Source organism: Streptomyces vietnamensis (assembly GCF_000830005.1).
GTDB lineage: Bacteria > Actinomycetota > Actinomycetes > Streptomycetales > Streptomycetaceae > Streptomyces > Streptomyces vietnamensis.
Window position 1 is genome coordinate 170,894 of sequence record NZ_CP010408.1, and the last position, 112,788, is coordinate 283,681.

A 112,788-nucleotide genomic window follows, 5' to 3' on the forward strand; every position below is an offset into this window, starting at 1 on the left:
AAAGCAGGCGGTCACCTCGTCGTGGAATCCGTTCATCCGCAAGTGTTCGCCGGACCGCTCCGCGGGAAGAACATCAAGATCCGAAATCTTACCGACTCGGAACTTGCCCTATCTGCGACGGTGGTTGACACAGCGCAGCAGACGGTCCGGTTCCAAGAGATCTCTTTCGGCGACAACGGAACACGGATGCTGCCGTGTCACATCAGGTGGATCTGGCCATCAGAGCTTGATCTTATGGCGTCCATGGCTGGACTCAAAAGGATCTCCAGGGATGCGGACTGGCACGGAGGTGCGGTGACGCCAGAAAGCACCCAGTATGTGTGCGTCTATCAGAAGGAGTAGCAGAGGAGCCCCCTAAAGGGGGTTGCAGAAGGCTTCGTTCTGGGCATTTTGCCTGTATGGGTGGGGTGTTGCGGGCTGAGCCGGTGTGGGTGGAGACGTTCACGGGCTTGCGGATGGAGCGGTTCGCGAAGCTGGTGAAGGCGGTGCGCGAACGAGGTGGGAACGGACCGGGTGGCGGCCGGCCGTGGTGTCTGCCGCTGGCGGACCGGCTGCTGCTGGTGGCCGTGTACTACCGCACGAATCTCACCATGCGGCAGTTCGCGCCGCTGTTCGATGTCTCGCCCGCCACGGTCTGCCGGGTCATCCAGCGGCTGTGGCCGCTGTTGGCTCTCGAGCGGGCTCCGCGGCTGGTTGCGGACACCGAACGGTTGTGGATCGTGGACGGCACCCTGATCCCGGTCCGCGACCGCAAGGTGGGCGCCTCGTCCCGCAACTACCGGTTCTCGGCAAACGTGCAGGTCATCATCGACGCGGACACCCGCCTGGTCGTCGCGGCGGCCCGGCCGGCGCCGGGCAACAAGGCCGACGCACATGTCTGGCGCGAGTCGGACCTGCCCGCTCTGGCGGCGGGAACGACGGTCATCGCGGACGGCGCCTACCTCGGCACCGGCCTGATCGTTCCGCACCGGAAGAGAGCTGGTCGCCCCCTCCTGCGCGGGCAGGAGGAGGACAACGCCGAGCACCGAAGGGTCCGCGCCCGGGTCGAGCACACCTTCGCCCGGATGAAGAACTGGAAGATCCTGCGCGCCTGCCGGCAACGAGGCGACGGACTTCACCATGCCGTCCAGGCCGTCGCCGCCATGCACAACCTCACCATGACCCGGTGAATCAGCAGGTCAAACGCCAGATAGGTCTGCCCGAATCGGAGCCTTCTGCAACACGCTTTACGAGCTCGTGCACGGTAAGCGGTGAGACGTCGAGGGCTCCGGCAGGCCTGGTGCTCACCTCTGTCGTCGTGGGTTCAGGTCTGCGGTCTGCTGGTGCGACAGCAGGCCGGCGACGGCCTGGACGGTGTCGCTGATGTGCTCGCGGCGGCCGAGGTGGCGGGCCAGGGCCCGCCAGTTCTTCAGATGGGCGATGCCGTGCTCGACCCGGATACGGCGCGAGGAGTGTGCCTTGCGCTGTCGCTCGTACATCTCCTCGTACCAGTCCGGGGCGTTCTTCTTGAACTTGCGGTGCGGTGGTGTGACCACGCGTCCGCCGGTCTGAGCGCCGAGACCCTGGTAGCCGGCGTCGGCGAGGATCTCGACTACGGGCCCGTCGGCCAAGAGCTTGACCAGCCCTAACTGACGGGCGTGGGTGATGTCCGCGCAGCTGCCGGGCTCGGTCGGGCTGCACCACAGCACGCGGCCCTCGCCGTCCGTGACCACCATGGATTTGACGGCGTTCTGCTTGTTCTTCCCGGAGATGTAGGTGTCCCGGTTCTTGCGTCCGGCGGCCGGGCGGCGGACCCGGATCTCGGTGCCGTCGATGATCCCGGTCTGTTCGCTGGCGCCGAGGTGGTCGATGACTTCGGCCAGGGTCCGCAGCCGGACGCCGGGGCTGATCGTGCACCCCCGCTCGGCGAGCAGGGGCCGCACCTCGCCGATGGCCCGGGTGATGGTGGAACGGTCCACGTCGAACCAGCAGGCCGGCACGTCATGGGTGACCCCGTGACGGAGATGGGCGAGCGTGGCCAGGAGCCGGTCGACGAACACCAGCCGGTGCTTCGCGCCGGCTCCCACACCCCGCTGCCGCGGCCGGGAGGCCAGCTTTGCCTGGTGACGCTCATGTCATGACGGGCCCAGGTCCGCGACGAGTTCAGCGATCACATCGGCCGACAGGCCCGTGATCCGACGGCTGATGACGATCGCTGCACGAGTCACGGTCCCCAACACCTCACCATGATCGACCATCCGTGGCTCGACGTCTCACCGCTTACCGTGCACGAGCTCGTAAGGGCTGTCCCGTAACTGATGGACAGGCGTTAATGGATGGGTAGTCCGCGGCTCGCATGCAAGTCGAGGATCACCTGCCGCCCGTCTTGATCCATGGCCATTTCACGATGCAGACCACGACAGGGGCGACGAGCATGGCCAGCAGCCACAGGCCCACGCTCGCGGGAGAGTAGATGTAGTAGCGCCAATGCTCTGGCAGAGGCGACGGCGCGAGTAGGAGCAAGATCAGCGTGGCCCATGTGGCCAGTACGGCGGCTGCCATGCGTGCGGTCATCTCTATTGGCCCCCTCGACGACGCTCATCTCTACGGATCGGATGATAGAGCGGCTGAGATGATCTTGGTATGGCTAGTGTGATCACGGCGTCAGAGCCGCCCTGGATAGCCCCGTTCACCGGGCTGAGCCCGCGCCTGTTCGGGAAGCTGGTGACCGTGTTGCGGCGCGAGGGTGCGGACGCGGTCCGCAAGGGCCAGCCGTGGAGTCTTCCGCTGGAGGACCGGGCCTTGCTGGTGGCGGCGTACTGGCGCACGAACCTGACCATGCGGCAGCTCGCCCCGTTGTTCGGTGTGTCCAAGTCGGCGGCGGACCGGATCATCGACCACCTCGGGCCGATGCTCGCACTCCAGCCCCGCAAACGGTTCGCCAAGGACACCGTGCTTATCGTGGACGGCACCCTGGTCCCCACCCGCGACCACGCCATCGCGGAGCGGTCGAAGAACTATCGGTACTCCACCAACCACCAAGTCGTCATCGACGCCGACACCCGCCTGGTCGTCGTGGTCGGACGGCCGCTCGCCGGAAACCGCAACGACTGCAAAGCGTGGGAGGAATCCAGCGCCAAAGCCTCCGTCGGCAGGACGCTCACGATCGCCGACGGCGGCTATCCAGGCACCGGGCTCGTCATGCCCCACCGCCGCCGCAAGGGCGAGGAACTGCCGGAGTGGAAGCAGGAGCACAACAAGTCCCACAAGCAGGTCCGCGCCCGCGTTGAGCACGTATTCGCCCGGATGAAGACCTGGAAGATCCTCCGCGACTGCCGCCTCAAAGGCGATGGCGTCCACCACGCCATGCTCGGCATCGCACGGATGCACAACCTCGCACTCGCCGGATAGACCAGCGGGCCGCACCGCGGCCACCCACGTCCAAGGCGACTCAAAGATCAGTTACGGGACAGCCCTTACGAGCTCGTGCGTGGTTAGCGGTGCGACGTCGAAAGGTGCAGGTCGGTCCGGTGATCACTGTGCCTGACGGTCCGTGCGGGTGGCGGTCTGCTGGTGTGAGAGCAGGCTGGCGACGGCTTGGATCGTGTCGCTCATGTGCTCGCGTCGGCCGTGGTGCCGGGCGAGTGCCCGCCAGTTCTTCAGGTGTGCGATGCCGTGCTCGACCCGGATACGGCGTGAGGAGTGGGCCTTGCGCTGGCGTTCGTAGATCTCCTCCTACCACTGTGGCGGGTTCTTCTTGAACTTGCGGTGTGGTGGTGTCACCACGCGGCCGCCGGTCTGGGCGCCCAGGCCTTGATAGCCCGCATCGGCGAGGATCTCCACGGGCGGGCCGTCAACCAGGTGCTTGACCAGGCCCAACTGCCGGGCGTGTGTGATGTCGGCACAGCTTGCCGGCTGGGCTGGACTGCAGAACAGGAGCCTGCCGCTGGCGTCGGTGAGGATCATGGCCTTGACGGCGTTCTGCTTGTTCTTGCCGGAGATGAACTTTTCCCGATCCTTACGGCCGGCAGCGGGTCTGCGGACCCGGATCTCGGTGCCGTCGACGATCCCGGTCTGCCCGCTGGACCCGAGGTGCTCGATGACCTCGGCGAGGGTGCGGAGCCGGACACCGGCTGCGATGGTGCAGCCCCGCTCGGCGAGCAGCGGCCGCACCTCGCCGATCGCCCGGGTGACCGTGGAGCGGTCGACGCCGAACCAGCAGGCCAGCACGTCGTGAGTAGCGCCGTGGCGAAGGTGGACGAGGGTTGCCAGGGGCCGGTCGATGAAGACCAACCGGTGCTTTGCACCCGCGCCGACGGCCCGCTTCCGTGGCCTGGACTCCAGTCTCGCCTGGTGTCGCTCGTGCCATAACGGACCTACCTCGGCGACTAGTTCGGCGATCACATCGGCCGACAGCCCCGTGATCCTCCGGTCGCTGATGATCGCTGTACGAGACCCGTTCCTCACCACACGAACATGATCAGCGATCACGACCCAGCGTCGCACCGCTAACCACGCACGAGCTCGTTAGCTGGACAACTCGTCCCGATCCAAGGCTCGGCAGGATATTGGATGGCCCCGGACGAGTGATGTCCGGCTTCTGCATTGCGGCTTGTACGGGGTTCTGCAGATGATCTTGTACGCGGACGCGGGCAAGGGGAGCTTCAGACGTTCCGTCCCCGTAGAAGCACCGGCCTCGGGCTGTTCGACGTTGTGATGCCGTACAGCTCGAGGCCGGCGCGTGAGACCGCTGGTCCTTTCCCACTTCGTGTTCTGCTTTTGGAAGGGGGGCACAGAAGGCGGCTGTGGTCTTGGGCCGCTGAGAAGCCTGGTCAGGCGCTGCTCGGTTGGCTGGCGACTCGCATGTCCTCTTCCTGGGCGAGCACGGCGGAGGCGACGACGGCCTGGAGACGGCGGATCCCGGGGAGGAACAGTAGGGCCGCGTTGCTGAGGAGAATGCCCAGGGCGCAGGTCCACATGACGGTGGAGGCTCCCGCCCAGTCAGCGACGGCGCCCGCGAGGATGTAGCCGAGAGGAACGAGGGCGTTCTCGCCAAGCATGGTGAGCGAGGTGACCCGGCCGATGAGGTGCTCAGGGATCTGCTGCTGCTTGGCAGTCTCGAAGAAGACGACTGCCAGTTCCAGGCTGATACCGCTCAGCAGCATGGCGGGCAGCAGCAGGGGAGGCTGCGGTGCGCTGGCCAGGATCGCGAGGGGCAGAGGCCAGATGAGCTGGACGCTGACGCAGGCGAGCATGAGGCGGCGGGGGTGCCAACGCAGTGCGATGAGAGAGCCCAGCACCATGCCGGCGGAGAAGGCTGAGACAGCCCATCCCCAGTAGGCCGCTCCTTCGGAAGTGCCGGAGAGGATGAGCGGGCCGAGGAGCTGATAGCCCGCGAGCCACAGGGGTACGGCGAGGGTGCCGGCGAGGGCATAGGCCCACATCCAGGGGCGGGAGGAGAAGGCCTGCCATCCTTCGCGCCAGCTGTGGCGTGTGGCTGCGCGCGAGGGGGAGGGAGCTTTGCTGTGAAGGCCGGTGAGGATCAGGGAGCAGGCAGCGAAGGAGAGCCCTCCGGCGATGAGGACCTGGCCGAAGCCGAAGGCGGCGCCGAGGAGGGAGCCGAGTCCGGGGACGGCGATGCGAGCCAGGTTGAGGACCAGCCGGAGCGAGGCGTTCGCCTTCTGGAGGGCGCTTGCCGGGACGAGCTCGACGATCAAGCCCTGGAAGGCCGGCTGGGCGAGGGCTGTGGCGGCTCCGGTGGTCATGGCGGCGGTTGCGAACATCCACAGGGTGACCTGCCCGGGGGTCGCGGTCAGGAGGATCCCCAGGAGTGTCTGGACGCCGGCCAGAAGGAAGTTGGCGCTGACCGCGAGGGCCCTGCGGGGGACACGGTCGGCGAGGACGCCTCCGTAGGGGAGCAGCAGGGTCTGCGCGGCGACGGAGCAGCCGAGGACCAGGCCTGCGGAGAGGCCGCTTCCCCCTACCTGCAGGACGGCGAAGGCCATGACCACGTTGACGAGGTTGGTGCCTGCGGTGGAGACGCCCCGGCCGGCGACGTAGCGCAGGTAGGGCTTTCGCCAGGTGCGGTCGGAAGAGAGCGGCGGGAGGTGGATGTCGTGAGGCATGCAGCGGTGGTCCTGCCTGGAAGCGTTGGGTCAGACGGGCATGTAGTCGGGGCGGGGGATGACGTGCCGGGTGGTGTTGTTCAGTCCCGGACAGATGACCTTGACGACGGCAAAGTCGTCGTTGGTGCTGAGATCGACAGCCATGGGTTCGTGGCCGGTCAGGTCGGTCACCATGCGGCAGGCCCAGTCCAGTTCGGCGTCGATGTCGTCGAAGGTCCGGCACGGTTGCGGCAGGGCTTCGCGGTAGGGGAGGGCCTGGGGATCGACAGCGGGTTTACGGGTGGATCCCCGCAGGGCGTGGGAGTAGGTGGCGGTGAGGTCGTCCCGGGAGCCGTTGATGAGCGTCAGACGGCTCTGGACCGCCTCGGTTAGGGCACGAGAGAGGGCGACGCTGCTCGACGAGTGCGCGCCGGAGCCTGCGGTCAGCAGAGCGAAGTCCTCGCTCCATACGAAGGCGGCGAAGCAGGAGACCCCCCATCGGTTGGGCACGGCCGCTACGTCGAGGAAGACGTCCTTGGCGATGATCCGTTCGATCAGGGGCGCACACATCTGGTCGTCGATGGTGTCGACCCGGATGTTGCGGCGGACGTCGCCGGGGTCCTGGGTGAGTCGGCTGAGTGCGTCCCGTTCGATGACCTCGTACAGGGCGTGCAGAGCTGCCTCGGCGAAGGAGTTGCCTGAGGCCAGGCCGTTGCTGGAGACGAGCAGGCCGCGGGGTCGCCAGGTCTGCCCGGCGACGCTGGTGAGCTGGACGCTGTCGCGGGGGACAGGGACGGGTTGTTTGGAGGTGAGGCCGGTGGCGGCCACCCAGTCCAGCGGGCTGCTGTCGTCTAGGAGGCTGCCCTCGTGATGGGCGAGATCTGCCAGCTTGTAGGGCAGGTCCAGAGCGTGGGCGGGGACGGCGCGGTGGGAGGGCTCGGGGCAGGCGAACTCGGCGTGCCACATCTCCACGGACTCCATCACTGCGGAGATCTTGGCGAGTAGCAGGTCGTGGCCCTTGCCCTGGGAGACGGACAGAGTGCGGGACAGGGGGCGGTAGGCAACGGCTACAGGGATGCCGATGATGTCCAGACCAGTCACATCTGCGACGCGGGTGATGCCGAACGCGGAGAGTTGAGGGGCGATCAGGGCCCAGGTTTCCTCAGGGGTGCGGACCCGGTGGGTGCCGGTGGTGAATACCTTGTGGCCGGTGGGAGCGGCCTGCTTGGGGGTGGTCGTCATGTCACGCTCCTATTTGCCGGCGGTCGTTGTGGTCCTTGAGGAAGAACGGGCGCAGTGCTTCGACGGCTTCGCTTGCGGAGGCGAACCCCCGGTCGCGTGCGGCGGCGTTTCGTGAGCGCCCGTCGGATTGGCTTCCCAGGTTCCACAGGGCATCGAGATGACGTTGGAGGACGCTCACTTTCAGGTGGTCGATATGCTTACTGAAAGATGTAAGGACCACCTTTTCGTTGACCTGCAGACTCGCCGAAACAATTCCGCCCGTGACTTCCTGCTGAGGGAGAAGCCACGCCGCCGTCGGCTCATCGCCGAGATCGACAGCCGGACGCGACGAGCGGACGAGCAGGGTCAGTAGGAGCTGCTGCGGTGACAGCTGCTGGCCCTCTTCCTCTCCCACCCAGTGCCCAGCGCGGTCGGCAGGGATGGAGTCCGGGCTCAGGTGTTCCTTGGCCGCGGTGGCCAGCGCCCGCTCCTCCAGCTCCTCCAGCGGGCTGTCGGGGGCCAGGCCCGTCATCGCGGACAGCACGTAGCGCCGCCAGCGCTGGACCTGGTCGCGGCCGAAGAGCCGCTGGTAGTCGAACTGGGCCGCCCTGCTGACGAAGCGGCCGTCGAACCAGGCCCCGTTGAAATCGAGGTGCCACTTGCGCAGATACGTGGTCCGCCAGCCGGCGGGCCATTCCTGCGGCGAGGCAGGGTTGGTCACAGGGTCCTGAGACCACAGGAGGCCGTGTGCGTGGCGCAGTGCCTCGCAGGCGTCCTGGTACTTGAGGCTGAGGGCAGGTCCTCGTCCGCTCACGAAGGCCCCCATCCGGCGGGCCGCATCGCGCAGTCTTGGATCACCTTCGCAGGCCCGCTCCACGGCCTTCCAGGAGCGGCGTGGGTAATGGAGGGAGCGGGCCGTCTCCACGAGCCGCTCCCCCTCGGCAGGGGAGACCGCCGCAGCCTCGCAGGCCTCTTCCACTGCGTAGCGCATATTCACGAGGGCCTCGCTGAGAACCTGCCAATCAGGCCCTTCGGTATGAAGAACGGCGACCTCATCGTCAGCCTCCAGAAGGCCGTCGCGAAACCCCTCGAATATGCGCCCGACGCCCGCCATTCCGAATTCGTTAAGCTCCGCCGCTCGCAGTGCTCCCATGCTTGAAGCGCCTATGACAGTCACACCGCGCGCCATGGTGTCCAGAATTTCTTTGTGCCGAATCGGCGGATGGCCGTGATAAAGGCCGTCGATGAGGACAACGATGTCTCCGGCGGAGAAATCTCCGCTTATGAAGTCACCGTGCCGCGCCGGCGGATGAATGCAGAGCTCGGGGAAATTTTCCCTCGCCGCCGAGTCGTTCAGTGTCGGACCTATGAATGCGTGAACCCTCACAAGTTCCCTCACTCAGAGTAGTGGACTGTTGCCCAGCATGATGATCCCAGCTAGATGGGCTAGAGGTTAGCCTCCGCGGACCTCCAATCCAATACGGGCAAATCGCACAAGCTGTGGCATGGCAGCCATTTGCATTTTTAGGTGCTCGATACACCAGATGGGGGAAAATGCAGACCGCGCCCCAAGTGGAAGTCGATCTACTCAGGGGCGAATTTGGGCCATGTTTAAGGATCGGCAAATCTGGACATGGCGCGCGTGTTCATGTCTCAGAAATAGTCGACTTGACATACTGCTACGAGGCGAAAAGCCCACCTGGCGAGGATGGCGCGAATGCCATTGACGATCTTCGTGAGCCGTTGTTACGTTCGAAGAGCGAAACCGCCGACGGGGCACCGTCGGGGAAACTTGGAGACAGGACTTATCCAGTCCTTACCTCTCCATAAAACTCACACAAGGAGAGTGCTATGCGCACCGAGAACACGATCGAGGCCTCTGAGGACCTGTTCGACGAGGCGGTCCCCACCACGATCGCCCACGAGGCGGCCTCCTACACCGACGAGTAAGTCGGACCTCACATGACGCTGTGAACCGGTGACCACCGAGCCACAGCAACCCAGTCGTGGGGGCGGCGGGACCGGTGTCCGCACCGAGCCGGCCGTCCCCATGACTGCCTCAGCCGGCAGTACGGGCGTGGCCCTGGCGCCGTCCGCAGCCACATGCCCCAGAACGACGAAGAAAGGGCCGCACGGTGGACCAGCCCCTGGTAGAGACAGACTTCGAAACGACGGACGCGCCGTCAGACGCACGCATCCTGGGAGCCACGCACTACGCCTCCGGCACTGAGGTGGCAGCCAAGCTCGTCCAGACGATCGGATCGAACTGGGGCAAGCATCCCCTGCACGCCGAGGGCGTCGTCGACACCTCCGCCCTGCTGACCGCGGAGGACATCGACCACCTCATCGACTCCCGTACCCTGCGCGTCTCCCAGCTCTGGGTCTGCAACCAGGGCCGCAACCTGCCCCCGTCGACCTACATGAGCGTCGGCGAGCAGCAGCGCAACCGAAGCGTCGGCAGCACCTCCGACGTCCGGCGCATCATGACCCTGGCCACCGAGGGCAGCCCCGACCCGATAAAGGTCGCCCAGCACGTCGCCAACGGCGCCTCACTGACCCTCAACCAGGTCGACCAGTACATCCCCAACCTGCGGGCCATGTGCGAGCAGTTCGAGGCGGAAACCCACATCCGTGCTGGGGTGATCCTCTTTGTGACGCCCCCCAGCGCCCAGGCCTTCTCCCTGCACGCCGACCCGCACGACATCATCGTCATGCAGACGCACGGCACCAAGCAGTGGGAGATCCACCCCACCGTCTGGGAGAAGAAGCACGACCCCGACGCCCAGATCCGCCGGCTGGTGATGAAGCCCGGCGACATGCTCTACGTGCCCGAGGGCACCCCGCACGTCGTCCGGACCAACGAAGACGGCCTGTCCATCCACCAGACCATCCAGTTCAACGTCCCCCGGTACGACAAGGTGGCCTCCAAGGTCCTGCTGCTGGCCTTCGAGCAGTACTGCCAGAACACCGCTCTCTCCGGTCCCCTTCCTCCCCTGCGCGGCAGTGGACCGGAGATCACCGAGCAGCTCGCCCCCAGCTTCGCCGACTTCGCTGAGGCACTGAAGGACCTGGACCTAGGCACGCTCGTCGAGCAGCACCTCCAATCGGTCCTCCCGCGCCAGCGCACCCTGGCCACCGGGCGCATCACCGCCATCGCATCGGCGGACAGGGTCACCGCCGACACCCCTCTACGCCGCGCGGTGCCGTTCACGGTGACCGTCCAGGACGACACTGTCAGCACCGTCTTCGGCCGCCGCCGGCTCAGCAGCCCTCTGCGCACGGAGAAGTACCTGAGCGCGCTCGCCGAGGCGGAGACCTTCACCGCCGACACCGTCAGCAACGAGATGGACGCCGCCTCGCGCCTGCTGCTGTGCCAGCGCCTGGTCCGCGAAGGCGCCCTGACCCTCGCCTGACACCCGGCCCTCTGGGCTGTGCCCTGCCGGCACGGCCCAGAGACATGCCCCGCGGCCACACCGTCACAGCCGCCTTCGCCTGGAGCCCACTCATGCACGAACCACTCCCTCATCTTCCGCCCACGAGCGGAGACGCCATCGGACACCTCCTGACCCGGGCGTGGAACGTCCAGGGCAGCCCAGGCCAGGTCTTCGAGATCATCGAACGCTCGGACGGCTTCACCGGCGTCTGCGACGCCGCCGAGTACTTCACCCCCTACGAACAGTGGCCCGAGCGCGAGCAGGAACTTCTCGCACTTTGCCGCGGACGTGTCCTCGACGTTGGCTGCGGAGCCGGCCGACACCTCCTGCATCTGCAGCAGAAGGGACACACCGTTCTCGGGGTCGATAGCTCGTCCGGAGCCGTCGAAGTGTGCGAGAAGCAAGGTATCCCCGCTCGCCTCGGATCCGCACAGGCACTGCCCTGCGACGACAGCAGTTTCGACACCCTCCTCGCCCTGGGCGCCAACCTCGGACTGCTCGGCGGCCGCGAAGAATCGCTGGCCACCCTCCAGGAATGGGCACGGGTCGCAGCCCCCGGCGCTCAGATCCTGGCCACCGGCCGCGACCCCTACGCCTCCAAGGGACCGATTCACAGCGCCTATCACCAGGCCAACCGCGACGCCGGCCGCATGGCGGGACAGCTCCGTATCAGGATCCGCTCCGGTGCCCTGGCCTCACCGTACTTCGACTACCTCTACGCCTCGCTGGCCGAGCTCACCGACCTGCTCGCTCCCTCGCCCTGGGCCCTGGGGCACACGATCGAGGACGCCTACGGCGGATACGGCGTCGTGCTCACCCTCAAGGACTGACCACCCCAGCGCCCCGCACAGCAAGATGGAGACCCCATGAAGGACGGCTATTACCTCTCGGTGTACGCCAACCCCGTCGGCCTGCAACGTGTCCTCAACGTGACCTACCGTCACGACGCGAACCTCTCCTTGTGGCACAAGCAGAAGGATGAGGTCACCCTGGTCGCCCACTGGGAGATCGAACGGATCAGCGGGCAGAAGCAGCACCGGACCCCGTTCCTCGACGAAGCCCACCTCCGCGGTTTCCTCGACGAACGCCTCGCCGAGCATGGCCTCACCCTGAACGACATGACCGAGGTGTGGGGCACCCCGGACGTCGACACCATCAGCGACTACCACCTGGGCGACGACTACCCCCAGCTGGCCTACCACGCGCTGTCCCACCTCTACAGCGCGTTGCTGCTCGACACCGACAAGTACTTCAACGGCACCATCCTGGGGTTCGCAGTCGACCGCGGCCCAGAATTCGTCATCGAGCGTGCCGTCAAGGAGAAGTGGTTCGCTGGCTGCGTCGTACAGGACGGGAAGATCACTATCTTCCCGGTGGACTCCCCGGCACCGCTCTACGGAGCGGCCAAGGACCGCTTCAAGCAGCGCGAAGGCACCCTCATGGCATTGGCCACCGCGACCAAAGCCTACGGCCGGTCCGACCGGCAAGCCGTGCTCGAGGGCTTCACCTTCGACGACATCACCTCGATGATCACCTCCGCCACGGCCCTGGCGGCCATCGTCGACCAGGTCGCCGAGACCCTGGTTCCCGACCCCGCCTTCACACTGGACGAGTCACTGGTGAGCGCGGTCATGAAGGAGGTCCAGGCGATCTCCGTCCTGATCATGGAGCGCAACGTCGAGCGGGCCCTTGCCGAGCACCAGATCGACCCTGCGGAAACCCGACTGGCCCTTGCCGGCGGATACGCCCTCAACTGCCCTACCAACAGCCACCTTATGGCCAAGTACGGCTTCACCGAGCTGATCGCACCCCCCTGCGTCGGCGACGACGGCCAGTCCCTGGGCATGGCTCTGGCCGCCTTCCTTAAGAAGAGCGGCGAGCAGAAGTTTTCCTTCCGCTTCCCGGGTGCCTACCTCGGCAGCAGCGACGACACCCTCGACGAGGTGCTCCGCGACCACGACCGCTTCATCGCCGGCGTGAGCGCCTACGACGACGCCACGGCCGTCGCTGACCTGCAAGAAGGTCCCGTTGTCTGGTTCAACGGACGCTCCGAGATCGGCCCCCGGGCCCTGGGGAACCGCAGCCTCATTGCCGACCCCACCACCTACACTTCGAAGGAACTGCTCAACCGGCACAAACAGCGTGAATGGTGGCGCCCCGTCGCCCCGGTCGTCCTCGAAGGGCACGCGGCCGACTGGTTCGAGGATGCCCGCCCCTCGCCGTACATGCTGGAGACTTTCACAATCCGCGGGGAGCGGCGCAGCCGGATACCTGCGGTCGCCCACCTGGACTACTCTGCCCGAGTCCAGACGCTCACGAGCGAACAGAACCCCGCTCTGCACCGGCTTATCCAGGCCTTCCACCAGGCCACCGGCGTACCGATGCTCTGCAACACCTCCCTCAACGACAAGGGAGAGCCGATCATCGAGAAGATCACCGAAGCCGTGAACTTCTGCCTGCGCAAGCAGATCAAGGTCGCCTACATCAACGGCACACGCGTGGAGTTCACCGGCTTCGAGGCCTACCCGGAACGGGAACCCCGGCCGAGGGCGCATACGAAGTTCACCGAGGTCCCGGAAAACGCCGAGCGAGACATCCGCTTGGCGCTCAATCCACACCAACTGCCGGACGTTTACCTCTACCGGTACCTGCACGACAACCTCATGATGGACGGCGTAGACATCACGACTGCCGAGGGTGCCCGGTCGGTCCGAGAAGCCGTAGATGCCCAGTTCGCAGCCGACCCCGCCCTGCGCGACCGCCTGGAGAACCGGATGCGGGAACGAGGGGAGAAATTCGCTTCAATTGGGGCAAAGTACACCTTCTGATTGGCATATTCTAATCAATTCTGCGCATTGATTAGAATGTTCGATCCGATGTGGAAACTTCGGCCACAACGCGTGAAGTCGGATCGGGTGCCTGGATGACCACCTGGGGGCCGCGCCCGGGCTACGGCCTGGACGCGGCCCCAGCCTCATGAGCTGGCCACGGCCCCGTTCCGGCTGAGTGGACGCCCAGATCCTGCAGAGCCGAGATTCCCGACGATCGTCCGCGGGCCACTGCGGAAGCCACTGACCTGATCATGAAGGATCGGCCAGTCGTCATTCGAGCCGCTCCGAGTCCGCCCATGCCCCTTGATCTGCGACCTTTCAGCAGGTGGAGAACAGCTCTCCGTGGCTGGCGGGGCGACAACTACAGGCCCATCAGGACAGGCTGCTCTCCGTAACCGCGAGGTTCGTGGTAGGATACCGAAGCGACCTGGCGGACCCTGTGTGCCCGGCGTTTCGCAGCTCCAACGGAGATAGGGTGGAGGTCTTCCCCCGCCCGTCATGGAGGTGCCTCCCCGGTGGCCGACAGCTTTGTTCACCTGCATAACCACACCGAATACTCGATGCTCGACGGTGCTCAGCGGCTGAAGCCGATGTTCGCCGAGGTCGAGCGGCAGGGGATGCCTGCGATCGCGATGAGCGATCACGGGAACATGTTCGGTGCGTACGAGTTTCAGCAGGTGGCCAAGGGCTTCGAGGGCGTCAAGCCGATCATCGGGATCGAGGCGTACGTCGCCCCCTCCTCCCGCCGCAACCGCAAGCAGGAGTTCTGGGGCCCCGGCGGCGTCAGAGCGATGTCGGACGACGGCGAGGGCTCGAAGGACGTCTCTGGCGGCGGCCGTTTCACTCACATGACAATGTGGGCGCAGAACGTCAAGGGCCTGCAGAACCTGTTCTACCTGTCGACCGAAGCGTCCTACACGGGGCAGTTCCCGGCCGGCAAGCCGCGCATGGACATGGAGCTGATCTCCGAGCACTCCGAGGGGATCATCGGGACGACCGGCTGCCCGTCGGGTGCCATCCAGACCAGGATTCGGCTGAACCAGTACGACGAGGCCCGGAAGATCGCCGGCCAGTACCAGGACATCCTCGGCAAGGAGAACTACTTCCTGGAGCTGATGGACCACGGCCTGGACCTGGAGCGCAACGTCCGTGGCGACCTGCTGCGGCTGGCGAAGGAACTGAACATCCCGCTGCTGGCGACGAACGACGCGCACTACGTTCTCGAAGAGCACGCCGACGCACACGACAACCTGCTGTGCATCGGCGTGGGCAAGAACAAGGACGACCCGGGCCGGTTTAAGTTCAACGGCACCGGCTACTACCTCAAGACCGCGGCCGAGATGCGGGAGCTGTTCTCGGAGCTTCCCGAGGCGTGCGACAACACGCTGCTGATCGCGGAGCGCATCGAGTCGTACGCGTCGGTGTTCGAGAACGTCGACGAGATGCCGAACTACCCCGGTGTCCCGGAGGGCGAGACGCAGGAGTCCTGGCTGCGCAAGGAGTGCCTCAAGGGCCTCGCGATGCGCTACGGCGACCCGATCCCCGCCGAGGTCCTGGAGCGATTCGAGACCGAGATGTCGGTCATCGGTCCGATGAACTTCTCCAGCTACTTCCTCGTGGTCGCCGACATCTGCCGGTACGCCCGCGAGCAAAAGATCCCCGTCGGCCCCGGCCGTGGATCGGCGACCGGCTCGATCGTCGCCTACGCCACCCGTATCACCGAGCTGTGCCCGCTGGAGCACGGACTGCTCTTCGAGCGGTTCCTAAACCCCGAGCGAATCAATCCGCCGGATGTCGACCTCGACTTCGACGACCGCCAGCGCGACCGGATGGTGCGCTACGTCGTCGACAAGTACGGCGACGAGTACACCGCCATGGTGAACACCTTCGGCAAGCTCAAGGCCAAGAACGCGATCAAGGACACGTCGCGGCTCCTGGGCTACCCGTTCAGCCACGGCGAGCGGATCACCAAGGCCCTGCCGCCGGACGTGATGGGCAAGTCCATCCCGATCAACGGGATCTTCGACGAAAGCCACCCCCGCTACGGGGAGGCCGGCGAGATCCGGACGATGTACGCCAACGAGCCAGACGTCAAGAAGGTCATCGACGGTGCCAAAGGCGTCGAGGGTCTGATCCGCAACACCGGCGTTCACGCGGCAGCGGTCATCCTGTCCAAGACGCGGCTCACCGATCGCATCCCGCTCCACATGCGGGCCAAGGACGGCGTCAAGATCACCGGCTTCGACTACCCCAGTTGCGAAAACATGGGGCTGGTCAAGATGGACTTCCTGGGGCTGCGGAACCTGGGCGTGATCGACCAGGCCATCCAGAACGTCCGCGAGAACCGCGGCATTCAGATCACCACCGACACCGTCCCGCAGGACGGCGCCAAGCCGATCCCGCTGGACGACGCCACCACCTTCGAGCTCCTGGCCCGCGGTGACACCTTCGGCGTGTTCCAGCTCGACGGCGGCGGCATGCGCACCCTGCTGAAGCTGATGGAGCCCAGCCGCTTCGAAGACATCGCGGCCGCTCTCGCCCTGTACCGGCCTGGCCCCATGGCGGCGAACGCGCACACGAACTACGCGCACCGCAAGACCGGCCGGCAGGAGATCGAGCCGATCCACCCCGAGCTCCGCGATGCCCTGGAGCCGATCCTCGGGAACACCTTCCACCTGCTCATCTACCAAGAGCAGATCATGGCCATCGCCCGTCAGCTCGCCGGCTACACCCTGGGTGGCGCAGACCTCCTGCGCCGCGCTATGGGTAAGAAGAAGCCCGAGGTGCTGGCCGCAGAGTGGGAGAAGTTCCACGGCGGTATGAAGGAGAACGGCTACTCCGAGGAATCCATCAAGGCCCTGTGGGACGTCATGCTCCCCTTCTCGGGATACGCGTTCAACAAGTCCCACACCGCCGGCTACGGACTTGTCTCATACTGGACCGCTTACCTCAAGGCCAACTATCCCGCCGAGTACATGGCCGCGCTTCTCACCTCCGTTGGCGACGACAAGGACAAGGCCGCAATCTACCTGGCCGACGCCAGGAAGATGGGCGTCCGGGTGCTCCAGCCGGACATCAACGAGTCCGTGGCCGACTTCACCGCCATCGGCGATGACGTCCGGTTCGGGCTCCGTTCGGTCCGCAACGTCGGCGAAGGCGTCATCGAGTCCCTGGTTGCTGCCCGCAAGGCCAAGGGCAAGTACAGCTCCTTCCCCGACTTCCTCGACAAGGCCGACATCGGGGCCCTCAACAAGCGGGCCGTCGAGTCCTTGATCAAGGCCGGCGCCTTCGACTCTCTGCACCACACCCGCAAGGGACTGTCCGCCGCGCACGAAGACGCCATCGACGCGATCATTCCGGTGAAGAAGCAAGCGGCGATCGGCCAGGACGACCTGTTCGGCGACCTCGGCAGCGACGGTGACGAGCCCGCCTTCGGCCTGGACTTCCCCATTGATGAGACCGAGTGGCCGCGCAAGCAGCTCCTCGCCGCCGAACGCGAGATGCTCGGCCTATACGTGTCCGCCCACCCCCTCGACGGCACAGAGCACATCCTGTCGCGTAACCGCGACACGACGATCAGCGAGCTCCTTGCATCCGGCCGCACAGAAGGCACCGTGCAGTTGTCCGGCCTCATCACGGGCGTAGAGCGCCGGATGACCAAACAGGGCAACGCCTGGGCGATCATCAAGCTCGCTGACCGTGACGGCGAGATGGAAATCCTCTTCTTCCCCGCGGTTTACAGCCTCGTCGAGCACGCCCTGATCCCTGACTCCGTGGTCTCCGTCCAAGGGCGTCTCAACGATCGTGACGGCGTGGTCAGCATCTTCGGGCAGGAGATCCAGATCCTGGACGTCTCCTCGGCGGAGACCGGCGGCCGGCCGCCGGTCATGCTCTCCTTCCCCTACTACAAGATCAACGAGCCGACAGTCATCCGCCTCAAGAGAATCCTCTCCGCTCACAAGGGAGAGACCCCCGTCCGGATGAAGGTGCAGACCCCGACCAAGACCGTCCTCTACGAGCTGGGCTTCCTGGTGGACCCGACCTCGGTCGCGTCCGACATCAAGGGCACCTTCGGGCCCGACGCATGGGCGGGTGTGGCGTGAGTGAGGAGGAGATCGTCCTCAGCCTCAACGACCCGCCTGCGTGCGCGCAGTGCGGCGGCCTGACCCTGCTCAAGGCGGAATTCCCGCACACCTGGAAAAACGCTACGGAGCAGGACGTGACCGGCGTTCGAGCGGTCGCTCTATGCCCAGAGTGCGATCGTGGAGAGCCCAGCGCGGACGCGCTGCTGGCCCTGTTCACGGTGGATGGACAGCTGAGCGAGCAGAACCTGACGGTCTTCACCGACCTGATGGCCGCATGGCTCGACGTCGTACGCCACAAGTCCGTCGACATGGAACGCCTGGACGCAGAGCACAAGGCATGGCTTCGCGGGGAACTGGACAACGATGAGGCTGACGGCCTCGATGGCGACGCAGTGCGGTGAGAGCCAAGCGCCCCCGTCCGGCACCTCTGGAGGACCGGATACCGGTCCAGGAAGTCCTGGACCGGTACGAGGCTGGCGAGGCAGCCCGTTGTCTGGCTGAGGAATTCTCCGTCAGCGAGCGGTCGATCTTCCGGCTGCTGGAAAGGTACGACATACCTCGGCGCGGGATCCGGGCAAACCTTCCGCTATCGAACAAGGAGATCGTTCGGCGCTATCTCGTCGAGCGGCAGGAGATCAAGCAGATCGCCGCAGAGCTCGGGGTAAGCCGCCATACCGTGGCCAGTCGTCTTGATGAGGAGGGCGTCGTTCGGCGCGTGGGACACCGCGGGGTGAACCTCCCCGATGACGAGATCCGTGACCGCCATGCCCAGGGTGAGTCCATCCGCTCCATTGCGCGCTCTTACGGAGTCTCTCCACCCACCATCCGCGCACGGATATCAGGCGATCTGGGCGATTAGTGCCCAGTCGGCAGAGGAATGCGTGCCCGCCTCGCTCCCGTAAACCATCTCCTTGCCTTCGGGCCCGCACTGCACGACCAGACAGGCGTCCAGGCCCACCACAGACCGGTAGAGTCGCCAGAGTGGCTCTGATAGGGAGACTGTGCGTCTGCACTCTGTGAAATGTGCAGACTGCATGGTGCGAGCATGTAAGGGGCAGATCTTTCTGGGCGTGACACGGCCGAGAACCGACGAACATGTTCGCCGATCGGGGAGGCGTGGCTCCTTGATCTGTTTGATGTGCAAGGTGTGCGCATCGGAGCAATGAGACCCGGGCGTGTCGACCACGGACTTCTCTGGCCACACGGGCGAGCGAGCGGATTCGGCCAGCTTCGCCGATACCTTCTACCCCGATCCGGCGTCCTCAACGATGATCGTCAAGGCAGAGTCAGACCTCTCGCCCCACATCCACCGATCAGGAGAGCCAATGCCCACCGATCTCGGTGTACCGGAATTCCCCAGCGCGAGCTTCTGGGGCGTTGTCAATTGCAGGAGCGAGCCTTGGAGGGGTGTCCCCGTCACGCTCAAGCGGCCCTTCAAAGCCGGGGACAAGATCACCTTCAACGTCGTGGTTGCTGCCGGTTACGAACCGGGGCTTCCGGGTGTCCAGACACAGGACGTCATTACCGTCGCTGCGGACACCTCCGAAGCCAGCTACACCATTCCCTGGGAAGGCGTCCTGGACAGCGTTACGAAGGGCATCATCAGGGTCTGGTGTTCCCTTACCCCCGCCCCCAGCGGTACGGAATCGCGATCCCGTCAGGCGGAGGTGAGTTACAACCGCGAGACGCCAGGTGGGATCTGCGCCCCCTGAGCTGTAGCCACAGCGACGACAGCGACACGTAGGTGGCCCCACATGGTGCCTTCTCGTGTGGCTTTGTACGCGAAGAAGGGGTTCTGGCTCAATTTCCGTGAACCACGCCGGCCGGGCTCGCGCCCGCCTCTGGGTAAGCCGCCGACCTGCCGGTTCACCAGGGTCTCAGGCCTCGGATACCGAGGAGCGCTTCGACTTCACGGAAAGTGGACCAGAGCCCGTTCTCGCCTACGTAGCCAGACCCGGCACCCTCAGCCGGTCAGGAGGTGTTGCGGGTGTATCGAGACTGCTCTCGCTGTCAAGGCTCATCCGTACCCTCCGCTCATCCCGGGTGCTGGCTCGTGATCGCCTCACCGTGCTGAGGGAACATGGGGACTGTGATCACAGAGCTGGGATTCGTAGGGCCGGCGCAGAGCGATGACCTGTTCCACTTCACCGGAAGGAACGGGAACCGTCCCCGCGATGTGCCCGAAGAGATACAGCGCATGAAAGCGTCAGAGCGCCTTGACTCGATCATCACGCAGCGGAAGCTGTTGGCGTTCCCGCCGTTCGGCGTCCGGCAGGCGTGCGTGTGTTTCTCGGAGTGCCCGCCGGAACAGCTGGCGTACCTGATTGCCGGAGGCCTGTTCAGTCCGTGGGGCGTGGTGGTCAGCCGCTCTCAGGTGATGGGCTGCGGTGGTGGCTCGGTGTCCTACGTGCCCGACAAGGTGTACGAGAAGTTCGAGAGGGTGGGGCTGGAGCACTGGGCGGTCCGCACCGGGGAGAAGTCCACGTGGCTGCACGAGCGTGAGTGGCGGCTGCCGTCCAAGGGTGTCCGCCTGAACGCGCTTCGAGCGATCCTGATCGGTGACGAGACGTGGCGGCCGTCGCTCGTCGACACGAATGACTGGATCAACGCCGAGAGCGGCGAGCTATGCCTCGGGCCGGGCGAGACCCCGAGTGCTCGGCCACGGCAGCACTACCCTGAGCTGTGGCGGCAGTCGGAGATCTGGGTGTGGGACGCGACGGCGAAGCACATGGTCAAGCACCCGCCCGGCACCCTCGACTGACTGCGCGGCCTCGCAAGTCCGCCGGGTGATCCAAGGGCCCATCGCGGATACCGGACCTGCGCTGCGCACTGGCCGTGAGCGCCGGGGCCAGGTCCGGCAAACCGCCCCGAAGAGGGGACAGACAACAGGGCGATGGCCAGCTTGTTCACATGACGGACTGCGATGGCATCCCGGTGGGCTGCCTCCGGTGCCCAAACGGCGCGCTCTTTCAAGAGCAGGCGACGGGGTGGTGCGGGTCGCCGAATTCGTTGTCGGTGAGCCAGCTGAACCGCGGAGACGGATGTCGGAGCGGTTCTGAGCGCGGCTCGAGGCTGAGCGCGCACAGCGCACCACCGTCGCTGTCGAGACTCATCCATGTTCCCGTCCAGCGTGGGTGCCGGTCGGTGATCGCCTCACCGCATCCGGCGCACAGCACCAGGGGCACGTCGTGCCGGCGCAGCAGGTTCGCGAGCGGGGCGGGTTCCAGCTCGGGGATCGCGTTTTCGCGGTGCCAGTTGTCGAGTGCGATCGAGCTGTTCCAGGCCGCTGTGTCGATGGCCTCCAGCCAGGTGGTGTCCGGTTCGACGGCGTGAAAGGTCCGCCATCCGAACACAGGCATGCCGGTGCCGTGCGGTTCGGGTGCTTCGCGGAACGCTTCGAGGGTCGCTGCGGTGTAGTCGGGACGGAACTTGCGTACCTCTGCCTCGACGACGGGCCGAATTGCCGACTGCAGGACGTCCAGCACGGCCAGAACGTCCTCGCTCATCCGGGTCTGCCCCTCGGGGCCGGCCTGGTGCCAAGCGCAGACCAGCATTCGCTCCAGCGGCCCGGCCACGAAGACGGCCTGCTCGATCGCTTCTCTGCCGTCGCCGCCTCGGGCAACCCGGTGCCGCATCCTCGCCCCGTCTACACTGCCGATCCACTCCACGGTGACGCCGTCCAGGAACGCTTTCACGGCGTCCGCGGGTGTCGCGTACGTGGCATCCAGGTGCAGGACGTCCGAGACGTAGTCCTCAGAGTCCTCCCAGTCCTCGTCCCGGTCGGAGGCCGGAAGCGCACTTGCCGGCTGTCGGGGGGCTCGCTTGGGGGATGTCCGGTTCGTCTTCCGTTTCTTCGGCATAGTCGTTGGGCTTCCTCGGTCTCGATACCGCGTGGATTTCTTTGCCGGCCACTCCGGCCGTGCGGCATGGCGGGCGTTCTGACAGCTCTCCCAGAGGTCCCGGGCTCAGCTGGGTTCGGCGCTGGCCGTCTCGGTGTCTTCGTCGGCCGGGTCGGGTGCCTTGTGGAGGAAGAAGGGGCCGCCGAGGTCGGACAGGAACGTCGGCCGGGTCGTGCGTGCGAGGACCTGCTGCCGGTAGGCGACTCCTGTCCCGTACCGAGCGTGATCCACACCCTGAGGGTTCGTGTCCCACTCCTGCACGTGCTGGAGGACGTCGGCGAGAAGGCAGGTGTCGGGGCCTTCCGTCTCTGCGGTCTGCAGCGCCTTCAGAATGGTCACGCTGGTGGGAAACGCGACCCAGGTGTTGGGCTTGTCCTCAGTGACGCTGGTGGCCAGCCGGACCAGCGTGGCGTCCAGCGGATCGTCTCGCCAGGCCTGCGAACTCCGGGCGGTGCCGCTCGTCAGCCACGTGTGCAGGAGATCGCACTCGCGCGCGTTGAGTCCCACGGCCGAGGTGTTGAGCAGGTGGTGGAAGAAGCGGATCAGAAGGTCTCGGCGCCTTGGTGTCTCGCGGCGGTCGAAGAGGCAGTGCCGGCACAGCCACCCCATCATGGGGAACCCGCCATTGCGGGGCTTCTTCAACGGCCGCATCCGCCCGATCTCGTCACCCGGCTTGATCGGGTCTGCACACAGTCCGCAGGCCTGGGTAGCCAGCGCCTTCTTTACGCACCTGGGGACGGGCAGCTGTCCCACGCCCGTCGGCCGGTCGAACCGGGAGCGCCGAGCCGGCGGGGGCTCTTCCGAGGGCTCCCGGAACCAGGAGTCGAGCACCCGGAGCGCCTCGCGCAGATCGTGCTCGTCCAGGCCTTGGAGCTTGTTCAGACCGATGGCGCGTGCCACCTTCTGCTGCGGGTCGGGCCGCTGCCGGATCGCCTGCCGCATCGCGAGCCCCTTCTCCAGGAGATCGCACAGCCGATCGCGGCGGAGCCTGGCGAGATCGATGCCGAGGAGGAGGTCGATGCTCAGGTCGAAGCTGCCCTGTCCGAACTCAGCGTCGTCGCTGCCGTCGCTCACACGTACCTCCCGGATGCGACCTGGGAGCGCCCACAATGCCCCCTGGCTCGTGGCGCCGGACACTTTCTTCACTCCCCAGGTGGTCGGCTCCGCCTGAACGTGTCACCGCTCATCCGGCGTTGACGGGCGCTAGGCCGTTTCCTTTCGATCACCAGCCGGGCAAGTGGGAGGCTGGGGCGCTGAGAGAGTCCTCCTGCGGCAAGGGGCTGTAGCGTGTCGCGCGGTGTCGGGTCGGCGTAGGGGAGGCTGTGAAGAGTGTTCGAGTTGAAGCTCCCGGTCGAGACACTGGAAGTGAGGGGACCGCTGTTCGCAGCTGGGGTGGTGTGGCTCAGGCTGGGAGGAACTGATTTCCCCGAGTCCGGTTGGCACGACTCTCCTCTCTCGGTCTTCGGCTCGCTCCACACAGCCGTGCAGGAGGTGCTGAAGGGTGAGACTCGGGACGCCTACTTCTTCGATGGCTCGTACTTTGTGAAGATGATCCCGGTGGCTGCTACGTCTGGAAGCCCGCGTCTGGTCCGGATTGCAGGTGTATGTGACAGCGACGAGGCGAATCCTGCTGTGGTTACAGACATCACCGCACCGCTCCGCGGTGTCGTCGAAAGCCTCAACTCTGTGCTCCAGTCCCTGCGTGCATGGGCAGCCGACGAAGGTGATGCAGAGATCCAGGCCATGCTCTTGGCCATGCCGGATCTGCCAGAGCCTGTGGCTCCTGCGCCCATGTCACCGTGCTGACCACAGGAAGATGGCTGCGACATGGAGTCCGGCCAGGTAAATGGTGGCGGTCTTGTCATAGCGTGTGGCGATGCCGCGCCACTGTTTGAGCTTGTTGATGCAGCGCTCAACGGTATTGCGCTGCTTGTAAGCCTCGCGGTCGAAGGCTGGCGGCCGGCCGCCGCGGCTACCCAGTCGCTTTCGGTTGGCCGCCTGGTCGGCAGGCTGCGGGATCACCGCCCGGATTCCGCGTTGCCGCAGATGACGGCGGATCGCCCGGGATGAATAGGCTTTGTCCGCCAGGACCATCGCAGGCGTCGTCCGTGGCCTGCCGACAGGTCGGGGCACCCGGATCCGGTCCATGACCTGCTCGAATGCAGGTGCATCTCCAGCCTGACCCGGCGTAACGACAAACGCCAGGGGTCGGCACCGGCTGTCGGCCGCGAGGTGAATCTTCGTGGTCAGGCCACCGCGGGAGCGTCCAAGGGCATGGTGGTCCGGCTCGCCGGCAGGGGCCCCTTTTGACGGGCCCCTGCCGCGTGCTGATGTGCCCGCACGACCGTGGAGTCGACGGCGACGTTCCATTCCAGGTCGCCTTCCGCATCGGCCTGGGCGAGCAAAGCCGTCAACACCCGCTTCCAGGTGCCGTCGGCGGCCCACACCCGCAGCCGGTTGTGCACCCCCTTCCACGACCCAAAGCGTTCGGGCAGGTCCATCCACGGCGTCCCCGTGCGGTACTTGAACGCGATCGCGTCGATCACCTGCCGGTGATCACGCCATCGCCCACCCCGCCGAGGCGTCCGATCCGGCAGCAACGGCTCAATGCGCGCCCACTGGGCATCGGTCAACGACACACATCAACAACCGATCAGATGATCCTCAGGAAACGGCCTAGTAGTGCTTCGTTAGGTTCTCAGTCTGGTTCTGTTGCGGGGTAGGCGTCGGCCGCAGGTGGTGCAGGTGCCGGTCCAGCACTGCAGCAGGTCCTGGAGGGCGTCGAGGACCTGGTAGAGCGTCAGGCCGGCGTGTGTGCTTTTGGGTCGAGCCGCCGCAGGGTGAGGAAGGCCTGGGCGGCGGTGACGAGGGTGACGTGATGATGCCAGCCACGCCAGGTCCGGCCTTCGAAATGGTCCAGGCCCAGGCCGTGTTTGAGTTCGCGGTAGTCGTGTTCGATGCGCCAGCGCATCTTCGCCCAGCGGACCAGGTCGGCGATGGGTGTGCCGGCGGGCAGGTTGGTCATCCAGTAGCCGGTCGGTTCGTCGGTGTCTTCGGGCTGTTCGACCAGCAGGGTCCGCAGCGGCAGGACACCGTCCCAGCGGCTGCGTCCTCCGGCCTGTTCCTGGGCGGTGCGGCAGGCTTCCTTGCCCGACGGCCTGACCTCGACCACGGCGAAACGGGAGGTCATCCGGCCCTTGCTGCCCTGCCGCCAGGCGACTTGTTGGAACGAGGTGTCCGGGGTGATGAACGAGGCCAGGGGCCGGGCCGGCTCGCGATAGCGGGGCAGCGTGGGCGGTCCCAGACCCCCGTAGGCGGGCTGGAACGGCTCGGCCGCGGCCGGGCGGGCGATCTCCTTGGGGTCGACCGCCATCACATACGACCAGCCGCGTTCCTCCAGCGCGAGCCGGAACGAGACGCTGCGGCCGTAGCCGGCATCGGCCACGATCACCGGCACCGCCAGGCCCTGCCCTGCCAGCCGGTCCACCAGTCCGAGGGCCAGATGAAGCTTGGAGACGTGCCCGATCCCGTCGGGAACCCCTGCTCTCCTTCGCCGTCCCTCGTCGTCCGCCCATTCCTCGGGCAGAAACAACTCCCACTCCAGCGGACACGACGCCGTGTCGGTGGCCGCGTGGACGCTGACCGCGACCTGGCAGTTTGCCCGCTTGCCCAACGTTCCGCAGTACTGTCGGGCCACCCCCACCGAAGCGGTGCCGCACTTGGGGAACGACACATCGTCGATCACCCACACCTCGGGCGCGATCGCCTCGCTCAATCGCTCGGCGATCCGCCGCCGCACCGGCAGCGGATCCCACGGTGACTGGTTCACGAACTGCTGCAGGGCCTGCATGTTTCCGTCCGGCAGCCGCTCGGCCATCGGCTGGATCGACTTCCGCCGCCCGTCCAGCATCAGACCCCGCAGATAACACCCGCCCCACCGCCGCTGATCCCGCCGCGGAAGCGAGGCGAACACATCGGCAACGAACTCCGACAACTCACCCCGGAGCCGTTCCACCTCCCCCAGCCTCATGACCGGAAGATGCCCACCACCAGCCGAGATCACCCGACGTAACGAAGCACTACTAGGCGCCCCTCCGCCGTACTCCCCGAAAGGGCTCTCCTGCGGGCTGCGTCATGGCGCTGAGAGGCCCGTACCTCGGCGGAGGGACGCGATTGGGCTGATCCAGTGACGGGTTGGGATGTGTCGCTGCAGCCGGGTGGAGGGTGAGATCCGGCAAGCAGCCCAGGTGCGGCGGTGGGGAGCGTTCGTGGCGTACGAAGTGATCAGGATGGAGTTCCAGACGGAGCTCCATGCGCGCTGGTCGGTGTTCTTCGACCATCTGCAGGTGCCATGGGCGTACGAGCCGGTGACGTTCCACGACGACGAGGGATCACCGTGCACGCCGGCGTTCTGGCTGCCCGAGCAGCGGATCTGGTTCGCGGCCGAGGTGGAAGCCCCGGTGTGGTGGGACCGGTTCGCGATGGCGGCCGAAGGGCAGGACGAGTGGCTGGACAGGGGTGGCGAGGAGCCCGACTGGTGCCCGCCGGTGGAAGTTCCGAAGAAGTGGCGCGGCACGACGCTGCTGGCCGAGGGGCCCTTTTTCCCGACGACGTGCCGGGCGTCGACTCGTGGGGGCGCCTGACCCCGTGGGACGGGCCCTGGCGGTTGTACGAGAAGAACGGGATGAGCGCCTACGGCGACTCGCTCTACCAGTGGACGATGTGCCCTCAATGCGGTCTTGTCGGTGCCGAGTTCTGCGGGTACGCCGAGCGTCTGAGCTGCGACTGCCTCGACGACCACGAGCACCGCAAGGTGGCCAACGGCAGCGACGAGCGTCTGCTGGCCGCCTACCAGGCCGCGCAGTCCGAGACATGGCAGCACGAGGCCCTGGCCGGCACCTGCTCGACCGTGCTGTGGCCGACCGTGCGCGAGGCCCTGATCCGGCAACCCGGTGCCGCAGCGGCCACGGAGAACTGCGTGGGCGCGTGCTGGCCGGTCGCGCAGCAGCTGTGCCGGGACCAGCGGCATCCGTTCGCCCCCGAGGAGAGCAAGGCCTTCGGCACGCTGTGCTCAGCCTGCCCGGGATTCGTCTGCGGACGGTGCGGCGAACAGCCGGCGGCCTCGGCCGATGCCCCGTGCCGGACCTGCGAACCGCTCGTCCTGCTCACCGAGGGCCAGGCCAGGCAACGGCTCAACGTGATGGTGACGAAGCTGTCCACCGCAACGCGCACCCACGGGCGCCACGTCAACACGATCATCAACGACTCGAGCGGGGTGAAAACGAGGACAGGGGCCTCACTGACCCAGCTCGGTGCCGCGCTCACCAACGCCGAGCGATGGCTCGATGACCTGTCGTCCATGCCGGCCGACCTCCACTCCTCCTTCGACGAGGATCCCGACACGCTGCACGGGCCCGAGCTCCGGAAACTCCTCGCCACCTACGTGGGGCCGCTGTCGGGCATGTCCGGCGAACCGATCCCCGCCGTCCAGATCCGGCTGAACGACTGGATGGGCGTGTCCAGGCGTGCCGAGGCGACGGACGAACAGCTGCGTGACGCCATCGTCCAGGCCCGGGCCTGGCTGAAGAACCCCGACTCGTACCGCGCCTACACCCATCCCGCGCCGCCGGAGCCCGGCGGCCTGACTGCGCCAATCCACACGAAGAACGCCGCCGTGGACTCCTCCTGCAGCCTGTGCGCCACCCCGGTGCCGGCCGGTGAACTCATCGGCCGGATGCCTCGCCCACGGGAGCCGTACCTGCCCATGGCCTGGCTGTGCACCCACTGCCTGTATCACCGACGGGCCACGCCCCATCTCACCGACGTGTTCCTGCGGATCTTCCACCACACCTTCAGCGGCAGCAACATCACCCCGCTGAACACCGCCGAGGCCACCCTGCTCCTGGAAGCCCTGCTGACCCTTCCCCTCACAAACGACGACGAGCACCTCCAGGAGGCGATCACTGCGCTCCGGCAGGGGATCGACGCCGCGGACCCTACGATGCCGTTGAGCTACTATCCGGCCCGCGCCGCCGTGGCCGCCCTCCACGCCGCGGCGAAACCGCAGGAGACACCGGACAGCGGCACGCCTGTCCTCGCCGCCGTCGCCCAGCACCTGGCCGAGTGGCACCACAACCCCCAGGACATCGACAAGATCTCCTACCGCAACCGCACCCTGTGGCGGCAAGCCGTCCTCGAGGCCACCCCCGCCCCCACCGTTCTGTCCCAGCGCGGCGGTCCCTTCTGGGTATGAGCGGCAGCCGACGCCATCGTCCACGCCGCTCGCGCTCTGCCTCTGACAACAGCCGCCCGCGGGCCTCCGCAAGCCGCGCGCAACGGCCTGATCCATCTCACCCGACCAGTCTGGAGAGCCATCCGATGCCGTACGACGTCACCCGTGACCTCACCGCCGGCCCCCTCCTCCTGCCCGGCGTCGCCGGATCCGTGGGCGCGGTCTACTCCAAGCACCGCACGGACAAGCCAGGCTGGGGCGCGGCCGTCGAGCTCCCCGCCGTACTGGAGATCCTCGCCGCCATCACCGTCGGCCAGATCACTGCAGCTCAGGCACAGACGGCGTTCGCCCCGTTCCTTGCCCGGCTCGAAGAGTTCGACCGGGAGATGGACCGGCGTCAGGCTCACTTCGACTACAGCTGAGCTCCCACCCACGGCCGGGACCGGCAGAGTAATCGGACACCGTAGCGCTCGGTCCAGGCCGGTCCTGACTTCCTGCAACACCGCCCTCAGGAGGAGAGCCCCCGATGCCCGAGAACACCGGGGGAGAGGACGCGAAGAACATCCCCTTCGCGCCGCTCCATGACTACGTACTTGCCCACCCCTGCCCTACCTGCAAGGCCGTCGCTGGTACACCGTGCGACGCGCCTCGCAAGCAGGCCGCTCTCCAGCGCAAGGACAAAACCGTGAGGCTGCTCGGCCACGAGCCGAAAAGCCATGACCCATTGCACCTTCTGCACACGCGCCGTCAGGACGTCGGCGCCCGGCACCGCGACCGGGACATCGGAAATGCCCCTGAGGAGGATCGCGTCGCGGGACGGAGCTACAGCACACTCGGGCAGGGTCCAAACCCGGGCGGCTCTCGGAAGAAGCAGGTGGGTTGGAAGGGCATGGAGCTGTCGACGCGTGCGGCCGCCGTGCTGGGCGGGTCTCCCGGCGCTGTGAAGTGGCCGTACGGACTGACGCCGGCTGCTCGCTCTTCCTACAAGTCACAGGACGCATACGAGGCTGCGGTACAAGGCCGACTGGAGGCGCAGGAGCTGCTGGTCGCCTGGGCCGAGGAGCATGGGCTGCGGCAGAGCTCGACGGGCTGCTGCCCCCGGTGGCTGCAGCGATCCTCCTCCCGTCAGTGCAGGGACGGCGCGTGCACACGCCAGGATCCTCCTGCCCTGGACGCGTACTGGCTGGACCACACGGTGGGCTGGCTGCTCGGCGGCCGTCCGGCCGTCCTCACCTCGGCGCCGTATCACTTCGAGCACCAGGACCAGGAACGTCTTCGGTGGTGGACGACGCAGGATCCTCTGCTGCGCAGTGCCCGAGGGACGGGCTGGTACGGATTCGACACCACGCAGATCGTGGTGTGGCGCGCTGATCTGCTGGAGACGGTCACGCCCCTCGGTCCGGTGCCCCTGACCGAGGCGCCAGCGTGACTTCACCTGCATGCTGGAGAACCCGACACCATCGGGTGGTGGTCAGCTCTGGGCGTCTGCTCATCTGGCAGTTTGAAGCCTCGACATCCGACCGGACGCCCCGACTGCCAGTTACCGTCTGCTCTGTTCCATCTTGCGGTGCTTGGGGACGGAGCAGAAGGGGTTGTTGCAGATCTCGCCGTTCAGTTTGACTGCCCTGCAGTACCGCAGGTGCTGCTCGCAGCGGTCAGCTCCAGGGGCGGGCTCCGATGTACAGATCCGCTGCGGCTTCCTGGAGGCAGACGGCTCCGGGTAGGTACACCGGCCGAGTTCGGCGGCGCGGTCGACTGTGTGCGCCGGGCAGGGTTCCCCTTCTTGCTCGACGGGCTCGACACATAGCACAGGGGTATCGGAAGTCGGTTTGAGTTCCAGAAGCTCCGCGCAGATCGGCTTGCTCAGCCTCTCGAATCTTCCAGCAAGTCGTTCAAGGTCGGAGCTGTAGGCGCGGGCCACACCGGCGAGAGCGTGCAGCATGGAGGACGAAGCCCGTACATGCCAGTCCTGGTAGACGTGCCCGTTGACGTATCCCGGTTCAAGCCGGAGCTTGGCCGCAGCCATAAGAAGCTCCTCGACCGCCCCCTCTAGGGCTGATTCGACGTGATCGTCGGTCCCGCTGGTCATCTGGGTTTCTTTCTGTTCGTCGGTCGTCTTAGCCCTCCACGCGGAACACGCGAAAGAGAGACCCCGCTCTCATCGGTGGTGGGTGTCAGTGCCCCCACCGCGGGCGTGGAGAGATGGGTCCCGTGCGGCTGCGCTACGAGTTCTAGTGAGCCGTTCGCGGAGCTGAGCGATGTCGAGACCGAGGCGGTCAGCGATGTCCGGGAGACGTACGTGGGGGATGCGGGAGGCGAGGCGGACAGCGTCGTCGTCCCACGCGCACTCGAGCGGCCGACCGGAGAGCAGGAGGCCGGCAGCCTGGGCGGCGGCGTCGGCGACGAGGGCGGGCAGGTGGTCACGGCTCGGGATGGGGGGCGGGGACCATGCCGGGGGCGCCGGGGGCTGGTCGGGGATGGTGGGGGAAAGGTCGGGGACGGAGGGCTGGTCGGGGCGTTCGCGGTGCCAGACCCAGGCGTGGTGTGCCGCGATGTGGTTTTTCGTGGTGGTGACGTTTGTGCTGGGGGCGAGCGCGTCGTGCTGTGGCTCGCGCAGGCCGCGCAGGATGGCGAGGTCCCCGGGGTGGGTGCGTAGCCGGTCGGTGAAGGCGTGGGCCAGGGCTGCGATGTGGCGGCACGGCGGCATTCCACAAGTGCAGATGAAGCGGAGCTCGTCGGCTACAGGCAAGAGAGACACGCCGCCGGTGTGGGCGGGGTCAGCGAGGCACTGGGACAGGTCGGTGCTATCGGCGCCGTGATGGTTTGGGCACCGCGGGGACGCAGTGTCGAGGATGGCGGCCTGGTCGGCGGGGATGACGGGCAGGGTGATGGCGGCGCGCAGTTCCGCCCGGCTGTTGCGGCCGGTGATCAGGGCGGTGAGTCGTCCGGGGGCGATCTGGAGGTTTCCGATGCCGCCCGCGTCCATGTCGGCGCGGCCGGTGAGGAAGGTGTCCGGTTGGGTGATCGCGGCGCGTACAGCGGATTCCCAGCCGGCCGTCCAGAGGCTGTCGCGGTTCATCGGCGTGCTCCCAGGGCGATCAGCTCGCAGATCTCGTCGTCGGTGAGCTCGCTGAGTGTGGAGCTGTCGTTGGTGAGGATGGCGTCGGCCAGGGCCCGCTTGTGCCGGAGGAGTTCATCCACCCGGTCCTCCAGGGTGTTCTCGGTGGTGAGCTGGTGAACGGTGACGGTGCGGGTCTGGCCGAGGCGGTGCGCCCGGTCGATGGCCTGGCTCTCCTTGGCCGGGTTCCAGGGCCGGTCGAAGAGGATGACGTGGCTGGCCTGGGTGAGCGTCAGGCCGCTTCCGCCGGCCTTGGCGGTGATGACCATGATCTGGCCGGGCCGGTTCTGGAAGGTGTCGATGAGCCGTTGACGATCGCGGCCGACGGCGATGTCGCCACTGAAGTAGAGCGGGTTGAGGCCGTGGCTCTGGAGGTGATGGACCAGGAGGCGGGCCATCGACCTGTACCGGGTGAAGACCAGGCATGACTCGGCCGGGTCGGACAGAACGGGCAGGAGATCGTCCAGCGCGGCGAGTTTCCCCGAGCGGGCCGCGGCTTGTCCTGGGTCGTAGGACTCGTCAAGCGGCTCGGCGAGGAACTGGCCGGGGGTGTTGCAGATCTTCTGTAGCTGGTCGAAGAGCTTGAACAGCAAGCCTTTGCGCGCGATGCCCTGGGAGGCGCGGATCTCGCGGAGCGTCGCGTCGGCGACACGCTGGTAGAGAGCGGCTTGTTCGGGGGTCAGGGAGACGATCCGGGGGCGGAGGACCTTGGGCGGGAGCTCGGGCAGGACGCCCGGGTCGGTCTTGCGCCGGCGCAGCATGAAGGCCTTGAGGAGGCTGGAGAGGCGTTCGGTGAGCTGGGTGTCGGTGAAGTTGTCCTCGATCGGCTTGCCGAACTGGTCCCGGAAGGTGCGCAGTGCGCCGAACAGCCCCGGGTTGAGCCAGTCCATCAGTGACCAGGCGTCGGTGAGGCTGTTCTCGACGGGCGTCCCGGTCAGGGCGATTCGGATGCCCGAGGGGAGGCGGCGCATCGCGATCGCCGTGGCCGTCTTGTGGTTCTTGATCAGCTGGGCCTCGTCGGAGATGACGAGGTCGAAGGGGTGCGCGGCCAGGATGTCGATGTCGCGGCGGACGGTCTCGTACGTCGTGATCATCAGGGTGCGGTCCGTCACTGCGTCCAGGGTCCGGTCCGGGCCGTGGTAGCGGACGGTCGGCACCTCGGGCGCGAACCGGTGCACCTCGCGTTCCCAGGTGATCACCATGGAGGCGGGGCAGACGACGAGGGTGGGTCCGGTGACCTGTCGCCCGTGATCGCGGCGGTGCAGGTGAAGGGCAAGCGCGGTCAGGGACTTACCCAATCCCATGTCGTCGGCGAGTAGGGCGCCGAAGCCGGCGTCGGTGGTGTTCGCCAGCCACGCCAGGCCGTGCTTCTGGTAGTCGCGCATGGTGGCCGACAGGCCGCTGGGGGAGTCCACGGGGGTTGTGCGGGAGCCGTTGCGCAGGAAGTGGACGAGGTCGGCCAGGTCGCCTTCCGCCGCGCACGGGTAGGTGCGGCCTTCGACACTGATCTGCCCGGTCAGGGAGGCTCGCAGCGCCTGGTCGGCGGAGACGGACGGCATCGTACGGTCGGCCGCGCGTCGGGCGGTCTCCTCGTCGACGAGGACCCACTGGTTGCGGACCTTCGTCAGCGGCACCGCGCTGTGCGCGAGCTGGTCCATCTCGCTGTCGGACAAGTCCTCGTCGGCCAGTGAAATCTGCCAGCGGCCGTCGAGGACGTCGTCCAGGGCAAACCGGGGGCGGGCTGCGGAGGCCGGGCCAGCGGGGCGGCGCTCCAGGACGGCGCGGGTGCGCAGGCGGTCCGTCCACGCATGGTGCCACTCCACGCGAAGCCCAGCCCGTTGCAGTTGCTGGGCGGCCTGCCCCTTCAACAGGACGGCCTCGCCGGCACGCAGGGTGAAGGTGTCCGGGACGGCCCGCTCCAGGAGCCGTGCGGCCGGTGCCCAGTTGGCTGCCACCCGGTGCAGACGCCGTCGTACCAGCTTCACCAGGTGCAAGTCGGAGGCGACCTCGGCGACCGGCCGCCAGGTGCGCTCGTTGGACGTTGGTGCATCCGGCCGACGCAGCCGGAGATCGGCCCAGAGCAGTTCGGTGTCCTGCGGGCTGTTCTTCTGCGGCGCGCGGATCGACAGCTCCAGCTCCAGCACCTCGTCCGTCGTGCCGGCGCGCAGATCATCGCCCCACTGCACGAGCGCGGGAGCGTGCTGCTGCCGGGGCACTGAGCTGGTGAAGGGGCCGTGCCCGAGTACGGTCGAGGTACCCGGTCCGCGGAGCATCCCCTCGGCGACGGCGTCGAGGCAAGCACGAATTGCGACCTGCGGGGTCCACATCTGATGCGGCTTGCTCTCCGTGACCATGCCACAGTTCGCCGGCGGCACCAGGACGCGCGCAAGCTGCCCGGCCTGGCCCTCTTCCTCAGCGGTCAGCGGGCCAGCCCGCCATACGTCCGTCCCATCGTCGGACAGGGCCGGGAAGACCCTCCCCGAGGCCACGACGGCCAGGCCCAGCCGGATCACCTGCCGCCACACCCGGACCGAGAGGGCCTCCTCGCCCGGGTCCTGGGCCTGCGGGATGAGGACGTTCGCCAGCAGCCGCAGCGGAACGTGCCAGCACTCCACCCTCTGCAGCTGGACTGCGGCCCCGAGAGACGGAAGGACGAGACCGGCTGTGCACGACCGGATCGGACGGTGGACTGTCTCCCGCGCCGGCAGCCCGTCAGGGCTGTAGACCAGGAACCGGGCGATCCCTCCCTCGATGTCGATAGTGATCTCCGCGCCCCGGCGCAGCCATGCTGCCAGGGCGGTTTCAGCGGCGTCAGCATCGTCCCGGCGGGCGACTGGTCCCGCGGGGCCGTGCCGTGCGCGGTTGTCGTGGATGTCGGGCACCGGTTCCGCCGGAACGGGCGCGGGCTCCGCGCCGGGAGGTGCGGCCAGCAGTTCCATCATGGCCTTCGCCGCATTGCGCTGGGCCGACCGCTTCGCCGCTCCGGACGCCTCGGCACGCAGTTTCTTCCCGGCGACCTTGCAGGTGACCTCGGCGATGTAGCCGGTCTCCGGGTTCAGGCGGGGCTGGCCGATGACCAGCGAGCTGATCCGCCCCTTCTGCTTGAGCTGGTTCAGCAGCACGAGGGCGTTCATCGCGTTCGCCTCTGGTACGGGTTCCTTCCCGCGCCAGACAGGGAGCGCGGGCGATACCGTCCGCTGCCACTCGGCGAGCAGCAGGGCCGCGGCTTCACGGCGGGCGCCGGACCTCCCCACACTGCGGCCTGTCCCTGACAGCAGCTGCCCGCGGCTGGTACAGGCGGCCACGCACACGAACAAGGGCTCCAGGCCAGTAATGCTCGGCTCCTCCTTGAACGTCAGCTCACCGATCGCTCCCGTCTCCTGCAGAGCAAGGAGCCGCTCCTGCGGTTCCGCGTCCGAAGGCTTCACTGCCGCAGCGGGAGTCTCCCTTTGTCGCGGCATGGGAATCTCGACGGGCAGGCCGGCGAGGTCGGCCAGGACATGCAGAGCGACAGCTCCCCGGGCGTCGCGCTTGCTGCCGCGCCACGGTCCGGTCACGGTGACCCTGTCGTCATCGGAGGTGTACGTGACACGGGACCGGAACGGGCCTGTCGCCCCGCCCGGCTTCTGCTCCTCGGTGAACACCGGATTGGGCTGGTTGCGCATGGAGTGGTAGAGCGTCAGCACGGTCACTGCGGTCCCGGGGTTCTCCCCGGCCGCGTACAGGGCGGCCTTGCGGGCCGGATCCCAGCCGGATGCCGCCGCGTCGAACAGCACGGCCTGGAGATCACGGGGAATGAGCGCGCCTGCGGCGATACGGGTAGCTACTTCCGCCACCACGGCCGGGGCGACAGCCGGCCGTGCGAGGGCGTGCAGCAGTCGTTCTGCGAATGACTGATCTGTGGCTGTCGCACCGGATCCGGCCGAGTAGCGGGCAGCGGGCAGCCAGCCCTTCTCGGCGAAGTCACTCTGCTCCACTAGTTCAAGGCCGGACAGGTGGCCCAGGAGGCTGACCACAGCGCCTTGGAAGGCCGTTTTCTTCACACCACGTGTGACAGCGGCGCCGTGCACCTGTCGATCCTTGTCGTGCCAGCCAGCCTGCACGACGAACACGTCGGGTCCTCCCAGGTGCAGGTCCCGCACTACGAGCGCGGTCGGGGTGCCGCAGTCCTGCGCGTAGGAGTGCAACAGCGACGTGGCGAGCTCAGGCCTCGCCCGCACCACAGTCCACGCTGCTGTCATCGCCTGTTCCGCGATGGGAATCCCCTCGAACTGAAGCAGGAGCAGACGCAGTTCCTTTACACCCAGCTGCCCGTTTCCAGCCCGGACGGCGGCCTCGGCCGCCAGCTCGAAGGTCAGATGCTGGACATCACGCGCCTTCTCCAGCAGCCGAGAGAACACCTGGGGCTCCAGGGCGCTGAGATCCACCCGTGCAGGAGCGGAGGGACGCGGCACCTGTGCCGACCGGGCAGAGGAAGGAATCGACATGACAAACCTTGGAGGAGAACACAGAGCCCATCAGTGCGCCGAGGTACGCAAGGCCGGTAGCAGATGGTTGCAGACCGTGAAGACAGCGAACCCTGAAAAAGGGATATATGGGCACCATGCCACCTGAATGCGTTGACAAACTGTCACGGAGTTGACTTGCGGACCCTCCTTCATGAGGAGCCCCCCGACGCCGGCCTGCCCGACGAGCCCTCTCTCATGACCGACGACGCAGCCGCCTGGCACATCCACAGCTTGCATATCCAGGGCCTCATGGTGATGGACGACGACTGCGTGATGAACCTCGTCGTGGGGGACCCGAGGCGCAGCAAGTGGGTCTTGAACGGCCACATGACGGATTCCGGCACGTAGCTGCCTGCTCGGGCTCGCGCGGCTGCGGACAGCAGGGTGGAGGGTGGCGGTCTCGAGCCTGACGGTTGAGACCACCACCAACCAACCAGGGCCCGTCACCGGTCGGTGGCGGGCCCTGCAGTTTGTCAGGCAAGTACGGCGTGTCCGGCGTCCGTGGCTTCCACGAGGTCAGGGCGCTCGCCGTTCGCCGGGTGCACGATCCGGAGCAACCCTTTTTCGTGCAGCGTGAGCATCTCGCCGTAGAGACCGATCTGCTTCTCCGCCCACGCCTCCCGGCTTGGGTCATCCTCGGACGTGCTCCGCGGGAAGTTCGGCGGGTGGATCGTGTGGAAGAAGCTCGAGGCCGCCACGGGCTCCGGGGACTCGGCGATGAGGCGCAGCAGCTCGCGTGCGTCAGCGTTCAGCGTCATGCCTGCAGCGTAGGCCGCGGCCAGTACTTCCTGGGGCAACAGCGTGGGGGTGGTGGTCTCGGACCTTGTCGGTCGAGACCACCACCCCCGAGCTTCAGCGTGCAGTTGCCGTGCGGGGATCTTCCAGCAGATCCAGCTGGCGGTCATAGACTCCTGCTCCCGCAGGAGCGTGGCACACAAGAAGGGGCATCAGGTGGGGGTATTACTGGTGGGCACCGAGATGTCAGAGGCCTACGCGTCAGCGATGGTCACGGTGATCCCCGTGATTCTGCTGGTAGCGGCCATCGAGACGAGTCGCTTCAGCAGCGTGATCGATGAAGTGAGACTCCAGCGCGCGAACAAGGTTCTCGAAGAAGCGCGTGAAGGACGAGTTTTGTCGCCTGACCTACCCAAGGCAGTAGTTCGCTGGCACCTAGCCTCCTACTGCATCTTCGGGCTGCTGTGGATCTCGCACCTGTGGGCGGAGATGAATCTGATCTTCTGGCTGTCCTACACGGAAAAAGACCCCGACCCCGCCCTCGCGGTCTACGTGAAGTGGACGGCCATCACTGGCTTCTGGCTGGTGATGTTCGGGGCTGCCGCGCAACGCCAGGTAGCGGCCTGGAGTCAGAGGGAAGAGCGAGAGGCTCTCCTTGATGAGGCGCAGGCTCTCATGCGTCGGAAGCGCAGCCGCCTACGGTGAGCGTGCCCTCATCGGCACCGACACCCGAGCTGGGCTGGTGGTTTCAAGCCTAAAAGTCGAGATCGCCACTCCCATAGACATGTGCGTTCAGGGACTGTCAGTCAGGCCTGCTCGAGAGCCGTGTGTACAGCCATGAGGTAAGCCACCCGCGCGCCTTCAGTTTCCTCATGGTTCGAAGTGAGTACCTGGCCTGCGTACTGGCTGGCTGCGGCTGCCACAGACTGGGGGCCTTCGACGTACATCATGCTCTCCGCGCGCATCAGTCTGCTTCGCGTCGCATTCGTTCGATCCAGCTGGCAGCACTGTGCGGCATCGAGGAATTCCACGTAGGCCTGCCGACGGTGGTCGAGCACCCGCGTGCGACGCTGCTCGTCCAACGTGGCCTGTACGGTCGATATGAGCGCCCGGGCCTGGGCCTGCCCGGCGACTTCGGCTGCGACGGCTTGTCGGTGGCCGGCCTTCCACGCGAAGAACCCGGTCACGATGCTGCCCAGGATGGCCGATCCGGCGGCGATCAGGGCGATCCCCCACTCACTCATACGGCGGATCCTGCCACGTGCCCACAACTGATGACATTGTCATCAGTTACCCAGCGTCGGCCCCGTTGTCGGTGGGCTCCGCTACGGTGGATCATGCACGACCCGGCATGCCGCGAACCGCCGTTTCCGCCGCCGCCCGCGCCCACGCCGCGCGAGGGCAGCACCGCCGGACAAGGGCCGAAGCCGGGTCCCGTGCGGCACACCTGATGCACCGTCCTGCCCGGCAGTCTTGCATGTGACGTCCGGTGGGAAGCATGGGATCCCGCTGTGGAGACAACCATGACCAAGACCGGCAGCGACCACCTCAAGCGCCGCGTCCGCGACCTCGCCCGGGCCACCAGCCGCCGCTACCCGACGTCCTGGCCGAGCTGTGCCGCGGCCGCCCTGCGCCGACGCCGTCCCATGCACCGTCGAAGGAGCTCGTCCGCGTCTGCAACGGGCTCGCTCACCCTTTCGGCATCACCCCCTGCGTTCGGCTGGCAGGCCACGAGCGCTCCGATGGCACCCCCTGGTCCTCCTGCGAGGTCGACCCGCACTACCCCGTGCACATCTGGCACGGCTACTTCACGGCCGAGGGCGAGGCCCACCGCGCGCAGCACGACCGGTGGTGGAACTCCCTGACCCCGGAGCAGCGCAAGGGGGAGGAAGCCCGGTACCGGGACGAGATGGCCGCAGACGCCGCGGAGCCCGTCGACCCGGGCTTCTACGCGGACCTGGACGACGAGGACGACTACTGCGGCGACGAGGACGGCGAGTGGTGACCGGGGCGGTGGAAACCGTGAACCTGATGCAGATCGCCCGCCAGGCCGGCGTCGGCCGGGCCGCGGTCGTGAACTGGCGCCGCCGCCACGACGACTTTCCCCAGCCCGCCGTCGGCACACCGTTCATCCTCCTGACGGCCCCCGGGCCCAAGGGCCCTTCCAGGAGCTCCAGCAGCTCTGTAGCGCCTTGAACGAGCTCCGGCGATGATCTTCCGCCGCTTAGGTGTTTCGGGCACGTAGATGCCCTCTCGGGGCTTCTCTGTCCGGGTCGGGCCGATCGGCTCGGGGTAGCTCGTGCGGTCCGGTCAGGATGCAGGCCTGAGCTGGGCTTCGTACCGTCGAAAGCGGCATCCGACAGGACGGACCGCCTGCAGGCCCGCGACCACGCCCCTGGTCGCGGGCCTCATTCATGCGCAGGGTCGTCCCCCGGTGCGGCCAGGTCACGGGCGCCGCTTGTCAGCTGCGGTCCGGCAGCGCCTGGCCTGTGTGGTGGAGGTAGGCGGTGTAGGCGGCCTCGGCGAACCACCAGCTCTCCGGAGTCGCACGAGGGCAAGGCCGCGGCCGGGCCAGTGTGACGGTCCGGTCGTCGTCGCTGAGGAAGACTCCGATGCCGGCGCGGACGAAGCGATGGAGCCAGTCGTCCGTGCGGGGCCGTCGGCGCGCGATACGCACGGCGGCGGCGGTGAACGGCCGGTAGCGGTCGGCGGTGTCGAAAGCGAGCTGACCGAGGGTGGGGGCAGTGAGTTCGGCCAGGGTGACTCGGCACGCCCTGATGGCATGTCGGGTGACGTGCCCGCGGGAGACGGTGCAGATTCCGGCCGGCGCCTGGGAGACGTAGTCACGCTGGGCTGGTGTGAGGGCCGCCAGCGGTACAGGCAGGTCTGTGGGGAGGGTCCCGAGGGTGGCGAGGCCGCCGAAGCCGTAGCCGCTCACGGCCCCGATGCCAGCGGCCTGTCGGCGAGCGTGTTCAGCAGGGTCGATCTCCACGTGCAGGATGGCGCTGGGTAAGCCGCCGTACGCCACGGTCTCCGAGGCGATCGTGTGGGTGAGGGTCACCGGTTTGCCTCCGTCGCGGTTGGCTTGCCCAGAGCCTCCAGCTGGTCTTGGACAACGGCGAGGACCTCGGCCGGCGGCCTCCACAGGCCAAGGGCGCCGCGCGCCGGCACGGGCTGGGGGAGGGGCGTGACATCACGGAGGATCCAGTGCCAGTACCCGGGGAATCCCCAGGTACCGCAACAGCCGTCGGTGGCCTGGTGGCAGGAGTCGAGGACGGCGGCGGCGAGGATGGCACCGCGGATGTCCGGCCAGGCATACCCGTCGAGGTCGGCGGCGGTGATGCCGGAGGCATGGGCCTGCTGCGCGGCGTGGATGAGGACACCGGTGCCCAGGGCGGCCCGGGGGATGGGGCGGCTGCGGTTCTCACAGCGCTTCTCACCATGGGCGATGGCGTCAGCGTAGGGCTGACGTACAGAGAGAGCCCGAAATGTCTCACTCATGGCATTCATCATGTGTTGGCCATGTCGGAGATACGGCTGTAGTGCATCAGTGCGGCGGCAGTGACCGTAGCCCGGGGCCCGAACCTGTTCTTCTCGATCACGAGGTCCACCTCGCCGGCGCGCGGGGACTCGGGCTCGTCCATGTCGGGACGCTCGACCTTGATGACCACCGACGCGTCGTTCTTGATGGCCCGCGACTCGCGCATCAGCCCGTCGTCGTTGAGCTGGGAGAGGGCGATGACGTGGCAGTCCAGGGCCACGGACAGGTTCTTGAGGCCGCGTGAGACGGCGGCGACGGCCTGTTCACGGCTGATGTTGCGGTTCTGCTCGACTTCGACCAGCTGGAGGTAGTCGACCACCAAAACGTCCAGGCCGTCCGTGCGCACGCAGGCGCGGGCCGCCGATTCGATGTCTCCCAGGGCGGCGCTGTCGGGTCGGTAGACCCGTAGCGGCAGCGTCCTGAACAGCTCGCGGCCCAGGCGCTCGACCTCCTTCCACCCCTCAGGCGTCAGGCCGTCCTGGCGGGTCAGGTGGTGCATCGCGATCGACCCCTCGGCCGCGACGATCTTGTGCATCAGCTCCGCGGCGCTCATCTCCAGCGAAGAGAACATCACCTTCGCCCCCGTCTTGGCCGCCGCGACGGCCGCGTTCAGGGCGAGCGTCGACTTGCCCACGCCGGACTGTGCGGCGATGACCGTGACGTTGCCCGGACGCATCCCCGAGGTGACGGCGTCGAGATCGGAAATCCCGTAGGGAAGCCCCATCTGCCGGCCGTTCTGGATCTCCTCCAGCTCGGCCACGTAGTCGAGGTAGATGTCGTCCACGGCCGGCGGGGCGGCGCTCAGGCCGGGCATTCCGGCGACGATCGCGGTCAACTCCTGTTCGACCAGGCTGCGCACGTCGGCTTCGTCGCCCTCCTCGCTGTAGGCGTACTGGAGGATCTTCTGCGCCGCCTCGATCGCCCTGCGGCGGTACGCCTTGGCCCGAACGATCTCCGCATACTGGGCACCGTGCGCGGTCGTGGGTACGGCCTGGACGCAGGCGTGCAGGTACGAGGCCCCGCCGACCTTGCCCAGCTCCCCGAGCCTGTTCAGCTCCTCGGCGACGGTGAGAGGGTCCACGGCCTGCTGGGTCTGGCGCAAGTGGCAGATCGCACGGTGGATCGTCGCGTGGGCGGGCAAGTAGTAGTCCTCCGCGACGAGGCCCGTCTCCAGGGCCTCCGCGGCGTACCGCCCGGCGGCCCACGTGCTGCTCATCAGGGTGCCGAGGGTGGCCTGCTCGGCCTCCAGGCTCCGGGGAGGCGTGCGCAGGAACCCGGCGTCGTCAGAGCCGGCCGGGGGGCGCTGGTCGGGAAAGTCGTAGGTGCTGGACACTGGAGCTCCTGTTCGGTGCTTCGGGCAGGACTGCGGGTCGGACCGTGTCAGCGGTCCGGCCCGTCTTTGTGCGTCAGGCCGTGACGCAGGGGATGCAGCGGCTCCCCGCGCGGTACTGCGGATGCTTGGGACACATCCCGTCCGAGGACGCCCCTGCGGAGGACTTCTCCGCAGCAGCGGCGACCGCCACGTAGCGGGGCAGGTTCGGGATCCGGTCGCGCTCCAGCAGCCGGTACGGGTTGGTGATCTTGTACGGGTTCTTCGTCAGCTGCTTCGTCAGCAGGGCGCGGTCGACTGTGCCGATGCCGGGCCAGCCCTGCTCGGCCATCACCTTGAGCAGCTTCGGGGCCAGCTTGCTCGCGTTCAGCCTGCCCTGGGTCCAGGGGTCAGGCAGCAGCTGCAGGACGTCCGCAGCTGCCCGAAGGTCTTCCTCGGCGTAGCCAGCCCCCTCCTCCTCCCTCGGTGACGGCAGCGACGTGCTGCTGCTGGTGTTCGCGAGGGGGTTGGGGGAGGAGGTAGTTACCTCCTCCGGGGGGTGTGGGGGGGACGGCTTTCCGCTTCGCCTGTCAGGAGAAGCGGTCTGACCTGCGGAAACGTGCCGTTTTCCGCTTCGCCTGTCAGCGCGTGCCTTGTCAGCGCGTGCCTTGTCAGGAGAAGCGGTCTGACCTGCGGAAATGATGTTACTGGGCGGTAGTGTCGGAACCGCTTCTCCTGACAAGGGAAGCGGACCATTCTGGACTGAAACGGACGTGCCGGGAGGGGTCCAGTTCGGGTTCAGAGCGGGAAACTCGTAGAAGGTGTACTCGACCGCGCCGAAGTTGCCGCCGTTCTCCTGGGTACGGTGCAGAAAGCCCGCGGACCGCAGCCGGGCGACCGACTCGTAGACAGCCTTACTGCCGATCAAGCCCTTGCCGTTGGCGCTGCGGACTCCCTCGCGCCGCAGCGCCTCCACCAGCTCATCCACGGTGAAGCTCTGACCGTCCTCGCACAGGAAATGGATGTGCGCCAGGACCAGGAAGTCGAGCGCGTGGGTCAGGCCGGAGCCGTAAAGCATGTGCCGATACAGCGGCACCGACGGCCGTAGCGCCGGCGCCCGGCCGGTGACCCGGGCTGACCCCGGCTCCTGCAGAAGACCCTCGGTCACAGGGCACCCCCCTCTCGCCGCAGAATGCGCACGGTTTCGAGGGCCGGGTCCGCAAGGGGGGAATCGGCGATGGCCTTGCTGATGGCTCGGGGCGTCATCTGGCTCGCGCCCCACCCCCCGGCAGCCGGGAAGGCAGGACGGAGGCTGTCGGGTACAGGGCGCACGGGGTAGACGTGCACGGCACACCTCCAAGTGGATGTTGTGCCGTGAACACTGCTCAGACGGGCTTGCCCGAAGGCTTGCCCCGGAATCGGACGGAGGACGGACTCGGCTTGCCGGACGCCGGGCAAGCCGGGAGTGCCCCAGGAGGGCAAGCCGGCGAAGAAGAGGCTGTCCGCGGAGGCGAGGGTGCCGAGATCCATGCAAGTGGTGCGAATTGACACGTACGGTCCCTAAATGAGGGAGCCGTGAGTCAGCGATCAAGAGTGACGCGGATCACCGATCGTGGGCCCGTGCTGGGCTTCTGCCGGTGCATCTGTCTATTCTGCTGGGCAGGTGACTACACGGGCCTCGTGTCCAAGGCACCCGGCGCGGTCACCGCGCTGACTCCGACTCCGTTTGCTGCCAGGCTGGGGAGTCGAACTAGACGGCCGTTCCTGTTACCGCAGGGCGGCCGTCGCCGTTTTATGGGGATGGTTCGCTGGGCACGGAGAGATTCTCCTTGGAGATCATGAGGTTCTAGGTGCGACGCGCAGACTTGCGGGCAGCTGTCGCAGTTGTCCCGTCAAGCAACACGTATGCGGCGGTGGCATCGTCGGACTGCTTGAACCGGGGCCATCGCTCGCCAACCGGGTCGCCGAGCTCTGCTTCACGTGTACGAGCGATGAGGGCCGCCGGGCCCTCGCTGCTGAGTAGGTCAAGGAGCTGACCCCAGCTCAGAACTCCGAACGTGTCGACGAGGCGACTGGCGCCGTCTGTCAGCAGTGCTGCTTGCCGGATCTGCGTAAGGGCGATGGTGCCAGTGATCGCCTCGTCGGCGGCTGCCGGGTCGGTGGCTGCTACCCAGTAGCCGCCAGGTCGGTTTCGGAGCTGGCGTTGGACGGTGACGAGCGCAGACACCCGGGTGGCGTGATCTGGAGTGCCTGTGGGGCCCCGGAGGGCAGCGCGCATCTCCACGCCAGCGACCTCTTCGACACGCTTGTCGACGATGGCTTGGACACCTCGTTCGCCAAGGTCAAGCAGCAGGACGTTGTCAGAGAGTACGAGGTAGTCGAGGTCATCTACCCGTTTCCGGATCATCACGACAGTTGATGCCGGGACCGCTTCCTGGTCCAGCGCGCAGCTGTCGCGATGCAGCGCGTTGACCTCAGAGATGGCGGTTCGGAGAGCTTCCTGGAGAGGCACGGTGTCGCTGCTGATCAGGTTGATCAGGCGCGTGCCGAGCTGCTGTACGAACCATGGGGTGCCATGAATGCATCCCATGGGCAGATCCTTTGGGGCTGACAGGCCATCCAGTACGACGACCGCGGTAGGGCTGGCGTAGACGGAATCCTCGTTTGCGACGCCCACACCTTGGGCTGATGCCATGCATACCTGCATGTCAAACCCCTTCCGGGCGATAGAACGGGGTGATGCGCTCGCTCGCGACGACCTCCAGGGTCTCCGGATCGAACCGGCTGGAGATGAGGGTCGAGAACCTCTTGGCCTTGAGTTCGCGGTGCACGTTGGCCAGTTCTCCGTTGAGCCAGTGGATGACACCCCCGGAGCCGCGGGCGTGAATGCCAGCGATGTAGAGGAAGGTGCCCTGCCCGTCAGGTCTGGGAAGCCGGCCGAAGTAGGCGATGTCGCCATTCTCGCCGTGATCCATGGGGGAGCGGTACACCGTGCCGGTGCTTCGGTCGACAAGGTGCCAGCCGTCGTTGTCCTGGCTGAACCGTAGGTGAGGGTCGCTCTCGAGGATCTGCTCGATCAAGGGAGAGAGACGAGGGCCGCAGATGACAACCAGGTTGTTTCGGTTGAGCCGGACGTTGCCACCGAGCGGAATCCGCTCGAACGTGATCTCCAAACCAACTTCTTCAGCGAGCTCGCGCAGGCGCTCATAGGTCTGGACATCCTCAGTGGCGATCACCGGGCCTTGCACGGGCTTGTCACGGCCATCCTGCAGCTTGCCGGCCTCGAGCTTTTCAGCGAGGGCCACGACGACCTTCCCCGAACCGAGGAACAGCCGCTCTGGCGGAGCGCCCTTCGCAAGCTGGCTCACACGCCCCTTGCTGATCCCTAGCTCGGCAGCAAGTTGGGTGCTGTTGAGTTGGCCTGCACGCAGCGTTTCGTTCATAGCTTCGTTGCGGACGACCTGAAACTCGGTGCCGTAGTCCTGAGCTCGGCCAGCCAGGGCGTGTGCCGCCTTTGCCCGCTCCAAGGGGTCGGACACTTCCTTCAGCTGGGACAAGGTGACATCGAAAGCAGAGTCCAGCTGCTCCCCCGGTGGGGTCGGGTACTCGCCGAGCCGTTCCATGTGAGCCTCCTTTCGTGGGTCATGTTTACCTCATTAAACCGCACCGGTTCAAGGAGGTTGACTCGGGGTGTGACGAGGCCTATGGTTTCCGTAGTCGAGAGCTTAGGGCGCTAAAACGCTCGGTCGCGTTCGCTATATAGGCACGTCAAGCGCCGTTGTCGCCGCCCCCAGGGCAGCGACTGGGTGACGACCAAAGAGCCGTCACCACGTATCACCGCAGTAGTCGTCCGCCCTCCGGGGCGGCCGGGGTAGTCCTCGGGGTCACCCAGGGCGCGAGAGCACCATCGAACTCCTCCGGAGCCTGACGGCCGCGACAACTGTGTGCACGTCGCAGCGCTATGCGCTGTCCGTCCTGCGGGACGCCGGCCTCGCGCCGTGCGGCCCGAAGGGCGGAGAGAGCATCGCGACCCGCGCCCCCACCGCTCCGTCCGTGAGGAGTCCAGATGTCTGCTTCCACCCTTGAGCGCACCGCCCGGCCCCGCCGGAGCCGGACCCGCTCCCGCACCGTCAACGCCCGCCCGGCGCTGGCCCTCTCCACCCTCAAGCCCAACCAGTACGACCTGCGCCCGGCCTGTGCGTCGCTGGTCTGCCCCGACTGCGAGACGTGGGTACCGATCACCGGTCTCCAGACCAGGAAGCCCAAGCTCGTGCCGCACGACGCCGGCCGCGCGGGCAAGGACGCGGCCGTCCGCTGCCGCCTGGGCAGCAACCGCCTGATCACGGTCGACGTCACAGCCAGGAAGTGGGAGGAGCGCCTGACGGACGGCAACGCGCAGACCGCGCACCGCCGCCGGACCACCGTGCGGCGCAAGCCGAAGGTCGAAATCGCTCCGGCTGTCAGCCAGATCGCCGCGCAGAAGCAGGCACCGGCGGATGACGAGCGGGGCGACGGCCGGCCCCTGTGGCTGGTGCGCAGGAACCAGTGGGCGGCGACCGAGTCCGCGGTCCGCGACGCCGACACCCGCCGCGCGCAGCTGCCCGGCGGCGACGCCCCGCTGGGTGCCCCGCCGGTCCCGTTCAAGACGCTCCGCGCCCAGCGCCCCGCGCGCTGAACCCCCGCACGAACCGCTACGGCCCCGGCCGTCCCCAGCATGTCGGGGACGGCCGGGGCCGCGGCTGCTCGTACGGCAGTCGAAAGGCACGACAGCCCCGGCGACTTGAGACCCCCGGGGCTGTCCAGGACCTGTATGGAGGACCTGATGCCCATCAGCATCGCACGCACCATCCTGAGCCCGGGTACGGCCCGGACCGGTCTGTCCGTCCGGGCCGGGGTCGTCGACGACATCGAGCGCGAGGACGACGCCAAGGGTTACGAGCCCGAGGCCCGGCTCCACGAGCTCGTGCAGCGCCTGGTGGCCGACGGTGACCGCCGCGCCCAGCAGGCCGGCCTCCGGGCCCGGCGCACCCTGGGCCAGATGGACCCGGGCCACCAGCGCCGCGAGCTCCTGACGCTGACGGGTTCGACGCGAGGTACTGGTGAATGCCGGGCGATTGGTCGGCGGGCTCAGAACGGAGAGGCGGTGTCGGCATGAACGCATGCCTCGCCAGGCTCACCGCAGCTCTGCGCCACATGTGGCAGTGCGCCAAGTGTGGCTGCTGGTCCCAGACCCAGGAGTGCCCGTTTTGCTAGAAACGAACGGCCGCTCTGGTGACCTCTACCGCCGGTACATGGCTGCCGACACCGCCTACCGCCGGCACGCCGATGCCTGTACGGCCTGCACGACCACTGCCCCCGCCCAGGACTGTCGTACCGGGGCGCGGTTGTACGAGTCGTTCTCGACTCTCCAGGCCGCCTACCTCAACCATCTGAAGTAGTGCCGACTCCGGCATTGCCCATCGGTCCCGTGCCTTCCTGGGCGGGGCCGGTGGAGAGCGCCGGGACCATCCCGCTCCGGCCGTACGGCCGTCGACACAGCAACAGCCCCAGGGATGCGCGTCCCCGGGGCTGCTTCTTGCACAGGACCTGTCTGGAGGCCCTTGATGAAGTACATCGTAGTCACCAGCGCCTACGCGCCCACCTCCACCGCGGTGCCCGAGCGGCCTCGCCCCGCCTGCGCCGGGCAGGACCCCGACATCTTCTTCCCGGAGGGCGACCTCGGTCCCACGCTCCCGCAGCTCACCAAGGCCAAGCAGATCTGCGCGCGATGCCCCCTGATCCACTCCTGCCTCCAAGGCGCCCTGGAGCGCGGCGAGGAGCACGGCGTATGGGGCGGCCTGTCCACCGCCGAGCGTCACGAACTGACGGCCCGAAGGGCTCCCGGCCCGCTCTCCGTGGCCGCATGACCGGCCCTGACGGTTGCCTGATCCGCCCGTACCGAGCTGCCGCATGCTCGGCGGCCGGGCCGAGCGGTGAAGGGGAGCCGGACAGCCCGGACCACCTGATCCCCTAGGAGTTGCCATGCGCGACAACACCCACGAGACCACCTGTGCCGCCGTGTTCACCGACGAGGTCCTCTCCCGGGCCGCCGAGCTCGCGCGGGACTCCTACCAGCCGGTGTGGACCGGCGCCTCGGGTGAGGAGTCGACCGGCGAGTCGGTCGCCCGCCACCTGGAGGCGGCCGCCGCCCTGCTGGAGACCGACGGCTGGACCCGCACCAGCACCTACACCTCGCCCGCGAGCACGAAGCTGCCCGCGATCGAGTCGATGAGCACGCAGGCCATGGTCCGCGAGGTGCTCCGCGCGATCCGGGAGGAAACCGCCCCCGGCCCGCGCACCCTGTCCGTGGCGTTGGACCACACGGCGCGCGGCGAGGACGGCGACACCGACACCCGCGACGTCGCCTACCAGGTCCTGAACCGGGTGGTCCGCGCGCTGACCGGCCACGACCAGGCCCACGCCACGGCGTGGACGGAGCGCCTGCACCGCACCCGCGAGGACGTCCTCGACCTGCTGGCCGCCGGTGCCCGCTTCGCCCGCACCTACGGGCCCGGCGCCACCGCGGCGCCCGAGGCTGCCTGACCGAGCGGCGGGCAATGAAGCGCCGCCCGCCAACGGGCCCGCAACACCGTCTGATCTGCTCTGGCGGCTGCCTGATCCGCCCGCACCGGCTGCTCACCACGGCGGCCGGGACGGGCGGTGACGGGGAGCCGGACAGCCCGGCCCATGGAGTACGAGAGGGATTTCCCATGCGCGATCTCATCAAGGCCGTCTCCCAGACCTCGGGCGACGACGAGGAGCAGACCCAGACCCGCATTCCGGTCGACGAGGTCTGACGGCTGCCTGATCCGCCCGCACCGACCGTCGACCCCGGCGGCCGGTGCGGGCGGTGAGGGGGAGCCGGGCAGTCCGGACCCGTCGGCCTTCGGGCCGGTGTATGCGATGTGAGGAGAGCATGTGACCCAGCCCCAGACGCAGGCCACCCGCCCCAAAATCACCTACACCAAGGCGACATCGTCCTGTTTCGCGACGTCGAACGGTTCTGGCTCGGTCTTCCCGGCCACACCTTCGTCGGCCGGGTGGAGCGGTCCTGGACGCACGCCGACACCCGCAAGGTCCTCTACGACCTGACCGAGCTGAGCGGCAACCGGGCCCGCGCCGGGATCGACCCCGACTACATGCGGCTGCTCCCGGCGACGGACGCGATGCACGACATCGACACCGCGCCGCTCAGCGAGCCGGACACCGGGGCGATGACCCCGGCCGCCGTCGCCTGGCTGCGCCAGCACCTCGGGCAGGACAGCAGCGCGCTGCCCGCCCGTCCCTGACCACCTGCTCACGCAGACGGCCCTCCGAGTCCTCGGCATTCGAGCTGCCGGGGCCTCGGAGGGCCTGGTCACGACCCTACCGACCCGATGCCGACCGCGGTGGCCTCTTGCACGAGGCGCCGGAAAGAGAGGACACCCCGTGGCCAACACCACCAGCCGGCGCAGGCGGAAGCCCGCCCCGGCCGCGAAGCCCCGAGGCGCCGGCCGCGCCAAGGCGCCGGTGGCTCCGGCCGCCATCCCCGCTCAGGCCGCCGCCCTCGAGGAGACCGTGCCGCTGGTGTTCGAGGAGGCCGACCCGGTCCTGGCCGACGCCGCCGACCGGGCCGCCGACCTCCGCGACCAGGCCGCCGCCGACGCCGCCCGGATCGTCGCCGCGGGCGAGGCCCGCGCCGCCGAACTGCTGGACGGCGCCCGCTCGGAGGCGGCCACCCTCACCGAGGAGGCCACCGCCGAGCAGCACCGTCTCCTGACCGACGCCACCACGGCGGCCGACCAGGCCCGCACGGACGGCGAGGCCAAGGCGGAGCAGCTGCTCGCCGATGCCCGGGCCGCGGCCGAGGCCCTGACCACCGAGGCCACCGGCAAGGCCGACGCGCTCCTGGCCGAGGCCGCCGAGGCCGCCGCCCGGGTCCGTGAGGACACCGCGATCTCTGCGGACGCCGACGCGAAGAAGATCCGCACCGACGCCGAGACGGCGGCGCAGCAGCTGCTCGCCGACGCCCGCGGCGAGGCCGACACCTTCACCACGACGGCGGCCGAGAAGGCGGAGGAGGTCCTGGCCGACGCGAACCGCCGGGCGCAGGACGTCCTGGCCGACGCGGCCGCCGATGCCGAGCAGGCCCGTACGGAGGCCGGCCGGGAAGCGGAGCGGCTCCTTGCCGAGGCGAAGGAGAAGAGCGCCGAACTCCTCGCCGGGGCCAAGCGCACCGCGGTCGACACCCGCACGGCCGCGGCCAAGGACGCCGAGCAGGTCTTGGACCGGGCCCGCACCGACGCGGAGCGGACTCGCCGCAGCGCGGACGAGCAGGCCGCGCAGGTGCGGGCCGGGGCGGAGAAACTGGCCGCCGGCCTTCGCGCCGACGCCGACCGCGCCCTGGGCGACGCCCGCAAGGCCGCCGAGGAGCTGCGGGCCGCCACCGACACGGACGTTGCCCGGCTGCGGGACCAGGCGGAGACAGACGCGAGGACGGCCCGGGAGGCGGCGGCCAAGGCCACCACCGACCAGGCCGCCGCCGCGCAGGCCCTGGCCGAGGCCGAACGGATCCTCGAGGCCGCGACGCAGCGCACCGTGCGCCGGGCGCGGCGCCGGGAGATCCGGGCCGAGTCCCGCGCCAAGCGGCGCAAGGTCCGCGACGAGGCCCGGCCCGCCGGCGGTGTTCCGCCGCTGTCCGGGCAGGAGCTGCTCCTGGTTGTCGGGATCGTCCTGGCGGCCGCGGCCGTGTCCACCCTCGGCCTGCTCTCCTCCTACACCGCCCTGGAGGCCAAGGCCGCCGGGTGGGGCTGGGAGTGGCCGTGGCTGCTGCCGGTCGGCATCGACGTCGCGATCCCCGCGTTCACCGGCGCCAACCTGATCCTGATCCGGATGGGGATGGAGCTGCGCTGGATCCGCTGGGTTCCCCGGGTGCTGACGGCGGTGACCGTGTACCTGAACTGGAACGCCTCGGACTCCGCCTCGGGCCGCATCGGGCACGCCGCCCTCACGCTGCTGTGGGTGGTGTTCTCGGAGATCGCCTCCCACGTGTACGCCACGAGGATCGGCGCGGTCACCGGCAAGGTGCGGATGGAGACGGTGCGCCGCAGCCGCTGGCTACTCGCTCCGATCCCCACTGCCCGGCTTCGCCGCCGGATGATCCTGTGGGAGATCCACTCCTACGACGAGGCGCTCACCCGCCTCCAGCAGGAGACCTGGCTGCGAGCGCGGCTGCGCGAGGAGTACGGCTGGCTGTGGCGGCGGAAGGCGCCGCTGGAGCAGAGGATGGCGCTCAAGCTCGGCTCGGCGCCCGCCGCGCTCGCCGACACGCTCACCCCCGAGGACGCTCACACCGTCGAACGGGGCGAGGCGAGCGCCGACGCTCACCCGGATGCGAGCGACGCTCACCCGGATGCGAGCGACGCTCACCCGGATGCGAGCGGCGCTCACCCCGAGGTGAGCGCGCTCATCCCCGGCAAGAGGGAGGGCGAGCGCGAGCGCCCGGCGCTCACCGCAGGCGCTCACAGAGGTGAGCGCCCCGCAGAGGCCGACGACGCTCGCCGAGCGGAGGGCAGTCGAACCCACAGCGAGCGCGACGCGCTCACCGAGCGCCGCCACAAACGGATCCGGCTCCTCTACACCGAGCTCGGACGCCGTCCGGAGTGGACGGAGATCCGCGACGCGCTCACCGAGGCCGGTCTGTCCGACGAGCCGGTCTCCCGTCCGACGGCCCAGCGCCTGCGCGCTCAGGTCGAGGAGGGCACCCCGGGCGTCCCGGCGAGCGCGAGCGTGAGCGCCGGGGCGAGCGTCCCGGCGGGCGTCTGAGCGCCCACCGCACTCACCGCCCCACCTGAGCGCCCACCGGCGCTCGCCGCACCTGCCGCTCATGGTCGCCCCCGGCCCGCGCCCACGCTCCCTTGAGCGTGAGCGCGGACCGGTGACGGCCACGGCCTGCAGGCCGCTCGCCCGCACCGCGCCCCGAGCACGGACGCAGCGGGCCAGGCACAACCGAGCGCCACCCGCCCCGCGCCATGACCGCATCCGTCTCCTCTGCACCGAGCTCGGGCGCCGCCCCGAGCGGCTGGAGATCCGCGACGCGGTTCAGGCGTACGAAGGCCCCCTGCTGAAGCGTGATCAGCAGGGGGCCTCGGTCTTCTGCTCACGCAAGAAAGGAGCACAGCATGGCACCCACGACGACCGGGCCCGCCCCGAAGTCTGGGCGCTTCCCCCGTACGGCGCCCGCGCTGGCACCCCCCGCGGTGATCCCGTCGGCCCTGGAGATCTGGGCGCCCGACCCCCCGACCTGGGGCCAGCGACTGATCCCCAAGGGGGTCCGGTCCGCGATGGCTGACCTGGGGCTTTGGCAGGAGCCGCGCCCCTTGAAGCCCTCGTTCCACCTGGTCCAGGTGATCGAAGTCCTCACCCGCTACGGCTGGTGCCAGTCCTTCGATTTCTCCCCCACCGGACGTATGTGCATCCGGGGTGCCCAGAAATTTCTGGAATCCACCGGGCACGTCACCGCGATCGACCGGGGAAAGGCCGTGAATTACCTCCAGTCCCAGTTGGCCCGCCAGGGCGTGAACATGCGGTTCTGGGAGTGGAACGACCTTTCCAGCAACACTTTCCAGGGTGTAGAGGCCATGATCTCTGCGGCCTCCGACCTCGCGCGTAAGAACGGAGATTGAAATGACGCCGGACGAAGAGAGGGCATTCGAAGGAATTCAGGCCGGAATGGCGGCCGGAATGGCCTTCGGGAACAGTGCTGCGGACGCTTCCCCGTACGCCGATGAAGGGCCGTACGGGGCCCTGGTCGTGCACAAGAAGGCCGGTCTGACCCGCCGGGGAAAGGTCGCCATCGCGGTGGCCGGGGTGGCGGTCATCGGCGGCGGAACCATCTGGTTCCAGGTCCATTCGGCGGCCGTCGCGAAGGACGAGAAGGAGGCCGCCGCCCTCCAGATTCAGATGAAGAAGCTGGAACTGGAGGAAATGAGGATCCGGAACGAACAGGCGAGCAGCGACAACAAGGCCGCCGCCGCCTCCGCCGAGAAGATCCAGGCGGCCGTCGACAAGTGCGTGAAGGACTCCTTCGGTCAGACCGACAAGGGGTACGGATCGCCCCCCAGGAGCGCCGTCGTGGCGGACTGCAAGCAGCAGTACGAGACCACCGACGGGTCCGGCATGCAGGCCGCCGGAAACGTCCAGGATGCTGCCGGGAACGCGGGAGGCGACGGGATCAACTCCCCCGCTCTACTGGGTCTCGTCGCTGGCGGAGGCCTGGCCATCGCGGTGTTCGCACGCAAGGGCAAGAAGGCTGACGCGTAGTCACGCAACGTAGTCGAGATCGTTACTCCTTACCCACTCCCGATCGCCTGAACAGCGAAAGGGCGCCCATCGGGGCGCTCTGGGTGCTCTTCCGGCCGGGAAGTAGGTAAGGAGTAACCACCCTAAGTAACGATCGAGGGAGCGCATGAGGCACGACAGGACCGGCCGGAGCAACGCGCACGGTGTGGTCTACGTGATCGGATCTGCGGCCGACCGACGGGTAAAGATCGGCTCTGCGGGCAACGCGCGCAACCGCCTGGTGGAGCTGCAATCGGGCAACCCGAACCCCCTCCGGATCCTGGCGACCATCGAGGGCGGGCGCCTCCTGGAGGGGCTGATCCACGAGCACCTGAAGCGATTCCGGGGGATCGGGGAGTGGTTCGACTTCGGGGAGGCGAACCCCATCCATATGGTCACCGACGCGGTTCAGGCCCTCCGGGACGAAGGGCTATTCCCTTCCGCGGAAGGGCTGGAAGAACTCCGGGAAAGCCAGAAGCGATCCCCATCAACACCCACGGTCAAGGAGAAGATCCTGGCCGCTTTGGAGGCCAGCGGCGCCCCGATGACGGTGAATGAGGTAGCCGCGGAAACAGGCGTTTCCGTGCCCCATCTGGCCGTGAAGCTGTCCCAGCTCAAGAGCGCCAGGCTAGTCAGCAATTCGAAGCGCCAGTGGTCGCTGGTGGTACACGAGAAAGGGGAGTAAGAGATGACGACCGATACGGCGCCTCCGGTCCCCGCGGGACCCCCCGATCCGCCCGCTGCGTCGGCCGCCAGCACCGCGCCAGCGCCCGCCGCCGACACCGGCATCATGGCCGCCCTGATGGCCGCGGTGGAGCCCGCCCGACCGGTCACCGCGACTGGCGCCGGGGCCAGGCCGGACGGTGACGACCCGGCTGCGAAGGCGGACTCTGACGGCGTGGTGGGCCGCTCCTCCCCGGGCGTCACCAGCGAGTCGTTCAAGGCCCCGGAGGACCTGACCGGGGCCGGATCCGACGCGGCCGGTGCCCGGCACAAGGAGGGTGTGTTCAAAACGCTGATCCGGGCGGGCGCGACCCGCTGGGCGAAGGGCGGCGGGACAGCGAACAAGCGGCTGGATCTGGAGAAAGCCAAGGCCAGTGCGCACCAGGTGAAAGAGACCCGGAGCACCACGGTCATGAAGTCGCCTGGGCTTCCCACCCGGAACGGCTCCGGAGGGACCGGTGGAGGGGGCCGAAATCCCGGCGGAAACAGCGGCGGGAATTCGGGCCGTAGTTCCACCGGGAACGGCTCCACGGGAACCGGACGCGGCGGAAGCAGTGGCGCCACCGGAGGCGGCGGGCGCGGCTCGTCCGGCTCGAATGGGAGCGGCGGATCCGGCGGCGGGCGCGGCATCAGCGGAAACGGTGGCGGAGGTTCATCGAAGGACACCAGCTCCAAGGGGGCGAAGGACTCCGGGGGAAAGGGAAAGGACGGCTCCTCGCGGAACGCAGGAGCTGGCGGAAAGGCTGGTAAAGACGGAAAGGACGGTGCCTCCGGAAGCGGCGGCGGATCGACGTCGGGCGGCTCCTCCGGCGGTAATTCCGGCAGCTCGAAGGACAAGGCCGACAAGGACAAGGGCACGAAGGCCGACCTGAAGAAGGGCGGCGGCGGCCAGGGTTCGGGCGGCTCTTCCGGGAGCGGCGGCGGCTCCGGCAAGAGCGGTTCCTCCGGGAGCGGCGGCGGCTCCGGTTCGAGCGGCTCCTCCGGCAAGGACGGCAGCTCCGGCAAGAACGGCGCGGCCGGCGCCAGCTCGAACGGGACCGACAACCGGACCCCGCTCCAGCGTTCGCGGGAGACGGGGCACGGCGACGGCTCCGCGGTCCGGAACGCGGTCGACCACGTGAAGGCGTACGCGAAGGGCGCGAAGGACGGCTACCAGGACAAGAAGGAGGAGAACGGCAAGGAGCACGCGCGGCTGGACAAGGCGCACACCGACCACAAGGCGAAGCAGCAGGACCCGAAGAAGGACAACCCGAAGGGGACGACGGTCACCGGGCCCAGCGGCCAGACGCTCGTCATCGCCCCGCCGGATGAAGGAGACGACGGAGTGAGCACGGACGTGAAGCCCCTCCTGGTCAAGGAGATCGACGCGAACACGCTGACCCTGGGCACGGACGGCGCCCGGGGGTCGATCAGCCGCAAGGAGCTGCGCAACTTCAAGCAGTACGAACGCAAGCTGGAGGCCAAGGAGAACCACCTGATCAAGGTGGCCGACGCGTGCAAGTCGCTCGAGGCCGCGGCGGAGGACGAGGCCAAGGACTGCCAGCAGCTCGCCGAGCAGGCGAAGGCCGTCGAAGGCGGGGAGAAGCTGGCCGCGAAGCTGACGAAGCTGGCCGACGCGGCGAAGGCCCAGGCGGCGGAGGCCGCCGAACTCCACAAGCGCGCGAAGCGGGCGGCGGAGATGTGCAAGGTCGTCCTGACCAACATCGGGACCAGGTACGCGCCGCTGTACAAGGCCGTGGTCGACAGCGACGAGACGAAGCCGGCCGAACTCCGCTTCTACAACGACAAGGGCTCCTACGCGCCCGCCGCGTAGGAGAAGACGGGAGAGCCGATCATGGCGGAGCTGACGTACAAGGTCCTCGTCCGGAAGACCGAGGCCAAGGAGAAGGCCCTGGCCCGCAACGCGGAGGGCGTCAAGAAGGCCGCGGAGAACATCAAGGAACTGGCCGACGACACCGCCTCCGACGCGGACGCGCTGGGCGCCAAGAGCGTGGACCGCGACTCCCTGGCGGAGTGCCAGGAGCTCGCGAAAATCATCCGCGGGGTGTCGGACGGCGCGATCACCTACGCGTCGAAGACGGCCGACACCGCGAAGGCCGCGAAGGCGGCGGGCGACCAGGCCCGCACCACCCACGCCGGGTTCCACGAAGCCTTCGACCGCTCCGACGTGTCGGGCCTGGAGAAGGTCTCGCGCGACTGGTTCGAACAGGAATAGCACCGCCCACCACCGGCGCGGCCGGTCCCGGGATTTCATCCCTCCGGGCCGGCCACGCCCTTTGCGGATCACCCCCTACCCAGACAGGAGTAGTCCCCGATGTCCACCACCATCAAGACCGTGCCGAACGCGGAGCCGGCGGAGCGCGCCGCCGCGGCGCTCCAGATCGTCCTCCCCGTCGGGGTGGGCATCCTGGCCCCCTACCTGGACCCGAACGCGGCGGCCTACGCCGGGGCCGGCTTCCTGGCCGGTGCGACGTTCGCCGGCGCCAACTACATGAACCGCCTGGGCCGCTGGGCGAACCAGCTCCCCGGGATCGACATCGCGCGGGCGCACCGCGACACCATGGGGATCTCCACGATCACCACCGGTATGGGTCTGGCCCTGGGGCAGCTGGGCGGAGCCGAGGCGTCCGACGCGCTGATGGCCGGCGCCCTGGAGCCGACCACCATTCCCGGGATCCTGTCGCTGGGCTGGTGGGCCGCGGTCGTCTTCACCGGCTGGCGCCTTCGCCGCGTATTCGGCCGACGGAAGATCGAGGTGGAGCAGGCAGCGGCACACCCAGCCCCGGCCAATACCGGCAGCCCGGGCCCGGTGTCCCTGGCCGACAAGATGATCGCGGCCTGGGGGCGCGTGATCAGCGACCCGAAGAACGGACGGCACAAGAACCAGGTCCTGTCCGACGTCGTGATCTACGCCGACCGCTGGGAGGGCCGGATCACCGCGGCGCTCGGCGACTCCGTCAACGTGGCGAAGGAGACCGTCTCCTCGCTCTTCGGCCGCCCCACAGCGGACATCGACATGAAGGTGGGCACGCACTCCGGAGAGGTCTTCATCACCGTCTGGTACATCCAGCGGGCGGAGCTGGACCCCTCCACGCTCCAGGGCGCCTGGAAGCGAGTGCGGGCGCGGGTCCTGCCGAAGACGCACCTGGAAGAGGTCGGCAAGGACGAGAACACCGGCGGCCAGGTGGCGCGCGTCGTGGCCGACGACGACCTGGACGCCCTGCCCCGCGTCGTCAACCTCGGGGAACTGGCTGGCGCGCTGCGCCGCTCCATCGACCTCGTCTCCTACGAGCCGGGACGGCGCGACCCCAGGCGCGCGATCATCCGCGTCATGGACCACAACCCGCTGGAGGCCGGCCACGACTTCCAGGGCCTGGACTCGCTGAAGGCCACCCCGGGCGGCTGGGTCAACATCGGCAAGATCGTGAGCGGGTTCCCCGCGAAGATCCAGCTGTTCGACCCGAAGCTGGGCGCCCTCCACGTCGTGATCGCCGGTACCACCGGCTCCGGCAAGGGAGGCACGGGCCAGATGATCAGCCTGGCGTACCACGCCAACAAGATGGCCCAGATCTATGGCGACCCCAAGGGCGCCAGCAACCCCGCGATCCCGAAGATGGCCGCCTACAGCGGCCTGACGCAGTACGGCGCCTTGGGCGCCATGCGGCTGTCCTGGTGGGTCCTCCAGCACCGGATCGAAGAGGCCGCCCGCCTGGAACTGAAGAACTTCGAGCCGTCCGCGATGCGGCCGTACTGCGCCACGATCCTGGACGAGGCCGCCCAGATGCTGGCCCCGGGCGCACAGAACCGCAAGGAGGCAGTGAAGATCGTCAAGGACGGCGCCTCGCTCACCCGCTCCATGGGCATGCCCTGGGTCCTGATCAACCAGACCGTGAACCTGGACCAGCTGGGCTCAGAGCAGGCGATCCGCGCCAACCTCCTGGCCGGCGGCACCTGGATCATCCTGCGCACCGACAGCGACCAGGTGAACCTGGGCGACCTTCCCCCCGGCTTCGAGGGGATCGACCCCTCCCTGATCCCGCCGGTGTGGGTGGAGGAGGACGACGCGCTGGTGTACGACCCGACCATGGCGGAGTCCGACCCGCGCCGCACCTTCGGCCTGGGCTACGTCGCGGCACCGGGCGGCCGCGCCGGCATGATGCGCATCGACACCCTCGAGGACGCCACCCCCCACATCCGGCCGGAGAACATCCTCGCGCCGGTCGACGTGCCCTGGTGGGGCGATCAGGCGTACATGGAGGAGCTGGCCATGACTCCCATCCCCGGCTTCGAGGAGAAGGACGGCGAAGGCGGGACCGGCGAGGCCGGGACCTCGTTCGCCGGCGTCGACCTCCCCAAGGCCAAGGAGCTCACCTCGGAGGAGAAGGTCCTGGCCGCCCTCCGCGACGAGTCCGACCCCATGTACGTCGACATGCTCGACGAGGGCGACGACATCGACCCCGAGGACATCGACTACGTGGAACGGGGCCAGCTGCAGGCCGCCTGCGGGGTCGCGGAGTCGACCTTCGCGAACGTGCTGAACAAGCTGGAAAAGGCAGGAAAGATCCACCGGATCAAGGAAGGGAAGACCTCGAAGGTGGCCCTGGGCGCCCGGCCGGTGGAGACCGGCGAAGAGGCCGCCTGACCGCTGTCACACAACGGCGCGCTTCCCACACGGGAGGCGCGCCGTTCCCGTCCGCGCTGAACCCCGCCCCAGACCCCCGCGGCACAGCACCGCGCCGGCCTATCGGCTCCAGCGCTGACACGCATCCCACCTCGTCCGGTACCACCCACTGAGCACCGAAGGGAATCTGATGAAGCCGCAGCTGGAGGAGACCGACTTCTGAGTCGGCATCTTCCACGGGAGCCACGACGGCACCACGGCCACGATCACCGCGACCCGTGACGACACCCGCCCCGAGCCGTACGCCTGGACGTGCACGTGCGGCGCGTCCCGCTCCTTCCCACCGAGAAACGGTTGTCCCAGGTCTTACGGCATCTCCAGATCGACGATTCGCTCCTGGACTTCCTGGTTGTCCCTTAGGGCACCAGGCAACCGCGTCGTACTCGACGGGTATGCGGCCACGACCTGCTCCGCCGTCAGCCCTTCGATCCCTTCCAGAAGCGTGCCCCTCAAGAAAGCCTGCTGCGTATTCGCTCCGGTGATCTCAGCCTCCCGCAGACTGGCTTCCGACAAGTCCGTCCGGAAGAGGTTCGCTCCGCGAAGGTCGGCGCTGAATAGGTTGGCGCTTCTGAGGTCGGCCTCCCAGAGCTGCGTGTTTGCAAGATTGGCTTCGTTGAAGTCCGCGCCACGAAGGTCGGTCCGGTGAAGGTCGATGTTGAAGGGCTCATGGCGCCGTGGTCTGCGACCCAGGACGGTCAGGGCCGCTTGGACCGGCTCGCTGAGGCGTCGGTCCGGGGTGGCACCTGCCTGGCCTCCGGATTGCTCGGGCAGCGGGGCGTGGTGGCGGACGAAGGCGGCCAGAACCTCTACGACGGTGGGGTGGTCCTTCTCCGAATCCCTCATGATCCGCTCCAAGGAGTAGACGCCGCCAAGCCTCTCGACATCGACCTGTGAGGCCAACTGACCGATCGCTTTGGCGAAACGGTCGGTGACCTGTCCCTCGTGGGCAAGATCCAGGGTCCCGCGGGTGAACTCGGCCTGTCGGTTGTCGTTGGTGCGGGTGTGTTGCAGGGATCGGTGGCTGAGTACGAGGCCGATGCCGGCCACGATGCCCGCTCCGACCGCCACGACTGCCGTGCGGAAGCCGGTCACAACGGAAGCGACCCCGGTTGTGGTGCCCGCGCCCAACCGGGCACGATCGAGGATCCACGGGCCCTGCCAAAACAGCCACACGAATCCGACTGCAGCCAAGGTGCTTGCCGTTACACCAAGCCACCACCGGGCATTGGATTTACCTGGGGCTGAATCCGACATGCAGTCATGTCACCAGCACAAGGCGAGCACGCCAGGCATCGGCACGGACCAAGCTTCAAACATCACCTGTGGTGCGTAGAACCCAGCGCCGTATGCGCCTGGTGGCACCGTCTCTCCAGGCGTGGCCGAATAGCGCAGCTTTGGAACACCGCCCCTTCACCAGTAGACGGCATGTGGCCCACCGCCTGGCGCCACACCCACCCGACCCGCTTCGATCGGCTGCGGTCGTGGGCCGCCCGCCTGTTCAGCGCCCGCACCGCCCGTTGACCTGACGCCCTAATCCGTAGTTATGAGCGATCCGCAGGAGCAGGGGCTTCTCGGAGCGTTCGAGTACCAGACCGTGACATCCAGGTGCAGCCGGGCCTCACGGAGGCCTCAACGTAGATCGGTGCGCGGTCTGGTGCGAGTGGTGGCGGTCACGTGGGCGTCGGGCGGATGCCTTCTAACGCCCAGACCTCGAGGTCTCCAGGCAGAGCGGTGGCGCCCGGCGTCTCCGTGACCGCCACCACGAGCGGTGTTGGCGCCCGTCGGCGCTGGACGGATGCCCAAAACTCACCCGGCATCGATGCCTATTAAGAGAGCGGCGGCGTCTAGGGCCGTCGCGCGTCAACACCTCTCGACCTGATCACTCGTTTGCGTTGGTGGTGCGAGCCCATCGCACGGTGACCTCTCGATACGCCCGAGCCACGTGAGCTCCCGCATAGACCGAGGCCCGTGGGGTGCGCTGGTGTCACGAACGGCTAGTGAGGTGGCGGCCCGGCCGTGATGCGGCCGAGGCCTGGGATTAGGTCGCTGCGTGGCCCGCATGCGCTCGTGACCAGCGTAAACGCCGAACTCCGGGGAGGGGAACCTTGATCTACTGCGGAATCGACTGGGCGGAACGAACCCACGACGTCGCCCTGGTCGACGACACCGGCCAGCTGCTCGCCAAACGGCACATCACCGACGACGCGGTCGGCTACAAGATCCTGCTGGAACTGCTCGCCGAGTACGGCGACAGCGAGGAGAACCCGATCCCGGTAGCGATCGAGACCTCCCGCGGCCTGCTGGTGGCCGTCCTGCGGACCGGCAAGCGCAAGGTGTTCGCGATCAACCCGATGGCCGCCGCCCGCTACCGAGACCGGCACAGCGTCTCGCGCAAGAAGTCCGACCCCGGCGACGCCCTGGTCCTGGCCAACATCCTCCGCACCGACATGCACGCCCACCGGCCCCTGCCCGACGACTCCGACCTCGGCCGCGCGATCACCGTCCTCGCCCGAGCCCAGCAGGACTCTCTCTGGAACAGGCAGCAGCTCGCCAACCAACTCCGGTCCCTGCTGCGCGAGTACTACCCCGCCGCCCTGGCCGCCTTCACCACCTGGACCAACGGCCTGTGCCGCCCCGAAGCCCGTGAACTCCTCAAGACCGCCCCCACCCCGGCCCGGGCCGCGCGGCTGACCCGCACCCAGATCCAGGCCGCGCTCAAGCGAGCCGGCCGCCAGCGCGGCATCGAAGCCGAGGCCGACCGCCTCCGCGAAGTCTTCCGCGCCGAGTGGGCCCACCAGCCCCCGCTGATCGAGGACGCACTCGGCAAGCAGATGCTCGCCCTCCTCATCCAACTGGACGCCGCCTGCACCGCAGCCGACCAGCTCGCCGAAGCCGTCGAAGAGACCTTCCCCCAGCACCCGGACGCCGAGATCCTGCTGAGCTTCCCCGGACTCGGCATCCAGCTCGCCGCCCGCCTCCTGGCAGAGATCGGCGACGACCGCACCCGCTTCGCCGACGCCCGCGGCCTGAAGGCCTACGCCGGCTCCTCACCCATCACCCGCGCCTCCGGCAAGAAGTCCGCCATCACCAGACGCTGGGTGAAAAACGACCGCCTCAACCACGCCGGCTACCTCTGGGCCTTCGCCTCCCTACGGGCATCCACCGGGGCGAACGCCCACTACCGGCGCCGCCGCGAACAAGGCGACTGGCACGCGGCCGCCCAGCGCAACCTCTTCAACCGCATGATCGGACAGCTCTACCACTGCCTGAAGCAGGGCACTGCCTACGACGAGGCGCTCGCCTTCGGGACCCCTCCTGCCGAGGCTGTTGTCGCTGCGGCTTGAGCCGGTCAGCGGGGAGTGAGGCAGGCCTCGAGGGCGGTTCGCTGTCGTGGCGGCAGGTGGTCGCCCAGCGGGACCTTGCGCGGACTGTGACTGCCATCACAGATCCAGCTCTGCTCGTCATCGTCGAACCACCACTCCTCGGCACCCCACATGGGATGCCCCTGAAGCAGCTGTCTGGCCAACGCCTCGCTCGCCTCGGGCGCACCCTGTTCGACCAGAGCCTCGACCACTGCCGAAACGGCCTCCTCCGGAACCGCCGCTTCGCCGAGGACCGGCAGAAGAAGGAGGAGACGGGCGTGAGGGTCGGTGACGCCTGCCGCACCCGGTGGTGCCTCCAGCAGGGCTGCGAGCTCGGGCCAGCACAGCCCGGGGCCGATGCGGTCCTGATCGTCGCTGGCCAGGACGAGATCCTGGCTCCAGTCGGGATGCGTGAGGAAGTAGTCCGTAGTCGTGAACTCCTCGCCGCTGTTGAAGTGCACGACGATCGTGAAGCCGCCGGCCAGCGGCACCGTGAACATGGGCCACGCCGACGGGTTGTGGAGCGTGTCCAGCATGGCCTCCGCGTCACCCGCGTCTGATCCGAAGGCCTCCGGCCTGAACCCCTCAGCCAGGTCCGCCAAGTACGCCGGCCAGAAGCCCGGCTCATCCAGGAGCGGGTGCCCGTCCACGACGGGCGACGAGGAGTACCAGTGCCGTGCCATCACCATGCCTGGATTCTCTCCAAGCGCGGTCGGAGCTGTTCGAAGACCCCGGCCCTCACGGCCGACCGGCTTGACGGCATAGCAACGTGAGGTGTCTGCCTGGCTCTCGCCCCGCCCCGGTCGGACGCGTCCGGTGCGGCGGGAGATCCCCAGCCTCGCCTCCCGGGGCTCCTGGACGGCTCCCACGGCTGGCTCCTTGCTGGTTGTGCCCCCCCCCGGCAGGACTACCCAAGGGCAGCGGCGGCCGTCTTGTAGTCCGCGGCTTGGGTCGGGGTCAGGTAGTGGCTCACACGAACCAGCATGGTGCCGCTGACGTAGTCGTACTCCAAGAGCATGGGCATGCCCTTGGTGACGCTCTGGATGTAGTCCGCGCGAGCCTGGGCGTCGGCCGCGGTCGGGAAGACCTCGATGGCGCCGCCAAGGCCGACGCTGCCCTTCTCCGTGCCGGCGACGTCCTCGGCCTTGATCCGGGAGTCCGTGAACGTGATCTTGCTGGTGTACTGGTTCGGGCGGCCGAGCAGCTTGTTCGGGTCGTTGTCCTCGGTGACGACGCCAGAGAGCTTGGCGGTTGCCACCTTGCCCGACAGCTGCTTGAACGCGTCGCTGGCGGTGAGCGCCTTCGTCGGGGCCTTGGTGGGGGCGGCGCTCGCGGTTCCGGTGTTCTTCGTCTCGTCGTTCTTCTGGTCGCTGCCCGCCCCGCAGGCCGTCAGCGCGCCGAGGGCGATGACGAGGGCGGCGGCGGACAGGGCGGGCTGACGCATGGTGGCTCCGGGGGTACGTGGTGTTTCGGTCACAGGACTATCGCACTCTCGCGTTGCCCCGAGAGGGGGTATCGGTAAGCCGGTGGATGCCGTGCTCATCGGGGGCGGCGGCCGAGCCCCCGGCCCTGCTGGCGGAGCCCGACGAGGGTGACGGCGTCAGGGCACCCATGCGCAGCTCATTCGGATCGCCAAGATGGCCACCTCGGCCGACGAGCGCCGCGGCCACTGACCCATCGATAAGACCCCCTGGCAGGTTCCCATGCTTACGAGGAGCGCTTGCCCACCCTTCAAAGGGGGCTTGCCCACCGGAGAAGTGCCAGCCGCATACGGCTTGCCCGGCCCGTCCGCAGGCCCTCTCATCTGACCGGCAGACCAGACGTGGCCTGCGTCTTCGCCCGCCACGTGCCCCAACTGGGTTGTGGGCAAGCCTTTGGGCAAGAGGGCCTGAGGAGAGTTCACGGCATCGGATCCGAGAAACGACGCGCCGTACACCGACAACTCCCTTCCCAGAACTCGACTGCGCCCGAGCAAGGCACTGCGGACCGCCGCGGCGCCCTTACCCGAGCTGACGTCTGCCGGTCCGCCCCGCGTCCTTGACGGCCGCGGGGCGGGCCGGGAGCCGGAACAGCCCCGCTCCGCTTCGTCCCCCTCACCTTTGCGAGGAGACTCACACATGCCCGTCGCCATCAACGCCCACCAGCTCGGCCGAATGCTCTCCCGGACGGCCCGCCACATCGGGAGCGAGTTCGTCGAGCCGCTGCACGGCATCCGTCTGGAGGCCGATGACACGCACCTCTACGCGATCGCCTCCGACCGATACACGATCGCCGTCGCCCGCTACCGTCACCACGGCCTCGACGGCGAGCCCTTCGCCCGCACCGTCCCGGCCTCGGCGCTGCGCTCCCTGCGCGAGTGGACCGACGCCCAGCACGGCAGCGACACCATCACCCTCACGACGGCCGAGGGACGCCTGCGGCTCTCCGCCCCGCACGGCGAGCTCGCCTTCGCCGTCACGGACGACCAGAAGTTCTTCGACTGGCGAGGCGTGCTCCATGACGTGCTGCTGCAAGACCCCGCCGGCAGCGTCCCCTTCCCCGCCCTCGACACCCGGTTCCTCAGCCGTTTCGCTGACGCCGACGACAAGGTCCGCGTCCGTACCGCCGACGGGCGGGCCACCCTGATCGTTGGCGAGGACTTCCTCGGCGCCCAGACGCCCCTCCGGTCCCGCAGCGAGGGCTTCGGCGTCCACCTGGCCGAGGACGTCGAGCAGGTCCTCGCCGACTGGACGCCGACGCTCACCGGGGCCAGGCCGGTGGCCATGCCCGACGGCATCCCCGCCGAACGCCGGCTCCGTTACGAGGTCACCCAGGACCCCGCGGAGACCGTGGAGATCCTCCTGCGCCAGACCCTGCGCTCGACGTGCGACCTCTTCGAGGAGGACAGCAATTCCGTGGCCGCTGCGGCCTCGCACGCGTCCTCCGGCGTCATGGCGTGGAGCGCCTACCGGTTCCTCGACGCCCTGCGCACCGCGGACCCGAAGCTCGCCGCCCAGATCGTCGCCGACGTCGCGGAGCAGCTCGACAGCGGCGAGATCGGCGAGTTCGCCGCGGACGCGGCGTCCCTGGCCGGACACGATCCCGAGAAGTGGCGGGAGGAGGACGAGGCGCGCTGGGCCCAGCAGCGCGCGGCCGCAGCTCGGAAGGGGGCCACGGCCGACGGCCGGCAGCCGAAGGCGCCGCTCGTGAGGGACGCCGACGGCTCCTGAGGTCCCGTGCCCGAGCACGTTCCGTGTACGCCCGTTGTGCCGGGAGCGGCGCTGACAGACCGGTGATGCGGCGCGGGCCCGGGGGAGGGGACGCGGAAGGACAGGCGAAACTACCCCCTTGAAATGCATTCTATAAGTATGCATACTTCCAGTATCGCTTAAGGGTGGTTGTGGTCCCTGAAACCACGCCACCCCACGCCCCGAGGACGAGGACCAAGCCCCTCGGAGCGCCACGCCGGCATCCCCGCCGACCTCGACTCGTACATCCCCCAGCCACGCCGATGGCCGCCAGACCAGCACGAGGAGATTCCGATGGGCCTGTTCGGACCCAGCAAGAAGTTCTCTCAGATGCTCACCCCTGAGCAGCAGTACTTCGCCTCCGGCACACACCAGCACACCGAGGAGGACACCCGCCGGCAGTCCGAGGCACGTACGTCCCGCTACCGCAGGCAGCAGCAGCAGGAGACGGAGCGCGCCGAAACGGAGACCAGGCGCCAGCAGGTGACGCGGGCGGGCACGCTGCGCCGCCGCGGGCGCACCGTGATCCTCGAGGGCGGCTGGCAGTTCGCCACGGACAAGCTGCCCAAGGGCGACCTGGGCGGGATGAGCTTCCAGGGCGACCGCCTGGGCGACTTGACCGTCAAGGACCTCCATGCGCTCGCGGAGAACCACGGGCCGAACTGCCGCTGCGGCCTCGGCTGACCCCCGGCGAAGCCTCTGTCGGCTGCCTCCCCCGTCCGTTCCGGACCGCGTGCCGGCACGGACGGGGCGAGGGGAGCCGGTCAGCACCTCGACCGCCCGAACCGAGAGCCGCTTCGACAGCGCCCCTTTTCCCTTCCCCGGCCACGTCGACGGCCGCCTGCCGCTCAACGCGGCGACCACACCCAGCACTCCGAAGAAGGAGAACCCATGCGCACATCCGTACGCCGCGCCGTCCAGGCACTGATCGAAGGCATCGACATGGTGACCCTGCTGGCAGGCGCCACCACCGGTGCCTGGGTCGGATACACCTACTACCCGGCCGCCTTCGACACCACCCTGCGGCTGCCCGCCACCGGCACCGTCGCGCTCGGCGCCTCCTTCGTCTTCAGCACGGTCGTCGACATGGTGTTCGCCCCAGTCCGCCGCCGTCTCGCCCAGGCCGACATCACCGAGGCACGTCAGGCCGCGGAAGCGCGCGGCGCCCTCGTGCCGGACAGCCTGAGCGAGGCGCTCGACCAGGTCACCGTGGCCACCGAGGAGGACGCCGCCCGCCGCGCGGCTACACCACCGGCGAGGCCGTCTACTACCTCGCTCCCGCCATGGTCCTGCACTACTGCAGCGACGAGGACGAGCACGGCATCCCCCGGCACCGCTTCACCCTGCTCACCGGTGACGACCCGACCCCGGTGCCCATCACCAACGTCGGGCAGATCCACGAGGACCTCGCCCGGCGCGCGGTGGCCCTGACGGCCGGCACTGAGGTGCCGAGCGCGGTCTGACGACCCCCTGTGCCGCCCTGCCCCCCTCTTGGAGGGCTGGGGCGGTGCGGAGGACCGGACAGCCCGGCCCCGATCCATCGCCCGGAAGGACCCGCCCGTGAGCAAGCCCCGCGTCTACTACATGGCGACCCTGCCCGACGGCACCATCAAGGACAGCGCCACTGCCGGCACCCCGGTCAACCTCGCCGACCACATCGGCCAGGCCATCGACCACCCCAACCCCTGCCAGAACAAGTGGTACGACGAGAGCCCGTTCTCCTACTTCCGCACCTACCACCGCCTCGGGGAGGTCCTGCAGGACTTCTGGCAGTGGCCCGCCCGCCTGTTCGTCGTCGAACCGCTCGGTGAGACCGGCAACTGGTCGCCCCGCCACTACCGCTACCGGCTCCTGACGCACCAGATCCGGGTCGTGGAGGAGATCGACGCCTGGCAGGCCCTCGGCCCCACCGGCCGTGACGTCGCCAAGCTCCTGGCCGAGGACCTGCCCGGCCACGCCTCCCAATGGGCCCGCGACTACGACGCCGACCCCAAGAGCATGGAGCACCGGATCCGGTTCTGGCGTCTGACCGGCGCCGAAGAGTGCAACAGCGGCATGAACGCCGAGATGTGGGTCGGCCCGTTCGCCCGGGACGCCCGCTGCTCCGCCGCACTGCAGACCGTCCGGCGCCGGGCCATCGACACCGCCCTCGACCGGACGCGCGCCGAGGGCGCCAGCCACGGCGCCCAGCACTACGCCGTGCGCCGCGCCGAGAACCTCGTCAGCGCCGTGCTGATCGGCGACCGGATGGGCGAGTACAACCTCCGGCCCCTGCGCGGCACCGACCTCGACCCGGCCCCCGCCACCGTCTGACGGCTCCCTGCGCCGCCCCAGCCCCGACCGCGTACAGGGCTGGGGCGGCGCGGAGGACCGGACAGCCGCCCGGCCCCGCCACCACCTCACCGACCAGGAGTCCTTCGTGACCGCCTTACCGCTTCGCGCCGCTGACCGCCTCGCCCTCTTCGGCACCCTCCTCAGCGTCTTCGACGCCGTCCACCCGCTGTGCGACCACTGGGTCCAGCCCAGCGACGACGCCCGCCTCAAGGGCCTGCACGGCGACCACTACGTCTACGCCGACGGCACCCCCCTCCCCGACGGCGCCGACCCGGCCGACTCCGACGTCCCGGTGTACCGGGCGAGCGTCCTGGGCCGGGCCGCCGTCTGCCGGCACGTCCGCTCCTACACGACCGTCCAGCTCGCCACCGCCCTCACCATCACCCGCGTCCTCGGGCACCGCGTCCCGCTCCGGGCGCTCCTCGCCGGCGCCGCCGTCAACGCGGCGACGCACCTGCTGATCGACCGGCGCGAGCCGCTCCTCAAGCTCGCCGACCGGTTCGGCAAGCGCGGCTACATCGACCACTGCACCGCCACCCGCGTCGGCCAGGACGGCAAGGTCACGACCGAACTGTTCGGGCCGGGCACTGCACTGATGGAGCTCGACGTTCTCTGCACCAAGTCGGTGCTGAGCACGCCGTTGCGATCGGGACACTCAAACGCAACAGCCGAGTAGAGGGCAAGCGGCCCGAGATATCAGCGGGCCGCTTGCTTATATTGGGTCAGTCAGTAGTGATATTGGCTGTTACTCGTGAATGCCCGGAAGTTCCGGGCCGGGCTCTTCGAGGTAGGCGTTTATCTCTGACTGGTGTTCGTACTGCAGATTGTGCCATTCTTGGGCGAGGCGGCCGTTCCTGTTGGCTGCCTCCTCCATCATGGCTTCCATATCGGAGAGCCGTGCAGCCTGCTCCCGAAGCTGTTCGTATTCGTAGTCACTCACGGGTGCGCCTCCGTTACTTTTCCTTCCGGTCCTTCCGGGGGGAGTCCGGAATCACGCCGCGCGGCGGGTTCTTCGGCCACCGGGGCTGCGGCGGCTGACCGTACGGACTGGCGAAGGGATTCTGCTGGCCGCCACCCTTGGGAGGTCGAGGCATCTTGGTCGACTCCTTCGGTTGATCTCCAGCGACAAGGTTCCCCTTGATCGCTAATTGCCGAGTTTCCGGCAAGTGAGATCTAGGACACACTGTCGATTGCGTGAATGTCAAGGAGAGTCTTTTCGTGCTTGGCCACGGAAGGGCATAAGGGGCAGCGAAAATATATGCAGAGGTGGCGGGTTTCTCTCGGCTGACACCCCTGCGAAAATTTCCACCCTTGCGCCTATCTCGGTCGAATTTGCGCTGAGAGTTAGTCAGATTCCAAGTGTTGCGGAAAACTGATTCTCCACCACATCGCTCTACTGGCATCCGCCCTGCAGATAATTATGGCGAGAGCGAGCGACGAGGATGAGGAAGTCCCAAGTCCACAGCCCCTACTCGCTGGAAGCGGCTGGTCTGCGCACGTTTGCTCCGCAGGAAGTTGAGCGTCAAATCGATCCCTTCGATCTCGCCTTGCCATTCCTCCGCCACGGCCCGCTTGCGGCGGGCCAGGAGGTCCTCCTCGATCTCGTCGAGGCGGGGCAGCATCTTGGGATTGACGCTGAGCATCGGGCAACGGATGCAGGCGTGCTCGTGCGCGCAGGGGGTTCCGTAGGGTCGGCCGCAGGAGCCGAGTTCGATGCGGCGCTTGTCGAAGTGTTCCTGGAAGTCAGTCCACTCCTCCGGGGTGGGGTCGCGGTATTCCTCCTTCGGCCGTTCGGCTCGGCGTCGGGCGAGGAACTGGTGGTAGCTGCTGATCACGTCCTCGTCGAAGACCGCGACGTAACCGCGGGTGGTTCGGATATCGAGATGTCCGAGCAGAGCGGCACCGATGTGGATCGGCAGGCCGTTGTTGACCAGTTCGGTGGCGAACAGCCTGCGGAAGTCGTGCGGTGTGAATCTGACGCCTTTGAACTGGGGATGTGTCAGCGCGAGTTCGTCGCAGGCCCTGCCGATCAGGCGCCAGACGGTATTGCCGGACATGCCGCGCTGAGTGCCGCCGTGGAAGCTCTGGAACAGGTAGGGCATGGGCTCGCTCCAGACCCTCTCGTGGCTGTCGTAACGGACACAGACCGGGACGGTGCCGTGCTCGTTTCGGTGCCGGCGGATGACCTGAGCGATGACGTGGAAGAGCTCGGTGGACATGGGGATGATCCGTTCGCGGTCGCTTTTCGACGGGGTCACGACGAGCAGAGCCACGACCTCGCCGTTGGGCCGCTGATACTGCCGGACGCTCAGATGGGTCAGCTCGGCCAGTTCCTCGGCCCGCAGGCCCGCCAGCCGCAGGGTCTCCACGATGGCCCACCGCCAGAAGGCATAGCCCTCGTCCCTGGAGAGGTGCACGAGCTCACCGGTGGCGCGGTTGACCGCGCGGACCGGCGGGCGGTTGTGCCGCTGGTCCTTGGTCGAGACGCGGAGCCAGGTAACGCCCTCGGCGGTGAACTCCTCGCCGTTCTCGACCTCCAGGGCCGCGTCCAGCAGGGTCCGCAGACGATGCCAGCGGTCATTGACGTATTGGGTGAGGATCGGCAGGAGGGGCTGGCGGTCGCGGGTGCGGTTGGCCATGCGTTCTTGCAGCCGGCGCCGGCGGACCTGGAACCACCGCAGGTCAGCGTCCCGGATCGGGCAGGGAGCGACCCACTTCGCCCAGCGTTCCGGCTCGGCGGCCGCCCAGCTTTGCAGGTCGAGGTAGAGCGCGCGGACGGCCATCAGCGGCCCGTCGACGTCAAGCCGGGGCTTGCCGTCGGGTAGAACCATCAGCCACTCCTTCCACTGCGTGAACGTCTCCTCCGACAGCTTCAGGTCCTTCTGACCGGGGTTGATCTTCTCGATCTGCTTCCAGAAGGTCCTGACCAGGAGATTCGTCAGCTGCCGCAGGGTCGAGTAGTCCAGACCCGCCGAGCGGCGGCGGATGTACTCGACCAGCAGGTCTCTGACCTCACCGTTGTGGAGTTCGTGCCGGTCGACGGCCTCCTCGACAGAGACCTGCCCGCGGGTGACGGCGCCGCGCAGGCTGCGGGGAGCCGACGCGGGGAAGTGGCCCATCTCGTGCAGGATTGGCCAGGCCAGGGTGCCGGCGAAGCTGGTCTTCTCCCCGGCCAGCTCATGCCTGCGGGACTCGACGGCGTAGTGCAGCAGGGCCTCGGGGGTCAGGTCCTTCAGGTCGATGCCGAAGATGGTCAACGCGCAGCAGACATCGAACTTGGCCCGGGTCCGGCGGGCCTGGCTCATCGGCAGAAGGTCGGCCCGCCGGCAGAACTCCTCCAGCAAGGGGTCCTGGGCGACGCCACGGAACCAGGGCGAGTAGTGGAAGAAACGGTTGCAGCGGAAGCCCAGCAGGGTGGGACGTACCACCCGCAGGGCGAACGCCTGACCGGCGGCGCAGTTCAGCTTCATGCGAAGGATCCTGCTGTCCCCAGCGGCGTCCCCGACCGGCCGCCCCTCGTCATGGCCGGAGGCTTCCCACCGCTCCTGCCATGTGTCTCCGGGGAAGGTGGCGAGGTGGCCGAGGAAGGCCCGCATGGAGCCGCGTTGCTTCCATTTCAGGGCCTCGGACTGGGAGAAGTGATCCGCCGTGACGTTGACGATGTCCTCCGCCGGTGCCGTGCTGAAGTCGCCCAGCGAGCGTGGCGGCCGGGACGGTGGCGGAGGCGGAGCCGGGAGGATCGCGGTCGGCGTGTAGATGCCGTCCAGGACAGGCGCCTCGGCGTCGTGGCGGCGGACCCGGTTCGTCGTCGGGCCCTTGAGCCGCATGCTGTTTCCGACCTTACTGCCCGGCACCGAACACCGCCTCGATGTCGTCCGCGGCGTACTGGGTCGGCCACGACACCGGCTGAACCGGCCGGGTGTAGTAGGCCCCGAGCTTGTCCAGCAGGTCGTCCAGGCCGACGGCCGTGTAGAGCTCGGTGGTGCTGATATGCGCGTGCCGCAAGATCGTCTGTACTTCATGCAGCTTCAGCCCAGGATCGCGGGCCATCCGCTTCGCGGCCGTGTGCCGCAGGTCGTGCAGGGTCCAGTTCGCCCCGAGGGCCTCGCAGGCCCGCTGGAAGATGCGACGGGCCGCCCAGTAGGTCAGTGGGCGGGGCTTGCCCCGGCGGGCCCGCCAGACCGGCATCCCCTCGGGCGGCAGGCCGTCCTCCTCCAGGTAGGCGGCCAGGTAGGCCAAGCCCTCCGGGGAGGTCGGGACGGGCTGCCGGGCCCGGGTGCCCTTGGAGATCACCCAGAGCTGGCCTTTGGTCCAGTCGATGTCTCCGAGGCCGACTCCCAGCAGCTCGGATGCCCGGGAGGCGGAGGCGAGGTAGTTCGACAGCAGGGCCTTGTCCCGGACGCATCTCATCTGTGCGAACAGCTCGGCCCACTGGTCATCGGGGATGGACCGCGGGTGCCGGACGGGAACCTTCGGCCTCAGCCGGGCCCGCCGGTGCTGCTGGCGGACTTCCAGCGGCGACCGGTGGGCCAGTGCCGCGCGGCGGGCCGCACTTTCCGGGACCGGGTTGACCAGCGGTCCGCGGCCGAAGGGCTGGTGGAAGGCGTAGAAGCCGTGGATCACGGTCAGGTTGTGGGCGATTGTCGACGGCGCGTATCCGGCCCGCAGGGTGGGCTTGCCCGTCTTCGGGTTCACGGATCCGGCCGGGTGACTGCCGGGGCGTTGCCGTTGACGCTGGGGGTTGCGGGCATGCCGCAGCCAGCCGACCAGGGCGGCGGTCTCGGCCTCGGTGACCTGTTCCCATCCCACGTCCAGGGCCCAGAGCACGCGGTGCCAGCGCAGCAGGTCGTAGCCGTAGCTCCGGCAGGTCGCCGTACTGGCGTCGCCGAGCATCCGGTCCCGCAGGTAGACGCTGACCGGCTCGATCTCACGGCCGGCGGCGTCCACCACCCGCCACGGCAGCGACGGCGTCGTACCCGCGACCACGGCCCCGACCCGGGGCAGCCGTACCCGCCCGTCAATCAGATCTCGATGAAGCGAAGGAGTCTCATGCACGATCACATGATCAGAACTCACGGCCCCCGGGCCGAACGAATCAGGGAGTTGGTGCAGTTAACAGACCAGGCGCTCCACCGGGCGATCGGTATCGGCGCGGCAGCGCTGACGACCTGGCTCGCCACCCGTAACGGCGGCCGCCGATGAACGCCACCGCCCTTACCCGACTGGAGCGCGTCCGGGTCTCCGCCGGAATCGCCCAGCTCGCCCTCCAGCAGACCGAGGACGAACCCGCCGGCCTGCCCGACCCGGTGTTCCGCGCCAGGGTGTTGCGTGAGCTCTTCGAGGAGGCCGACCCCAAGGGCGGCCTCCTCGGCTCGCTCCAGCAGCTGCTCACCGTTGCCTCCCAGGCTGCCGTGCTCGGCCGCGACGACGCCGAAGCCGCAGCCTGCGCGCTCGAAGAAGCTGCCGTCTTCGCCGCCAGCTCCCCCGGAATGCTCCTGCACCAGGCGACCTCCACCCTCCACCCGCAGGGAGAACGACCGTGACCTGCCACTCTTCCCCGCACCCGACGCGGCCGTCCGTACCCGCAGGCTGGAACCAGCGCATTGCCGAGATCACCGCCCGACGCAGCGCTCTGCCCGACGCCGTTTGGCGTCAGCGGGACCACGACGCCGGAATCGTCGATGACGATGCCGGCCGCCCCATCGCCGTACTCGGCACAAGCGGAGAAGCCCGCGTACCCGCAGCCGAGTTCATCGCCCGGGCCCCCGCGGACATCGAATGGCTCCTCAGCGCCCTCACCCGGCTCATGGACCGCGTATCAGCCCCTGCCGACGCGGTCGCCGACAGGGAATCCCCGAGCAGACCAGACAGCTCCTCCGGGTGGGATCAGGCGGCCTTCCGCTGCGGCCGCTGCTTCGCGGTCCGCGCGGCAGCCACCGAGGACGCCTACCTCCACAGCGTCGGCCTTCACCAAGACGCGCACGCCGCCGTCGACCTTTTCGCCCCGGCCGACCGAGACGTCGTCATCCACCTGTTCCGCCTCCTCCACAGCGCGCCTGATCTGGTAGCCGAGGTGCTGGCTCTCCTGGACCAGCCCGGCGGCGGCGGACGGTAAACGCGCCCGTCCGACCCGGAACGACCGCCCCCGTGCCGCCCGGCCCGTCCCGAGGCTGAGGCGGCGCGCCGGCCGGGCAGAGTCCCCGGCCCGTATTTTGACTGGAGTCAGAACCCGCATGACCATCCACACCGCGGACGCCCGGCACGACCGTGCCCCCGACACGGCGCCGACGCCGATCGCCACTCTCCATCAGGCCGTTGCCGACTTCGATCCCTGCTCCCGACGACGCGATACCGGCAGCGCCGACGCCTTCAAGGCGGTCCTCACTGCGGACGCCGTCGTGGTCGGCTCCTTCCCCAGCACCCTGGACGCCGCGATCGCCCCACGGAGCTGGACCGGCTACCCGCCGGCGGACCACCACCGCTACTGCTACTCCTACGCGGCCTGCGCGGTGACCCGCCTGGGGTCCGCCGACGGTATCCGCAGCTGGTGGCTGCACTACACCCAGCGCACCGATCAGCTCGGCGAGCACCGGCACATCCTGACCCTGATCGCCCCCTGCGCCTGCGGAACCTACTTCCACGTGGAGATCCCCGACGAGGACGCGCTCATCGCCATGCTCGACGAGCTCGACACCGCACCCGGAGCTCCCGTCGACTGCAACCACCGGCTGCGGATCCGCTCCGACAGCAACGCCGACCAGACCCACGACAGCTATGAGCCGCCCTTCTGAGCAGGCCAGGGGGAATGGAGGGGCCCCTGCCCCGCAGGCGGAGGCCACTTATTTTACGCATTCTCTTGAAATGCATTTCTCGATAATGCATCATGGGTGTGCAGTACCCGGGACGGCCGCCAGGTCGCCAAACTCCGCCAGCCGCCCCGGGCCTCCCGTCCGCTCCAAGCGAAGCCGAGGGCCAGCGACATCGTCCCCCACCGCGCAAGGAGCACAAAGTGACCCCCCGATCCGAAGAAGCAGACCAGGCACGAGAGGACCTCAGAAAAACCCTCGCCACCGCGAAGGAAGCCAGAGACAAGGCGCTCGAAAACCTCGAGAAGCAGAAGGAAGCCGTCGAGTCCGAGTACTGGCGCACCGTCCACGCGGCCCTCGACGGGGCCTACCACGGAGCCCAAAAGGACGCCACCGAAGTCCTCGGAGTCACCCGCGACCACATCCTCAAGCGCACCAAGAAGTACGCCCCGTAACACCCCGCACCACTGCCCGGGCCGGCCGACACCCCACACATCAGCCGGCCGCCCGGGCCCCGCGCCCACCGCCCAGGCCCCCTCCTCCGCCTGAGCCGCGCCCCGCGCCGTCGCCACCAACGTGCGCGCCCATCCCACCGCCGTCGCCACAACGGCCCGCACCACCCCCGTTCACGACGCTGCCCTCCCGGCCGTGCCACCCGGCTCGAACTCCCGACGAACCGGGCGGCGCGGGGGACCGGACAGCCCGGTCACACCCACCAGAACGGAAACCGTGATGCGCCACACCATCCCCCCGTCCTTGCCGCCCCGCGCCGCCGAGCACCACTGCCCCGGCGGCATCCCGGACGCCGCCACCCTCCAGGCCGAAGTCCGCGCCCTCCGACAGCGCCTGGCCGTGGCCGAGGCCGCCTTGCCCGGCATCACCCAGCTCACCGACGGGACGCCGGCGGAACTGACCGTCTACCGCGCCGGTTTCAACGCCATCCCGTACGGCACCTACACCACCCGCGAAGCCGCCCGCGCCTGCTGCGAGGACTCCCTGGAGCAGCACCGTCCCATCCCCGAAGGCGCGTCCACCTTCTGGGTGCCGCAGTCCGGCGACGAGGACGCCTCCGAGGAGCTCGTGCTCTTCGGCCCCGGCCCGGACGACGAGGACAGCACGGGGATGCTCGTCCACCCGCAGGCCATCAGCGTCCTGTACACCCCGGACGCCGAGGGATGACGATGCCCCAGTTCATGTGGGAGGTCGACGTCCCGATAGAGCGTGCCGGCACCGGCGAGCGCGGCGTGCACGTCTTCACCGGCCTCGCCGAGAACGGCCGCGAAGCCCGCCAGGCCGCACAGCGTGTCTGGGAGACCGCCCTTCTGCACACCATGGCCAACCAGGACATCCCCACTGCCGCCAGCTGCACGGACTGGTCCGCTCGCGGACTGCGTGCCGGATGGGTCCTGCTCTGGGACCAGGCCACGCACAAGGACATCTGCCGATAGATCCGCCCCGGGGCGGCCGCCAAGGCCTGAGAAACCGCCGACCGCCCCGGGCCCCTCACCCGCAAACACGAGAGAGAGGCCACCATCATGCACGCCACCCGCCGCAAGCAGCACACCCCGCCCACCACCCGCGCACACGGCACCGCCGCCAGATTCCTGAAGTCCCTGGCCAAGGCCAACCCGCTGCTCGCCGACCGCGAGTTCGTCTGCAACCGCTGCGACGCCGCCTGGGCGGGCGCCGAGGCCGACTGCTGGCACTGCGGCCTGCCCGCCACCTTCTCCTCCCACCGCTACGGCTCCGCGCTCCAGCGTCTCTTCGCCGCCACGACCTCCGCCGCCCTCGTCCCGAAGGGAGCGGCGTCGTGACCGGCCTGATCTCCCTGACCTGGCTGATCGGCGCCCAGGCCCTCAGCGGCCACATCGTGGCCCGCGTCAACGAGCTCGTCGGCCAGGGCGCCGAGTACACGCAGGCCTGCGCCACCGTCACCGAAGCCGCCGACGCCGGCGAGACGTGGGCCATCGCCGCCACCCGCCAGACCTGGACCCGTCGCCCCGACACCGACGGGGACGACGCCCCGATCCGGCGCCTGCACGTCCTCGAACGCGTCGGCGACACCGTCGTGGTGGCCGACCTCGACATCGACGAGGACCCCGCTGCCCACTCCCGTTCCGGTCTGCGGCCCCGGCACGAGGAACTCGGAAACGAGGACGAGGGCGCCGTGATCGATGTCGAGCTGCTGAACCTGTACGACCTCACGGCGTGGGACCCCTTCGAGCACCTGCTGCCCACCGTCGCCGTCCCGGCCGCTCGCACCACGGGGGTGGGGGAGTGACCACCACCGACCTCGCCCCGTGGCCGCGGCTGACCGGCAGCGAACCGTGCCAGGCGCCCGGCGCTGACCCCAAGGCTTGGACCGGCGCCCCCAAGCAGCGTGAGGAAGGCCAGCTGGCCTGCCTCCTTGAATGCCCCGAAACCACCCGCACGCAGTGTCTGGCCTGGGCGCTCGACCACCCGACCCACGCCGGATCCGCCATCTGGGCAGGCACCACCTGCAGCGACCGCCGCCGACTGCGCGCCGAGCGCAGCACCGCTGCCACGGCATAGCGGCCAGCACGCCGCTCACCCGTCCGCCCGGGCCTGCTCTCGTACCGGGCGGACGGCCCCGACGGCGCCTGCGCAATCAGGCGCATCCGGCTGCGGCCGGCGGTCCGCCTGCTTGTCCGAAGGGAGTACCGATGGCCCGCATCACCGGCATCGGGTGTCCCGGTACCGAACCCGCCCGGCAGACATGGCCGCGTTGATTTGGCCGTCGCTCATCCAGAATCAGCCGACGAACCGTAAAGCCCCTTCCATGTAAAGCTCTTTACGCCAGGTTCGTGATGTGACGGCGAATCAGGAACCCATAGCAGCACTGCGCGAATGGTCGGCAGCACTCAACCAGCTGTCGACCCCCGGACTCCGCCCGCGCCTGGTCGCGGCGGCATGGCTCGCTGGGGAGACCCGCGTGTCCGCGCTTGCCGAGGCCGCCCGCACCTCCCGACCCACCATCTACGCCGACCTACGGTCCCAGGGCATCGACCCCGACGACCGCTCCAAGGAGGACCCCATGACCATGACTCCCCTCGCCATCGACGGCATCACCGGCCTGAACGACGAGACCGACGCCCGCGCCATTCACGAGGCCGAGCGCCGCTACCTTGCCGAGCACCCCGACGGCGACGGCATCGGCCTCGCCGTGTCCGAGCTGCTCGAACTTCAGCTCGTCCTCCGCTTCTACAACAACTTGCGCCCGCTGCTCGCCGCCGAACTGGCAGCCCGCCGCGACCGCGACCGCGCCCTCCACCTCGTCGAGGTCCGCTGGGAAGCCCTGACCACGGCCACCGCCTGGCACGCCGCCCACCACGCCTACGTCGTCGCGGTCGACGCCGCCTACACCGCCATCACCACCTGGGCCACCGCCGCCCGCGAGGCTTCCACCAGCTGGTTCCCCGTTCGGCGCGCCGAGGAGTTCTACGAGCAGCGGATCCTCGCCGCCGGCCACCCGCCCGTCGAGCGCCTGGCCGTGGACGCCGACGCGGAGTCCCGGTGCCTGGCCGAGGAGCTCACCACCCTGCACGATCGGCGCATCGTGCTCGCCGCCCAGACCCTCAACGCCGCCCCCACGTCCTCGCACTGACCACAGACAGGACCCCGAGATGACCAGGCACACCGTCAGCGACACGAACCCCACCTACGTGACCGGCGCCGACCGCTACCGCATCCCCTTCACTGGCTTCCTCACCCCCGACAACCCGCAGTTCACGGTGATGGAGGAGTACATCCAGCCGGAACACCGTCGCTCCGACGGGTACGGACTGGCCTTCCTGGAGTCCGAGGAGCACCACGTCCTCTACATCGGATCCGTCCGGCAGCTCCAGGAGTACCGCACCGCCAACACCGACGGCACCGCCGTCCTCGACCCCGCCCAGGGCGTCATGTACGCGTTCTGGCCGCACGGCAAGGGCTGGGACGACTACATCCCGAACAACGCGTGGAACCCTGGTGGCGAGGGCATCGTCACCGAGTTCGACCACCCCCTCGGCGGCAAGGTCACCGTCTACGAGTACCTCTACGACAACCGCGACGGCGAGAAGGTCCCGATGGTCGGCTTCCACTGCGACCGCTGCCACCCCGACCCGAAGATCGACCACGAGGCCAGCATGCCCAACCGCGGACCCCAGGACCGCCGCTGGAGCGCCCGCAACGCCCGCGTGCACATCCGCAGCCACGCCGACCGGTGCCGGCCCGTCGACCCGCGCATCGCCGAAGTCGTGCAGCAGGTCGCCAACGAGAAGTACGGCGTCAGTAACCCCACGGTCACCTGGGAATCGCGCTGCGCCACCACCGGCCCGTGCGCCCGGATCCGGCACCTGCGCGCCCGCTCCTGACCCTGATGGTCCATGCCGAAGGCGGCGCCCGGAGTCAGGGAAAGTGACTCCGGGCGCCGCGTTGATCGTACGAGACCGCCGATTTTTGCGGTGGCCCAGGCTCTGCAGACCTTGCTCGGTGTGCCGGAGCGCGATGTTTGTCACCGCCGACGTGGCGTGACCTGGTCTTCTCCGTTTCCGTGAGCACAGTTGTTGTCACCGTTTCGCCAGGGCACTTGTCACCAGCGTGAAGGCGTGTCCCGTCCTGCGCGAGGCGCGTTGATCACGACATGAAGACGACACGCGCTCTCCTCGGCGCCACCATGCTTGCCGCCGGCCTGCCCCTGCTCATGGCTGGTCCGGCCCACGCAGATGTCCTCGGCGGCCTCGGGGACGCCGCCAGCGCGGCGAACAACGTCAACGCGCTCGGCGCCATGCTCAACAGCGATCTGGCCAACTACGCGAAGCAGGACAACGCCAACGAGCACAGCACTGCCACCCCACACTGACCCAGCTCCGCGGCGATCGGGTGGTCTGACCTCCGGCCCGGACCGCCTGATCGCCGTTCCTGTCCTGTCGCATCGAGCTTGTCTGTGGATCTTGCGACGAGCTATGGGGATTGCCATGTCGAGTGAGAACGCTCGGCTCGGGATTCTCAGGGCAGCTGGCTTCTGCGGAATCCGGGGGAGGCGAGCCGAGCCCTCACAGCACTGCCAGGAAGGCCCTCTGGCTTGGTCGTGGATCAACGTACGATCACGGACTGTGAGCCAACTGGGTGAGGTCGGGAAGACGCGCTATCTGGTCCTTCATGACTATGGCATGGGATGGCTGCAGTGGTGGGTGTGGGCGGACTCTGCCGAGGAGATCGTCAGTGCCTGCGCCGAAATTGAGGTGATCACGAACCCGGACGCTGTGAGACGTGCCGAGACGTGGGACCTAGAGGAGGTCCACCTGGACGATCCTGATCCGAATCCGCTGTCCGGCTTCCGCGCGCAGAGGGATGCCCAGCGTGGACAGCCGGGATTCGCCGCCTTGGTGGGACGGGACCGTGTCTACCTGCGCTGGCCGGAGTTCGAGGACGGAGCGGTCTTCTTGATGGAGCTCGGGCCGGACGGACGGCGGTTGCGGCAGGTTGAGATCGGTCCCGGCGGCGGTGCAGTCAAGACGAGCGTCGAGGACTGGCCGTTCAACGCGCCGTTCGATCTTCACGATCCGCAGTATGTGGCCATGGAGATCGGCCGTGATGACTTCGAGGCGGCATGGCATCGAGCCCACCGAAAGCCCAAAGGTTGATCAGTCGGGCGCCTCGGCTGCGCGAGGACGGCTCGCCCCCGGCTCCACGTACCTGCCGAAAACGACCGTGACAGGTACAGCGAGAACCGGACCAGAGAAATAAGATCAAACCCCGCGGACTGGGCAAACAGCATGCTCAGCGCGCGGCACAGTGAGAATCCGACAGCGCGAACGAGAAGCAGTGAGAATCCGACGGCTTCAGTGCGACAGGACAGTTCCACTGCCTGGATCGTTGTGCCCGGATGGGCCTCGGTGACAGCCATCGCGCTCAGGTGATACCTATCGCACCTCGTCACACTCGGGCGACATCGTGTCCGGTCGGTGAGGGCTGCCTGTCGCAGCCCTCGCCCATCTGCTACCACCCTGCTACCTTGAGTGTGTGAGCAGAAAGCAGACGCAGCTTCGGCTGACCCCCGACGTCCTTGAAGCGGGCAAGGAGGCGGCTGCCGCCAGAGGCCTCGACTTCAACAGATACGTCGAGCGGCTCATCGCCGAGGACACCACCGGCGCCCGTGCGGCCGGCATGGCCGCGGCCCAGCGGCTGATCGACTCCCACGGCAGCTTCCTCGACGAGCTGGAAGCAGAGCTCGACACGCAACACGCTCCGGCTCCCCGGAACCGGGATGCCGCTGCGTGAGCATGTCTCTCCACGTCGACCTTTCCTGGATCCTGGAAGTCGCCGAGCGCACCGGTCTCCATGATCCGGCGGTCGACGACCTCGGCGTGCCTCTCGCTGCCGTTGCCCGGCACCGCGCGGAACTCCTCGAGCAGTCCGTGTACGGCAGCCCCTACGCCAGAGCGGCAGCCCTCGCCCATACCCTTGGCCGCTGCCGCTGGCTGGAACGCTCCAACCTCACTGTCGCCTGCGCCGTCGCCGTGATGTACCTCAACGCAAGCGGCATTCCCGCCAACCCCACCCGCGAACATCTCGCCGCCCTGGCGGCTGATCTTTACGATCCCCGCTGCACGGCGGAACGCATCACCAGGCAGCTCCGCTCCTGGCCGACCTGACCCGATGCCACCCCGGCCATCCATGTCGGGCTGGAGGGCGACTCGTGCCTCCCGCGGAATCTCCGCGGCTAGGCCGTGTGTCGAAAGTGGATCTTGAGCTGTGAATGATCACGGGTCATGGGTCGGGGAGATCTCACGGACGAGCAGTGGGCGGTGCTGGAGCCGTTGCTGCCGAGGGGCACGAGGACGGGGCGGCCGCCGGTCTGGCCTCGGCGGCGGCTGATCGACGGCATACGGTTCCGGGTTCGGACCGGTGTGCCGTGGCGGGACGTGCCCGTCGAGTACGGACCGTGGAGCCGGGTCTACGACCTGTTCCGCCGATGGCAGCGCAGCGGCACCTGGCACCGGATCCTCACCCGGCTCCAGTCCCTGGCCGACGCGGAAGGTGCGATTACGTGGGACCTGAGCGTCGACTCCACCGTGTGCCGCGCTCATCAGCATGCGGCCGGGGCCCGCAAGCAGGGCGACCTGCAGAAGGAGCCGCCGGGTGGCGTGTTCGCCGAGCCTGGTGATCACGGGCTGGGGCGCTCGCGCGGCGGGTTCACCACCAAGCTGCACCTGGCCGTCGAGCAGGGGCAGAAGCCCATGTCGATCGTGGTCACGGCCGGGCAGCGCGGCGACTCGCCGCAGTTCGAACCCGTGCTGGAGAAGGTCCGAGTGCCCCGCATCGGGCCGGGCCGGCCACGCGTCCGCCCCAATCGGGTGCGGGCCGGCAAGGCGTACGCCTCCCGGAAGAATCGCGCCTACCTGCGTCGCCGCGGGATCCGCTGCACCATCCCGGACAAGGCTGACCAGGCGCGTAACCGGCAGAAGCTCGGCTCCCGCGGCGGCCGGCCGCCACATTTCGACCCGGTCGACTACCGCCAGCGCCATGCGGTCGAGTGCGGGATCAACCGCCTCAAGAGACATCGCGCTGTCGCCACCCGGTACGACAAGCTCGCCGTCCGGTACGAGGCGACCGTGCTGGTCGCGGCCCTTAACGAGTGGCTGTGAGAGGCGCCCTACTGGGACCATGCGTCGGTGAACTCAGGACTCCCGGCCGGATGGACGATCGAGCGCGTGCGCGCTCTTTCCGGAGACTCAAGCGCCGTCCCGCTCTCCCTCGATCGGCTCGTAGTCGTCGAAGCGGCCGGTCAGGGCGACTACGAGCCGCTCCGGCCCGATGTGATTCTTGCGTTCCACGAGTTGTGCCTCGTGCGGGACGACGGTGAGTGGTTCATGGGGCAGCTTGACGATGACGGCTCGGTGATCTGCTGGGCCTCCTATGGATCCGACCTGGTCGAGGCCATCCGCAGTCTTTGAACGAACCCTGCATCTTCAGTCACTTTCGTAACAGGCCCTAGGGCCTGTCCGGCCGATCTTGAAACTCCAGAAGAGCGGACGCCGGCCCCGCCGCCACAGCAGCCCGGTAGCTCTCATCCACCAGGCGAACGAACACACGGTCACGGCGATCACCCGCCCCCATGGTGCGACGCCACCCCGGCCCTTCACGTTCCCACTGCTCCCGCGCGATCTCCCCGCGGAAATGCCCGTCGAGTTTCACCGCGAGCTTCTCGACGGACAGATGGCCGATGCGGAAGCGCTGCAACAGCTCTCCGAGAACGAGAGACGTGATCAGATGCTGCCGATGCCGCTTCAAGGTCACCGGTGCAACGGGCGGTGACCACGCCTGGAGCAGACTCGGGTCGCTCAGCGCGAGCGTCGCAAGCTGGAGATGACTGTCCCTGATGGCCTGCTCGTTGCTCGTGCGCGCCTGCCGGACCTGGTAGAGCAGCGAGAGAGCCACACCGGCCAGAGCGATAGCCGAGAGTACGACGGACACAGCCCCGTACGTCTGGCTGATGTCACTGAGCTTCCCCCAGTCCGTGCTCGCCGGAGCCACAGCGGCCAGTACGAACGGGGTGGAAACGATCAGCCCCAACAGTCCGAGCCCGAGCAGGCCGTACACCAAGGCCATCCGTACCCATGTCGTGCGCTGCGCCGTGCCGTTACCAGTTGTCACACGTTCCTCCCGAAACACTGACTGCCGGTTCGCTGACCAGAATGAAGCCGGCGTTGACGCCCGGCAAGAGGCACTCAATCCGGCCCCCACATGATCAGCCGGACAGGCCCTAGTGTCCTGAGTCGGAGATTCGTCGGCAGTAAGCGGCGACTTTGTCGAGGATGTCGTCGGCGGTCTTCGTCCAGACGAAGGGCCGGGGGTGTTCGTTCCAGTCGGCGAGCCAGGCCCGGATGTCGCGTTCGAGGGCCTGGACGGAGCGGTGGACGCCCCGGCGGAGCTTCTTCGTGGTGAGTTCGGCGAACCACCGCTCGACCAGGTTCAGCCAGGAGGAGCCGGTCGGGGTGAAGTGCAGGTGGAAGCGTGGATGCGCCAGCAGCCAGGTCTTCACGGCCGGGACCTTGTGGGTGACGTAGTTGTCCAGGATCAAATGGACCTCGAGGTCCGCGGGGACTTCCTTGTCGAGCTTGACCAGGAACTTCTTGAACTCCACCGTGCGGTGGCGGCGGTGGAGCGAGCCGATGACCTTGCCGGTCGCGGTGTCGAGTGCGGCGAACAGGGTGGTGGTGCCCGCGCGCACGTAGTCGTGGCTGCGGCGTTCGGGCACCCCGGGCATCATCGGCAGGACCGGCTGGGACCGGTCCAGGGCCTGGATCTGGGACTTCTCGTCCACACACAGCACCAGGGCCCGCTCCGGCGGGTCGAGATACAGCCCGACCACGTCACGGACCTTGTCGATGAACAGCGGGTCTTTGGAGAGCTTGAACGTCTCGGCCCGGTGGGGCTGGAGGGCGAAGGCCCGCCAGATCCGGGAGATCGCCGACTGCGACATTCCGGTCGCCGCGGCCATCGACCGGGTCGACCAGTGCGTGGCGTCTTTCGGTGTCTCCTCGAGCGTCTTGACGATGACGCGTTCGACGTCGGTGTCGGTGATCTTCCGGGGGACACCGGGGCGTGGTTCGTCGCACAGGCCGTCGAGCCGGCGTTCCAGGAAGCGTCGCCGCCAGGCCCGGACGGTGTCCGTGGTGATGCCCAGCCGCCGGGCGACCTCGGCGATCGCGTGTCCGTCCGCGCTCTCCAGGACGATCCGCGACCGCAAGGCCAGCGACTGGGCACTCGAACGACGGCGCACCCACGACTGCAACATCGCCCGCTCGGCATCGGACAACACCACCGGCGGGATCTTCGGTCCAGGACGACTCACACCAGACCAACGACAAATCTCCGACTCAGGACACTAGTAGTGCTTTGTTAGGTGGTGTCGTAGGGCTGCCATGGGACGGGTTGTCGGCAGGTGGGGCAGGTGCCGGTCCAGGTGGCGAGTAGGTGTTGGAGGAGGTCCAGGGCCTGGTAGAGGGTCAGGCCCTGGCAGGGGCTTTTGGGGAGTTCCGCTGCTCGGTGAGGAACAGGTGGGCGGCGGTGACGAGGGTGACGTGCCGGTGCCAGCCGGTGAATGAGCGGCCCTCGAAGTGGTCCAGGCCCAGGCCGGTCTTCAGCTCGCGGTAGTCGTGCTCGATCCGCCAGCGGGACTTCGCGAGCCGGACCAGGTCCTTGGCGGGGATGGTGGCAGGCAGGTTGGAGACCCAGTACTTCACCGGCTCCGACTCGCCCTCAGGCCACTGCGCGATCAGCCAGACGAGAGGGATCGTGCCGTCGTCGGCGGGTTTGGGCCGTCGGCCCGCGAGGCGGACACGCAGGAACACGAAGTGCGAACTCATCGCGGCTTTGGAGCCCTTGCGCCAGACCAGTGTCCGGCCCGCACCGCGGCCGACGGCCATCATGTGGTCGCGTAAGGACACCGGGCGGATGCGGTAACGCGGCAACGGGCGGGGACCGAGTCCGCCATAGTCGGGCTGGTGCGGTTCGGCGTCCTCGCCGTAGGCGGTCATCTCCCCTCTGGCCTGCAGTACGTATGCCAGGCCGCGGTCCTCCAGACCGTGCCGGAAGTCGGCGTTCGCGCCGTAGCCGGTGTCCGCGACCAGCACGGCGGGCCGCAGACCCGTCCCGGCCAGTTCGTCGAGCATGTCCAGGGCGAGCCGCCACTTCGGGCGGTGGTGTTCGGTGGCGGGGATGCGGCAGAGCTTCCTGCAGTTGTCGGCGTCCGGGCCGTCCCAGCTCGCGGGCAGGAACAGCCGCCAGGACAGCGGACACGAGGCGGTGTCGGACGCGGCATGGACGCTGACGCCGATCTGGCAGTTGCCGACCTTGCCCAGGGTGCCCGAGTACTGGCGGGCCACCCCGGGCGAGGCGGTCCCGGCCTTGGGGAAACCGGTGTCGTCCACCACCCACACCTGCGGGCGGACCGTCCTCACGGCCCGCCATGCCAACGTGGCCCGTACCTCTTGAACGGGCCAGGTCGAGGACGTCATGAACTGCTGCAACTGCTGGTGATCGACACCGAGGCGTTCGGCCATCGGCTGCATCGACTTCCGCCGGCCGTCCAGCAGCAGCCCCCGCACATACAACAAGCCCTTGGCCCGCTGATCCCGCCGGATCAGCGGGGCGAACACCTCAGAGGCGAACTCCTCCAACCGGACCCGGACCGCAGCAAGTTCCCCAGCCCTCATACGACCAGCGAACCGCCGAACACAAGCCGTGACAAGACCACTTAACAAAGCACTACTAGCCGAGGTCGAGGATCTCCCTCGCGGCAAGCCCTCCAGGCACCGGCTTGAGCGGGAGGAACGCAAACGGCCGGCGCCCACTTCCGCCGAGGCGGGTGGCAAGGGCGCCGGCCAACCGAAAACACACACTCCGGGAGACCCGAGAGGCGTATCTCGCTTCCGAGTGTATCCGTACGACGCGCGGTCGCGGTCTCACCCCGCTTGCTGTCGGTGATGTAAGCTTGGTAATGTTTTTTTGTCGATGGGTCGTGGCAGCCCGTCGACACCGAACACACCAACCCCTTGGAGGCTCCATGTCCTTCGCCACCGGCGCCCCTGCCGACAGCCCGTCCCAGGCCGCGGCTCCCACACCCGTGTGGCCGGCCACCGCGGAGGCCGCCGAGGCCGAACTCGGCCGGCTCGCCGAGCTCCTGACCGAGGCCGACACCGCCGTCATCCCCGCCGCCGGCGTCCTCGCCATTCCCGACCTCGCCTACGGCCCGGGCGACACCACCGGCATCCGGGTGCGCACCACCAGCCACCCTCCGCACGCCCTGTACGTCATCGCCGCCGGCGAACTCACCCCGCACACCAGCGCGGACAGCGTCTTCGCCCACCTCCGCCCGCTCCTCGAGGCCGCGGCCCGCTCCTGCGACGGATGCGGCGCCGAGGCCGGCGTGCCGTGCAACCCGAACTGCCAGTCCGACCCCTCGACCACCTGACACACCCCGCCGGCGGGGCGCCGCAAGCGCCCCGCCACCCTGTGATGGAGGAAAAGAAAATGATCCGCGCCGGACGCCTCGAGTACGTCCAGACCATGGCCGACCTGGCCGACACCCTCGGCAAGAAGCTCACCACCGTCCGCAACCAGAAGCCGTACGCCGCGGAAGGCCACCCGGCACCGATCAGCTCGCCCAACTCCCGCGCCCAGCTCTGGGACGCGGAGCAGACCAAGGCCTACTACGCCGGCCAGCCCATCCCCGAGCTGCCCCAGGTCGACGACAACGAGGACCTCCTGGACCGCCACGAGGCCGCCGAGCTGCTCGGCATCAGCCCCGTGACCTGGAACGGCTACAAGAACGACCCGGACCTGGTCGACGGTATGGTCCTCGTGCCGGCAGGCCCCAAGGGCACTGAGCACTGGCCCCGCCGCCTGGTCCTCGCGTACAAGAACAAGCGTCCCGGCAGGGCAGCCGGAGGCGGCCGCCCCGCGGGCAGCGGCGATATGATCCCCCGCGACCAGATCCTGCCGCGGATCGCCGAGCTCCTGGACGCCGACCCCGCCATCACCCTGGAGACCGTCGCCGAGACTCTGGGCATCGCCAAGTTCCCCACCGCCCAGTCCGGTCTGGCCACCCTGCGCGGCCGGCGCATCGCCGACCTGGTCGAGGCCCAGCCCGGTCTGGACCCGAAGGCCGCCGCCCTCCAGCTGGGCTACCCCACCATCACCCACCGCGGCGCCATCACGATCGCCGAGCGGGAACTGCACGCCCGCAGCGCCAAGCCGTACCTGCAGCACACCGCGGACTTCCTGGCTGCGGCCGGCATCGCCCAGCAGGCCCAGGTGGAGATGCGCCAGCCCGACGGAGAGCACCTCGCCGCCGCCGTGCCGCTCGAGACCCACCAGCCGGCGCCGGCCCTCGTGTGGGACGAGCGCTTCGGATGGCGGACCGCGACCAGCCGCCGGCACCCCATCGGCAAGCCCACCGACACCCCGCCCGAGGGTGAGGGAATCCGCTACCTGGGCACCGGTCTCCGGCCCGATCCCGAAGAGCTCCTCGCCGCCCTGCGCGACGGCCGCAAGGGAACCAAGCGTCCCCACACCACGCCCTGAACCGCGCTCCGGTCACCGAGAGGCGGGCGCCGACGCCCGTACGCAATCCGGATCAGACCGTCAACCACACCCACGCAGCCAAGGAAGGCACAGCGTGATCACCAAGCAGCACGACGCCGACGCGTACGGCCAGGAGCTGGCCCGCATCAGCCACCACCAGCACGAGGCCACGAGCGCGCGGTTCACCGTCTTCCAGGCCCTGGCCGCCGCCGGGATCGGACACGAGCAGGCCGACGACATCGTGTCGAAGCTGGAGGCCGCGGCGGTGGCCGGCGCCCACACCTGGATCTCCAAGAGCAGCGCCCCGCACGGTTCCGACCCGCGGTTCGAGGACGGCTGGCACGAAGGGGTCCGCGAAGTCGCCAGCTACCTGCTGCGCATCGCCGACACCACCGCCACCACCGGGCACGGGCGCGCCGCCTCCAGCGCCATGCTGCTCGCCCACGTTCAGCAGCCGGTCTCCCCCGCCCCGGAGGAAGCGCCGACGGACGAACAGGCCCCGGCGCCACCGCTGGAGGCGAAGGACGTCCTGGCGGCGGCGGAACGCTTCCCGTGGGCCCTGGCCGCGCCGGACGAGCGCCACTGGCCGGACGGGGAGTTCCTGGACGTCGCCCTGAGCGCGGTGCGCGCCAAGGAACGCGAGGGATACATCGAGCGCCTGGAGGCGTTCGTGAAGCAGCGCCGCGCCCGCCTGGAGGAGCTGCTGCGCGTGTACGGGCCGGGCAGCATGCCCGCCTCGCAGGGCCGATACGCCCTGATCGGGCAGCCCGCAACCCTGGTCATCCTGGAGCGGATGGAGACCCACCCGTTCGGTCTGCGCGCCCGGTGGGAGAAGGAACTGGAGACCGTCCTGCTGGACGACCTTGAGTTTGCGTGGGGGCCGCGCACCCGCCTCAGCCGGTGAGCCGCGTCCTGATCCCTGCAGACCAGGCCGCAGGAGTCCCCTCGTCATCCCGTACCACCCAGCCAGAAGGAGAACGCGACATGGACAAGCTGTTGAGCTTCACCGCAGGGCGCCCGTCCACAGGCAAGAAACCGCTCCCGGACGACGCCAGCACCGAGGAGTGGACGGGGCAGTTGCGTCGCACCGTGCGGGAGATCGAGATGCGCGAGCAGGACCCCGAGCTGGTCGCCCGCGCGCGGTACAGGCTCTACGCCGACCCGCAGCTGCTGCGCTGCCGGCACGCCGACAGCCCGGGCCTCCTCCAGCTTCTGGAGATCGTGGAGAGCCGCGGACCCGCGGTCGACGTCGTGCTGCGTCAGCCCCTCGACGCCAGCTGAGGACCTGGCGGACACCGGGCTGTGGCGGCCGCGCCCGCGCCTCCGCCTCAGAGCCGATCGGTTACCCAGCTCGCTGAACCCGGCTTGCCCACGGCGCCCACAGGCTTGCCCAGACCGGTACACCCAGGGCTTGCCCAAAGAACGGCCAGGCTTGCCCAGCCGCAGCCCGGGGGCGGCAGGGCAGGCAGACGCTGTGCGGATCGTGCAGGATCGTCGCCCAGCCGACGATGTGCGGCGGCACGCCGAACCCTATGTCGACGTTGCTGAGGAGCCTCGTGGACACGCGCATCTTGTACTGGTCGGCGAGCACGTTGCCGACCCGCACTGGCACGTCAGGCTCCGCGACGCCCTCCTGGACGGGGGCGAAGCCGGTGGCGATGTCGCCGGGCAGAGGCTCCAGGAACGGCACGATCTTGGCCTGGGCGTCGAAGTCGCCGGCGGCTGCGGCCGCGCGGACCCAGGTGTCGGAGACCGGAATCGGGGTGCCGCGGTTGCCGCGCCCGGGGCCGCGGCCCTCAGGCCGGCGAATCCGTGGGCCTCCGGCCGGTTCCATCTGCTGGAGGACGCCCGCGCGCAGCCTGTGGTTCAGTTGGGCTGCGGACCTCCCGTCCATCCCCAGCGCCAAGACCTCCGTGCCATTGCCGGCAACCTGTCCCACTCCGACGTCGAGCACTGCGGGAACTGCGAGACGGCCGTTGTGATCGGGGGCTAGGTGATCGTCTCGCTCGGGCTGTCCTGCCTCGACTGTTACAACGTGATGTCCGGCGAGCCCGGCCGCCACGACCTTCGGCACCACTGGCAGGGGTAGCCAGGCGCCGGCCGTCCGGTGCGCTGCGGAGGTGGGCAAGCTCATGTGGACGGGGCCCCGTGACAGTTGCACCGGAAGGGGGCTGGAGGGTTGCACGTAGAGGTGCACTAGGAGTTGCACCGGAGGTGTGACCGGGAGTGGGACCCTCCCTTTTTCGATCTTGAGTCTCGTGCCTGGTCAGGCCCGGTGGGCAAGCCTGATCGCCACGACGACACCTCTTCCTCCGCGATAGCCGGAGGAAGAGGCCTGCTTCTTTTCAGGGCCGGGCCGGCCTTCACCACTACGGGCCAGCCCAGTTCAGCTCAGACCAATACGGACCGGCCCCAACGGCTCGGTCCGCTCCCCGATCGCTGCCCCAAGTCCGGCGCCGCCCTGCTGAGCGGCCTGGCCCGGAACGCCGTGTGCGCTCCCGCGCGAAGGCCGTGCCCGGACGTGCCGAAGCGGCCCCGCCGGAAGGCGAGGCCGCTTCGTGTGGAGCTGGCTCAGTGCTGGTCCCAGTCGACGCGACGGCGCTGGGGGAGCGGCGGCTCGATGCCGACGCGCAGCGCCAGCCGGACCGCCGCGCGGTCCCGCTTGTGCGCCGCCCGCTGGAGCCAAGTCCTGCTGCCGTCCTTCAAGAAGGGGGTCAGCCAGGGCCGCTCCTGGTACTGCAGGTGTGCGGGGCAGTCGTGGAAGGTACGGGCCATCTCGGGGCTCCTCGCTGTGGATTTGTCGTAGTGCGTGTTTCGCGGTCGCTGACCGGCTGCCACCGCCGATCAACTGAGACAACTATAACCATCACTCATCACTTTGGTCAAGTGGGGGTGGCGTGACGCCGCCGTCCGGCGCGATGCGGGCGACCGAATGGGTGAACGCGAAATCGGGGCGAGGAAAAGGCCGTTCCGGCTTCCCGAAAGTGATGTGTGTGAGTTATAGTTGTCTTGTTGGTCGGGAGTGGCACCCGGCCAACACCCCCACCGAACTCACACGCTCCAGGGAGAAACCCGTGTCGAACTCCATGAAGATCACCGCCGGTCAGACCACCACCCGCACCCTGATCGACCTGATCCGCGCCATGGACGGCGAGCGCGCCACGACCATCACCTACGTCGACAGCAAGGGCGAGGAGTCGGTCCGCACCATCGAGATTCACAACATCCTCACCACCAGCAAGGGCGGCATCATCGTCCGCGCGATGTGCCGCACCCGGGGCGAGATGCGCACCTTCACCCTGGAGCAGATCAAGGCGTACACCGTCCACCGCATCCGCTTCGTGCTCACCGTCCCGGAGGAGAAGGCGGGGGAGGCCTTCCCTGTCGCGCACTTCGTGTCCAGCATCGAGCGGATGATCGACCTGGAGCTGGAGCGCGACTACCCGCTCCCCAAGGTGATGCTCGCCGCGTAGGCGAGCGGGGGCCCGCCCTGCCGGGCGGGCCCCCACCGCCGTGCCCCTCCACCGGGGGCCGAACCCCGGCCCCCGGTCACCCACTCGCAAAAGGAACCGAGGATGACCCAGCGCGACGCGCAGCACGAGACGACCGTCTGCCCCGGATGGGGCGAGCCGTGCGGCAACGAGACCGCCGAGAACGCCGATCTCTGCCCCGACTGCTTCATGGCGCGACTGGACGTGCAGTCCCCCAGGATCCCCCTCTAGACCCTCGTCCGCGCCGGGCGGACGGCGCCCCCCGCCCGCCCGGCCCCGACACCTCTCCCGCTGCGCCCCTTGCCACGCCCGGCCCACCCCGCCCCCGCCCGGGGCGATCCACCCTCTTCCGACCCTGGAGGCCCCATGCCCGCTGCCGACTCGTACGAATGGCGAACCGCCCCTTGCCCCGAGTGCGCGGATCCCGCCGCCCGCCTCGTGCCCGGTGACAGCGACCGCGCCGACATCCTGCTGTGCGCCCGCTGCCCCGCACACGGGCGCCTTCCGTACCGCGACCCTGCCGACATCCGCGCGCGCCTCCCGCTCGGCGTCGTGCTCGCCATGCGCGGCGGGGCGCTGCGCATCGGCGCCCCGGCCGCGCCGCACAGCCTCAACGCCTACACGCGTTCGGTCGTGACGCTGGCCACGGAACACGGGCTCCTTCCCGTGTGGCGCCCCTCCGCCCGGCGCCACTACGTGACCCTGGCCGCGCCCGGCCCCGAGGGTGCATGGGGGTGGATGGAGGTGGGCGCCCGCTCTGGGAAGATCCTGCGCGCCACCGTCCACCCGCACGGGCGCAGTGCGCCCGGGGTCCGTGCCGCCGGGCCGCGCGCCGTCCGTCAGCTGGTGGCCAGCCTCTCCGTCCCGGGCTCGGCGGCCGGTTGCGGAGCGGTTGCTCCGGGCGCTGCGGAGGCTTCTCGCTGACCCCTCCGGGCAACGCCGGCCCTCGCGGCCGGCGGGGTCCCGGCGGGTGGTGGCCGGCGGCCGTTCCCGACACGGAAATCTGACGGGCAATCAGATGGAGGGGATGGGGTTGTGAGGGTGATGAAAGATGGGTATAGTTTTCTCATCGGGATGGGGTCCCGATGCGGCAGTGGCAGCCGCACACCGAAAACGCACCACCCAAGGAGAGCCTCGTGAACACTTCCCGCGCCGCGTACGCCGTCATCGACACCGCCCGCCGCCTGTGCCCCGGGGCTACGACCGTGGACGTCTACAACTACGGCGGAACCACGCGCCTGGACGTCTTCAAGGCAGACGCCGAGTACGACCGGACGCTCCCGGGCTTCACCGTCGGCTCTGTCCGTGCGGCCCTGGACGGCGCCGCCGAGGCGTACGCGACTCGGGCCTTCGGCCCCCGCTCCGCCTGGCCCAAGCACTTCACCATTACCCACACCGGGCCCCTCGACGTCGCCGACGCCGACCGCACCGTCGGGGACCATGTCTTCAACGGCCGCGTCTGGACCGGCGTCGGCGAGCAGGCTGTCCAGGCAGCACACGATGTGCTCGACTACCGCCGCGAGATGGGCCGATCCGAGCTCATGCGCGTGGTCTTCGGATTCCAGTACGACATGGCGGCCCGGAATCTGGAGCTGGCCACCGGCGCCCCGAAGGGGTACCGCCTCTTCGCCCTTGCCCGCTCCATCGTCAAGCACAACCCGGTGAGCCCCCGCTCCGCCTGGGTCGCGGCTGGCGCTGTCACCCGATAGCCGCTCCTCTCCGGCCCGGGCCGCTGATCCACGCGCGCCCGGGCCCTCCAGGGGGGCGGCCCCCAGAGCGGGGGCCTTCGGCATCGCCGCCCCCGCCCGCCCGTCCACCAGCGCCCCGGCCCTGCAGCACGTCCACCCGGGCTCGGGCGCGCCTCAGCGCCTCGCGGCAGTGGCAGCCGCACCACCGAACACGCACCCCGGAAAGGGGCCGTGTTGCACCCTCCCGCGCATCACCTGTACCTCCCCGCCCCGTCGCGTGGCTCCGGCTCCCGGCGCAGGACGGTCCTTGATCCGGCGCGCCCACTGCCTGGACGACCCCGAAGGCCTGCCGCACGTCGAGGCGTTCGTCGTGGCCGTACCTGCGGGCGTCGCGGACAAACAGCGGCCGGGGTTCGAGGAGCGCTGGAAGGAGCACACCGAGGAGGGGTCGGTCTTCCGGCCGCTGCGCGGGCTGCCCGAGCCGGCCCCGCGCAAGAGGTCGGCCGGCGGTCCGGCGCCGCTGCACCGGGCCAGGGGCGTCGGGGGCGTACTTCTGGGCGCGTGACTCACCTCCTTGTGTGGTGATGAATAGCATGTATAGTTGTCTTGATGGTCGGCGGTGGCAGCCGACCACCCGGAAACGCTCAACTCGGAGGCATCTCATGAGCATTCACACCCTCGGCACGTCCCGACTCGATGCCGTCGTGATGGAGGGGACCGGTCACGGCTTCGCCCGGATCCGCCTCGCCGACGGCCACGCGGTCACCCTCAAGACGCGGCCCGGCGCCGATGTCGCGGAAGAGGTCTTCCTCTCCCCGGGCCTGACCGCTCCCGACACCGAGGCCTGGGAGAACGAGGACTCCTGGGAGGACTGGCTGACCGGCGGGACCCTCGGCAACGAAAGCGGGATGTTCCTGGACGTGCCCGCCGAGGCGCTCCGCGACCTGATCATCCAGCACGGCGGTGAGCACGACGACCAGGAGGGCGAGGACCCCGCGCCGAACGCCGAGAGCACGACCGCCGAGGAGACGGCCCAGGACCTGCTGGCCGAGCTGGCCGACCTGCACGGCGCGTTCGAGCACGGCTACGGCGCCGACGACATCCGGCGCGCCTTCGGGCGCATCAGCGACGCGGGCGGCCCCTACCTGATCTGCGTCTGGGACGTCGCGGACGACTACGGGTTCGGCGGCAACGCAGAGTTCTACGCCGAGGACGAGAACGGCCTCTTCGAGCTCCGGCCGGACGTCTATGACTGGCTCGCCGGCCAACAGGACATCCCCGGCCCCGTCGAGACCTGGGTGGGCGCGCACCTCCCCGAGCTGGTCGAGTTCGCCGCCACCGACGACCGCCACAACTACGCCCGGACTGAGCGCTGACCCTGGCCGTGCACGGCGGGGGCGAAGTCTCCGCCCCCGCCGTGTGCGAGCCCGAAGCTGCCGAACCCCTCAGCATCGAAGGGAACCGCATGAACGAGACCCGAAGCGCTGCTGGTCGGCGGCCCGCGGCGCGGCTCCTCGCCGGCCCGGTCATCCGCCGCCCGCAGCGCACCCTCACGCCCGAGGAACGCGAAATCGTACGGGGGATCTCCACCCTGAACTTCCAGGGCGCCCTGATCATGGGCATCGTGGACCCGGTCCCCAACCCCTCGCCGATGGACGAGGACGAGGGCGCCTGGGTGCGCGAGCAGGTGTGGTCCGCCTACCTCCAGAAGATCGAGCGCAAGTACCCGTTCGGCTTCGCCCGATGGGCCATGTGCGAGCGGGGCACCTGCTGGAACTGCCTGGCCGGCCGCTGCGACCTGTGCGTCCACCGGCAGGAAGGCGGCCCGCACGCGGACGACAACACCGACTGGGTTCTAGACATCCGGGGCCGGTGCGTCGCCAAGTTCATCCTGCGGCCCGGCGGCGAGCCGTGCGTGTGGTGGTGCCGGTGTGCGTGCCCCAAGAGCGATCCGACTCCGGAGACAGCCGCGGCTCCGGCCGAGGGTGAAGTCGCACCGGGGAAGGCCGCTGGGCGGCCGGGTGGGGCCGTGCGTCGGGGGCAAGGCTCTGCGGTCGACGCCGCGCAATACGCCCTGTTCTGACGGTGCGCGACCGGACTTCCGGGCAACGGTGATTGCCCGGAGCCGTCCTGGGTGCGCTGGAGGGGACACCCTTGCGGAAGTGATGAAAGGTGATTATAGTTATCTTGTCGATCGGCGGTGGCAGCCGACGACACCGGACACACACAGATCCAGGAGACCGCACATGTTCTTCAACAGCCTCGCCCAGCTTCCCGCCTCCCGCGTCGACGTGGACGCGCTGCGCCAGGACGAGGCGCTGTGGCAGCACGGTCCGGACGGTCGGGGGTACGTCCCGCTGTGCAACCTCGTCCGGGGCTGCGGTGCGCCCGCCGAGTGGGTCATCGAGCACCCCTCCACGGGGACCCGCCGCTTCGTGTGCAAGGACTTTCACCCCGTCGAGGTGGTCACCGACGCGGTGGCCTGGTGGGTGACCGAAGCGATTGACATCGCTGAGTACCTGGCGAGCAAGCACGACTAGCTGACCCCGGCGGGGCGGGCGGCCGACCGACCGCCCGCCCGGAGAGCCCCCGCGATATCAGCGGCATCACCCCGTTGAGCAGCACATCCCCGAGCGGCAGTGGCAGCCGCTCGGCACCGGAGAACCACATCAGGGAGAACCCCCCATGACACGCACGACTTTCGTTGCCTCCACCGGCTGTACCCGTATCAGCGAAACCCGCCACTACACCCACGCGGTCATCGCCGACCGCCGCGACGGCGAGGGCCGCATCGCGCACACCTGGTCCATGTCCGCGGCCAACGTCGCCCGGGCCGCCCGGGCCGCCGAGCGCGCGGGCTGGAAGAACGTCACGGTCGAGGAGGTGCACGTCCAGGAGAAGCCGGCCCGCACTCGCAGGGCGACCCCGAAGCAGGCGCCCGCCGCTGCCCAGCCGGCCCCGGCCGCCGAGCGCGAGCCGCTCGTCCTCTACGCCGTCCGCCCGGCTGCGGGCGGAGGTTTCGACGTCGTCAACACCTCGGGCCTGGTCGTCTCGGGCGACTGGCAGACCGAGGTCGGCGCCCAGGAGCGCGCCGACTACCTGAATGCCCAGGAGAACCGCAAGCGCGCCGAGGACGCCCTGACCGAACCGCAGCGGCGGGTGTACGCCGTCGTCAAGCGCGACGGCGCGATCGGCGCCGGATACGGGCACAACCTCACCGCCGTCCGGAGCCTGCACGCCGCCGGCCTCGTCAAGCTCACCGAGTACGGCCCGGGCTCCTGGAACGCCGTCCACGTTCCGCCGCCCGCCGTCGGCCCGGCCGAGGCCGCCCCGGCGGCCGGTACGGGCGTACTGCCCCAGGACGCCGAACACCCGGCGGCCGCCCTGTCCGGGCAGCCGCTCGCCGACGTCACCGGCCCCCACGACCTCGGCGAGGTGGCCGGCTACTGGGTCCGGGCGGATGGCACCAGCGGCCGCCTGACGGTCGGCTGGGTCGAGGACAGCAGGCTGAACCACCAGCGCCGACGGGCGGCCGCCCCTGGCCCGGCTGAGCGTCGCGAAGGAGCTGTTCGAGCGCACCGAAGGCTGGATCGTCGAGCCCGGCGACCAACCGTCCCTGATCCTCTGGCACGTGCCGACCCTGGATACCGCGGCCAAGCAGGGTGCCGCCGCCGAGCAGGCCCGGGGCGCGATCACCGACACCTGGACCATCACCCACACCGGCCTGCCCGAGGGCCGCTGGTTCCTGCGGGTCGAGGCTCCCGATTCCGACGCCGCCTTCGCGGCCGCCCTGGCCACCCGCGCGGGTCGCCTGGTCCAGCAGGCGGGGCATCGGCTCGGCGCGCGGCGTCTGCGGGAAGCGGACCTGGTCCGCACTGTCGGCGAGCGGGTCCGGCACGTGGCCAGCGGCCAGACCGGCACCGTCGAGGCAGTGGACGTACGGATGACCGGTGCCCACGCGTACCGGGACGGCGTGACCGTCGCCGTTGACAGCCGCTCCCGCAAGACCGCGCGCGCCCTGGAGTGGGAGCCCCTGCCGGCGGCCGAGGACCCCGAGGCTGCCTGCTGACGGCCCCGCCCGGCCCTACGGGCCGGGCGGCTCTCCTTCCCCTCCGCCGCCATCGCCGGAGTCCGGAGTGCCGCGTCCAGGCCGCGCGCGGCCAAGGGCCGCCCGCAGCACCAACGGTGCCGTTCGCGGATTTCTGCCGAGGGAACCAGGGCGGAGCCTTGCGTGATGATGAATAGTGAGTATAGTTGTCTTGCGGTCGGCGGTGGCAGTCGACCACACCGGACACGCATCCTCAGACCTTCGGAGAGTCATGATCATCCGCACGCCGCTCCCCAACGCCCTGCACGCAGCCGCCCGGGCCCGCGCCATCGCCGGTATCGCCCGACGGAGGAGCGTGCTCAACCACCCGGCCGAGGAAGCGCTGACCACGGTCGCCGAGCTCCTCGACGACGTCGCGCTGACCTTCGAGACCGACCTCCCCCCGGTCCTGGACGGTGTCGTCATCACCAACACGATCCCCTTCGACGCCTCCCTGCTCCTCGCCATCGCCGAAGACGTCATCGCCCAGAACACGGCGACCGGGCTCCCCGCCTGCCTCGGCCAGTACGTCACCAGCGCCGTGTTCGGCACCCTCGAACTGCCCCGGCTCCTGCACCCCGTCAGCGCCCAGCTCGCCTCCCAGGAGACCAGCCTGCGCGCTGCTCTCCAGCTGCTGCACGAGCGCCACCTGACGGGAGCCGGTGAGCGGCCGGAGACGGCGGGGCTCTACCTGGAAGCCGCATTCAAGCTCCACCTGAGCTGGGGGCGCCTCGCCGCCGCCGTCGCCGTGGACAACGCCCGCCCCTGCAACCGGCCGACCGTCGCCCAGTAGGACCTCGCGCGGCGTACAGCGCCCCGCGCCCCGGCTCCCGGCCCCACCTCGGGCCGGGCGCCGGGGTCCGGCACCCCCTGCGCACGACACCGACCCGCACGGCAAGACGCCCCCGCCCGCTCGACGCGAAGGAGCGAGATGACCAACCGGATGGAACCCACCGAAGGCGACCTGCTGCTCGCCGAACTGGCCGCCCTGGGCCGCCACGCCTTCCCCGGAGAGGAGGGCGGCATGACCTTCCTGATCATGGCCGCCGACCCGGGCGCCCCGGACGACGAGGACGCCGCCTACGGCGTCTTGCACGTCCTGATGCACGCCGGCGAGCGTGCCGACCGGCCCGCGGCCGACCACCGCGAACCCTGGTCCGCGTATCTGCACGCCGCCGACGGCACCTACCTCACCACCCTCGTCAACGGCTCCCCCACGCCGCTCGACGCGGTCGCCGACGCCGCCCGGTGTGCCCGCGAGGTGACCGAGCGGCTCAGCCGGCGCCGCCGCGGCAACTTCCCGCCGGTCGCACGCCGGTTCTGCACCTTCTGATCCACCCCCGGCCGGGCGGCAGTGGCAGCCGCCCGGCGCCGAACTCACCACCCCGCACCCAGAGGAGCTCCATGGACATGCCCACCCGCCGCCGGCTGCTGGAGGGGATCCGGCGCGCCCACCAGGCCGACGCCGCGTACACCGCCGCCGGCCGCGCCCGCACCCGGGCCGCCAAGGCCACCGCCGCACACGCCCGCATCACCCGCGATCCGCAACTGCAGGGCGCCTCTGACGAGCTGGAGGCTGCGCAGGCCGTCCACGCTGGTCTCGTCCGCCGTGAGCAGGAGGCCCGGGCCAAGGTCCACCGGACCTTCACCGCGGCCCGCGCGGCCAACCGCGTCCTCGCGGCGCTCTACACCCCGCACGCTCCGGGCCGCGGAACCGGCGGCGGGAGCCGGTCCGACGTCGCGGCCGCCCTCCTCGGCGAGCTCGCCGCGATGCCCCGCGAGCTCGTCCTGGCCGCGGACAAAATCCTCGTCTCCACGAGCGGTGGCAAGGACTCGCTCGTCTGCGGGCATCGCGTGGTCACCCTGGCGGCCGAGGCCGGCTGCCTGGACAAGGTGGTCATGGTCCACGCGGATCTGGGGGAGGAGTCCGAATGGCCGGGGGTGCGTGAGCTCGCGCAGCGCCAGGCCGAGCGGTGGGGCGTCGAGTTCATCGTGGTCCAGGCCGACCGCGGCCTGCTCGGCCTCGTCGAGAAGCGCGGCATGTGGCCCGACGCGGCCCGCCGGCTGTGCACAGTTATCTGCACCAACTCCTCTCGTTGATCGACGTGATGGTCAGTGCGATCGACGAGGAGGAACACCTTGGAACTGCGACAGGAACTGATCGAGGGGCGGGCGGAGCTGCCCCGGGTGGGGGCCGTTGTCCCCGCTCGGGGCGTCCACCCGCCGTACATCGTCGTGAACGCGTACGACGACGAGATCGAGGCGGCTACCGCCTACCTGCGGGATCTGGCACTGAACGACTGCAGTCCGCTGACGGTACGCAGCTACGGGTACGGCCTGCTGCGGTGGTTCCGGCTGCTGTGGCTGCTGGGGGTGGCGTGGGAGAAGGCGACCGAGGCTGAGGTCGCGGTGCTGGCGGGGTGGCTGCGGACGGCCTCGAATCCGCAGCGACGGCGGACTCAACCGGGCGGACACGTGCCCGGGTCGGTGAACCTCAGGACCGGCAAGCCGACGCTCCGTGCCGGATACGCGCCCAGAACGATCAACCATGCGTTGTCGGTGGTCAGCGGCTTCTACGGGTTCCACGCCTATCAGGGCAACGGGCCGGTGGTCAACCCTGTCCCCATCTCGCCGCAGCGCCGACATGCCCTTGCGCACCGGAGTCCGCTGGAGCCGCGGGCGGTTGTGGGGCGGGCCCGGCTGCGGCAGAAGGTCTCCGACCGGCCGCCCCGTTCGATTCCCGACCGGCTGTGGGACGAGCTGTTCGATCGCATGGGCTGTGAGCGTGACCGAGCACTGCTGGAGTGTTATGTCTCCAGCGGCGCCCGCGCGGTCGAACTGCTCGGGGTGGGGGTGAACGACATCGACTGGGCCGGCCAGCGGATCTACGTGATCTCCAAGGGCACCCGGGAGAGGGAAGCGGTGCCGGCCTCGCCGCAGGCGTTCGTCCGTCTGGCCCGGTATCTCGACGAGGCGGGCACGCCGTCACGGGGCGAGTCGGTCTGGTGAACCCGTCGCGGGAGCGATCGTCCCCTGTCCTACTGGGCGATGCGCCGGATCATGCAGCGGGCGAACGAGCTGCTGGGCACGAACTGGACCCTGCACGACCTTCGGCACACGGCGGCGTCCCGGATGGCCAACGGCGGGAAGCTCACCCCTGTCGAGGTCCAAGCGATCATGCGGCACGCCAACATCCAGACCACTAGCCGCTACCTGACGGCGCGGGTGGAGGAGATGTTCGACAAGCTCGCGGAGCACTACAGCACGCCGCGGCCGGCGATGAGCTACCCCACTGGGTACTCCGCGGATGACATCAAGGCGGTGTTCGGTGGCTAGGTCCAGCGCGACCACCGGTGTCAGCAGTCGGCACGGGCCCATCTTGGAGGGGCGCACTTTTCCCAGCAGGTTCGTGGGCGGTCCGATGAAGCCGCAGCCTGCGGTCTCGGAGCCGCCGCCGCGACCGCACGGAGAACTGTCTGCAGCGTCGATCAACTACATCTCCAAGCTGGCCTTCGACGTCTGGGAGGACGCTTCCACCGTTACCCGGCACCAGCGCGCTCAGGCCACCCGCGGCATCCTTCAGTATCTGTCCACCCACCCGGGCCAGACCTGGCAGGAGCGGTGGGACGCCAGCCCTCTGGGCAAGGGGATGATCAAGGCGAACAGTCTCGGTGCCCGCAGGACGACCGGCCTCGCGGTCACCCCCGGGGTCCGCACGCTGTTCTGTCTCCGCGTCGTCCAGCCCACGATGCTCGCCTTCCGGCAGAACCAGCTGAACAACTTCACTCCCCTGTTCATCTCCGCGCAGAACGACCCGCTGCTGGTCGCCTTCGAGGAGCACATTGCCGCACAGGAGCTGCGGCTCAAGCACCAGCGGGAGGCCGTGCTCGACATGTGCACGCTCCTGACCTACCAGGGCGTCGCGCTGGCCGACGTCACGCCGGAGTCGATCCTCCAATACGCGCACGACAACCGGCTGGCCCGCTGCCGCCTCCAGCCCGGACAACCGGCCTCAAACCTCCTGTTCGGGCACGGCATGTGGACGGCCCTGATCACGATGGGGCGGTTCCCGGCCTCCACGCCAACGACCATGCGGGCAGCGATGATGCGCGGCCAGCGGACCATCGAGGAGCTCGTCGATCAGTACGGGATCCGCGACCAGGCCGTCCGCGGCCTGCTGATCGACTACTTCGGCCGACGCCGAGCGGATCTCGACTACTCCAGCCTGAAGCAGCTCGCGCTCCTGCTGGTCAAGCACTTCTGGGTGAAGATCGAGCAGCTCAACCCCGATCAGCAGGGCCTTCGGATCGCACCGGACCTCTACACGCGCTGGCGCGAGACAATCCGTCTCAAGGACGACGGCACCCACCGGCGTGGCCAGGACGACATCGTCATCTCGGTCCGCAGCTTCTACTACGACCTGCACACCTGGGCTGCTGCTGAGCCCGAACGCTGGGCGGCCTGGGTCGCGCCGTGTCCCGTCCCGCCTGGTGAATTCCACGGTCTGGGCGTCCGCCGGCGGAAGGGGACCGAACGCTCCGCGGACCGCACCCGGCAGCGCCAGCCGCTCTTGCCCGTCCTGGTTGAGCACGTCGAGTCCCGCTACGACCATGCCCGGCTCCTGCTCGAACGCGCCGACCAGGCCGCCGACGGGGAGGAGTTCACACACGCTGGCACACCGGGCAGATCCGCGAGCTGCGGCGACACAAGAACCTGACGGCCCATCTGGAAAGCCTGGTCGGCTACCTGGCACCCGGCCCGGTGCGGGAACGACTCGTGACCTGGACCGCAACCCGACCGCTCCTGCCCTGACCAGCCCTCCAGCAATCAGATCGCTCCAACTGAGTTCCCAAGGCGAGGTTTCAGCAGAGGCGGTCGAAGATCAGAACGGAACCGACAGGCCGGAGTCGCGCAGGCGGGCCAGAGCAACGGACATGCACTGCTGAACAGTCCTCCCATCGGCTCGCATCCCATGCGCCAACGGGCCACCGCTGGCAGCGAACGTCCACGCCGGCGCGTTGTCAGCCAGTCTCTCGGCGTCCATCCTGATCATGGCATTCACACCCTGCTCGCCCAGCCACTCCAAGATCAGAAGCGTCACGTCCTCGACGCCGCGTTCCTCATCGATCTTCGGCCAACGGCCTCGGTTCCCAGTCATCACTCCGACTCTATCGAGGCCCCGGAGGTGGTCCAGGGGTCCAACCACCAAGTTCAGAGAAGCCTGCATCCGCTGCCCGATGCTCCGCGCCAACCCCAAGATGCTCGCCCGGCTTACCGAGCTGGAAGCCGACCTTCTACAACGCCGGACACAAGCCGAAGCCGAGGGTTGGATCGGTGAGATCGAGGGCATCGACCTCACCCTCACCTTCCTCCGCGCCAAGCGCGACGAGACCCACCGTCGAGCCCAGCGACCAACTCTGCACCTCGGCATCCCCGCCCGCCGTCGGCCGAAGGAGTCCGAATGACGTTCCGCAGACCGATGCCTGATCCAGAACCTCCAACGCCTCGGCGCCCCCCGGAATATGATCGAACGGAACTCCCCGTCCATGCTCGGCTCGCGGGCCCTCGGCCGGTAGGGCCTCGACCTGCTCCCGTGGCCGGACAACCCCACCTATTCGCATGCGAGGCGCCGCCGCAACAAACGCATTCTCTTTCGCGAAATCGATAGCAAGAGTCATGCAGGGAGAAATCATGCCTACCCTTCTCTATTACCCACTGGCTAAGCCTCCAGTGAATGTGGTCCACGAAGCGTTGCTGTACTGGGACGGCATCGCTTCGATGGTATCGGATAGACAAGAAACGTATGAACGCACACTTATGGGCACGCTGCAAGATCTCAAGGACCGGGGATTTTACCACCCCATTAACCTCAAGAGTCATTACAGCCTGCTAGCCGACAGGGAAATCGATGACTTTCCTGGGATGGTAGATCGGCTCCATGCAATCGGCCCTCACAGGGGGCGCCCCGTCTACCTCGACCATGGGGGAAAGGTGGGATTCCGTCTCGAAGAGGGACTCATCGCACTTGGAGTGGCCCGGCATAATCGATTCCTGGAGCGTCCCAACCTTGGATCTCTTGTAATTCCCGAGAAGGCGCTACTAATTCTGGCCAGCACCATGGCTCAGGAGGTGGCCCGCTCGACAACGAGTATCTCCTACACGCCCTATACTGACCAGTCCACGGCTGAGGAACTTTCGCTGCGGTCGCATTCACGGTCCGCTGTATCGGCTTGGCGCGTGGAACTTGGCCGCATGCTGCCCATGCCGGCACCAGGAACCCCAACCTCCGAGGTTCTGGCCTTCCGTGAAAAATACGCCGCTGAGCGAGAGCGTTTGGTCAAGGCAACTCAGGCCATGCTCAGTGAGCTCAACCGGCACTGGGAGCACCCGGCCGATGTTCTTCAACGCATGCGCAGCGAACTGACCCAGGCACGCGAGGATTATCAGGGAGCTGTAAAGAGCAGTCGCATGGCGTGGATTACCAGGTCCATCTCCGCCACGGTGGCCGTAAGCACCGCGGTAGTCGGAGCCCTGGCCGTCCCAGATCTAGCGTGGGCGGCCGGTATCGCCGGAAGCATCGGGTTCAATATTGCCACTCGCGAGGTTCGTCCCGTGATGCAGAAAAAACAAGAGCATCCGTTCAGCTACCTCCGGCTCGTCGAGAAAGAGCTGTCGTAGCAGCGGCTTCGTGGCCGAGTTGCTGGAGGGCGGGGTGTTGCTGAGCTTCTGGGCGGACCGGAGATCTGTGTCTCGCGCGGACTGCGGCGTCGTGCCCTGCGGCGCCGCTGCCTCGGTGCACCGGGCACTCCATGCGGCGCGGTCTGATCCAGTACCTCGAACGCCTTGGCGTCCCCTGGCATGCAATCGAACGGCACTGAGCCTTTTTCGATCTGACTTGTGCAGGCCGTGTGTTGGACGGATCGGTGGAACGACGCAGCTCATGGTAGACGGGTTCTCGACCAAGATCGCCCGCAGTCACCGAGCAAAGGCCGACGAGAAGAGCTGCCCGTTACTGGACCACGGAGGAAGCCGGCGCCACCTCACGGTCCGGCCGGGGAAGACCGCTGAGCAGCACGCGTCAGGCAATCGCATCCCTGAGCAGGCAGCTTCGCGGCGAGGGCATCGGCGGCCTACCGGAGGCTGACGCTCACGCCTCGTTCCTCGAAGATCTCCAGGAGCAGGTCGAACAGCGCAATCTGGCGATCGCCGCCAGCGGGCACGCCCTCTACCAACCGTGCCCTGGCCTCGGCCGAGGAACCCCAGTACAAGGTGAACGGAGTGGTGGCGCCCCAGCCGCCTCTCAGACAGTCTTCAAGAGCATCGAGGTTCCAGCCGAAGTATCCGCCGGGCCCGTTGATGGCTTCACCGATCGCGCAGTAGAAGGTGTCCCTGTCAACGATGTGCCGGCCGTCCAAGGTGAACACCTGGCCTGCAGGAGAGTCGGGCCTTCCCTGGCGGTGGTACTCCTGAGACCACAACGCCACCGACAGCCACGCTCGTCTGCCCTCAGGGGAGAGTTCGTGCCACATGCCGGTGCGGCTCAGCTGACCCGTGCTGATCAGGTCCCACACCTGTTTCGCTCCCGCCAGGGCGTTCTCGCACCACAACGTCACTGTGAGGTCTACGAGGCCAGCGCCGCGGGCAGAGGGCTGGACGTCAATGACGGTGACCTCGTTGACGAAGTAGGACCCCATGGTGGCACCGTCACCGTCGAGGAGCTCGAACCAGGCGTTCCCCGCCACGGCACGACGACTGCCGACGTGGTCAACGCACCTCAGTAGGCCGCCCTGCGGGAGACAACCCGCGAGGTGAACTCGGCGCGCTCCTTCTTCATCCGACAGGGGCGTGAACAACCCCTCGGCTTCGTGAGCGAAGCCCCAGAAGTCGCTGTCGTCCTCGTCCGAGGTCAGCGCGTACTTCTGCCCCTCGCCGCCCCGCCCTGATGTTCGCATCGCACCCCCATTGAGAGCGCTGATCTTACCGACGCGTGGGGATCTGCCCTGCGGTCGCCGGCGCCGCCGCCACCCTTGACCCCATCCCATCCATCTCGGAGGTCTTTTGACGAGTCACATACCCGCCTTCACCCATGCGAGTGAAGTGCAGAGAAGCACCGCGACCCTGAAGCGGGACAAGATCGCGCCGCTGTTCAGGCAGATCACCGACGCCCTCGGCCTGGACGAGCAGGCCCTGATCCTCTCCGTCCTCGGAATCCGGGCGGCCGAATCCCCCGCCCGGGCCCGGAAGCTGCCGCTCGCCATCGACATGCGCGCGAGCACCGGGCGGCGCATGGTCCTGACCTGGCACCCGATCCTGGAGCTCTCCGAGACCGACGTCTGGCAGCAGATCGCCGACGCCGCCCTGGAGTACCACCCCGCACCCAGAGGAGTCCCATGAGCCTCCACCAACTTGAAGTCGCAGGTCAAAGGGCTGGTGTGGCCGATCCTCAGGGCACTCATGCTGGTCGTGGGCGGGAGCCCACGGCGAAGATCATCTGTCAGCGGTTGACTTCGAGGTTCGTCAGAACAAGCAGGGCTCGCAGGAGCTGGGTGGCGCGGGCGGGGTCGGTGCGGAGTTTGGTGAGGATCCGCCAGTTCTTGAGGTGGGCGAAGCCGGCACTCTGCTCCCCGCCCTGCCCCTGTCAGACCAGCCCGATAGTGTGACCGCCATGAGCGACGGCATCGCGTGGATAGGCGCACAGCAGACCACCCCCACCCCGCCCGGTACCCGTGGCATGTACGCCGGGATCTCCCTCACCCTCGCCCGGGGTGTCGATCAGGACGAGTTCCTCATCAACCTCGGCGCTGATCTCGATGAGCTGAGCGAGCGCGTTCCCCTGTTCGAGCTGCGCACCCGGCCCCTCCCCGACGCGCCGCCCACCGCACAGTTCAGCTACGCCATGTACGGCACGTGCGGGGATTGGACGTACGTGCTGGAGAACGGCCACATGGCCACCTGGGCAGGCGGCTACCAAGGCAAGGTCAAGTCCATGACCCCCTGCCCGGATGAAGAGATCCTGTGCCTGACCGTCAACCGGTACAGCCCGCCCGCCGCGCTCATTCACGCCCCCGGTGACGGGCGCACCTACTGGGCCGAGTTCGGCACCGCCACCGGCCGGGGCGGCTTCCTCGACCTGGCGCTGACCGCCGAGGGCGCCGTGTTCCCCTCGATCCCCGATGTCAGTGAGGCCGAGGTGGTGGCCTACCACGAGGAGCACGGGCCGCGCCTGCCGGAGCTGGTGTTCACCGCCGTCGGCAAGTACACCGACGTCGTCATTGACCAGGCCGCTGTGATGGCCGGTGACCTCCCCGCCGTCCACCTCCTGATGCCCTGACCCCGCGCGCACAGAAGCGGCCCCCACCCAGAACCCGGGTGGGGGCCGCTCGCTGTCGTGCCGGGTGTTACTGCGCAGCGAGCTGGCAGATCACGGGCTGACCGCCGCCGACACCGTAACGACAGGTGCCGCCGTCATCCATGCGCGTATCCAGCCAGTACGCATCCTTGTCCTTGATGCGCATCTGCTTCATGAAGTTCGCGAAGTGGCCGCCCATGGATTCCTGGTTGTGCATGCCCGAGATCGCCGCCCGGCCGCACACCTCGTTGAACGTGGGGTCAGCCCCGTTCTGCGAGAACAGGTGGATCATGCTGCCGTGCTTCTTCGCGTACATCGAAATGCACGCATCCCCGCTGGGGGTGGTCTTCCCCGGCGGGATCGCCGGGTTGATGCCGCCCTCGGTGGACGACATGCCGCCGCTGTTGTACGACGAGGCAAACGCGAACTCGTCACAGTTCAGGGTGTCGCTCGCGTCGACCAGGGCGGAGGCGTCACCGTTGTTCGCGGCCCACCCGGTGGGGCAGATCCGCCCACGGGAACGGGTGTTCTGCGCCTCGTCGCCCATGTAGTACAGGGGCTTTTGATCCGTCATCGAACCCGGGTGCTTCGGCGTGGCCTTCTGGATCAGCCACGCGTGCGCGGCGGCCTGCGGGAATGCCTTCGCGTTGAACGTGTACGTCGGAGCGACATTCACGAACACGCAGCCCGGAACGGATCCGGCCGGAGCGTCTGCGGCAGGGGTGTCGCAGCGGATACGGTCGAGATCCTCGGTGCCGCCGTCGTAGTCAAGCGACCACTGGTAGCCGGTCTTGAACGGGCGGATCTTCCCGTCGGCGGGAAGAATGTTCGCGTCGATCTGAATGTCAGGCTTGAACCGGTAGTCCGTACCGGCCAGCGACGTATCCCACTTGTACGGCGTCGTCAGCGTCGCCGAGTGCATCTCACCCGGCACCCACCACGGCTTGCCATTCCACGCCGTCACCGGCTGCTCCTGCGGAGTACAGAAGTTCTCACACAGGTGGTTCCAGCCCACAAAGTTGATCTCACGGAACGCGGGCGGGATCTGCTGCGCGGGCTCGATTGTCAGGTGTTCGGTGAACGTGTTCTGTCCGTCAAGCTCGATCATCCGCAGGAACATGAACTTCGCCACAGCCTGCGGCACACCGTCCATGCTGATGATCACCGGCACCGACCGCACATCGCACTCAATGAACCGCGTCGCGAGGATCGATTCAAAGTCGGTGTTGCACCACTGCACCCCGGCCGTCGCCGCAGCCACACCCGCCTTCGCGGACGCGTGGGGCGCCTTGCCCTTGGGCGCGGGGGTCGACTTCCCGAAGCACACCTGACGGCCGGTCTCATCCGGCTCACTGCACTGCTCCACCGCATCCTTCGCCGCGGCCGTGGCCCGCGCCGACAGCGGCGTACCCGGCTGACCGAGAGGCTTGGTCTGGTAGTAGTGCGGCTGCTGCGCGTCGAAGTGGTTCGGGTTGGGGCTCGCGTAGTTCGGTGTCGGCAGGGTGAGATCCACCGGTAGCTCCACCCGGAACTTTGCCCACGGAGACCACACCGTCTCGTACAGCGAGCCGTCGTAGGCGTTGGTGCGGAACACATAGTTCGTGTTCAGTGCCAGCTTGCCCGCCGGAACGTCAACCTTCGCCGTACCCCCTGAAGCCACATAGGGGGAGACGATGACGCCATAGGTGGAGTCGTTCAGCTTGACCTTGGTGACCGGGTTCCCGGCCGCGTCTGCGGTCCACACCTCGAACGTCAGGTTGGCCTGATCCCCATCGGGGTCGGTCACCGTGTTCGTAAGCTGCACCTTTTGCGAGTTCACCCGCTGGAACCCGCCAGGCGCCGCGTTCCTCGACAACGGCGCAGCCTTGGGCGTCTTACCTGACGCCGGGCGGGCGCCCGCCGCCGCGGCGAACGTGGTCTTCTCCGGACCGTGCACCTTCGGTGGTGCCGCATTGGGGTCGGGCTTTACGGCTGGAGCCGCGCCCGCCACTCCGCCGGCACTTAACAGCATCAGTGCTGCGGTGCCCACCGCAAGAGCGGTTTTCCTTCTGGTTCTCGACGTGCCGAACAAGACATGTCCCCTCTGGCCCCACCGCCCTTCAACCCGGCGGCAGGACACTGCTGGTGTGTGTCGCGCCGCCCTCTTTCCTATGCGGGTAGACGGTCCATCAGCAACGCGCCCAACCTGGGCAGTTCGTCTTTATCCGCCGCTAACGGACGTGATCCACAACACGGTTGTACGCGCACGCGTAAGAACCCTGCGGGGGAGTTGTGGAAAGCTGCGACCGTGGACCCCTTCGTCACCTACCCCGACCACCCCGCGTGCGGCATCTGCCCCTCACGCCGCCTGCGCCGTGAGGGCCTGGATGCTGCCGCCGGCACCCACCTCATCCGGGCAGACATTGCCGAGGAGCTCGGCTACCCCGAACCCCGGGAGGAGGACGGCCTCTACGGCATCGGCGGCTGGGAGTGGACGTGGTCCATCTCCACCTGGGACTGCGCGTGCAGCAGCTGGTACTACCACGAGACCGACCCCTGCCCGAACTGCGGCGGCGAACGCCCCAACGGCTTCGAGCTGGCTGCCTGAGCCGTGGCCATCAACACCACGCCCCAGCCGTCCACCTGCCTGGTCCTCGACCCGGACGGCCGTGGCGCCGTCCTCCAGGTCACCTCCGTGTACAACCTCGACGGCGAGACCCTCGCCGAGCGCCTCTACGAGGCCTACGCCATGACCACCGAGAACAACACGGAACTCCCCGACGAGATCACCACCGAGACCCTCATGGCCGCGCTCGGCGAGCAGATCGCCAACTGCGCGGAGGGCTGGCACACCTGGGCCAACGAGCCGACACAGCAGGCCTGGGACACCGTCCGGCCCTGGGCCGAACGGCAGGTCCGCCGCCTCTTTCCGACCCTGACTTGGCGCGTCGAGCCGGACCGGCAGTTCCTGCCGCCCAACAGCTGAACCACCCCACCGGCGGGGCGGCGGACCCCCAGCGGCCGCCGCCCCGCCTCGGCGCCCCCTGCTGCACCGGCCCCGAAGCGCCACCGCGCGCCCGATGCGCTACGTCGTCGCTGCCCACCCCGGGCGGACCTCCACCCTCCCGCTGAACCCGAACCGGAGATCACCGCCCATCTCCAGCTTCACCGGACCAGCCGTCCGACTGATCAATATCGTTCTGAGTAGCCGTCCGGGGACACCGGACGGGAACAGGGAGGGACACGTGGATCGACACGAGAAGAAGCGGCTCCGCGACTACATCGGCGAGCATCTGAACATCTTCGGCACGCGGCTGACGGATGACGAGGCGATGTTCCTGGGCAACTTCCTCGACGAGTACGACAAGACCTACAGGGGACGCGTTGTCAGGCCCCGCCCCAGGACCCGTAACGGCTGGGGCTCCGACGGGAAATACACATATCGCGAGACGTTCACCTACACGTTCACCGACGACGTCGGCATCCGCGAGGACTACGAATACCAGGACGACGACGGGCTGAGGAGGACGTCAACGAAGGTGATCAAGGACGCCCGAGGGATCCTGAACTGGTTCAGAGAGCACCACGAGGCCAGGACCTAGCGGCCCCAACGCCGGGCGATGGCGCCAGGAACCCGCTCCCCGCAACGGCGAACTAGCGCGCGGGTTCCGGCTTCGGCGCGCTCAGGAATCTGCGAACTGGCGCGCTTCACCCCGTAGCGGCGCCAAGGCGCCCAGCAGGAAAGCCCTGTCGGCCCGCGACCTCTACACAGGCAGCTATCACCTCCTGTGTCGGCAGGCGGCCGAGCGCCTTGCCGGCGCCACCGGAGACGTCGTCCTCTCCGCGCAGCACGGCTTCGTCACCCTCGACGAGCCGCTCTTCCCGTACGACCTGCGTAAGGGCCAGCCCGGCTCCACCACCGCCGAGCTGCTCGCCGGCCAGGCGGCCCAGCTCGGCATCCTGCCCGGCCCGCGGCCGGTTGTCGTGCTCGGCGGCCGCGCCTACGTCCAGGCCGTCACGCAGCTGCGCCCGGACACCCTGCAGCCGCTCGCCGGCTGCCGAGGCATCGGGGAGCAGCGCGCCCGCCTTGCCCGGCTGGCGCGAGCCGAGCAGCCGCTCGAAGTGCTCCGCCAGCTGACCACCACGGCCGCGCCGACGGCCTGAAAGCCGACAGCCGACTGGCCCCGCCCGTTTACGGGCGGGGCCAGTTCTGCGTAGCGGGAGCGGCGAACGCGCAGGTCTGAGCAGCGAAAACAGGCTCGAAGACCCCCCGATAGTGATGAATAAATGCTATAGTTGTCTTGTGGTCGACGGTGGCAGTCGACCGAAACCGGAAACCCGCACACCCTGGAGAACCGCATGCCCCTGGACTTCACCCACCCGCACGAATTCAGCTGCTTCGGCACGCTCCACCCCGACCGCCTCGTTGCGTGGTCCTTCGGGGACCCCTACGTCGAGTGGGAGCTCACCGGCCTCTTCTCCGGCCCCGGTACCTACACCACCGTCCCGCTCGACGCCGAAACGGACATGCACTACCACCCCGGCGACCAGGGCGCCCCCAACACCGTGGCTCAGCGCCTCGCCGCCCGCTACGGCTTCGACGGCCTCGACGTCCGGGGCCCCGTCCACTTCACCGGCCCGAGCGGTGAGACCGACCGCGCCCTGGGCATCGCCCCGGACGCCTTCGACGTCCTCTACGCGCGGGTCAAGGACATCTGCGCCGACCTCGGCGTCCGTACCTGGTGCAAGCTCCACCCCGGCGACACCGTCAGCGTCCGCTGCACCGACCTGGAACGCGGCGACACCTACTGGTTCCTGAACACCCCCCACCGCTTCCAGGGCTTCAGGGATTTTCCCGCTGACAGCAAGACGCTGGAGTTCATCCCCGGCGCCCGCATCCTGGTCTGCGACGACGAGTTCACGGTGACCGCCTACGGCACCTACGAGTGCCGCGCGGACCGCGCCCCCGCCGGGTACTGGCAGCGCACCGGCAACCAGCTGCTCCCCGCCTGACCCGCCCCCTTCCCCGGCCCGGCGCCGGGGAAGGGGTTCCCAGCCGACGGCCGGCCCGTACCGCCGGCCCTCCAAACACCCGAGGAGGAACGATGCACACCACCCTTCAGCAGTGCCAGGACGCACTCGAAGCCGCCCAGGACCAGGCGCAGGGTCTGGCCCGCACCCTCGCCGCCACCCTCGCCCACATGTATCCGCACGCCGCCTATTTGGTGCTGCGCCGCGACCCCCACTCCGGCGACCTCCACCTCGACAGCCTCCGGACGGCCGGCGGCGCGCAGGGCGTCTGCGGCGACCTGGACATGCTCCCCGAGCTCACCGACCCCGAACTGCGCACGGCCTGGGGCGGGACCGATCCGCGCGATCCCCAGGCCCTGCTCCAGGTCCTCCGCGACCTCGACCATCTCGGCGCCCCGTTCGGCCGGCTCCCCGACTCGGCGCAGGTGTATGCCGACCCGTATGAGGACACGGCGGCCCTACTGTGCTTCGTGGTCAACGCCGACGCGCCCGAGCCCGAGGGCCACGACCGGGAAGTGACCGCGCACCTCGCCCTGACCGTGAGTGAGGAGGTCACCTACGAGTTCACCGTCGAGGTCCAGCTCCCCGCGTACATCGTCAACAACCCGAACGCCCTGCGCGACTACCTCGCCGACAACGAGGACATCTGGCTCGACGAACTCGACCCCCTGAGCGGCGTCACCATCAACGAGCGCAGCCTGGACGACGTCGAACTCACCCTCGCCGCCTAGACCTCCTACGACCGCACACGGGCGCTGAGGGCGCCCAGGAAGGCACGAAGCACATGCCGGAGTACAGCATCAGCTGGAACGTTGAGATCGACGCCGACACGCCCGTACATGCCGCCTTCGCGGCGCTGGCTCTCCAGCGCGATCCCACGTCCTGGGCCACGGTCTTCACCGTCCACACGGACGACGGTGACGTGGTTGTCGACCTCAACCCTCACCAGCCGGGCCCGCCGCGACTGAGCGGCCCCTGGACCCTGACCGCATAGCCCCGCACCTCCTCGCGCCCCGGCACGGCTCACCAGCCGCGCCGGGGCGCAGTCATGCCCGGCCACCCAGGTGCATCCGGCCGGCGGTGGGCGGCCGGGCGTTCCCTCCAGCCCGGGACGCGGCCGACGCGCCCTCGGCCGGCCGGGGAGCCTCCACCGCGGCCGCCGCCGGCCCGCGCGGCCGGCGCTTGAACGCCGGCGCCCTGGAGTAGAGGACGGGCCGGCGGCACGTGCGCGGGCTCCGCCGGCGCCCCTCGGGCATGCCGCTGAACAGGGGAAATAGCGGCCTGCGCCGTTCACAAAGTGATGAGTGGCAGGTATAGTTGTGTTGTGGGTCGGTGGTGGCAGCCGACCCGCACCGAAAACCAACTCCCAGGAAAGGGGACCCCTATGCCCACCCTCCTCCAGAACGGCTACGCCCTGCGGGTCGAGCCCACAGGCGGCTTCCGCCTGCTCGACTGGGACGCCGACACCTGCCCGCAGGACGCGCTCGGCGCCGACCAGGTCCGATCCGTCGACCTGACCACCCAGCTGATCATGTGGACCGACGAGCTGGCCGTCCCGCTCGGCCTCCCCGCCAACGCCCCCGCGCGCCAGCTCCTCCACGCCTACCAGGCCAACCCCACCCCCGTCTGCGGCGTGGCCGTCTTCACCGGGTCCACGCGCGCTGGAGCGCTGCTCGGCCTCACCGAGGACCAGGCACTCATGCTCGTCGACCGCTACTTCAACCGTCACCGCGACGTCCCCCGACCGCGCCGCTAAACGCAGGTCACCCCCGGGCCCCGGAGCCGAATTCCGGGGCCCTCGAATTCGACGAAAGGAAAACCCGTGAAATACACCATCATCGGAGACTGGTACGAAGTCTGGGATCTCGCCGATTCGTTTGCGGTCGTCGCCGAGGGAGCGGATTACGAGGAGGCCAAGGCGAACGCGGCCGCCGCGGTGCTGGAGGCCTTCCCGTGGCGCGCCGAGGAGGACGGCGAGACCCCCGAGACCCTCTGGGGAGGAGACAACGGCGCCTACGTCGTCGCCGCCTTCCTCGGAGACCTCGGCGCCCAGACGGTCGACGCCGCGAGCTTCCGGCTGATCGCATGACGGCCACCGCGACGCAGACGTACACCGTCATCGGCCTGACCCTCGACGTCGACAGCACCGAGCTGCTCATCGCGGCCGTCCTCGCAGGCCCCGTCGCGGACCAGGTCGAGCTGCTGGCCACCAGCGAGGACGACTTCACGCGGTGGGCCGAGGAGTTCAACGCGCCCGACCCGGACACCGCCGCGACCATGGCCTACGCCTACTGCCGCGACTTCGGCTACGCCGAGGAGAGGACCGCCGGGGAGTACCTCCAGCGGGTTCTGGCCGACGAGGGCATCGGATCCACCGGAGGTGGGCACCCGGGCTCCGGCCGCTCCTGGATCTCCGTCGCCACCCCTGACGGGGGCGAGATCCTGTTCACCGGCCAGGACAGGCACGAGGCCGAGGCGGACTACCCGCTGACCGATCACGCCGGTTGGCTCGCCTGCGGCTACGACGGGGGCGGAGTGGAATTCACCGTCCTGTACGACTCCCATGACCCCGACCTGGCCG

At 68.6% G+C, this 112,788-nt stretch carries 123 protein-coding genes and 2 pseudogenes (2 of these 125 only partly in view); 90 read left to right on the top strand and 35 right to left on the bottom strand.

Features of this window, described 5'->3' with window-relative positions; all coding sequences use genetic code 11:
* Both SVTN_RS40155 and SVTN_RS40160 read left to right on the top strand, forming a co-directional pair.
* On the top strand, positions 1-342 hold the end of the coding sequence (locus SVTN_RS40155; protein WP_063782371.1) for a class I SAM-dependent methyltransferase. It extends 438 nt beyond the left edge of the window; 342 of the gene's 780 nt are visible here — the last part of the coding sequence; the start codon falls outside the window, past its left edge; the stop codon is at positions 340-342.
* Between the two features lie 56 nt (positions 343-398).
* Positions 399-1,169 (top strand): IS5/IS1182 family transposase, encoded by a 771-nt coding sequence (locus SVTN_RS40160; RefSeq protein WP_041134874.1) that lies wholly within the window; start codon positions 399-401, stop codon positions 1,167-1,169.
* A 114-nt stretch (positions 1,170-1,283) separates the two neighbouring features.
* Here SVTN_RS40160 and SVTN_RS40165 read toward each other — a convergent pair whose 3' ends face one another.
* A complete protein-coding gene (locus SVTN_RS40165; protein ID WP_041134875.1) occupies positions 1,284-2,066 on the bottom strand; it encodes a transposase family protein in 783 nt (260 codons plus the stop codon).
* 283 nt (positions 2,067-2,349) lie between these two features.
* Positions 2,350-2,553 carry a hypothetical protein gene (locus SVTN_RS40170; protein ID WP_099055357.1) on the bottom strand — a complete coding sequence of 68 codons (204 nt, stop codon included), beginning with the start codon at positions 2,551-2,553 and terminating at the stop codon, positions 2,350-2,352.
* 69 nt (positions 2,554-2,622) lie between these two features.
* On the opposite strand from SVTN_RS40170, the gene SVTN_RS40175 reads away from it, so the two are divergent.
* Positions 2,623-3,390, top strand: coding sequence for a transposase (locus tag SVTN_RS40175; protein ID WP_078908862.1), 768 nt, complete (start codon positions 2,623-2,625; stop codon positions 3,388-3,390).
* A gap of 123 nt (positions 3,391-3,513) precedes the next feature.
* Here the strand turns inward: SVTN_RS40175 and SVTN_RS46765 are convergent.
* The 4 genes and pseudogenes from SVTN_RS46765 to SVTN_RS41375 form a co-directional block, all read right to left on the bottom strand.
* A pseudogene (locus SVTN_RS46765) lies at positions 3,514-4,449 on the bottom strand (transposase).
* A 362-nt stretch (positions 4,450-4,811) separates the two neighbouring features.
* The gene (locus SVTN_RS40185) at positions 4,812-6,104 is read right to left on the bottom strand and encodes an MFS transporter (protein WP_041134877.1); all 1,293 of its coding nucleotides are present in this window, start codon (positions 6,102-6,104) and stop codon (positions 4,812-4,814) included.
* Between the two features lie 30 nt (positions 6,105-6,134).
* Positions 6,135-7,325: a YcaO-like family protein gene (locus tag SVTN_RS40190; RefSeq protein ID WP_052499830.1), complete on the bottom strand. Its 1,191-nt coding sequence runs from the start codon at positions 7,323-7,325 to the stop codon at positions 6,135-6,137.
* A 1-nt stretch (position 7,326) separates the two neighbouring features.
* The gene (locus tag SVTN_RS41375; RefSeq protein ID WP_078908863.1) at positions 7,327-8,703 is read right to left on the bottom strand and encodes a TfuA-like protein; all 1,377 of its coding nucleotides are present in this window, start codon (positions 8,701-8,703) and stop codon (positions 7,327-7,329) included.
* A gap of 832 nt (positions 8,704-9,535) precedes the next feature.
* Here SVTN_RS41375 and SVTN_RS40200 point away from each other — a divergent pair.
* From SVTN_RS40200 to SVTN_RS40235, 8 genes are all read left to right on the top strand, one after another.
* Entirely contained in the window at positions 9,536-10,717 is a 1,182-nt protein-coding gene (locus SVTN_RS40200) for a JmjC domain-containing protein (RefSeq protein ID WP_159026603.1), read from the top strand.
* Between the two features lie 92 nt (positions 10,718-10,809).
* The gene (locus tag SVTN_RS40205; protein ID WP_041134879.1) at positions 10,810-11,568 is read left to right on the top strand and encodes a class I SAM-dependent methyltransferase; all 759 of its coding nucleotides are present in this window, start codon (positions 10,810-10,812) and stop codon (positions 11,566-11,568) included.
* 36 nt (positions 11,569-11,604) lie between these two features.
* Entirely contained in the window at positions 11,605-13,566 is a 1,962-nt protein-coding gene (locus SVTN_RS40210) for a carbamoyltransferase C-terminal domain-containing protein (RefSeq protein WP_052499832.1), read from the top strand.
* Between the two features lie 518 nt (positions 13,567-14,084).
* The gene (gene dnaE, locus SVTN_RS40215; protein WP_041134880.1) at positions 14,085-17,672 is read left to right on the top strand and encodes a DNA polymerase III subunit alpha; all 3,588 of its coding nucleotides are present in this window, start codon (positions 14,085-14,087) and stop codon (positions 17,670-17,672) included.
* A complete protein-coding gene (locus tag SVTN_RS40220) occupies positions 17,669-18,055 on the top strand; it encodes a DUF6300 family protein (protein ID WP_159026604.1) in 387 nt (128 codons plus the stop codon). Before dnaE ends, SVTN_RS40220 begins: the two co-directional genes overlap by 4 nt.
* Positions 18,052-18,513, top strand: a complete 462-nt coding sequence (locus SVTN_RS44060; protein WP_107072812.1) for a helix-turn-helix domain-containing protein — start codon at positions 18,052-18,054, stop codon at positions 18,511-18,513. The genes SVTN_RS40220 and SVTN_RS44060 overlap by 4 nt, the downstream gene beginning before the upstream one ends.
* Positions 18,514-18,829: 316 nt before the next feature.
* Positions 18,830-19,366: a hypothetical protein gene (locus tag SVTN_RS40230; RefSeq protein ID WP_041134883.1), complete on the top strand. Its 537-nt coding sequence runs from the start codon at positions 18,830-18,832 to the stop codon at positions 19,364-19,366.
* 377 nt (positions 19,367-19,743) lie between these two features.
* Positions 19,744-20,415: a hypothetical protein gene (locus tag SVTN_RS40235; RefSeq protein ID WP_159026605.1), complete on the top strand. Its 672-nt coding sequence runs from the start codon at positions 19,744-19,746 to the stop codon at positions 20,413-20,415.
* Between the two features lie 208 nt (positions 20,416-20,623).
* Here the strand turns inward: SVTN_RS40235 and SVTN_RS40240 are convergent, their stop codons facing one another.
* Together SVTN_RS40240 and SVTN_RS40245 are read right to left on the bottom strand one after the other, a co-directional pair.
* Positions 20,624-21,514, bottom strand: a complete 891-nt coding sequence (locus SVTN_RS40240; protein WP_041134885.1) for a hypothetical protein — start codon at positions 21,512-21,514, stop codon at positions 20,624-20,626.
* Positions 21,515-21,619: 105 nt separating this feature from the next.
* The gene (locus SVTN_RS40245) at positions 21,620-22,627 is read right to left on the bottom strand and encodes a hypothetical protein (RefSeq protein WP_052499833.1); all 1,008 of its coding nucleotides are present in this window, start codon (positions 22,625-22,627) and stop codon (positions 21,620-21,622) included.
* A 255-nt stretch (positions 22,628-22,882) separates the two neighbouring features.
* Here SVTN_RS40245 and SVTN_RS40250 point away from each other — a divergent pair, with 255 nt between their 5' ends.
* Complete coding sequence (locus SVTN_RS40250) at positions 22,883-23,359, top strand: hypothetical protein (RefSeq protein WP_041134886.1); 477 nt, start codon at positions 22,883-22,885, stop codon at positions 23,357-23,359.
* Here SVTN_RS40250 and SVTN_RS42965 read toward each other — a convergent pair.
* Together SVTN_RS42965 and SVTN_RS40260 are read right to left on the bottom strand one after the other, a co-directional pair.
* A protein-coding gene (locus tag SVTN_RS42965; RefSeq protein WP_425429073.1) for an IS5 family transposase occupies positions 23,348-24,192 on the bottom strand; the annotation gives its coding sequence in 2 pieces (ribosomal slippage) (positions 23,348-23,851 and positions 23,854-24,192; 843 coding nt in all). The genes SVTN_RS40250 and SVTN_RS42965 overlap by 12 nt on opposite strands.
* A 161-nt stretch (positions 24,193-24,353) precedes the next feature.
* Positions 24,354-25,583 carry an IS701 family transposase gene (locus SVTN_RS40260; RefSeq protein ID WP_078908864.1) on the bottom strand — a complete coding sequence of 410 codons (1,230 nt, stop codon included), beginning with the start codon at positions 25,581-25,583 and terminating at the stop codon, positions 24,354-24,356.
* 238 nt (positions 25,584-25,821) lie between these two features.
* On the opposite strand from SVTN_RS40260, the gene SVTN_RS40265 reads away from it, so the two are divergent.
* From SVTN_RS40265 to SVTN_RS40280, 4 genes are all read left to right on the top strand, one after another.
* Positions 25,822-26,196 carry a hypothetical protein gene (locus tag SVTN_RS40265; protein WP_159026606.1) on the top strand — a complete coding sequence of 125 codons (375 nt, stop codon included), beginning with the start codon at positions 25,822-25,824 and terminating at the stop codon, positions 26,194-26,196.
* Positions 26,197-26,237: 41 nt separating this feature from the next.
* Positions 26,238-27,806: a hypothetical protein gene (locus SVTN_RS40270; protein WP_159026607.1), complete on the top strand. Its 1,569-nt coding sequence runs from the start codon at positions 26,238-26,240 to the stop codon at positions 27,804-27,806.
* Between the two features lie 125 nt (positions 27,807-27,931).
* Positions 27,932-28,207, top strand: a complete 276-nt coding sequence (locus SVTN_RS40275) for a hypothetical protein (RefSeq protein WP_041134891.1) — start codon at positions 27,932-27,934, stop codon at positions 28,205-28,207.
* A gap of 104 nt (positions 28,208-28,311) precedes the next feature.
* Positions 28,312-29,214, top strand: a complete 903-nt coding sequence (locus SVTN_RS40280; RefSeq protein WP_041134892.1) for a hypothetical protein — start codon at positions 28,312-28,314, stop codon at positions 29,212-29,214.
* 111 nt (positions 29,215-29,325) lie between these two features.
* Here the strand turns inward: SVTN_RS40280 and SVTN_RS40285 are convergent, their stop codons facing one another.
* The 3 genes from SVTN_RS40285 to SVTN_RS40295 all read right to left on the bottom strand — a co-directional run bounded on the left by SVTN_RS40285 (position 29,326) and on the right by SVTN_RS40295 (position 35,303).
* The gene (locus SVTN_RS40285; RefSeq protein WP_052499834.1) at positions 29,326-29,874 is read right to left on the bottom strand and encodes a hypothetical protein; all 549 of its coding nucleotides are present in this window, start codon (positions 29,872-29,874) and stop codon (positions 29,326-29,328) included.
* 69 nt (positions 29,875-29,943) lie between these two features.
* Entirely contained in the window at positions 29,944-30,864 is a 921-nt protein-coding gene (locus SVTN_RS40290) for a hypothetical protein (RefSeq protein ID WP_052499835.1), read from the bottom strand.
* Positions 30,861-35,303 (bottom strand): DEAD/DEAH box helicase, encoded by a 4,443-nt coding sequence (locus SVTN_RS40295; RefSeq protein ID WP_245728072.1) that lies wholly within the window; start codon positions 35,301-35,303, stop codon positions 30,861-30,863. Before SVTN_RS40295 ends, SVTN_RS40290 begins: the two co-directional genes overlap by 4 nt.
* Positions 35,304-35,606: 303 nt before the next feature.
* Between SVTN_RS40295 and SVTN_RS40300 the strand changes: the two genes are divergently transcribed.
* The gene (locus SVTN_RS40300; RefSeq protein WP_159026608.1) at positions 35,607-35,759 is read left to right on the top strand and encodes a hypothetical protein; all 153 of its coding nucleotides are present in this window, start codon (positions 35,607-35,609) and stop codon (positions 35,757-35,759) included.
* Between the two features lie 125 nt (positions 35,760-35,884).
* On the opposite strand, the gene SVTN_RS40305 is transcribed toward SVTN_RS40300, so the two are convergent.
* Entirely contained in the window at positions 35,885-36,169 is a 285-nt protein-coding gene (locus tag SVTN_RS40305; RefSeq protein WP_159026609.1) for a hypothetical protein, read from the bottom strand.
* A gap of 169 nt (positions 36,170-36,338) precedes the next feature.
* On the opposite strand from SVTN_RS40305, the gene SVTN_RS40310 reads away from it, so the two are divergent.
* Positions 36,339-36,851: a hypothetical protein gene (locus SVTN_RS40310; protein WP_159026610.1), complete on the top strand. Its 513-nt coding sequence runs from the start codon at positions 36,339-36,341 to the stop codon at positions 36,849-36,851.
* Between the two features lie 101 nt (positions 36,852-36,952).
* Here SVTN_RS40310 and SVTN_RS40315 read toward each other — a convergent pair whose 3' ends face one another.
* Complete coding sequence (locus SVTN_RS40315) at positions 36,953-37,390, bottom strand: hypothetical protein (protein ID WP_041134896.1); 438 nt, start codon at positions 37,388-37,390, stop codon at positions 36,953-36,955.
* Positions 37,391-37,932: 542 nt separating this feature from the next.
* Between SVTN_RS40315 and SVTN_RS40320 the strand changes: the two genes are divergently transcribed.
* Positions 37,933-38,151: a hypothetical protein gene (locus tag SVTN_RS40320; protein ID WP_041134897.1), complete on the top strand. Its 219-nt coding sequence runs from the start codon at positions 37,933-37,935 to the stop codon at positions 38,149-38,151.
* A 17-nt stretch (positions 38,152-38,168) separates the two neighbouring features.
* Positions 38,169-38,342, top strand: coding sequence for a hypothetical protein (locus tag SVTN_RS40325; protein ID WP_159026611.1), 174 nt, complete (start codon positions 38,169-38,171; stop codon positions 38,340-38,342).
* Positions 38,343-38,607: 265 nt separating this feature from the next.
* Here SVTN_RS40325 and SVTN_RS40330 read toward each other — a convergent pair whose 3' ends face one another.
* From SVTN_RS40330 to SVTN_RS40360, 6 genes are all read right to left on the bottom strand, one after another.
* Positions 38,608-39,207, bottom strand: coding sequence for a hypothetical protein (locus SVTN_RS40330; protein ID WP_041134899.1), 600 nt, complete (start codon positions 39,205-39,207; stop codon positions 38,608-38,610).
* Complete coding sequence (locus SVTN_RS41380) at positions 39,204-39,647, bottom strand: ASCH domain-containing protein (protein WP_245728074.1); 444 nt, start codon at positions 39,645-39,647, stop codon at positions 39,204-39,206. Before SVTN_RS41380 ends, SVTN_RS40330 begins: the two co-directional genes overlap by 4 nt.
* 8 nt (positions 39,648-39,655) lie before the next feature.
* Complete coding sequence (locus tag SVTN_RS40340) at positions 39,656-41,020, bottom strand: replicative DNA helicase (RefSeq protein WP_052499840.1); 1,365 nt, start codon at positions 41,018-41,020, stop codon at positions 39,656-39,658.
* 73 nt (positions 41,021-41,093) lie between these two features.
* Positions 41,094-42,164, bottom strand: a complete 1,071-nt coding sequence (locus SVTN_RS41385; RefSeq protein WP_052499842.1) for a hypothetical protein — start codon at positions 42,162-42,164, stop codon at positions 41,094-41,096.
* A gap of 678 nt (positions 42,165-42,842) precedes the next feature.
* Positions 42,843-43,691 (bottom strand): integrase, encoded by an 849-nt coding sequence (locus tag SVTN_RS40355; RefSeq protein WP_159026612.1) that lies wholly within the window; start codon positions 43,689-43,691, stop codon positions 42,843-42,845.
* A 13-nt stretch (positions 43,692-43,704) separates the two neighbouring features.
* On the bottom strand, positions 43,705-44,619 hold the full coding sequence (locus SVTN_RS40360; protein WP_245728076.1) for a sigma-70 family RNA polymerase sigma factor: 915 nt from the start codon (positions 44,617-44,619) through the stop codon (positions 43,705-43,707).
* Positions 44,620-45,062: 443 nt separating this feature from the next.
* On the opposite strand from SVTN_RS40360, the gene SVTN_RS40365 reads away from it, so the two are divergent.
* The 14 genes from SVTN_RS40365 (at position 45,063) to SVTN_RS40425 (ending at position 57,719) form a co-directional block, all read left to right on the top strand.
* A complete protein-coding gene (locus SVTN_RS40365) occupies positions 45,063-45,671 on the top strand; it encodes a hypothetical protein (protein ID WP_041134901.1) in 609 nt (202 codons plus the stop codon).
* Positions 45,672-45,818: 147 nt separating this feature from the next.
* A complete protein-coding gene (locus SVTN_RS40370; RefSeq protein ID WP_052499848.1) occupies positions 45,819-46,151 on the top strand; it encodes a hypothetical protein in 333 nt (110 codons plus the stop codon).
* A gap of 136 nt (positions 46,152-46,287) precedes the next feature.
* Positions 46,288-46,434 (top strand): hypothetical protein, encoded by a 147-nt coding sequence (locus SVTN_RS44930; RefSeq protein WP_167352248.1) that lies wholly within the window; start codon positions 46,288-46,290, stop codon positions 46,432-46,434.
* A gap of 165 nt (positions 46,435-46,599) precedes the next feature.
* A complete protein-coding gene (locus SVTN_RS40375) occupies positions 46,600-46,902 on the top strand; it encodes a WhiB family transcriptional regulator (RefSeq protein WP_041134902.1) in 303 nt (100 codons plus the stop codon).
* A gap of 115 nt (positions 46,903-47,017) precedes the next feature.
* Positions 47,018-47,578 (top strand): DUF6197 family protein, encoded by a 561-nt coding sequence (locus SVTN_RS40380; protein WP_041134903.1) that lies wholly within the window; start codon positions 47,018-47,020, stop codon positions 47,576-47,578.
* Positions 47,579-47,592: 14 nt separating this feature from the next.
* Complete coding sequence (locus SVTN_RS44585) at positions 47,593-47,832, top strand: hypothetical protein (RefSeq protein WP_159026613.1); 240 nt, start codon at positions 47,593-47,595, stop codon at positions 47,830-47,832.
* A gap of 243 nt (positions 47,833-48,075) precedes the next feature.
* A complete protein-coding gene (locus SVTN_RS40385) occupies positions 48,076-48,324 on the top strand; it encodes a hypothetical protein (protein WP_245728077.1) in 249 nt (82 codons plus the stop codon).
* Between the two features lie 139 nt (positions 48,325-48,463).
* On the top strand, positions 48,464-50,839 hold the full coding sequence (locus tag SVTN_RS40390) for a DUF2637 domain-containing protein (protein WP_041134904.1): 2,376 nt from the start codon (positions 48,464-48,466) through the stop codon (positions 50,837-50,839).
* Positions 50,840-51,195: 356 nt separating this feature from the next.
* Positions 51,196-51,699 carry a DUF6197 family protein gene (locus SVTN_RS40395; RefSeq protein ID WP_174518353.1) on the top strand — a complete coding sequence of 168 codons (504 nt, stop codon included), beginning with the start codon at positions 51,196-51,198 and terminating at the stop codon, positions 51,697-51,699.
* Positions 51,700-51,745: 46 nt separating this feature from the next.
* Entirely contained in the window at positions 51,746-52,336 is a 591-nt protein-coding gene (locus tag SVTN_RS40400) for a hypothetical protein (protein WP_041134905.1), read from the top strand.
* Positions 52,337-52,481: 145 nt separating this feature from the next.
* A complete protein-coding gene (locus SVTN_RS40405) occupies positions 52,482-53,039 on the top strand; it encodes a GIY-YIG nuclease family protein (protein WP_041134906.1) in 558 nt (185 codons plus the stop codon).
* 3 nt (positions 53,040-53,042) lie between these two features.
* On the top strand, positions 53,043-54,890 hold the full coding sequence (locus SVTN_RS46075) for a hypothetical protein (RefSeq protein ID WP_245728078.1): 1,848 nt from the start codon (positions 53,043-53,045) through the stop codon (positions 54,888-54,890).
* A 21-nt stretch (positions 54,891-54,911) separates the two neighbouring features.
* Entirely contained in the window at positions 54,912-55,292 is a 381-nt protein-coding gene (locus SVTN_RS40420) for a hypothetical protein (RefSeq protein ID WP_041134907.1), read from the top strand.
* A 99-nt stretch (positions 55,293-55,391) separates the two neighbouring features.
* The gene (locus tag SVTN_RS40425) at positions 55,392-57,719 is read left to right on the top strand and encodes a hypothetical protein (RefSeq protein ID WP_041134908.1); all 2,328 of its coding nucleotides are present in this window, start codon (positions 55,392-55,394) and stop codon (positions 57,717-57,719) included.
* Positions 57,720-58,064: 345 nt separating this feature from the next.
* Here the strand turns inward: SVTN_RS40425 and SVTN_RS40435 are convergent, their stop codons facing one another.
* A complete protein-coding gene (locus tag SVTN_RS40435) occupies positions 58,065-59,012 on the bottom strand; it encodes a pentapeptide repeat-containing protein (protein ID WP_078908865.1) in 948 nt (315 codons plus the stop codon).
* Between the two features lie 851 nt (positions 59,013-59,863).
* Here SVTN_RS40435 and SVTN_RS40445 point away from each other — a divergent pair.
* A complete protein-coding gene (locus SVTN_RS40445) occupies positions 59,864-61,102 on the top strand; it encodes an IS110 family RNA-guided transposase (protein ID WP_041134911.1) in 1,239 nt (412 codons plus the stop codon).
* Positions 61,103-61,107: 5 nt separating this feature from the next.
* On the opposite strand, the gene SVTN_RS40450 is transcribed toward SVTN_RS40445, so the two are convergent.
* Positions 61,108-61,809 (bottom strand): hypothetical protein, encoded by a 702-nt coding sequence (locus tag SVTN_RS40450; RefSeq protein WP_052499852.1) that lies wholly within the window; start codon positions 61,807-61,809, stop codon positions 61,108-61,110.
* Positions 61,810-62,027: 218 nt separating this feature from the next.
* Complete coding sequence (locus SVTN_RS40455; RefSeq protein ID WP_041134912.1) at positions 62,028-62,564, bottom strand: hypothetical protein; 537 nt, start codon at positions 62,562-62,564, stop codon at positions 62,028-62,030.
* A 673-nt stretch (positions 62,565-63,237) separates the two neighbouring features.
* Between SVTN_RS40455 and SVTN_RS40460 the strand changes: the two genes are divergently transcribed.
* The 5 genes from SVTN_RS40460 (at position 63,238) to SVTN_RS40480 (ending at position 67,357) form a co-directional block, all read left to right on the top strand.
* Positions 63,238-64,329: a hypothetical protein gene (locus SVTN_RS40460; RefSeq protein WP_041134913.1), complete on the top strand. Its 1,092-nt coding sequence runs from the start codon at positions 63,238-63,240 to the stop codon at positions 64,327-64,329.
* 312 nt (positions 64,330-64,641) lie between these two features.
* The gene (locus SVTN_RS40465) at positions 64,642-65,031 is read left to right on the top strand and encodes a hypothetical protein (protein ID WP_041134914.1); all 390 of its coding nucleotides are present in this window, start codon (positions 64,642-64,644) and stop codon (positions 65,029-65,031) included.
* A gap of 599 nt (positions 65,032-65,630) precedes the next feature.
* Positions 65,631-65,810 (top strand): hypothetical protein, encoded by a 180-nt coding sequence (locus SVTN_RS40470; RefSeq protein ID WP_041134915.1) that lies wholly within the window; start codon positions 65,631-65,633, stop codon positions 65,808-65,810.
* A 97-nt stretch (positions 65,811-65,907) separates the two neighbouring features.
* The gene (locus tag SVTN_RS40475) at positions 65,908-66,660 is read left to right on the top strand and encodes a hypothetical protein (protein WP_099055359.1); all 753 of its coding nucleotides are present in this window, start codon (positions 65,908-65,910) and stop codon (positions 66,658-66,660) included.
* Positions 66,661-66,766: 106 nt separating this feature from the next.
* The gene (locus tag SVTN_RS40480; RefSeq protein WP_063782372.1) at positions 66,767-67,357 is read left to right on the top strand and encodes a hypothetical protein; all 591 of its coding nucleotides are present in this window, start codon (positions 66,767-66,769) and stop codon (positions 67,355-67,357) included.
* A gap of 69 nt (positions 67,358-67,426) precedes the next feature.
* Here SVTN_RS40480 and SVTN_RS44665 read toward each other — a convergent pair whose 3' ends face one another.
* The 3 genes from SVTN_RS44665 to SVTN_RS40495 all read right to left on the bottom strand — a co-directional run bounded on the left by SVTN_RS44665 (position 67,427) and on the right by SVTN_RS40495 (position 71,736).
* Positions 67,427-67,621, bottom strand: a complete 195-nt coding sequence (locus SVTN_RS44665) for a hypothetical protein (protein ID WP_041134916.1) — start codon at positions 67,619-67,621, stop codon at positions 67,427-67,429.
* A 478-nt stretch (positions 67,622-68,099) separates the two neighbouring features.
* Positions 68,100-70,151 (bottom strand): tyrosine-type recombinase/integrase, encoded by a 2,052-nt coding sequence (locus SVTN_RS40490; RefSeq protein ID WP_245728080.1) that lies wholly within the window; start codon positions 70,149-70,151, stop codon positions 68,100-68,102.
* A gap of 370 nt (positions 70,152-70,521) precedes the next feature.
* The gene (locus SVTN_RS40495; RefSeq protein WP_342669720.1) at positions 70,522-71,736 is read right to left on the bottom strand and encodes a tyrosine-type recombinase/integrase; all 1,215 of its coding nucleotides are present in this window, start codon (positions 71,734-71,736) and stop codon (positions 70,522-70,524) included.
* A gap of 143 nt (positions 71,737-71,879) precedes the next feature.
* Between SVTN_RS40495 and SVTN_RS40500 the strand changes: the two genes are divergently transcribed.
* The 17 genes from SVTN_RS40500 (at position 71,880) to SVTN_RS40580 (ending at position 81,448) form a co-directional block, all read left to right on the top strand.
* Positions 71,880-72,224 (top strand): hypothetical protein, encoded by a 345-nt coding sequence (locus tag SVTN_RS40500; protein WP_041134918.1) that lies wholly within the window; start codon positions 71,880-71,882, stop codon positions 72,222-72,224.
* Positions 72,221-72,796 carry a hypothetical protein gene (locus tag SVTN_RS45045; protein WP_174518354.1) on the top strand — a complete coding sequence of 192 codons (576 nt, stop codon included), beginning with the start codon at positions 72,221-72,223 and terminating at the stop codon, positions 72,794-72,796. The genes SVTN_RS40500 and SVTN_RS45045 overlap by 4 nt, the downstream gene beginning before the upstream one ends.
* Positions 72,797-72,914: 118 nt before the next feature.
* Positions 72,915-73,472: a hypothetical protein gene (locus tag SVTN_RS41390; protein ID WP_052499854.1), complete on the top strand. Its 558-nt coding sequence runs from the start codon at positions 72,915-72,917 to the stop codon at positions 73,470-73,472.
* A gap of 218 nt (positions 73,473-73,690) precedes the next feature.
* On the top strand, positions 73,691-73,942 hold the full coding sequence (locus SVTN_RS40515; RefSeq protein WP_041134919.1) for a hypothetical protein: 252 nt from the start codon (positions 73,691-73,693) through the stop codon (positions 73,940-73,942).
* Between the two features lie 277 nt (positions 73,943-74,219).
* Positions 74,220-74,666: a hypothetical protein gene (locus tag SVTN_RS40520; RefSeq protein WP_041134920.1), complete on the top strand. Its 447-nt coding sequence runs from the start codon at positions 74,220-74,222 to the stop codon at positions 74,664-74,666.
* Between the two features lie 2 nt (positions 74,667-74,668).
* On the top strand, positions 74,669-74,935 hold the full coding sequence (locus tag SVTN_RS40525) for a hypothetical protein (RefSeq protein WP_041134921.1): 267 nt from the start codon (positions 74,669-74,671) through the stop codon (positions 74,933-74,935).
* Positions 74,936-75,022: 87 nt separating this feature from the next.
* On the top strand, positions 75,023-75,301 hold the full coding sequence (locus SVTN_RS40530) for a hypothetical protein (RefSeq protein ID WP_041134922.1): 279 nt from the start codon (positions 75,023-75,025) through the stop codon (positions 75,299-75,301).
* Positions 75,298-75,768 carry a hypothetical protein gene (locus SVTN_RS44590; RefSeq protein ID WP_041134923.1) on the top strand — a complete coding sequence of 157 codons (471 nt, stop codon included), beginning with the start codon at positions 75,298-75,300 and terminating at the stop codon, positions 75,766-75,768. Before SVTN_RS40530 ends, SVTN_RS44590 begins: the two co-directional genes overlap by 4 nt.
* Complete coding sequence (locus tag SVTN_RS44595; RefSeq protein WP_041134924.1) at positions 75,765-76,040, top strand: WhiB family transcriptional regulator; 276 nt, start codon at positions 75,765-75,767, stop codon at positions 76,038-76,040. The genes SVTN_RS44590 and SVTN_RS44595 overlap by 4 nt, the downstream gene beginning before the upstream one ends.
* A 400-nt stretch (positions 76,041-76,440) precedes the next feature.
* On the top strand, positions 76,441-77,112 hold the full coding sequence (locus tag SVTN_RS40545; RefSeq protein WP_052499856.1) for a hypothetical protein: 672 nt from the start codon (positions 76,441-76,443) through the stop codon (positions 77,110-77,112).
* Positions 77,113-77,131: 19 nt separating this feature from the next.
* Positions 77,132-77,863 carry a hypothetical protein gene (locus tag SVTN_RS40550; RefSeq protein ID WP_041134925.1) on the top strand — a complete coding sequence of 244 codons (732 nt, stop codon included), beginning with the start codon at positions 77,132-77,134 and terminating at the stop codon, positions 77,861-77,863.
* Positions 77,864-78,132: 269 nt separating this feature from the next.
* The gene (locus SVTN_RS40555; protein WP_041134926.1) at positions 78,133-78,351 is read left to right on the top strand and encodes a hypothetical protein; all 219 of its coding nucleotides are present in this window, start codon (positions 78,133-78,135) and stop codon (positions 78,349-78,351) included.
* Positions 78,352-78,604: 253 nt separating this feature from the next.
* The gene (locus tag SVTN_RS40560) at positions 78,605-79,135 is read left to right on the top strand and encodes a hypothetical protein (protein ID WP_041134927.1); all 531 of its coding nucleotides are present in this window, start codon (positions 78,605-78,607) and stop codon (positions 79,133-79,135) included.
* Between the two features lie 379 nt (positions 79,136-79,514).
* Positions 79,515-79,772, top strand: coding sequence for a hypothetical protein (locus tag SVTN_RS40565; protein ID WP_245728082.1), 258 nt, complete (start codon positions 79,515-79,517; stop codon positions 79,770-79,772).
* A gap of 2 nt (positions 79,773-79,774) precedes the next feature.
* Positions 79,775-80,146, top strand: coding sequence for a hypothetical protein (locus SVTN_RS40570; RefSeq protein WP_041134929.1), 372 nt, complete (start codon positions 79,775-79,777; stop codon positions 80,144-80,146).
* 117 nt (positions 80,147-80,263) lie between these two features.
* On the top strand, positions 80,264-81,139 hold the full coding sequence (locus SVTN_RS40575; protein ID WP_041134930.1) for an IS5 family transposase: 876 nt from the start codon (positions 80,264-80,266) through the stop codon (positions 81,137-81,139).
* 27 nt (positions 81,140-81,166) lie between these two features.
* Complete coding sequence (locus tag SVTN_RS40580) at positions 81,167-81,448, top strand: hypothetical protein (protein ID WP_052499857.1); 282 nt, start codon at positions 81,167-81,169, stop codon at positions 81,446-81,448.
* Between the two features lie 37 nt (positions 81,449-81,485).
* On the opposite strand, the gene SVTN_RS40585 is transcribed toward SVTN_RS40580, so the two are convergent.
* The 3 genes from SVTN_RS40585 to SVTN_RS40595 form a co-directional block, all read right to left on the bottom strand.
* Positions 81,486-82,148 (bottom strand): DUF6082 family protein, encoded by a 663-nt coding sequence (locus tag SVTN_RS40585; protein WP_159026614.1) that lies wholly within the window; start codon positions 82,146-82,148, stop codon positions 81,486-81,488.
* A 109-nt stretch (positions 82,149-82,257) separates the two neighbouring features.
* Positions 82,258-83,292, bottom strand: coding sequence for an IS630 family transposase (locus tag SVTN_RS40590; RefSeq protein WP_099055352.1), 1,035 nt, complete (start codon positions 83,290-83,292; stop codon positions 82,258-82,260).
* 211 nt (positions 83,293-83,503) lie between these two features.
* Positions 83,504-84,712: an IS701 family transposase gene (locus tag SVTN_RS40595; protein ID WP_041134932.1), complete on the bottom strand. Its 1,209-nt coding sequence runs from the start codon at positions 84,710-84,712 to the stop codon at positions 83,504-83,506.
* 350 nt (positions 84,713-85,062) lie between these two features.
* On the opposite strand from SVTN_RS40595, the gene SVTN_RS43525 reads away from it, so the two are divergent.
* From SVTN_RS43525 to SVTN_RS40615, 4 genes are all read left to right on the top strand, one after another.
* Positions 85,063-85,470, top strand: coding sequence for a hypothetical protein (locus SVTN_RS43525; protein ID WP_041134933.1), 408 nt, complete (start codon positions 85,063-85,065; stop codon positions 85,468-85,470).
* 59 nt (positions 85,471-85,529) lie between these two features.
* A complete protein-coding gene (locus tag SVTN_RS40605; RefSeq protein WP_041134934.1) occupies positions 85,530-86,582 on the top strand; it encodes a DUF6292 family protein in 1,053 nt (350 codons plus the stop codon).
* Between the two features lie 94 nt (positions 86,583-86,676).
* Positions 86,677-87,486 (top strand): hypothetical protein, encoded by an 810-nt coding sequence (locus SVTN_RS40610; RefSeq protein WP_041134935.1) that lies wholly within the window; start codon positions 86,677-86,679, stop codon positions 87,484-87,486.
* An 80-nt stretch (positions 87,487-87,566) separates the two neighbouring features.
* Positions 87,567-87,863 carry a hypothetical protein gene (locus tag SVTN_RS40615; protein ID WP_041134936.1) on the top strand — a complete coding sequence of 99 codons (297 nt, stop codon included), beginning with the start codon at positions 87,567-87,569 and terminating at the stop codon, positions 87,861-87,863.
* Positions 87,864-87,924: 61 nt separating this feature from the next.
* Here the strand turns inward: SVTN_RS40615 and SVTN_RS40620 are convergent, their stop codons facing one another.
* Complete coding sequence (locus tag SVTN_RS40620) at positions 87,925-88,536, bottom strand: hypothetical protein (RefSeq protein ID WP_041134937.1); 612 nt, start codon at positions 88,534-88,536, stop codon at positions 87,925-87,927.
* Positions 88,537-89,153: 617 nt separating this feature from the next.
* Positions 89,154-89,357 (bottom strand): hypothetical protein, encoded by a 204-nt coding sequence (locus SVTN_RS40625; protein WP_041134938.1) that lies wholly within the window; start codon positions 89,355-89,357, stop codon positions 89,154-89,156.
* 299 nt (positions 89,358-89,656) lie between these two features.
* Between SVTN_RS40625 and SVTN_RS40630 the strand changes: the two genes are divergently transcribed.
* The 15 genes from SVTN_RS40630 to SVTN_RS40690 all read left to right on the top strand — a co-directional run bounded on the left by SVTN_RS40630 (position 89,657) and on the right by SVTN_RS40690 (position 100,565).
* Positions 89,657-90,055 carry a WYL domain-containing protein gene (locus SVTN_RS40630; protein WP_041134939.1) on the top strand — a complete coding sequence of 133 codons (399 nt, stop codon included), beginning with the start codon at positions 89,657-89,659 and terminating at the stop codon, positions 90,053-90,055.
* Between the two features lie 102 nt (positions 90,056-90,157).
* Positions 90,158-90,304, top strand: a complete 147-nt coding sequence (locus tag SVTN_RS44600; RefSeq protein ID WP_159026615.1) for a hypothetical protein — start codon at positions 90,158-90,160, stop codon at positions 90,302-90,304.
* Between the two features lie 135 nt (positions 90,305-90,439).
* Entirely contained in the window at positions 90,440-90,997 is a 558-nt protein-coding gene (locus SVTN_RS41395; RefSeq protein ID WP_052499859.1) for a hypothetical protein, read from the top strand.
* A 212-nt stretch (positions 90,998-91,209) separates the two neighbouring features.
* Positions 91,210-91,782 carry a hypothetical protein gene (locus tag SVTN_RS40640; protein ID WP_159026616.1) on the top strand — a complete coding sequence of 191 codons (573 nt, stop codon included), beginning with the start codon at positions 91,210-91,212 and terminating at the stop codon, positions 91,780-91,782.
* Between the two features lie 286 nt (positions 91,783-92,068).
* Positions 92,069-92,326 (top strand): hypothetical protein, encoded by a 258-nt coding sequence (locus SVTN_RS40645; protein ID WP_041134941.1) that lies wholly within the window; start codon positions 92,069-92,071, stop codon positions 92,324-92,326.
* A gap of 97 nt (positions 92,327-92,423) precedes the next feature.
* Complete coding sequence (locus SVTN_RS41400) at positions 92,424-93,137, top strand: hypothetical protein (protein ID WP_052499861.1); 714 nt, start codon at positions 92,424-92,426, stop codon at positions 93,135-93,137.
* 89 nt (positions 93,138-93,226) lie between these two features.
* Positions 93,227-93,844 (top strand): DUF6248 family natural product biosynthesis protein, encoded by a 618-nt coding sequence (locus SVTN_RS40655; protein ID WP_041134942.1) that lies wholly within the window; start codon positions 93,227-93,229, stop codon positions 93,842-93,844.
* A 163-nt stretch (positions 93,845-94,007) separates the two neighbouring features.
* The gene (locus SVTN_RS40660; protein ID WP_041134943.1) at positions 94,008-94,301 is read left to right on the top strand and encodes a hypothetical protein; all 294 of its coding nucleotides are present in this window, start codon (positions 94,008-94,010) and stop codon (positions 94,299-94,301) included.
* 1,091 nt (positions 94,302-95,392) lie between these two features.
* Positions 95,393-95,830 (top strand): hypothetical protein, encoded by a 438-nt coding sequence (locus SVTN_RS40665; protein ID WP_041134944.1) that lies wholly within the window; start codon positions 95,393-95,395, stop codon positions 95,828-95,830.
* A 250-nt stretch (positions 95,831-96,080) separates the two neighbouring features.
* Positions 96,081-96,641 (top strand): hypothetical protein, encoded by a 561-nt coding sequence (locus SVTN_RS40670; RefSeq protein WP_041134945.1) that lies wholly within the window; start codon positions 96,081-96,083, stop codon positions 96,639-96,641.
* A 138-nt stretch (positions 96,642-96,779) separates the two neighbouring features.
* Positions 96,780-97,181 carry a hypothetical protein gene (locus SVTN_RS40675; protein WP_041134946.1) on the top strand — a complete coding sequence of 134 codons (402 nt, stop codon included), beginning with the start codon at positions 96,780-96,782 and terminating at the stop codon, positions 97,179-97,181.
* Between the two features lie 71 nt (positions 97,182-97,252).
* Entirely contained in the window at positions 97,253-97,948 is a 696-nt protein-coding gene (locus SVTN_RS41405; RefSeq protein WP_078908866.1) for a tRNA lysidine(34) synthetase, read from the top strand.
* Positions 97,949-97,987: 39 nt separating this feature from the next.
* Positions 97,988-98,857 (top strand): site-specific integrase, encoded by an 870-nt coding sequence (locus SVTN_RS40685; RefSeq protein ID WP_342669721.1) that lies wholly within the window; start codon positions 97,988-97,990, stop codon positions 98,855-98,857.
* A gap of 24 nt (positions 98,858-98,881) precedes the next feature.
* Entirely contained in the window at positions 98,882-99,184 is a 303-nt protein-coding gene (locus SVTN_RS46470) for a site-specific integrase (RefSeq protein ID WP_342669723.1), read from the top strand.
* Positions 99,185-99,269: 85 nt separating this feature from the next.
* Entirely contained in the window at positions 99,270-100,565 is a 1,296-nt protein-coding gene (locus SVTN_RS40690) for a hypothetical protein (protein ID WP_245728084.1), read from the top strand.
* Positions 100,566-100,730: 165 nt separating this feature from the next.
* Here SVTN_RS40690 and SVTN_RS40695 read toward each other — a convergent pair whose 3' ends face one another.
* On the bottom strand, positions 100,731-101,006 hold the full coding sequence (locus SVTN_RS40695) for a hypothetical protein (RefSeq protein WP_041135040.1): 276 nt from the start codon (positions 101,004-101,006) through the stop codon (positions 100,731-100,733).
* Between the two features lie 79 nt (positions 101,007-101,085).
* On the opposite strand from SVTN_RS40695, the gene SVTN_RS40700 reads away from it, so the two are divergent.
* Both SVTN_RS40700 and SVTN_RS44605 read left to right on the top strand, forming a co-directional pair.
* Positions 101,086-101,313 (top strand): recombinase, encoded by a 228-nt coding sequence (locus tag SVTN_RS40700; RefSeq protein ID WP_078908867.1) that lies wholly within the window; start codon positions 101,086-101,088, stop codon positions 101,311-101,313.
* 226 nt (positions 101,314-101,539) lie between these two features.
* Entirely contained in the window at positions 101,540-102,526 is a 987-nt protein-coding gene (locus tag SVTN_RS44605; protein WP_159026617.1) for a DUF6236 family protein, read from the top strand.
* A 452-nt stretch (positions 102,527-102,978) separates the two neighbouring features.
* On the opposite strand, the gene SVTN_RS40710 is transcribed toward SVTN_RS44605, so the two are convergent.
* The gene (locus tag SVTN_RS40710; RefSeq protein ID WP_041134949.1) at positions 102,979-103,800 is read right to left on the bottom strand and encodes a barstar family protein; all 822 of its coding nucleotides are present in this window, start codon (positions 103,798-103,800) and stop codon (positions 102,979-102,981) included.
* 145 nt (positions 103,801-103,945) lie between these two features.
* On the opposite strand from SVTN_RS40710, the gene SVTN_RS40715 reads away from it, so the two are divergent.
* Both SVTN_RS40715 and SVTN_RS40720 read left to right on the top strand, forming a co-directional pair.
* On the top strand, positions 103,946-104,242 hold the full coding sequence (locus SVTN_RS40715; protein ID WP_041134950.1) for a phosphoadenosine phosphosulfate reductase domain-containing protein: 297 nt from the start codon (positions 103,946-103,948) through the stop codon (positions 104,240-104,242).
* Between the two features lie 271 nt (positions 104,243-104,513).
* Positions 104,514-105,179, top strand: a complete 666-nt coding sequence (locus SVTN_RS40720; protein WP_052499865.1) for a hypothetical protein — start codon at positions 104,514-104,516, stop codon at positions 105,177-105,179.
* Between the two features lie 67 nt (positions 105,180-105,246).
* Here SVTN_RS40720 and SVTN_RS40725 read toward each other — a convergent pair whose 3' ends face one another.
* A complete protein-coding gene (locus tag SVTN_RS40725) occupies positions 105,247-107,226 on the bottom strand; it encodes a hypothetical protein (RefSeq protein WP_159026618.1) in 1,980 nt (659 codons plus the stop codon).
* A 258-nt stretch (positions 107,227-107,484) separates the two neighbouring features.
* On the opposite strand from SVTN_RS40725, the gene SVTN_RS40730 reads away from it, so the two are divergent.
* From SVTN_RS40730 to SVTN_RS45050, 10 genes and pseudogenes are all read left to right on the top strand, one after another.
* Positions 107,485-107,784: a hypothetical protein gene (locus tag SVTN_RS40730; protein WP_041134952.1), complete on the top strand. Its 300-nt coding sequence runs from the start codon at positions 107,485-107,487 to the stop codon at positions 107,782-107,784.
* 3 nt (positions 107,785-107,787) lie between these two features.
* Positions 107,788-108,162: a hypothetical protein gene (locus tag SVTN_RS40735; protein WP_041134953.1), complete on the top strand. Its 375-nt coding sequence runs from the start codon at positions 107,788-107,790 to the stop codon at positions 108,160-108,162.
* Positions 108,163-108,256: 94 nt separating this feature from the next.
* Positions 108,257-108,778 (top strand): hypothetical protein, encoded by a 522-nt coding sequence (locus SVTN_RS40740; RefSeq protein WP_245728086.1) that lies wholly within the window; start codon positions 108,257-108,259, stop codon positions 108,776-108,778.
* Between the two features lie 133 nt (positions 108,779-108,911).
* Positions 108,912-109,340, top strand: a pseudogene (locus SVTN_RS46480) (DUF6884 domain-containing protein); the annotation flags it as partial.
* Positions 109,341-109,535: 195 nt separating this feature from the next.
* Positions 109,536-110,189 carry a hypothetical protein gene (locus tag SVTN_RS40750; RefSeq protein WP_041134956.1) on the top strand — a complete coding sequence of 218 codons (654 nt, stop codon included), beginning with the start codon at positions 109,536-109,538 and terminating at the stop codon, positions 110,187-110,189.
* A 92-nt stretch (positions 110,190-110,281) separates the two neighbouring features.
* The gene (locus tag SVTN_RS42985; protein ID WP_052499866.1) at positions 110,282-110,938 is read left to right on the top strand and encodes a hypothetical protein; all 657 of its coding nucleotides are present in this window, start codon (positions 110,282-110,284) and stop codon (positions 110,936-110,938) included.
* 53 nt (positions 110,939-110,991) lie between these two features.
* Entirely contained in the window at positions 110,992-111,201 is a 210-nt protein-coding gene (locus SVTN_RS40760) for a hypothetical protein (protein ID WP_041134957.1), read from the top strand.
* Positions 111,202-111,591: 390 nt separating this feature from the next.
* Positions 111,592-111,963 carry a DUF3846 domain-containing protein gene (locus tag SVTN_RS40765; protein WP_041134958.1) on the top strand — a complete coding sequence of 124 codons (372 nt, stop codon included), beginning with the start codon at positions 111,592-111,594 and terminating at the stop codon, positions 111,961-111,963.
* Positions 111,964-112,029: 66 nt separating this feature from the next.
* The gene (locus SVTN_RS40770; RefSeq protein WP_041134959.1) at positions 112,030-112,296 is read left to right on the top strand and encodes a hypothetical protein; all 267 of its coding nucleotides are present in this window, start codon (positions 112,030-112,032) and stop codon (positions 112,294-112,296) included.
* Positions 112,293-112,788 carry the 5' portion of a hypothetical protein gene (locus tag SVTN_RS45050; protein WP_041134960.1) on the top strand. It continues 53 nt past the right edge of the window, so only the first 496 of its 549 coding nucleotides appear in the window; its start codon is at positions 112,293-112,295; its stop codon lies off the right edge, out of view. Before SVTN_RS40770 ends, SVTN_RS45050 begins: the two co-directional genes overlap by 4 nt.

Excerpts from the sequence above, each read along its gene's own strand:
- SVTN_RS40160 (WP_041134874.1), top strand. The coding sequence starts at position 399 with ATGGGTGGGGTGTTGCGGGCTGAGCCGGTGTGGGTGGAGACGTTCACG.
- SVTN_RS40170 (WP_099055357.1), bottom strand. The coding sequence starts at position 2,553 with ATGACCGCACGCATGGCAGCCGCCGTACTGGCCACATGGGCCACGCTG.
- SVTN_RS40175 (WP_078908862.1), top strand. The coding sequence starts at position 2,623 with ATGGCTAGTGTGATCACGGCGTCAGAGCCGCCCTGGATAGCCCCGTTC.
- SVTN_RS40185 (WP_041134877.1), bottom strand. The coding sequence starts at position 6,104 with ATGCCTCACGACATCCACCTCCCGCCGCTCTCTTCCGACCGCACCTGG.
- SVTN_RS40190 (WP_052499830.1), bottom strand. The coding sequence starts at position 7,325 with ATGACGACCACCCCCAAGCAGGCCGCTCCCACCGGCCACAAGGTATTC.
- SVTN_RS40205 (WP_041134879.1), top strand. The coding sequence starts at position 10,810 with ATGCACGAACCACTCCCTCATCTTCCGCCCACGAGCGGAGACGCCATC.
- SVTN_RS40210 (WP_052499832.1), top strand. The coding sequence starts at position 11,605 with ATGAAGGACGGCTATTACCTCTCGGTGTACGCCAACCCCGTCGGCCTG.
- SVTN_RS40240 (WP_041134885.1), bottom strand. The coding sequence starts at position 21,514 with ATGCCGAAGAAACGGAAGACGAACCGGACATCCCCCAAGCGAGCCCCC.
- SVTN_RS40260 (WP_078908864.1), bottom strand. The coding sequence starts at position 25,583 with ATGAGGCTGGGGGAGGTGGAACGGCTCCGGGGTGAGTTGTCGGAGTTC.
- SVTN_RS40270 (WP_159026607.1), top strand. The coding sequence starts at position 26,238 with ATGAGCGCCTACGGCGACTCGCTCTACCAGTGGACGATGTGCCCTCAA.
- SVTN_RS40275 (WP_041134891.1), top strand. The coding sequence starts at position 27,932 with ATGCCGTACGACGTCACCCGTGACCTCACCGCCGGCCCCCTCCTCCTG.
- SVTN_RS40280 (WP_041134892.1), top strand. The coding sequence starts at position 28,312 with ATGCCCGAGAACACCGGGGGAGAGGACGCGAAGAACATCCCCTTCGCG.
- SVTN_RS40285 (WP_052499834.1), bottom strand. The coding sequence starts at position 29,874 with ATGACCAGCGGGACCGACGATCACGTCGAATCAGCCCTAGAGGGGGCG.
- SVTN_RS40290 (WP_052499835.1), bottom strand. The coding sequence starts at position 30,864 with ATGAACCGCGACAGCCTCTGGACGGCCGGCTGGGAATCCGCTGTACGC.
- SVTN_RS40300 (WP_159026608.1), top strand. The coding sequence starts at position 35,607 with ATGACCGACGACGCAGCCGCCTGGCACATCCACAGCTTGCATATCCAG.
- SVTN_RS40305 (WP_159026609.1), bottom strand. The coding sequence starts at position 36,169 with ATGACGCTGAACGCTGACGCACGCGAGCTGCTGCGCCTCATCGCCGAG.
- SVTN_RS40315 (WP_041134896.1), bottom strand. The coding sequence starts at position 37,390 with ATGAGTGAGTGGGGGATCGCCCTGATCGCCGCCGGATCGGCCATCCTG.
- SVTN_RS41380 (WP_245728074.1), bottom strand. The coding sequence starts at position 39,647 with ATGAGTGAGACATTTCGGGCTCTCTCTGTACGTCAGCCCTACGCTGAC.
- SVTN_RS40355 (WP_159026612.1), bottom strand. The coding sequence starts at position 43,691 with ATGGCATCAGCCCAAGGTGTGGGCGTCGCAAACGAGGATTCCGTCTAC.
- SVTN_RS40360 (WP_245728076.1), bottom strand. The coding sequence starts at position 44,619 with ATGGAACGGCTCGGCGAGTACCCGACCCCACCGGGGGAGCAGCTGGAC.
- SVTN_RS40365 (WP_041134901.1), top strand. The coding sequence starts at position 45,063 with ATGTCTGCTTCCACCCTTGAGCGCACCGCCCGGCCCCGCCGGAGCCGG.
- SVTN_RS40370 (WP_052499848.1), top strand. The coding sequence starts at position 45,819 with ATGCCCATCAGCATCGCACGCACCATCCTGAGCCCGGGTACGGCCCGG.
- SVTN_RS44930 (WP_167352248.1), top strand. The coding sequence starts at position 46,288 with ATGGCTGCCGACACCGCCTACCGCCGGCACGCCGATGCCTGTACGGCC.
- SVTN_RS40375 (WP_041134902.1), top strand. The coding sequence starts at position 46,600 with ATGAAGTACATCGTAGTCACCAGCGCCTACGCGCCCACCTCCACCGCG.
- SVTN_RS40380 (WP_041134903.1), top strand. The coding sequence starts at position 47,018 with ATGCGCGACAACACCCACGAGACCACCTGTGCCGCCGTGTTCACCGAC.
- SVTN_RS44585 (WP_159026613.1), top strand. The coding sequence starts at position 47,593 with ATGAAGCGCCGCCCGCCAACGGGCCCGCAACACCGTCTGATCTGCTCT.
- SVTN_RS40395 (WP_174518353.1), top strand. The coding sequence starts at position 51,196 with ATGGCACCCACGACGACCGGGCCCGCCCCGAAGTCTGGGCGCTTCCCC.
- SVTN_RS40400 (WP_041134905.1), top strand. The coding sequence starts at position 51,746 with ATGGCGGCCGGAATGGCCTTCGGGAACAGTGCTGCGGACGCTTCCCCG.
- SVTN_RS40405 (WP_041134906.1), top strand. The coding sequence starts at position 52,482 with ATGAGGCACGACAGGACCGGCCGGAGCAACGCGCACGGTGTGGTCTAC.
- SVTN_RS46075 (WP_245728078.1), top strand. The coding sequence starts at position 53,043 with ATGACGACCGATACGGCGCCTCCGGTCCCCGCGGGACCCCCCGATCCG.
- SVTN_RS40420 (WP_041134907.1), top strand. The coding sequence starts at position 54,912 with ATGGCGGAGCTGACGTACAAGGTCCTCGTCCGGAAGACCGAGGCCAAG.
- SVTN_RS40425 (WP_041134908.1), top strand. The coding sequence starts at position 55,392 with ATGTCCACCACCATCAAGACCGTGCCGAACGCGGAGCCGGCGGAGCGC.
- SVTN_RS40435 (WP_078908865.1), bottom strand. The coding sequence starts at position 59,012 with ATGTCGGATTCAGCCCCAGGTAAATCCAATGCCCGGTGGTGGCTTGGT.
- SVTN_RS40450 (WP_052499852.1), bottom strand. The coding sequence starts at position 61,809 with ATGGTGATGGCACGGCACTGGTACTCCTCGTCGCCCGTCGTGGACGGG.
- SVTN_RS40455 (WP_041134912.1), bottom strand. The coding sequence starts at position 62,564 with ATGCGTCAGCCCGCCCTGTCCGCCGCCGCCCTCGTCATCGCCCTCGGC.
- SVTN_RS40460 (WP_041134913.1), top strand. The coding sequence starts at position 63,238 with ATGCCCGTCGCCATCAACGCCCACCAGCTCGGCCGAATGCTCTCCCGG.
- SVTN_RS40465 (WP_041134914.1), top strand. The coding sequence starts at position 64,642 with ATGGGCCTGTTCGGACCCAGCAAGAAGTTCTCTCAGATGCTCACCCCT.
- SVTN_RS40470 (WP_041134915.1), top strand. The coding sequence starts at position 65,631 with ATGGTCCTGCACTACTGCAGCGACGAGGACGAGCACGGCATCCCCCGG.
- SVTN_RS40490 (WP_245728080.1), bottom strand. The coding sequence starts at position 70,151 with ATGAAGCTGAACTGCGCCGCCGGTCAGGCGTTCGCCCTGCGGGTGGTA.
- SVTN_RS40500 (WP_041134918.1), top strand. The coding sequence starts at position 71,880 with ATGAACGCCACCGCCCTTACCCGACTGGAGCGCGTCCGGGTCTCCGCC.
- SVTN_RS41390 (WP_052499854.1), top strand. The coding sequence starts at position 72,915 with ATGACCATCCACACCGCGGACGCCCGGCACGACCGTGCCCCCGACACG.
- SVTN_RS40520 (WP_041134920.1), top strand. The coding sequence starts at position 74,220 with ATGCGCCACACCATCCCCCCGTCCTTGCCGCCCCGCGCCGCCGAGCAC.
- SVTN_RS40525 (WP_041134921.1), top strand. The coding sequence starts at position 74,669 with ATGCCCCAGTTCATGTGGGAGGTCGACGTCCCGATAGAGCGTGCCGGC.
- SVTN_RS40530 (WP_041134922.1), top strand. The coding sequence starts at position 75,023 with ATGCACGCCACCCGCCGCAAGCAGCACACCCCGCCCACCACCCGCGCA.
- SVTN_RS40550 (WP_041134925.1), top strand. The coding sequence starts at position 77,132 with ATGACCAGGCACACCGTCAGCGACACGAACCCCACCTACGTGACCGGC.
- SVTN_RS40555 (WP_041134926.1), top strand. The coding sequence starts at position 78,133 with ATGAAGACGACACGCGCTCTCCTCGGCGCCACCATGCTTGCCGCCGGC.
- SVTN_RS40570 (WP_041134929.1), top strand. The coding sequence starts at position 79,775 with ATGTCTCTCCACGTCGACCTTTCCTGGATCCTGGAAGTCGCCGAGCGC.
- SVTN_RS40575 (WP_041134930.1), top strand. The coding sequence starts at position 80,264 with ATGGGTCGGGGAGATCTCACGGACGAGCAGTGGGCGGTGCTGGAGCCG.
- SVTN_RS40590 (WP_099055352.1), bottom strand. The coding sequence starts at position 83,292 with ATGTTGCAGTCGTGGGTGCGCCGTCGTTCGAGTGCCCAGTCGCTGGCC.
- SVTN_RS40595 (WP_041134932.1), bottom strand. The coding sequence starts at position 84,712 with ATGAGGGCTGGGGAACTTGCTGCGGTCCGGGTCCGGTTGGAGGAGTTC.
- SVTN_RS43525 (WP_041134933.1), top strand. The coding sequence starts at position 85,063 with ATGTCCTTCGCCACCGGCGCCCCTGCCGACAGCCCGTCCCAGGCCGCG.
- SVTN_RS40605 (WP_041134934.1), top strand. The coding sequence starts at position 85,530 with ATGATCCGCGCCGGACGCCTCGAGTACGTCCAGACCATGGCCGACCTG.
- SVTN_RS40615 (WP_041134936.1), top strand. The coding sequence starts at position 87,567 with ATGGACAAGCTGTTGAGCTTCACCGCAGGGCGCCCGTCCACAGGCAAG.
- SVTN_RS40625 (WP_041134938.1), bottom strand. The coding sequence starts at position 89,357 with ATGGCCCGTACCTTCCACGACTGCCCCGCACACCTGCAGTACCAGGAG.
- SVTN_RS44600 (WP_159026615.1), top strand. The coding sequence starts at position 90,158 with ATGACCCAGCGCGACGCGCAGCACGAGACGACCGTCTGCCCCGGATGG.
- SVTN_RS41395 (WP_052499859.1), top strand. The coding sequence starts at position 90,440 with ATGCCCGCTGCCGACTCGTACGAATGGCGAACCGCCCCTTGCCCCGAG.
- SVTN_RS41400 (WP_052499861.1), top strand. The coding sequence starts at position 92,424 with ATGAGCATTCACACCCTCGGCACGTCCCGACTCGATGCCGTCGTGATG.
- SVTN_RS40655 (WP_041134942.1), top strand. The coding sequence starts at position 93,227 with ATGAACGAGACCCGAAGCGCTGCTGGTCGGCGGCCCGCGGCGCGGCTC.
- SVTN_RS40660 (WP_041134943.1), top strand. The coding sequence starts at position 94,008 with ATGTTCTTCAACAGCCTCGCCCAGCTTCCCGCCTCCCGCGTCGACGTG.
- SVTN_RS40670 (WP_041134945.1), top strand. The coding sequence starts at position 96,081 with ATGATCATCCGCACGCCGCTCCCCAACGCCCTGCACGCAGCCGCCCGG.
- SVTN_RS40675 (WP_041134946.1), top strand. The coding sequence starts at position 96,780 with ATGACCAACCGGATGGAACCCACCGAAGGCGACCTGCTGCTCGCCGAA.
- SVTN_RS41405 (WP_078908866.1), top strand. The coding sequence starts at position 97,253 with ATGGACATGCCCACCCGCCGCCGGCTGCTGGAGGGGATCCGGCGCGCC.
- SVTN_RS40690 (WP_245728084.1), top strand. The coding sequence starts at position 99,270 with ATGAAGCCGCAGCCTGCGGTCTCGGAGCCGCCGCCGCGACCGCACGGA.
- SVTN_RS40695 (WP_041135040.1), bottom strand. The coding sequence starts at position 101,006 with ATGACTGGGAACCGAGGCCGTTGGCCGAAGATCGATGAGGAACGCGGC.
- SVTN_RS40700 (WP_078908867.1), top strand. The coding sequence starts at position 101,086 with ATGCTCCGCGCCAACCCCAAGATGCTCGCCCGGCTTACCGAGCTGGAA.
- SVTN_RS44605 (WP_159026617.1), top strand. The coding sequence starts at position 101,540 with ATGCCTACCCTTCTCTATTACCCACTGGCTAAGCCTCCAGTGAATGTG.
- SVTN_RS40710 (WP_041134949.1), bottom strand. The coding sequence starts at position 103,800 with ATGCGAACATCAGGGCGGGGCGGCGAGGGGCAGAAGTACGCGCTGACC.
- SVTN_RS40720 (WP_052499865.1), top strand. The coding sequence starts at position 104,514 with ATGAGCGACGGCATCGCGTGGATAGGCGCACAGCAGACCACCCCCACC.
- SVTN_RS40740 (WP_245728086.1), top strand. The coding sequence starts at position 108,257 with ATGCGCTACGTCGTCGCTGCCCACCCCGGGCGGACCTCCACCCTCCCG.
- SVTN_RS40750 (WP_041134956.1), top strand. The coding sequence starts at position 109,536 with ATGCCCCTGGACTTCACCCACCCGCACGAATTCAGCTGCTTCGGCACG.
- SVTN_RS42985 (WP_052499866.1), top strand. The coding sequence starts at position 110,282 with ATGCACACCACCCTTCAGCAGTGCCAGGACGCACTCGAAGCCGCCCAG.
- SVTN_RS40760 (WP_041134957.1), top strand. The coding sequence starts at position 110,992 with ATGCCGGAGTACAGCATCAGCTGGAACGTTGAGATCGACGCCGACACG.
- SVTN_RS40765 (WP_041134958.1), top strand. The coding sequence starts at position 111,592 with ATGCCCACCCTCCTCCAGAACGGCTACGCCCTGCGGGTCGAGCCCACA.